The following is a 92,190-nucleotide window of genomic DNA, read 5'->3' as shown; positions in this document are numbered from 1 at the left end:
CTGCTTTGCCCGCGACCTTCGCCCTGGATATAACCCATAAACGACAATGCCCCTATCAACCGATAGAGGCATTGTCTTCAACTCACCCTCGGACTGCTAGGTTTTCACACAGTCTGACAAGGCCGGGTTTTCGTACAGCGAGCTAAAGGTTCAACCGTCCAGCAGCGCCTTGTTGCGTACCGCGCCTTTGTCGGCACTGGTGGCCAGCAGGGCGTAGGCCTTCAGGGCGGTGGTCACCTTGCGCGGGCGTTGCTCGACCGGTTTCCAGCCCTTCTTGTCCTGTTCGTGGCGGCGGTGGGCGATTTCCTCGTCGCTGACCAACAGGTTGATCGAGCGGTTGGGGATGTCGATCAGCACCTTGTCACCATCCTTCACCAGGCCGATGGCGCCGCCGGCAGCGGCTTCCGGCGAGGCGTGGCCGATGGACAGGCCCGAGGTGCCGCCGGAGAAGCGACCATCGGTGAGCAGCGCGCAGGCTTTGCCCAGGCCCTTGGATTTCAGGTACGAGGTCGGGTAGAGCATTTCCTGCATGCCCGGGCCGCCTTTCGGGCCCTCGTAGCGGATGATGACGATGTCGCCTTCTTTCACTTCGTCATTGAGAATGCCGCGCACCGCGCTGTCCTGGCTTTCGAAGATCTTGGCGTTGCCCTCGAACACGTGGATCGACTCGTCGACGCCGGCGGTCTTCACCACACAGCCGTCCAGGGCGATGTTGCCGTACAGCACGGCCAGGCCGCCTTCTTTCGAATAGGCATGTTCGACGCTGCGGATGCAACCGTTCTCGCGGTCGTCGTCGAGGGTGTCCCAACGGGTCGACTGGCTGAACGCGGTCTGGGTCGGGATTCCCGCCGGGCCGGCCTTGAAGAAGTGGTGCACGGCTTCGTCATCGGTCTGGGTGATGTCCCACTTGGCGATGGCTTCGGCCATGCTGCGGCTGTGCACGGTCGGCAGATCGGTGTGCAGCAGGCCGCCACGGGCCAGCGAGCCAAGAATGGAGAAGATGCCGCCAGCGCGGTGCACGTCCTCCATGTGGTACTTCTGGATGTTCGGTGCCACCTTGCACAACTGCGGCACCAGACGCGACAGACGATCGATGTCACGCAGGTCGAAGTCGATCTCGGCCTCCTGAGCCGCCGCCAACAGGTGCAGGATGGTGTTGGTCGAACCGCCCATGGCGATGTCGAGCATCATGGCGTTCTCGAACGCCTTGACGTTGGCGATGTTGCGCGGCAGCACCGAGTCGTCGCCTTCATCGTAGTAGCGCTTGCACAGTTCGACGGCAGTGCGGCCGGCCTGCAGGAACAGCTGCTCGCGGTCGCTGTGGGTGGCCAGGGTCGAGCCATTGCCCGGCAGGGCCAGGCCCAGGGCTTCGGTCAGGCAATTCATCGAGTTGGCGGTGAACATGCCGGAGCACGAACCGCAGGTCGGGCAGGCGCTGCGCTCGTATTCGGCGACTTTCTCGTCCGAGGCGGTGCTGTCGGCAGCGATCACCATGGCGTCGACCAGATCCAGGCCGTGGCTGGCCAGTTTGGTCTTGCCGGCTTCCATCGGGCCGCCGGAGACGAAGATCACCGGGATGTTCAGGCGCAGGGCGGCCATCAGCATGCCGGGGGTGATCTTGTCGCAGTTGGAGATGCAGACGATGGCGTCGGCGCAGTGGGCGTTGACCATGTACTCCACGGAGTCGGCGATGATCTCGCGGCTCGGCAGCGAATAGAGCATGCCGTCGTGGCCCATGGCGATGCCGTCGTCGACGGCGATGGTGTTGAATTCCTTGGCCACGCCGCCGGCTTTCTCGATCTCGCGGGCGACCAGCTGGCCCAGGTCCTTCAAGTGCACGTGGCCGGGCACGAACTGGGTGAAGGAGTTGGCGATGGCGATGATCGGTTTCTTGAAGTCTTCGTCCTTCATCCCGGTGGCGCGCCACAGGGCACGGGCGCCGGCCATGTTGCGGCCGTGGGTGGAGGTCTTCGAGCGGTAATCAGGCATGACGGATTCCTGCGGCTAATCAGGTAGGCATTGGTAGATGGGTGAGCGGATCAGCGGCAGGTGACCGCGAAGCAAGGTGGCATGGCGCACGACGGGATCTCCGTCTGCCTGCCCGGGCTCACAGCCCGCCGAAGGGTGGCTGGCGGGAAATGCCCTGATTCTACGCCGCGCGAGGCGGGAGAGGAAAGGCTGCTGGCCGCCGGCCGTCCCCGCCGGCGGCAGAGCCCTAGCCGCGCAGGATGGCGGCGGGGATCTGATCCAGGGGGATTTCCTTGCTGACCGCGCCGAGCTTCATGGCTTCCTTGGGCATGCCGTAGACCACGCAGCTGGCCTCGTCCTGGCCGAGGGTCAGGGCGCCGGCTTCATGCATTTCGCGCAGGCCGCGGGCGCCGTCGTCGCCCATGCCGGTCATGATGATGCCGGTGGCGTTGGCGCCAGCGGCGCGGGCGGTGGAGCGAAACAGCACGTCCACCGAGGGCTTGTGGCGGCTGACCGGTGGGCCGTCGACCACCTCGACCACATATTGGGCGCCGCTGCGCTTGAGTAGCAGGTGGCGGCCGCCAGGCGCGATCAGCGCGCGACCGGGCACCACGCGATCGCCATGGCGCGCTTCCAGTACCTCCAGCTCGCAGAGGCCGTTGAGGCGCTCGGCGAAGGCGGCGGTGAAGCGCTCGGGCATGTGCTGGACGATCACGATCGCCGGGCAGACCCGCGGCAGGCGGGTAAGGATGTACTCAAGGGCCTGGGTGCCGCCGGTAGAGGTGCCGATGGCGACGATACGCTCGGTGGTGCGCGCCATGGCGCTGGTGGCCGGTGGCAGGATGGCATCGGCACTGAGTTTGGCCTGGGGCGCCGCAGGTGGCGACTTGCTGACCAGGCGCTTGACGTTGGCCCGAGCGGCGGCCTTGACCGCGTTGACCAGGTCGTCGCTGGCGTTGATCAGGAACTTGCTGAGGCTGGCCTGGGGCTTGGTGACGATGCTTACCGCGCCCGCCGACAATGCCTGCATGGTGGTGGTGGCACCCTTTTCGGTCAGCGTCGAGCAGATCACCACCGGCGTCGGGCGCTCGGCCATCAGCTTGCGCAGGAAGGTGATGCCATCCATGCGCGGCATTTCGACGTCGAGCACGATCACGTCGGGCCACTGGCGTTGCATCTTGTCGAGGGCGAACAGCGGGTCGGCGGCAGTACCGATGACCTCGATCGCCGGGTCAGCCGCCAGTACCTGGGAGAGCACCTGGCGCACCACGGCGGAGTCGTCGACGATCATGACTTTTATATTTTTCATAGCGGTCGCTTTCCAGCAGGGGGCTCTTGAGTGGCAAGGGGCTGGGTTTGCTTCAGCGCGATCTCGCCGCTCCAGATATCGAAGATTAGATTGCGGTGGCCGACGCCGCCGACATGTTCGCCGTGGCAGCTGAGTTTTCTCTCGGCGAGCAGGTGGCGGGCGATGTCGATGTTCTGCTGGCCGACGTGATGGCGACTTCTTTGCGCCAGGCCCGGAAACATGTGGCCGCCGCCAAAGATGCGCGCCTGGTATTCGGCCAGGCGGGTACCGCTCAGGGCGATCGCCTCGCACAGCAGGCTCATCACTTCGTCGGCGTAGCGGCCATCACGTTGCTTGGTGGGGCGCCCGCGGGTGGGCAGCATGAAATGGCACATGCCGCCCAGGTGAGCGTGGGGGTGCCAGAGCACGATCGACACGCACGAGCCCAGCAGGGTGCGCACGCGGGTGTAAGGCCCGCCGAAGTGGTAGTCGCCGGGGTTCAGGTACACCTCGGCGATCGAGGGGGTATTAGTCATCGGGCTTGCGGTAGATCGAGGGTTTCACGACCTTGAGCGTATCGTTGACGCCGTTCAGGCTTTCCGAGTGGCTGATGATGAAATGGCCGCCCGGGCGCAAGTGCTTGAGCAGGCGCGCCACCACCTGGCGTTTGGTGTCGGCGTCGAAGTAGATCATCACGTTGCGCAGGAAGATCACGTCGAACAGGCCGACGTCCGGTAGCGCGCTGTTGAGGTTGATCTGGATGAAGCGCACGCGCTGGCGCAGGGCCGGCGCGATCATCATTCGCCCGTGGTTCTCGTCGATGCCGCGCAGGCAGTGTTTGACCAGCAGATGGCGCGGTATGTTCTCGCCGTCATCCAATTCGTACACGCCGTTGCGCGCCTGGGTGAGGATGCGCTGGCTGATGTCCGAAGCGAGGATTTCCCACGACCGCTCGCCGAGACGTTCGGCCAGCAACAGGGCCAGGGTGTAAGGCTCCTCGCCGCTGGAGCAGGCGCCGCTCCAGATCCGCAGCGGACGGCCGCTGGGAATCGCACCGGGCTTTTGCAGCAGCTCGCGCAGAAAATCGAAGTGCTTGGGTTCGCGAAAGAAATAGGTTTCGTTGGTGGTCAGCAGGTCCACGCAGGTCTGCAGCTCGGCCTTGTCCTTGCCGACCAGGCGGAAGTATTCGCCGTAGGTGGCCATGCCGAGCGCGCGCAGGCGCTTGTTGAGGCGCCCGGCTACCAGCGGTTTCTTGGCATCGGAGAGATGAATGCCGGCGATGCCATGGATGAGCTGGCGGAACTGGCTGAACTCGAGATCGGAAAGCGTGGCCTGGGTCGTCTCGCGCATCAGCTGGAAGCACCGTGCTGCTGGGCCTGGTCGATGGCGAGAGACTCTTCGGTGGAGATCACTCGGCCGATATCGAGCATCACCACCAGGCGGTCATCGAGCTTGCCCATACCGCGGATGAAGTCGGCGCGGATGCTGCCACCGAAGGACGGCGTCGGCTCGATCTGCTCGGCGCTCAGCTCGCGTACCTCGTTGACCGCGTCGACGACGATGCCGATCACCTGGGTATGGCCGGGCCCGGTGATTTCCAGAATCACGATGCAGGTGCGTGGGCCGATCCGGGTCGTCTGGCCGCCAAAGCGCTGACCCAGGTCCATCACGGGCACCACCGCGCCGCGCAGGTTGATCACGCCGAGGATGCTCGGCGGCAGCATCGGCACCGAGGTCAGTCGGCCGTACTCGATGATCTCGCGTACGGCGCGAATCTCCACTGCGAACAGCTCCTGCGCCAGGGTGAAGGTCAGGTACTGGCCCGCTCCTGCCGTGGCGCCGTCGAGCAGCCGTGGTCCGCAACTCATGGGCTACTCCTGAAAGCGCACGTAACCGGCCGGCAGGCCACCGCTGTGGCCGTCGTCATCGCGCGCCTGGCGTGCCGGCCCGTTGCCGCGAGCGTGCGGCTGGCGAGTGCGCGGCGGGTTGGCGACGGTGATGCGCTCGCCCGTGCCGTTGAGGCGGAAGAAGTCCATCAATTGCTGCAGTTGCTCGGCCTGGCCGCTCATTTCCTCGGCGGTGGCTGCCAGCTCCTCGGAGGCCGAAGCGTTCTGCTGGGTCAGCTCGCTGAGCTGGTTCATCGCCGTGCTGATCTGGCCGACGCCGCTGCTCTGCTCGTCGGAGGCGGCGGCGATTTCCTGGACCAGGTCGGAGGTCTTGGCGATGGACGGGACGATCTCGTCGAGCAGGGTGCCGGCACGCTCGGCCAGGGCCACGCTGTTCTTCGCGACCTCGCCGATTTCCTGGGCGGCGACCTGGCTGCGCTCGGCCAGCTTGCGTACTTCGGCGGCGACCACTGCGAAGCCCTTGCCGTGCTCGCCGGCGCGGGCCGCTTCGATGGCGGCGTTGAGCGCCAGCAGGTTGGTCTGGTAGGCGATGTCGTCGACGATGCCGATCTTGTCGGCGATGGTCTTCATGGCGCGTACGGTGTCTTTCACCGCCTGGCCACCCTCACCAGCTTCATTGGCGGCCTTGCTGGCCATACCGTCGGTAACTCGGGCATTTTCGGTGTTCTGGGAAATGGATGCCGACATCTGCTCCATCGACGCGCTGGTTTCCTCGACCGACGCGGCCTGTTCGGACGCGGCCTGACTCATGCTCTGGGCCGTGGAGGAAATCTCTTCGGAGGCGCTGGACAGCGAGTCGGCGGAGCTGCGTACTTCGGCGATGATCTGCGTCAGGCGGGTGGACATGTTGCTGATCGAGGCCAGCATGCTGGTAGTGTCATTGGGCTTGACCACCACCTGGGTGCGCAGGTCGCCTTCGGCGATACGGGTGACCACTTCGGCGGCATAGGCGGGCTCGCCGCCCAGTTGCTTGAGCAGGCTGCGAGTGATCAGCCAGCCAAGCAGGATGGAAACCAGAATGGCGATACCGCCGATCAGCGACAGCTGCAGGCGTGATTCCTGATAAAGCGCGCTGGCGTCTGCCGCATCCTGATCCATCAGGCCGCTCTGATAGGTGATCAGCGCGTCAGCGGCGGCGAGCAGGTCATCGTTGGCCGGAATCATGCTGGCGAACAGATAGTTTTCGGCACGCTCCGGGTCGTCCAGCCGCTTGAACAGCTCGTCGTAGCGCTTACCCACTACGTCACGCGCGGCGTTGACGCGCGCCATGAGCTCACGGCCTTCTGGGCTGGCGATGGTGCGGCTCAGCTCTTCTGCGGCCGCCAGGCGCCGTTCACGGCTGCTATTGATGAGCGCCAGGTTGCGTTGATCGGCTGCTTCGTCCTCATCCAGAATGATGTCGCGTACGTAGCGACCCTGGTTGGAGGTTTCTTCCTTGATGGTTGTGGCCTGGCGGATCTTCACATACCGATCATTGATGATCACGTTATTGGAATCGTTGATCGCGCTCATGCGGGTCAGGCCCAGCACCAGAGCGATCAGCAGCAGCACGATGACCGTACCGAAACCGAGGCCGAGCTTTGTGGACACGCGTAGGTCTTTGAACATGGTTGCTTCCCTCTGTGATGCTTGGCTGCCCGGTCAGGCGGACAATGCTTTGGTTCCGTCTGGCAGAGCCGCTATCTCGGCGACCGCAAGGGCGTTTTCGATGGCCAGCAGGATGATGAAGTCACCCTCGCGGTGAACCATCGCCTGAATGAAGTCGCTGCGAATCGAGTTGCCGAAGGCCGGCACCGGATTCATTTGCGCCGGAGCGATTTCCAGTACCTCGCTGACGGCGTCGACCAGAATGCCGAGAATCTGCGGGGCCTCGGGCTGGGGCACTTCGACGATGATGATGCAGGTGCGCCGGTCGATCTGCGTCCTGGCGTGGTTGAAGCGCAAGCTCAGGTCGATGACCGGCACCACCGCGCCGCGCAGGTTGATCACGCCATGTACGCAGCGGTTGGCCATCGGCACCTTGGTGGTGCGTTGGTACTCGATGATTTCCCGCACGCACAACCCGTCCAAAGCGTAACGCCGCTCGTGGAGGATGAAGCTCAGGTACTGGTGCACCAGCTCTTCGTCGGCAGCAGCTTTTGAGGCACTTGCGGTGGTTACGGCGAGCTCACTCATGGGCGTATACCTGGGCGGATTCGTGCTGCGCGGCGCTGCGCGGCGCGGCCAATTGGCTGAGCAGACGGGGAATGTCGAGAATCAGCGCGACGCTGCCGTCGCCGAGAATGGTGAAGCCGCCCAGTTCGCTGCAGCCGGCGAAGATCTTGCCGAGTGGCTTGATCACCGTCTGGAATTCGCCAGCCAGTTGATCGACCACCAGGCCGGCGCGCAGACCGGCCTGGCGTACCACCACCACGCTTTCACGGCGGGGCGGCTGGCTCTCTTGCTCGAACAGATCACGCAGGCGCACGATGGGCAGCATCTGCCCGCGCAGCTCCAGGTGGCCGCGCTTGAACGCGGTCCCGGCGGGCAGCTCGATGCATTCTTCCACCATTTCCAGGGGAATCACGTAGCCGGCTTGGCCGACGCTGACCAGGAAGCCGTCGATGATCGCCAGGGTCAGCGGTAGGCGGATGCGAATGCGCGTGCCCTGGCCAAGGGTGCTGTCCAGTTCGATGGTGCCGCGCAGGGCGGTGATGTTGCGCTTGACCACGTCCATGCCCACACCACGGCCGGACAGGTTGCTGACCTGCTCGGCGGTAGAGAAGCCGGGCTCGAAGATCAGCGCGAAGGTCTCTTTTTCCGAGAGCGTCTGACCGTCGCCGATCAGGCCTCGCTCGCGGGCCTTGGCGAGGATGCGCTGGGCGTCGAGGCCGCCGCCGTCGTCGCTGACTTCCAGGACGATGCTGCCGGCATCGTGGTAGGCATTCAGGGAGACCTTGCCCTGGGCCGGCTTGCCGCGCGCCAGGCGGGTTTCCACCGACTCGATGCCATGATCCATGGCGTTGCGCACCAGATGGGTGAGCGGATCGGTGATGCGCTCGACCACCGTCTTGTCGAGTTCGGTTTCGCCGCCGCTGATGGACAGGGCGATGTCCTTGCCGATCTCGCCGGCGACGTCGCGCACCACGCGCTGGAAGCGGTTGAAGGTGCTGCCGATCTGCACCATGCGCAGCGGCAGGGCGGAATCGCGGACTTCCTCGACCAGCCGGGAGAGCAGCTCGGTGGCCTCGAGCATTTCCGGGTGACCACAGGTCTGGGCGGTCATTCGCGCCCCGGCACCGGCGATGATCAGCTCGCCGACCAGATCGATGAGTTTGTCCAGCTTGCCGGCGTCGACACGAATCAGGCTGGTTTCGCTGCTGCGATTGTCCTTGATCTGCTGCTGCTTCTGCAGCGCGGCGGCGATTACCGGTGGCTGCACCAGGCTTTCCTCGACCAGTACGCGGCCGATCGGGCGCGGCTCGTCGCGTTCCTGCCCCTGTACCTGGGCTTGCAGGACCTCCTGCAGCTCGTTGGCGGTCAGGGTGCCGCAGCGCATGAGGATTTCGCCCAGGCGCATGTCTTCTTCCGGCAGCGCGCGGATCAGCTCCAGGTATTGCTCGGATTTGCTGTTGGGCGGCAGGATGCGGATCAGGCTGTCTTCGCGCACGAACTCGAAGGCGCCCTCGATGGTGGCCTTTTCGGCGTCGCTGGCGAAGGCCATTTCGAAACCCAGATAGCAGGTTTCCGGGTCCATTTCGGCGGCCACCGGAATGCGGTCCAGCAGCGGCACGATGCTGACGATCTTGCCGAAGGTATTCAGGTAGCGGAACAGGCCGAGTGGGTCCATGCCGTTGCGCAGGGTATCCGGGCCGAAGCGCAGGGACAGGTGCCAGTGGTCGGCGCCCACGCCCTGGCCCCGCTCGATGCGCGTGGTGGCCGCCGGTATCGACTCGCTGACCTGGACGGGCTCCAGATAATGGGACAGTCGCTCGGCCAGTTGCTGATGGGCGATCTGCGTGTCGGGCTCGAGAATTTCCAGGTCGGCGCCGCTGTCGACCAGTGCCACCAGGCGCGCCAGGTGATCGCCAACCTGCAGGAACAGGGCGGTCATGTCCTTGCCGAAGCGCAGCTCGCCGTTGCGCACCCGATCCAGCACGCTTTCGGCGATATGGGTGAAGGCGACGATCACGTCGAGACCGAACAGGCCGGCCGAGCCCTTGATGGTGTGGGCTGCGCGAAAGATGGCGTTGATGGTGTCGGCGTCGTCCGGGTCGTTTTCCAGCTGCAGCAGGGCCTCTTCCATCTGTTGCAGCAGTTCCTGGCTTTCGGCGATGAAGACCTGCAGCACTTCGTCCATGTTCATGCTAGTTACTCGCTCGCCGGCTTGATCAGGATGGGGTCGCCGAAGAAGGTGCCCAGCCCGCTCAGTTCGAAAGCCTCGATCACCGCTGGGCTGTGGTTGGTCAGGCGCAGGTCGCAGTTCATGCGTGCCGCCTCCTGCTTGGCAAGGATCAGCAACTGCAGCCCGGCGCAGTCCAGTTCATCGACGGCGCCGAGGTCGAGCTCCACTTCCACATCGCAGGCCAGGGCCTGCGTCAGCAACTGCATGTGTTCGGTGGCGCTGTAAATGGTCAGGCCGCCTTCCAGGGGCAAGATGCGGTAGAGGCTCTCCGCCGGCGCGTCGGTCATGGCAGGATCAGCTTGGAGACGGCGGTGAGCATCTGCGCCGGCTGGAAGGGCTTGACCACCCAGGCCTTGGCACCCGCGGCGCGGCCTTCTTCCTTCTTCGCTTCGCCGGCCTCGGTGGTGAGCATGATCACCGGGGTGAACTTGTAGGCGGGCAGTTGCTTGACGTTCTTCACGAAGGTGATGCCGTCCATGTTCGGCATGTTCACGTCACTGATGATCAGGTGCACCTTGCGGCCGTCGAGCTTGCTCAGCGCATCCTTGCCGTCGCAGCCTTCGATGACCTGGTAGCCGGCCCCCTTGAGCGTAATGCTGACGACCTGGCGGATGGAGGCGGAGTCGTCGACGATGAGTACGGTCTTGCTCATGGGGAAAAACCTCAGAAAAACGTGATGTCGGAGTCGTTGCTTTTGGCGCTGCTTTTCTCGCCCCGGTGGATGCCGTGCTGCTCGGGGGTGGTGTAGGTCTGCGCCAGTTCGCCGAGCCAGTGGTCGATGTCCAGGGGCGATGGCGCCAGGCTCTGCTGGCGCTGTGCATGGCGATTCTGGATATGGGCGTGCAGCTTGTCCTGGTCGGCGGCGATATGGCCGAGGGTCTGGCTGATGCGATCCTGGAACTGCAGCGACACCAGCACTTCGGCGATGTCCTGGGCGACGGATTCGCTTTGCGTGCGCATGGTTTCATTGTGGTGGACGATGTCGCTGGCGCTCTGGTTGAAGCGGCCGATCACCCCGGCGATGACATCGCTGGCCTTGTTCAGGGTGACGGTGTCGGTCTTGGTGTATTCCTGGGAGATGTCCAGGGTCTTGTGGATGGCGTCATTGACGATCACTACGGTTTCGCCGATGCGCTGACCGGTGTCGCCCGACATCGACGACAACTTGCGCACCTCGTCGGCGACCACCGCGAAGCCGCGGCCGCTCTCACCGGCCCGCGCTGCTTCGATGGCAGCGTTGAGGGCCAGCAGGTTGGTCTGTTTGGCGATGTTTGCAACGTCCTGGGCCATCTCCTGCAACTGGTCGGTGAAGCTGGACAGCTGAGTGATTTCATTGAGCAGCGATTCCTTGCTGGCCAGTGCATCGCGCAGGGCGACGATGATCATGTCCAGCTCGTACTCGCAGCTCGACAGCAGCGCCACCAGGCGTTTTCCGGCCTCGCGCTCGGTGCTCCCACCGAGGCTGCTCTGGATCCGCGTGGCCAGTTGGGCGAAGCGCTCGCTCAAGGCGCTGATGGACTCTTCGGTGTGGCTGCGGGCGTTCTCGATATGCTGCGACCACAGCGGCAGAACCTGGCCGCAGAGCTGCTCGACGCTGTCGTCCTGGCTGGGCATATGCTGCTCATGGCTGGCGAGCTGTGCCGTAGACGCCTGGCCGGGGCTCTGGCGGCGCAGCGCGAGGATGATGACCACGCCCGCCACCAGCAGGATGGCCAGGGCCGGCAGCATATCGAGTAGCTGCTGGCCGACCAGCGTTACGACGGCGATGCCAGCGATCAGAATCAGCAGGGGAGCGAGGAGAGGGGTGGAGAGATCACGCATGTAAAGCTCCGTGGCGGACTGGGCTCAGACTCCACGGAACAGGCAGCAGGCGGGCAAAGCTCCAGCGCGGTGACCAAGCATTCCTTTGGATGTCGGCAGCATGCATGAAGCATCATCGGCGGGTGCATCGGCTTTGGCTGATATTTGCTTGGCTTTAAACGCTACAAAGCACTAAGGATTTTCCTAGGCAAGGTCGGAATTCATGAGGCTGGAGGCGAATCTGACCAGGTCTGCATTGCTGGAAAATCGCATTTTTTCCATCAGATTTATCTTATGGGTACTGACTGTCTTGTTACTGATCGTCAATTGTTTGGCAATGTGGTTGACGCTCAGCCCGGCAGCAAGCAATCGCATGATCTGGAACTCGCGATTGGTCAGGCTGTCGAGCCCGCTGCGGCTGGCAGGCTTGATACTGCTCAGAGCGATGGGCTCCATCAGTGCCGGGTCGATGTAGCGATTGCCACCGCTGACCCTTCTCACCGCTTCGACGAGGGTCGAAGGCGACTGACTCTTGGTCAGGTAGCCCGTTGCGCCACAGCGCAGCACGCGGAGAGCGAGATGCGGGTCACCGTGCATGCTGAGCACCAGAATGGGCAGCTTGGGGTACTGGTGCGTGATGCGGGCGATCAGGGCCTCGCCGCTCAGGCCGGGCATGCTGATGTCCAGTAGCAGGAGATCCACGGGAACCAGGCGCAGTTTTTCCAGGGCCTGGGCGCCATCGGCCGCTTCGGCGACGACGCGGACGTCGTCATACAGCTCGAACAGGCGCTTGAGCCCTTCGCGCATGATCATGTGGTCGTCGGCGATCAACAGCTTGATCATCGGTGAATCCTTAAACACGGTGAGCCGCGGGGAATATCGCCTGGACGATGGTGCCCTGGCCGGGATGACTGAAAATGATCACCGGCCCGCCGAGGCGCTTGCCGCGCTCGCGCATGCCGGATAGTCCGGTGGAATCGGGGAGGGTGTCGCTGAGGGTGAAGCCGCGACCGTCGTCGGAGATCTCCAGTACATAGTCGTTGTCGCGTTGCTCGAGGCTGACCGCCGCGCGGCTGGCCTGGGCATGACGCAGGATGTTGGTGAGCGATTCCTGCACGATGCGGCACAGGTGCGAGGCCTGGTCGGTATTGAGGTCTAGGGCGGGCGGCAGGCTGCAGCGGCAGTCGATGCCGGAGAGGCGTTTGAAGTCGTCGACAAGGTGCTTCAGGCTGTTTTCCAGGCCGTGTTGCAGGCGCCCGATGGGACCGCCGAACTGCACGTCACGAATCGCCTCGATGGCGCTGTGGGTGATGCCGATCAGGCGTTGGATTTCGTCGTCCAGGTCCGGGCGGTCGCGCTTGAGGCGGATGCCCAGTACCCCCAGGCCCTGTTGCAGGGCCGTCAGCTGTTGGCCCAATTCATCATGCAGTTCACGGGCGATGCGCTTGCGTTCCTTGTCCCGAATGGCGGCGTAGAGCTTGGCCCGGTGTCTGCGGTGGCGGGCGTCTTCGGTTGCCTCGTTCTGCTGGGTTTGCGTCCGGTTGCCATGTTGGGAGAGCGTCTTCGTGTCAGTCACCTGGGCTCTTCTCTCTCTTATTGACCGGCTGTCTAACGTCGATAGCCGGGCCATGCAGGATGTGGTTTAGGGTAATGCCCCTGTGCTGCCCTGGCGACAGCTATCACGGGTGTGACGCCGTGGCGTATCGGCACGAGGCAATCGCCGTTGGCGCATCCACTGCAATGCTGCCGCGCCGATCGGGAGTACCTCTCCCTGCTAACCCTAGCTGCGTATCAGCGCTGCTGATCGGCGTCGACCGGCCCAGCTCAGGGGGGCGCCGTGATAACGGGCGCAGCGAGCGCCGTGACGATGAGCCGACGGCTGGTTGAAGAAGAGCAAGCGATCATCGACAGAGCGCTGGTCGGCTGAAGATCCGGCCCCTGCTTGCGGGCTATCTGTGACGCCAATAACGCGTGCAACGACACCTCGAGCATCTCAGTCATGCCCAGCAGAGACCACGGTAGCGGGCCTGGGTTCGCCAGGGCCCGAGATCCGTGGTGCTTGTCGAGATGCTAGTCGCCGAACGGGCAGGCCGTGCCGTCAGCTATTGGGCAGCAGGCGGCAGGTCAGGCTCTTGATGTAGCGGGTTTCGCCGATGGCCGGGTGCACCGGGTGGTCCGGGCCCTGGGCGCCGCGTTCGAGCAGCTGGATGTTGCGATCCAGATGGCGGGCGCTGGTCAGCAGGATGTTCTGCAGATTGTCTTCGTCCAGGTGCATGGAGCAGCTAGCGCTGACCAGGATGCCGTCCTTGTTGAGCAGGCGCATGGCGGTTTCGTTGAGGCGACGATAGGCTGCTTCGCCGTTCTTGATGTCCTTCTTGCGCTTGATGAAGGCGGGTGGATCGGCGATCACCACGTCGAAACGCTCTTCGGCTGCCTTCAGCTCACGCAGGGCGGCAAACACGTCGCCTTCCACGCAGGTGACCTTCTCGGCGAAACCATTGAGCGTGGCGTTGCGTTCCACGCCGTCGAGGGCGAACGCCGAGGCGTCCACACAGAACACTTCGCTGGCACCGAACGCGGCGGCCTGCACACCCCAACCGCCGATGTAGCTGAACAGGTCGAGCACGCGCTTGCCCTTGACGTAGGGCGCCAGGCGCGCGCGGTTCATACGGTGGTCATAGAACCAGCCGGTCTTCTGGCCTTCGATCACCGGTGCTTCGAACTTCACGCCGTTCTCCTCCAGGGCGACCCACTCCGGCACCACGCCAAAGGCGGTGTCGACGTAGCGCTCGAGGCCTTCGGCATCGCGGGCGGCGGAGTCGTTCTTGAGCAGGATGCCGCTGGGCTTGAGCACCTGGATCAGCGCAGCCAGCACGTCGTCCTTGTGGCGTTCCATGGTCGCCGAGGCCAATTGCACCACGAGGATGTCGAAGAAACGGTCGACCACCAGGCCAGGCAGCAGGTCGGAGTCGCCGTACACCAGGCGGTAGCAGGGCTGGTCGAACAGCCGTTCGCGCAGGCTCAGGGCCACGTTGAGGCGGTGCACCAGCAGCGACTTGTCCAACACGTGTTTGACGTCACGCGACAGCAGGCGGGCGCAGATCAGATTGTTGGGGCTCAGGGCAACGATGCCCAAGGGCTTGCCACCGGCAGCTTCGAGGATGGCCTGGTCACCGGCTTGGAAAGCGTTGAGCGGGGTGACGGCGACGTCGATCTCGTTGCTGTAGACCCACAGGTGGCCGGCGCGCAGGCGTCGGTCGGCGTTGGCTTTCAGGCGCAGGCTGGGCAGGGACATGATGGGCTCCGTCGCAAAAAATGCGCATTCTAAACGAGGAGCCCGGTAGCTGCTTGCCGCGTTGCATGCCGTGGACGCCCATCCTTGGTCCGTGGCGGCTGGCTCAGACGGCGAGCGCGGCGATCAACTTTTCGTTGAAAGCTGGCAGATCGTCTGGTGTCCGGCTGCTGATCAGCTGGCCGTCGACCACCACTTCCTTGTCCACCCAGGTGGCACCGGCGTTCTTCAGGTCGTCGGTCAGCGAGGGGTAGCTGGTCAGGGTCTTGCCCTTGAGCAGGTCTGCGGTGGCGAGAATCCAGGCCCCGTGGCAGATCACGGCGATCGGTTTGTTGGCCTTGGCGGCATCCTTCACCAACTCCACGGCCATCTCGTCGAGGCGGATGGTGTCGGCGTTGACCACGCCGCCGGGCAGCACGATGGCGTGGTAATCGTCGATCTTCGCCGTATCGAAGGTTTTGTCGACGGTGAAGGCGTCGGCTGGCGTGGTGTGATTCCAGCCGGTGACCTTGCCGGATTTGCTGGAAAGGATCTCAGCGGTGGCACCGAGTTCTTCGAGCGCCTTTTTGGGGCCGGTCAGTTCGACCTGCTCGAAACCGTCGGTAACCAATAGAGCGACACGCTTGCCTGCAAGGGACTTGCTCATCGTAAACACCTTTCTGAATAGGCTGAGTGAGCAATATTCGGGGTGCTGCGAGCCGCTAAGTTCAGGCCAGGCGACGACCTGCAGATTTGTTCTGTAACCGGCGGCTCAAAAGTCTTCACGCTCAGGGTAGACTGCGCGCTCCATCACCTTCTTACCTTGCGCCTCCATGGACAAAGAACTTTCGGCCGAGCAGATACAGACGTTTCTGCAAGGCATCAGCGTGCCGCCGCAACCGCAGATCATGGTCGATCTGCAGTTCGAGCAGTACATGCCCAACCCGGACCTGAAGGCCATCGCGCGCCTGATCAGCCAGGACCCGGGGCTGTCCGGCGCTTTGCTGAAGATCGTCAATTCGCCGTATTTCGGCCTGGCCAACCGCATCGGTTCCATTCAGCGTGCGGTCAACCTGCTGGGCAGTCGCTCGGTCATCAACATGGTCAACGCCCTGTCGATCCGTGGCGAAATGAGTGACGAGACCATCGTCACCCTCAACCGCTTCTGGGATACCGCCCAGGACGTGGCCATGACCAGCCTGACCCTGGCCAAGCGCATCGGTTACGAGTCCGTTGACGAGGCCTACACCCTGGGCCTGTTCCACAATTGCGGCATTCCGCTGATGCTCAAGCGCTTCCCCGACTACATGACCGTGCTCGAGGAATCCTACGCCAGCGCCAATGCCGAGCGGCGTATCGTCGACACCGAGAACCGCCTGCTCAACACCAACCATGCGGTGGTCGGCTACTACACCGCCAAGTCGTGGAACCTGCCGCTGCACCTGTGCCAGGCCATCGCCAACCACCATAATGTGCGAGCCATCTTCGCCGAGGAAAACGCCAACGACGCTCAGCTCAAGAACCTGCTGGCGATCCTCAAGATGGCCGAGCATATCTGCCGCAGTTACCAGGTGCTGGGTAACCAGAGCGAAGACCATGAGTGGAGCGCCATCGAGCCGCTGATCCTCGACTACGTGGGGCTTTCCGAATACGACTTCGAGAGCCTGCGCGAGAGCATCCGCGACCTGGGCGCCGCCTGAGGCCCCCTTCCTGAATCCGCTTCGAGTCCGCCATGCCTGAATTGCCAGAAGTCGAAACCACCCGCCGGGGGATCGCGCCTCACCTGATCGGCCAGCGTGTCAGCCGGGTTATCGTTCGTGAACGCCGCCTGCGCTGGCCGATCCCTGAAGACCTCGACGTGCGGTTGTCCGGGCAGCGTATCGAAGCCGTGGAGCGGCGCGCCAAGTACCTGTTGATCAAGGCCGAAGTCGGCACGCTGATCAGCCATCTGGGCATGTCCGGTAATCTGCGCCTGGTCGAAGCGGGGCTGCCGGCAGCCAAGCACGAGCATGTCGATATCGAGCTGGAGTCCGGTCTGGCGCTGCGCTACACCGACCCGCGTCGCTTTGGCGCGCTGTTATGGAGCGAGTTGCCGCTGGAGCATGAGCTGCTGGTGCGCCTCGGCCCTGAGCCGCTGACCGAGCTGTTCGATGGCGAGCGCCTGTTTCAGCTGTCGCGCGGTAAGGCGGTGGCGGTCAAACCGTTCATCATGGACAACGCGGTGGTGGTCGGCGTTGGCAACATCTACGCCACCGAGGCGCTGTTCGCCGCCGGCATCGACCCGCGCCGCGCCGCCGGTACGGTGTCGCGGGCGCGTTACGTGCGCCTGGCTCAGGAGATCAAGCGTGTGCTGGCCCACGCTATCGAGCGTGGCGGCACTACACTGCGCGACTTCATCGGCGGCGATGGTCAGCCCGGCTATTTCCAGCAGGAGCTGTTCGCCTATGGTCGCGGCGGTGAGTTCTGCAAGGTGTGCGGCAATACCCTGCGTGAGGTGAAGCTGGGCCAGCGGGCCAGCGTTTACTGCCCGAAATGCCAACGCTGAGTCGCTTCGTCCGATAACGTGACCACGTGTTCAGCGATTGACGGCCATCACGCGACAATTGCCGGCGCGCTGTTATAGTTACCGGCATCGTCCCGTATGCCTCTGAAGGATCGCCCCATGAAACTGTTTCGCTCTTGCGCTGCTGTTCTGGCGCTGACTGCTGCCTCGCTGGCGCTGACCGCCAATGCGCAAGAAGTGCAGCAGAACGCCAGCGGTGACCCGCTCTACACCGTTCAGGCCCCGGATGGTTTCGCCATGATCGGTGACCTGCTGATCGCCCGCCCGCTGCTGATCGGCGCCACCGTCATCGGCGCAGCAGCTTTCGTCGTCGCCCTGCCGTTCTCGGCCATGGGCGGCGGCATCGGCGCTACCGGTCGTGCCCTGGTGGTCGAGCCGGGCAAGGCGGCTTTCGTACGCTGCCTGGGCTGCACCGGTGACGGTTACAACCAGCGCCAGTGAATGCGGATTTCGCCCATTGAAAAGCCCCTCGTCGAGGGGCTTTTTATTGCCTGCCAGTTTTAACGCGTGAGCTGTACCGCGCTGTTGCCGACTCCGCGTGGGTCGCTGGCTGCCTCGACCTGGCCACTGGTCTTGTTCCAGCGCAGCACCTGCCCGTTGCCGTATTCGCGCCCCACATCCTTGAGCTGATAACCACGGGCTTGCAGCTCGGCGGCCTGGGCGGCGCTGAAGGCCTGCGGCTCGTGCTCGATGACGTCCGGCAGGTACTGGTGGTGATAGCGCGGCACGGCTGGCCAGCTGGCGATGGGCTGATCGTCCAGGTACTGCAGGATCGACAGCAGCACCATGCTGGGGATGCGGCTGCCGCCCGGTGTGCCGAAGCTGGTGAATTCGCTCGGGCTGTCGATGAACGTCGGGCTCATGCTCGACAGTGGGCGTTTGCCGGCGGCGATGGCGTTGGCCTGGCTGCCGGCGAGGCCATAGGCGTTGGCGCCACTCGGGTCGGCGGCGAAGTCGTCCATTTCGTCGTTGAGCAGCACGCCGGTGCCGGGCACCGTGAAAGCGGCGCCGAACGGCAGGTTGATCGACAGGGTGGCGCTCACCGCGTTGCCGTCGGCGTCCAGGACGGTGAAGTGGGTGGTGTGATCGCCTTCCGTCCAGGGCCCGGCTGGTGGCAGCTGGCTGCTCGGGGTGGCGTGCTGCGGATCGATGCCGTCGCTGAGGTTTTTCAGATAGGCCGGGTTGAGCAGGGCGGCGGCGGGGTTGTCGACGAAGTCCGGGTCACCCAGTTGGCCACGGTCGCGATAGACACGGCGCAGGGTTTCCACTACCAGGTGGGTGCGCTGCACCGGGTCGGCCGCCCGCCAGGGCAGGTGCTGCAGCATCAGCAGGCTCTGGGCCAGGGCTACGCCGCCGGCCGAGGGTGGTGGGGCGCTGATCAGCTCGCGGCCTTCGGCCAGCGGTACGCGAATCGGCTGGCGATTCACGGTGCGGTAGTCGGCCAGATCCTGCAGGGTCCAGATACCGCCTGCGGCCTGCACGCCGGTCACCAGGCGCTCGGCCACCGGGCCGGCATAGAAACCGTCTCGACCATGATGGGCCAGCTTCAGCAGGGTATCGGCCAACTCCGGCTGGCGCAGTAGCGCGCCTTCATCGGGAATCTTGCCGTCGCTCAGGAACAGTCGCGCAGTTTCCGCATCGTCGCGCATCGCCGCCAGGCGCATGGTGACGCGATCGCGGTACACGCGATCGACCGGGAAACCTTCCCGGGCCAGGCGAATGGCCGGCGCCAGGCTGTCGCGCAACGTTAGTTTGCCGCGTTGTTCGGCCAGTTCCACCAGTGCGGCGGGCAGGCCTGGAATGGCGGCGGCCAGTGCACCATCGCGCGACAGCGCCGACTGCACCTGGCCATCATGGCGGTACAGATCGGCATGGGCGGCCCCTGGGGCACGCTCGCGGGCATCGAGAAAATCGTAGCGAGCATCGGCGCTGCGCAGCAGGAAGAAACCGCCGCCGCCCAGCCCTGAACCGTAGGGTTCGACCACCGCCAGGGCCGCGCTGATGGCCACTGCCGCATCGAAGGCATTACCGCCCAGCGCCAGGGTTTCCTTGCCGGCGACCGTGGCCGCGGGGTGGGCGGTGGCGATGGCGCTGCTGCCGGGGCGCTCGGCGGCTTGCAGGCCGAGGCTGAGCAGCAGGAGCAGCGCGCCGGACAGGGCGCGCAGGGAATTGAGGCCGCGAAGGGAGCGGCGCACTCTCAGGCCTTGCCGGTGAGGGTTTTGTACTTGTCCATCAACTGCTCCTTGCTCTCGACGTTGTTCTCGTCGAGGGGAATGCAGTCTACCGGGCAGACCTGCTGGCACTGCGGCTCGTCATAGTGGCCGACGCATTCGGTGCACAGGTTGGGGTCGATCACGTAGATCTCCTCGCCCTGGGAAATCGCCGCGTTCGGGCACTCAGGTTCGCAGACGTCGCAGTTGATGCAGTCGTCGGTGATGATCAGGGACATGAAAGGCAAGCTCCCGCCGGGCCAGGGGCCGCGACACAGTCAAACGGAAGCAGACTGTTGAAAAACTATCCACGTTGCCATCGCGGCATTAAAAACAGGCTCAAATGCTCATGTACTCTTCGTACACTGCGCTTTTTCGCCTATTTTTGCCTTGCGCTGACTGCCTCGATGACGTTTTTCAACTGCCTGCTAGCCGCGATTGTGCCGTATTGTGGCCGCCAGCGCACGCCCGCTCGCCATATGGCGAGCGGGCGTGCCAGTGTTGCTGATCAGCGATTCTTGAAGCGTTCGGTCAGGGCGTCGGCGACGGCCGGGTGAACGAACTTGCTGATATCGCCGCCCAGGTTGGCAATCTCGCGCACCAGGGTGGAAGAGATGAAGGAATACTTTTCCGATGGCGTGAGGAACAGGCTTTCCAGGTCCGGCGCCAGTTGGCGGTTCATGTTGGCCAGCTGGAATTCGTACTCGAAATCCGATACCGCACGCAGGCCGCGCAGCAGCACGTTGGCGCCCTGTTCCTTGGCGAACGAGGCGAGCAGCGTGGAAAAGCCGATCACTTCGACGTTGGGCAGGTGCTTGGTGACTTCCCGGGCCAGGGCCACGCGTTGCTCGAGGGAGAACAACGGGTTCTTCTTCGGGCTGGCAGCGACCGCGATCACCACGCTGTCGAACAGCCGCGCGGCGCGCTCGACCAGATCGCCATGCCCCTTGGTAATGGGGTCGAAGGTGCCTGGGTATAACACTCGATTCATCGTGACGTCCTGGCAGGCGCGTTAGGGAGTCGGATGGTAGCGCAGCACGCCGGGGCGGGCCAAGTCGGCGGCCTTTTGATGGCGCCGGATGTGGGCGTTAATCGCGCTACCGCTCAGCGGATGAACAGTTTGTAGACCAGCTTCTGCAAGAGTTTGCCATAGGGCGGGTAGATCAGCCGCGCGAGGTTGAGGCGCTGCTTGACGAGTACGCCCTTGGCCTTGCTGAAGGTGAGGAAACCTTCGTGTCCATGATAGTGGCCCATGCCCGAGGCACCGATGCCGCCGAAGGGCATGTCGTCTTGCGCCACGTGCAGCAGGGTGTCGTTGAGGCAAACCCCGCCGGAGTGGCTGTGGTGCAGCACATGCTCCTGCTCGCGGCGGTCGTAGCCGAAGTAGTACAGGGCCAGCGGACGCGGGCGCGCCGCGATATAGGCCAGGGCATCGTCGAGGCGGTCGTAGGGCAACACGGGCAGCAGCGGCCCGAAGATCTCGTCCTGCATCACCCGCATGCTGTCGTCGACGTTCAGCAGCAGGGCCTGGGGCATGCGCCGGTCCGCGGCCTCGGCAGTCAGGGCGATGACCTCGGCGCCCTTGTCGCGAGCGTCGTCGAGGTAACCCTGCAAGCGCTGCTGCTGGCGGGTGTTGATGATGCTGGTGTAGTCCGCATTGCCCTCGATCTTTGGATAGAAGCGTTGCACCGCGCGGCGATAGGCCTCGACGAACGCCACGATCCGCTGGCGAGGCACCAGCACGTAGTCCGGGGCCACGCAGGTCTGCCCGGCATTGAGGGTCTTGCCAAAGGCGATGCGCTCGGCGGCGTGCTCCAGCGGAGCCTCTGCGCTGACGATGGCCGGGGACTTGCCGCCCAGCTCGAGCGTCACCGGCGTCAGGTTTTCGGCCGCGGCGCGCATCACATGGCGGCCGACGCTGGTGGCGCCGGTGAACAGCAGGTGATCGAACGGCAGCTTGGCGAATGCCATGCCGATCTCGGCTTCGCCGAGCACCACGCCAACCTGGTCCTCGGGGAAGATGCTGGCCAGCAGCTCCTTGAGGCGCTGTGAAGTCCGCGGCGTGGCTTCGCTGAGTTTGAGCATCACCCGGTTGCCGGCGGCCAGCGCGCCGACCAGCGGGGCGATGGCAAGGAACAGCGGGTAGTTCCATGGCACGATGATGCCGACCACGCCCAGCGGCTGATAGATCACCCGCGCCGAGGCGGGCATGAACGCCAGGCCCACGTGCCGCCGCGAAGGTTTCATCCAGCGGCGCAGGCGTTTGCGGGTATAGCGGATGCCCTGCACGGCGGGCAGCATCTCGGCGAGTAGCGTTTCATCGGCGCTGCGGTTGCCGAAGTCGTCGCTGATGCAGCGGATCAGTGCATCCTGATCGCTGAGCAGGCGAGCCTTTAGGCTGTCGAGCCAGGCGATGCGCTGGTCGGCCGACGGCATGGGGTTGGCCATGAAGGCCTCGCGTTGCGCCTGAAAGCGCTGCTGTAGCTCAGCAATGGTCTGCTCGAGCGAGCCTAAATGCTTGGCCATGCCGCCATCCTCAACAACTCACTGGGGCTGCTGTGTACCACGTTCGATGGCCTGCAGCCATTGCGGTATGCGGCGCTCCAGGTAATAGCCAGGCCGGCGTGGCGAGCCGTCGACGAAACCGACATGACCGCCCTTGGCGTGCAGTTCGAAGCGGATGCAATCGGCCAGTTCATTGGCTTCGGGCAGGCTATGGGGATAGACGAACGGGTCGTCGGTGGATTGGATCATCAGCGTCGGCGTCTGGATGCGGCCCAGGTAATAGCGGCTCGAGGCGCGTCGGTAATAGTCGTCGGCATTCTCGAATCCGTGCAGCGGCGCGGTGACGCGGCCGTCGAAGTCCCAGAAGGTGCGCATGCCCTCCAGCGGGCCGAGCTTTTCCAGGATCGACAGGCGATCGGCCTGGCCCTGGTGGGCGAACAGGCGCTGCTTGTCCTTCACGTAGGCGACCATGGCGCGCATGAAATGTGCCTGGTAGACCCGCGAGAAGCCGATACCGATGCGGTCGGCACACTGGTCCAGGCGGAACGGTACCGACACCGCGGCGGCGCCTTGCAGGCCGCTGTCTGCGCCAGTCTCCCCGAGGTACTTGAGCAACACGTTGCCGCCCAGCGAGTAGCCCACCGCATACAGGGGCGCCAGGGGATGCTTGGCGTGCAGGTGGCGGATGGTTTCAGCGAGGTCTTCGCTGGCGCCGGAGTGGTAACCACGTGGCAGCAGGTTGGGTTCGCCCGAGCAGCCCCGCCAGTTCAGTGCCACGCTGGCCCAGCCCTGCTCGGCCAGCTGGCGTTGCAGGCCTACTACGTAGTGGGAGCTGGATGAGCCGGTGAGGCCATGCAGCACCAGCACTACCGGGGCATGAGCTTCGTGGGGGCCGTGCCAGTCGAGGTCGAGAAAGTCGCCGTCGTCCAGCCACAGGCGCTCGCGTTGGCGCTCGAGCACCAGCGGGCGACGGCACAGCGACCCCCAGAGGGTCTGCAGGTGCGGCCCCGGCAGCCACCAGGCGGGTTGGAATCTGCTGGCTGTTTCCTTTCGCTCGACCATGTGCAGGCCGCCGTCGGCGCTTACGCCGAACGGCGCTCCCACAGTGCGTAATGCACTTGCCCGGCCTTCTGTTCGCGGTGCAGGCGCCAGTTGCCGGGCATCCCCAGGCTGGAAGGCACCTGCTCGCTTTCGGTATAGATCCAGGCATCGTCGGCCAGCCAGCCGCGTTCTTCCAGCAGCGTGCAGGCAGGCAGCAACAGATCCTGGCTGAAGGGTGGGTCGAGGAACACCAGGTCGAATGGCGTGGCCGGCTGGCTCTGCAGGTAGGCGAGTGCGTCGCTCTGCAGCACCTGGCCGTTGTCACAGCGCAGGGTGGTCAGGTGCCCGCGCAGGCTGTTCACTGCCGCCGGGTTGAGGTCCAGCGCCAGGGCACTGCCGGCACCGCGCGACAGCGCTTCGAGAAACAGCGCGCCGCTGCCGGCAAAGGGGTCGAGTACCCGAGCGGCGTCCACGTAGGGCGCCAGCCAGTTGAACAGGGTCTCGCGCACGCGGTTGGGCGTGGGGCGCAGGCCGTGGGCCATGGGGAAGGCGAACTGGCGGCTGCGCCATTGCCCGGCAATGATGCGCAGTTGCCCGTCGCCACCGTGGGCGACGGGGGCTTTGCCGGAGGTCGGTCGTCTGGCCATCAGTGCTCCGGTACGGCGGCAGGCATCTCTGCCGGCTTGTCGGTGGGCGGCGGCAGTTCCTTCTGCTCCACCTTCGGCCCGGCGGTGACGATCACCAGTGATTCGGGGTCGAGATGCTTGGCCATGGCGGCTTTCACCTGCTCGACGCTGAGCGCCTGCACCTGGGCCATGAAATCTTCAAGGTAGGTGAGCGGCAGGTCGTAGAAACCGATGGCGCCGAGCTGGCCGACGATGGCCGCGTTGCTGGCCGTGGACAGCGGGAAGCTGCCGGCCATCTCGCGCTTGGCGGCGTCCAGTTCTTCCTGGGTCGGGCCGCCCGCGATGAACTCGCGCAGCAGGTCCTTGACCAGTTGCAGGGTGCCATCGCTGAGCTCGGCGCGGGTCTGCAGGTTGATCATGAGCGGGCCGCGGGCCTGCATGGCGGTGAAGCCGGAATACACGCCATAGGTCAGGCCACGTTTCTCGCGCACCTCGGTCATCAGCCGGGTGCCGAAACCGCCGCCGCCGAACACCTGGTTGCCGAGGTAAAGGGCGGGATAGTCCGGGTCTTCACGGGTGATGCCGAGCTGGGCGATCAGCAGATGGGTCTGGTTGGACGGGAAGTCGATGTGGGTCAGGCCGGGCTTTGGCGCTTCGGGGGTCACGGTCTTGGTCAGGGCCGGGCCCTTGGGCAGCGCGGCAGAAACCTCGGCAGCCATGGTTTCGGCTTCCTCGCGGGACAGGTCGCCGACCACGGCGATAACCGCATTGCCGGCAGCGTAGGCCTTGGCATGGAAGGCCTGCAGCTGTTCGCGGCTGATACCGGGAACCGACTGCGCGTTGCCTTCGCTGGGGTGACCATAGGGGTGCTTGCCATACAGGCGCTCGAACAGTTCGAGGCTGGCCAGCTTGCCGGGGTTCTGCTTCTGGTATTCGAAACCGGCGAGGATCTGGTTCTTGATACGCGCCAGGGAGTCGGCGGGGAAGGTCGGCTGGCCGATCACCTGCTCGAACAGCTTCAGGGCCGGCTCACGCTGCTCGGTGGCGCTGAGGCTGCGCAGGCTGGTGACCGCCATGTCGCGGTAGGCACCATTGCCGAACTCGGCGCCCAGGCTCTCGAAGCCGGCCGCGATGGCGCCGACGTCCTTGTCGGGCACGCCTTCGTTGAGCATGGCATTGGTCAGCAGCGCCAGGCCCTGCACGTCGCCATCCTGGCTGCTGCCGGCGGCGTAGGTCAGGCGCAGGTCGAACATCGGCAGCTCGCGGGCTTCGACGAACAGCACCTTGGCGCCTTCGGCAGTCTGCCAGCTCTGGATGTCCAGTTTGCGGCGCTCCGGTTCCTTGCCGTCCAGTTCGGCCAGTGACTGCAGTTTGCTGTCGTCGGTTTGTGCGGCTTGTGCGGCTTGTGCGGACTGGGCAGTAGGCTCGGCAGCGTCCGGTGCGCGTTTGACGGTGAAGGCCAGGGCCGCCAGCAGGGCGATCAGAAACAGCCCCAACAGGGCGTAGCGCGGGCCGTTGCGCTTACTCATCGCGCTTCTCCTCGGGCAGAACGTGGGCGACGCTGAGGCGGTCGCGGGTGAAGTAGGTCTTGGCGGCGTTCTGGATGTCGGCCGGGGTTACGGCCTCCAGCTCGGCGAGTTCCTGGTCGATCAGCTTCCAGGACAGGCCGACGGTTTCCAGCTGGCCGATGGCGGTGGCCTGGCTGCTGATCGAGTCACGGTCGTAGACCAGCCCGGCGATCAGTTGGGCGCGTACGCGGGCCAGCTCCTCGGTCGAGGGCGCGGTGTTCTGCAGGTCGTGCAGCTCGCGCCAGATGCCGGCCTCGGTCTGCTCCAGGGTCTTGCCGGTCTGCACGTTGGGCGTGGCGGAAATCGTGAACAGGCTGTCGCCGCGGGTGTAGCCGTCGTACCAGGCGCCGGCGCCGGCGACCAACTCCTCGCCGCGCTCCAGGCGAGTGGCCAAGCGCGCGCTGTAGCCGCCGTCCAGCAGGGCGGCGATCAGGCGTAGGGCGTGCACGTCACGCGGGTTCTTGGCGGTGGCCAGGCCCGGTACGTTGAAGCCCATCATCAGGCTGGGCAGTTGGGTCTTCAGATGCAGGGTGATCTGCCGCTCGCCCGGCGCCGGCAGCTCCAGGGGAATCTTCGCGGCCGGCACGGCACGCTTGGGGATCGTACCGAAGTAACGCTGGGCCAGGGTTTTCACGGCGTCCGCGGTAACGTCGCCGACCACCACCAGGGTGGCGTTATTGGGCACGTACCAGGTTTCGTACCAATGGCGCAGCTCCTGCACGCTCATGCGGTCGAGGTCGGCCATCCAGCCGATGGTCGGGATGCTGTAGCCGCTGGCCGGGTAGGCCATGGCCTTGAAGCGCTCGAAGGCCAGACCCGAAGGTTTGTCGTCGGTGCGCAGGCGGCGCTCCTCCTTGATCACCTCGATCTCGCGTTCGAATTCTTCCGGTGGCAGGCGCAGGCTGGCCAGGCGGTCGGCCTCCAGCTCGAAGGCGACGCCGAGGCGATCGGCGGCCAGCACCTGGTAATAAGCGGTGTAGTCGTCGCTGGTGAAGGCGTTCTCCTCGGCGCCCAGGTCGCGCAGCACGCGCGAGGCTTCGCCGGGGCCGAGCTTGCGGCTGCCCTTGAACATCATGTGTTCCAGGGCATGTGACAGGCCGGTCTGGCCGGCTGTCTCGTAGCTGGAGCCGACCTTGTACCAGATCTGCGAGACCACCACGGGGGCGCGGTGGTCTTCGCGGACGATGACTTTCAGGCCGTTGTCCAGAGTGAATTCATGGGTGGGTTGCGGTGCCGCGGCCTGCGCCCCGAAGGGCAGGGCACAGACGGCCAGTAGCAGGCCGGCGAGATGGCGGGCAAGTGAACTGGACAAACCTCTCTCCTCGTTGAACCACGCCGGGCGTGGGATTGCGGTCGGGTGTGAGCGCGGTGCCGCGTTGCCTTGACGGGCCGTCAGAGCGGTCGCACGGCTTAGCCGTGGCGGCTGCGGAGGTGCTAGGATACGCATCCGTTTTAACGGCGACCACGTCTAGCAATGGCAGTTTGCAATTCATCAGCTGCCCATTTGCAAGCCCTCAGCCCCCGTGCCCAGGCGCCATGGCGTTCGCCCCAGTGAGATAGCCGTCCTCCATGTTTGGTTCAAAAGACGACAACAAGACTCCGGCCCCCGAGCAGGGCGCCGAGAAAGCCGAGAAACGCAGCCTGTTCGGCTGGTTGCGCAAGAAGCCGGCCGAGCCTGCCGCCGCCGAGCCCGCGCAGCAGGACGAGGTGCCCGAAACAGCGGCGCAGAGCCAGCCGGAGCAGCCTGCTGAGGCTGCCCAGGTTGTCGAGAGCGCTCCGCTCGAAAACGCCCCGGTCGAACGTGACCCGGTCGAACGCGCCTCGGTCGAACGTGACCCGGTCGAGGCACCCGTTGTCAGCGAGCCGGCGGTCGCCGCCGAGCCCGTAGTGGGCGACGCCACCCGCCATGGCCCCGAAGCACTGCTCGAGCCGATTGCCGAGCAGCCGGCGGCCCCAGCAGAGCATCCCGCTGCTCTGGCATCGGGCAGCGACGTGCAGCATGCCGTGCCCGCCACGCCGGCCGCGGTGCTGACTGTGCCAGCCGAAGCGGTCGCTGAGCCGGTGGTCGAGCAGAACAAACCCTCGGACAACAAGGGCGGTTGGTTTGCCCGTCTGCGCCAGGGCCTGTCCAAGACCAGCGCCAGCATCGGCGAAGGCATGGCCAGCCTGTTCCTTGGCAAGAAGACCATCGACGACGACCTGCTCGACGAGATCGAGACCCGCCTGCTCACCGCTGACGTGGGCGTCGAGGCCACCACGGCGATCATCGGCAGCCTGACCCAGAAGGTCGCGCGCAAGCAGTTGACCGACAGTGATGCGCTGTTCAAGGCGCTGCAGGAAGAGCTGGCGGCCATGCTGCGCCCGGTCGAGCAGCCGCTGCAGATCGACAGCGCCAAGCGCCCCTACGTGATCCTGGTGGTCGGCGTGAACGGCGCCGGCAAGACCACCACCATCGGCAAGCTGGCCAAGAAGCTGCAAGGCGAGGGCAAGAAGGTCATGCTCGCTGCTGGCGACACCTTCCGCGCCGCCGCCGTCGAACAGCTGCAGGTGTGGGGTGAGCGCAACAAGATCCCGGTCATCGCCCAGCACACCGGCGCCGACTCGGCTTCGGTGATCTTCGACGCCGTGCAGGCCGCCAAGTCCCGTGGCATGGACGTGCTGATCGCTGACACCGCCGGCCGTCTGCACACCAAGGACAACCTCATGGAGGAGCTCAAGAAGGTTCGCCGCGTGATCGGCAAGCTCGATGACAGCGCGCCTCACGAAGTGCTGCTGGTGCTCGATGCCGGTACCGGCCAGAACGCCATCAACCAGGCCAAACAATTCAACCAGACGGTGAACTTGACCGGCCTGGCCCTGACCAAGCTGGATGGCACGGCCAAGGGCGGCGTGATCTTCGCCCTGGCCAAGCAATTTGGCCTGCCGATTCGTTACATCGGCGTGGGTGAAGGGATCGACGATCTGCGCACCTTCGAGGCCGAACCCTTCGTTCAGGCGCTTTTCCAGCAACGGGAGCAGTGATGATCCGATTCGAGCAGGTCGGCAAGCGTTACCCCAACGGTCATGTCGGGTTGCATGAGTTGAGTTTCCGCGTGCGGCGCGGCGAGTTCCTGTTCGTCACCGGCCACTCCGGCGCCGGCAAGAGCACCCTGCTGCGCCTGCTGCTGGCCATGGAGCGCCCGACCTCGGGCAAGCTGCTGCTGGCCGGGCAGGACCTGGGGCAGATCAGCAACGCGCAGATTCCCTTCCTGCGCCGGCAGATCGGCGTGGTGTTCCAGAACCACCAGCTGCTGTTCGACCGCAGCGTGTTCGACAACGTGGCCCTGCCGCTGCAGATCCTCGGCCTGTCCAAGAGCGATATCGGCCGCCGCGTCGGTTCGGCGCTGGAGCGGGTCTCGCTGAGCGACAAGGCCGAGCAGTTTCCCGGTGACCTGTCCACCGGGCAGCAACAGCGCGTCGGCATCGCCCGCGCCATCGTCCATCGTCCGGCCCTGCTGCTGGCCGACGAACCCACCGGTAACCTCGACCCGCGTCTGGCGGCGGAAATCATGGGCGTATTCGAAGACATCAACCGCCTCGGCACCAGCGTACTGATCGCCAGTCACGACCTGGCGCTGATCGCGCGCATGCGCCACCGCATGCTCACCTTGCAACGCGGCCGCCTGATTGGTGACGGGGAGGCCGGCGAATGAGTGCTTCCCGCATCCCGCCACCGCAGCCGTCTCAGCGCGTCGGCGCGGCACCCAAGAACGCCGAGCCACAGGGGCCGGACAACGAACCGGATTTTCGCACCCTGACCCGCGCCTGGCTGGAAAGCCACCGCGCCAGCCTGGTCGACAGCCTGCGCCGCCTTGGAAAGCACCCGATCGGCAGCTTCTTTACTTGCCTGGTAATGGCCGTGGCACTGAGCTTGCCCATGGGCCTGTCGCTGCTGCTAGGCAACGTCGAGCGTCTTGGCGGCACCTGGGAGCGTGCTGCGCAGATCTCTGTGTTCCTCAAGATCGACGCCAGCGATAGTCAGGGCCAGGCCCTGCGCGAAGAAATCGCGGGCATGGACGACGTGGCCGAAGCCGAATGGATCAGTCGCGAAAAGGCCCTGGAAGAGTTTCAGCAACAGTCCGGGTTGGGCGAAGCCCTCAAGGAATTGCCTAGCAATCCATTGCCTGGCACTGTGCTGGTAACACCCAAGGAAGTCGACAAAGCCACCCTTGAGGCGTTGCGTTTGCGTTTGGCAGAGCTGCCCAGCGTTGAGCAGGCACAGCTGGACCTGGTCTGGGTCGAGCGTTTGGGCGCAATCCTCAAGTTGGGCGACCGTTTCGTTTTTGGCCTCACGGTTTTGCTGATCATGGCGCTGCTGCTGGTGATCGGTAACACCATTCGACTGCATATCGAGAATCGCCGTACCGAGATCGAGGTGATCAAGCTGGTCGGCGGTACCGACAGCTACGTGCGTCGCCCTTTCCTTTACATGGGCGCGCTGTATGGCCTGGGCGCCGGTGTGCTGTCCTGGCTGGTGCTGGCCTTTGGGTTGAACTGGTTGAACGATGCCGTGGTGCGTCTGTCCGGATTGTATGGCAGCGATTTCGCCCTGGCCGGCGTACCCATTGGCGACGGCTTCTCCCTATTGCTGGGAGCGGTGCTGTTGGGGTATATCGGTGCGTGGCTGGCGGTGGCGCGACATCTGAGGGAGCTTGCTCCCCGCTAAGTCGCCAGTTTGATGCTTCGCTAACATATTGATTTGGTTGATATTGACTATTGACCGGGGAACCAGGATGGTGGCTTCCGGTCATATTGCGCAGTGCTACACTGCGTACGTTTCGTGAATCGGAGGATTCTAATGTCCACTTCTTTGCAACCTGTTCATGCTCTGGTTCCAGGCGCCAACCTGGAAGCTTACGTGCATGCCGTTAACAGCATTCCGCTGCTGACGCCCGAGCAGGAGCGTGAACTGGCCGGTAACCTCTTCTACAAGCAGGACCTCGACGCGGCTCGCCAGATGGTATTGGCCCACCTGCGTTTCGTCGTGCATATCGCGCGCAGTTACTCCGGCTACGGCCTGGCCCAGGCCGACCTTATCCAGGAAGGCAACGTCGGCCTGATGAAGGCGGTCAAGCGTTTCAACCCGGAAATGGGTGTGCGCCTGGTGTCTTTCGCCGTGCACTGGATTCGTGCGGAAATCCACGAGTTCATCCTCAAGAACTGGCGGATCGTCAAGGTCGCCACCACCAAGGCCCAGCGCAAGCTGTTCTTCAATCTGCGCAGTCAGAAGAAGCGCCTGGCTTGGTTGAGCAATGACGAAGTCAAAGCCGTGGCCGAAAGCCTGGGTGTCGAAGCCCGTGAAGTGCGCGAGATGGAAAGCCGCCTGACCGGCCAGGACATGGCCTTCGACCCGGCTGCCGATGCTGACGATGACAGCGCGTTCCAGTCGCCGGCTCAGTACCTGGAAGACCATCGCTACGATCCAGCCCGACAGATGGAAGACGAGGACTGGAGCGACACCTCCAGTGCCAATCTGCACGAGGCGCTCGAAGCGCTCGACGAGCGTAGCCGCGATATCCTGCAGCAGCGCTGGTTGGCCGAAGAGAAGGCCACGCTGCATGAGCTGGCGGCCAAGTACAACGTCTCGGCGGAGCGTATCCGTCAGCTGGAGAAGAATGCGATGAACAAGCTCAAAGGCTCCATCGCCGCCTGATCTGGCTCGTAACGTCAAAACGCCCCGACCTGTTCGGGGCGTTTTCGTTTGGGTGACCTGGAACTACCGAGGTTTACCTGTTGTGGGAGCGGGCCATGCCCGCGAAATGGGCTCCCTGAACGTGGAGTTCGTGGGCATGGCCCGCTCCCGCGGACAGCAGAATGCCGGCTTCTCTAGCTTTTCAATCTGCCTACTTCGCCCACCAGGCCGGCCGCGGCGCCTGCAGCTGGTTCAGGTAATGACTGCCACCCAGTTGGCGCATCTGTCGGCGAATCCAGTTGGCGCGCTGGTTGACGTAGCCGCTGGGCCGCCCCGCATCGTACTGCCGCGGATTGGGCAGCACCGCTGCGAGCAGGCTGGCCTGGCGGGCTGACAGGTAGGACGCGCCGATATTGAAGTGATGCTGTGCGGCCGCTTCCGCGCCGAACACGCCGTCGGCCCATTCCGCGCTGTTGAGGTACACCTCGAGAATGCGCTCCTTGGGCCACAGCAGTTCGATCAGCCCGGTAAACCACACCTCGATACCCTTGCGCAGGTAGCTGCGACCGGACCACAGAAACAAATTCTTGGCCACCTGCTGGCTGAGGGTGCTGGCGCCACGCACCGAGCCGCCCTGCTGGTTGTGCGACAGCGCCGCCTTGATCGCGTCCACGTCGAAGCCCCAGTGCTGGGCGAATTTCTGATCTTCGCTGGCGATCACGGCGATCTTCAGGTCATCCGGCAGCGCGTCCCAGGAGCGCCAGGTGCGCTGCAGGTCGATGGGCTTGCCGTCGACCCAGGACTCGATCTTGCGCTCGACCATCAGCGCCGTGCCCGGTGGTGGTACCCAGCGCAGGGCGAGCACCAGCAGGAAGGAGCCGGCGATGAACCAGAGCAGCAACTTCAGCAGGAGGCGGCGAAGGGATCGGAGCATGCGCAGGGAGCCGGGCTTGATTGGCCGCTTAGTATAAGGCGCCTGGCACCATTGCGGGCAATGCAGCGGCCCACTGCGGCAATCGGGGAGGCGCGGCCGGGCGAATGGCGGCGTAAACTGCGCCTCTCTGTTGGCTATCGGTGAGAGCGCTATGGTTCGCCTGTGGTTGTTGCTGTCGGCTCTCGCCGGCTTTTCCGGGGTCGCGTTGGGCGCGTTCGCGGCCCATGGTTTGAAGAGCAGGTTGAGCGCCGAGTACCTGGCCGTGTTTCAGACCGGCACCCATTACCAGCTGATCCACGCATTGGCCCTGCTGGGCGTGGCCATTCTGGCGCTGGTCGCACCAGGGCGCCTGGTCAACCTGGCCGGGGGGTTCTTCGCTGCCGGTATCCTGCTGTTTTCGGGCAGCCTCTACGCGCTGACCCTCAGCGGTATCGGCAAGCTGGGCATCATCACCCCGTTCGGCGGCCTGGCCTTTCTGGCCGGCTGGGCGTGTCTGGGTGTTTTGGCCTGGCGCATGGCCTGAGCACCTGCTCACGATCTGCTGTGCGGCGGCGCTACGGTGCTAAGTACGGGCTCCAGCGCGCGAGATCGTGAACAGGTGCTGAGATTGCGCGAGACCAACGGCGGGGCTGCGCCTTGGTCATCGCCGGGGATCGGGCTAGAATGCCGGCCCTTTCTCCTGTCATGACGGGTCGCCATGCATATCCAGTTGAACGGTGAAACCCTCGAGCTGCCCGAGGGCGCCAGCGTCGCCGATCTGATCGAGCGTCTGGAACTGACCGGGCGCCGCGTGGCGGTCGAGCGTAACCTCGATATCGTCCCGCGCAGCCAGTACGGCAGCACGGCGCTGGCCGACGGCGACCGCCTCGAAGTGGTCCATGCCATCGGCGGCGGTTGAACCCGGCGCCGCGCCCTTCCAACTTTCTGCAGAGGAATTTCCATGAGCCACGCAGCCAACGACAAGCCTTTTATCCTGGCTGGCCGCACCTATCAGTCGCGCCTGCTGGTCGGCACCGGTAAGTACAAGGATCTAGACGAGACCCGCGACGCCATCGAGGCATCGGGCGCGGAGATCGTGACCGTGGCGGTGCGCCGTACCAATATCGGCCAGAACCCGGGCGAGCCGAATCTGCTCGACGTGATTTCGCCGGATCGCTACACCATCCTGCCGAACACCGCTGGCTGCTACGACGCCGTCGAGGCCGTGCGTACCTGTCGCCTGGCCCGTGAGCTGCTCGATGGCCACAAGCTGGTGAAACTGGAAGTGCTGGCCGACCAGAAGACCCTGTTTCCCAACGTGATCGAAACCCTCAAGGCCGCCGAAGTGCTGGTCAAGGAAGGCTTCGACGTGATGGTCTACACCAGCGATGATCCGATCATCGCCCGCCAGTTGGCCGAGATGGGCTGTATCGCCGTCATGCCGCTGGCCGGCCTGATCGGCACCGGGCTGGGCATCTGCAACCCCTACAACCTGCGCATCATCCTCGAAGAGGCGACCGTTCCAGTGCTGGTGGATGCCGGTGTGGGCACCGCGTCTGATGCCACCATCGCCATGGAGCTGGGTTGCGAGGCGGTGCTGATGAACAGCGCCATCGCCCATGCCCAGCAACCGGTGTTGATGGCCCAGGCCATGAAGTACGCCATCGAGGCCGGTCGCCTGGCCTACCTGGCGGGGCGCATGCCGAAGAAACTTTATGCCAGTGCCTCGTCGCCGCTAGACGGCCTGATCCGCTGACTCTCCACGATCAGCTGCGCGTCGGCCCTGCTGCGTTGAAAACAGGCTCGGAAAGCCGCTTGCGGCTAACGCACTTTAGTACGCCCCGAAGGGGCGAGCGGAGCGAGTAATGCTCATGTACAACAGTACACTCCGCTTCATCGCCTGTTTTTGTGGGGCCGCCTAGGCCTTGCATGGCTCTAGCTCGCAAGATCGTTATTACGCTGCTTTTCCTTTATCCATTTAATACCTGCGTTGCCGAGTGCCCCCATGAGCGATATCGAACAAACCCCAGCCGAAGAAAACCCGCGACACATGCGCGCCATCAAGAGTTTCGTGATGCGTGCCGGGCGCATGACCGAAGGGCAGCAGCGCGGCTTCGACCTGGGCCTGCCGAAGTTCGGCCTGGAGCTGAGCGATGGCATGCAGGATTTCGATGCGGTATTCGGGCGCCAGGCGCCGCGGACCTTCGAAATCGGCTTCGGCATGGGCCACTCCACGCTGGAAATGGCCGCCGCAGCGCCTGAGCAGGACTTCATCGGCGTTGAAGTGCACCGACCGGGCGTGGGCGCACTGCTCAATGGCGTGATGACGCAGAACCTGACCAATCTGCGCGTCTACAGCTGCGATGCGCTGGAAGTACTGCGTCAGTGCGTGCCCGATGCCAGCCTCGATCGCGTGCTGCTGTTCTTCCCCGATCCCTGGCACAAGGCGCGTCATAACAAGCGCCGTATCGTGCAGCCGGCATTCGCCGAGCTGGTGCGCCAGAAGCTCAAGGTCGGCGGTGTGCTGCACATGGCCACCGATTGGGAGCCCTACGCCGAATACATGCTGGAAGTGATGAACGTGGCGCCGGGCTATCGTAACCTCGCCGCTGACGGTCGCTGCGTCGAGCGGCCGGCCGAGCGCCCGGTGACCAAGTTCGAGCGCCGCGGCGAGCGCCTCGGCCATGGCGTCTGGGACCTCAAGTTCGGGCGCGTCGACTGAGCCGATGACTCGCCTGTCCAGGCGCCAGGCTCGCCGCGCCGGCCACGCGCGCAATCGCCCGCAATGGCAGATGCCACCACCCAGCGCCCGTGCGGCCTGGGCGGCACGCCTGCTGTTGCCACTGACCGCGACGGTCATGGTGCTCTGCGCCGCTACCCTGCTGTTCACGGTGGCGCAGGCGCTGTACAGCGGCGTAGCCATCTCACCGTCGAGAATCGGCCCGGCGACCTTTTATCCCTTCGCTACCCACCCGCTGGGTTACGTGCTGACGCTGCTGTTGCACGCCGTCATCGCTTTCGCCCTGGCCGGGGCTGGGTGGTTCTGCTGGCGCATGTCGCGCCAGCGCTGATCAGGCCGTGGCGCCGCGCAGTTGCTGGAGCAGGCGCGGGCCGAACACGTTGATCAACAAACCGAGCATGACGATGGCAGCGCCGAGCCACTGCACGGCGCTCAATGCTTCGCCGAGGAACAACCATGCCGAGCTGAGGCCGATCACCGGCACCAGCAGCGAGAATGGCGCCACTTGGCTGGCCGGATAGCGCGACAGCAGGCGGCTCCACAGGCCGTAGCCGAGCAGCGTGGCGACGAAGGCCAGGTAGGCGATGGCCAGCACCGAGTTCAGGGAAATGCCGCGCAGCGCCGTCTCGATCTGCGCCGGGCCTTCCAGTATCAACGACAGGGCCAGGAACGGCAGCGGCGGGATCAGGCTGCCCCAGACCACCAGGCTGACCAGGTTGACCTTGCCGATGCGCTTGGTGACCACGTTGCCCAGCCCCCACATCGCTGCTGCACACAGCGTCAGCACGAAACCGGCCAGGGTGAAGGCGCGTCCGCTTTCGCTGCCGATCAGCAGCAGGCCCGCCGCGGCCACCACCAGGCCGATCAGGCTGCTGCGCCGCACCGTCTCGCCAATGAACAGCGCGGCGAAACCCAGGGTGAAGAACGCTTGGGCCTGCAACACCAGCGACGCCAGACCTGCCGGCATGCCGGCGTACATGGCCGAGAACAGAAAGGCGAACTGCCCCAGGGAAATGGTCAGGCCGTAGGCCAGCAGCCAGCGCAGCGGCATGTCCGGGCGGCGGATGAAGAGAATCGCGGGAAAGGCGGCGAGCATGAAGCGCAAGGCGCCGAGCAACATGGGTGGCACGCCGTCGAGGCCGACCTTGATGATCACGAAGTTCACGCCCCAGGCGACGATCACCACAGCGGCCAGAAGGATGTCCTTGGGTGTCATGGGCGCGGCCTCGGGTGGTGGTATGCGGACGGGCAGGCTAGCGCGGATGGCCACCGCTGACACGCCACAGTTACCGGCGTTTTTCCCCATACAGCGGCGTAGAAACGAAAACGCCCCGAACGGGTCGGGGCGTTTTGGCTGGCGACGATGGGATCAGACGGTCAGCGTCCAGTCGTAGTCGACGATCAGTGGCGCGTGCTGCGAAAAGCGCGGCTGGCGTGGCAGGCGTGCACTGCGCACGCTGCGGCGCATGCCGGGCGTGAGCAGTTGGTAGTCGAAGCGGTAGCCCAGGTTGAGCATCTCCGCCTGCTCGTTATCCGGCCACCAGCTGAACTGGTCGGCCTCGCGATTGACCTCGCGCACGGCATCGACGTAGCCCATGGTGCCGGTGACTTCGTCCATCCAGGCGCGCTCGGGCGCCATGAAGCCGGGTGATTGCTGGCAGTCGCGCCAGTTCTTCACATCCAGCTTCTGATGGGCGACGTACAGCGAGCCGCAATAGATGTAATCGCGGCGCTTGCGGCGTTGCTTGTCCAGGTACTTGGAGAAATCGTCCATGAACTTGAATTTCTGATTCAGGTTCTCGTCACCGCCCATGCCCGATGGCAGCAGCAGCGTGGCAATACTCACCTTGTCGAAATCAGCCTGCAGGTAGCGCCCGTAGCGATCGGCCGTTTCAAAGCCGAGCCCGCTGATTACCGCCTTGGGTTGCAACCGCGAGTAAAGCGCCACGCCACCCTGGCTTGGTACTTCTGCATCGCAGGCATAGAGGAAATAGCCATCCAGTTGGAGGGCTTGGTCGTCCAGTTCAAAGGCGGAGGCACGGGTATCCTGCAGGCAGATCACGTCGGCATTCTGTGCTTGCAGCCAACTGAGCAAACCGCGCTCGACTGCAGCATGAATACCATTCACGTTCACACTGATGATCCGCATAAATGGCCCCCAAAAACACGTGCGTGTATGATACCTGAGCTAGACGCCGTTTAGTAATTCAAAGCCACATCCAGTGCTGCCTCAAGGTCATTCATGCAAACGTATCAGCGCGATTTCATTCGATTTGCCATTGAGCGAGGCGTTCTGCGCTTCGGTCAGTTCACCCTCAAGTCCGGTCGCGTCAGCCCGTATTTTTTCAATGCCGGGTTGTTCGACAGTGGGCTTGCACTGGCCAAGCTGGGGCGTTTCTACGCGGCAGCCGTGGTGGACAGTGGCATTTCCTTCGACGTGCTGTTCGGCCCGGCTTACAAGGGCATCCCGCTGGCGGCCAGCACCGGCGTGGCCCTGGCCGAGCACCACGACGTGGATACGCCCTGGTGCTTCAACCGCAAGGAAGCCAAGGATCACGGCGAGGGTGGCACCCTGGTCGGTGCGCCGCTCAACGGCCGCGTGCTGATCATCGATGACGTGATCACCGCCGGTACGGCGATCCGCGAAGTGATGCAGATCATCCAGGCCCAGGGTGCCCAGGCCGCTGGCGTACTGATCGCCCTGGACCGCCAGGAGCGTGGCCGCGGCGAGCTGTCGGCGATCCAGGAAGTCGAACGCGACTTCAACATTCCGGTGGTCAGCATCGTTTCCCTGCAGCAGGTGCTGGAATATCTGGCCGATGATGCTGAACTGAAACAACACCTGCCCGCCGTGGAAGCCTACCGAGCCGAATTCGGCATCTGACCGACGGTTCGCCGAGAGAACGTGCCTATGTCCACCTTGCCCCTGATGCGCCGTACCCTCTGGCTTGGTCTGCTGCTGCCGTTATGGGTGAACGCGGCGGAGATGTACCGCTACACCAATGCCCAGGGCATCACGGTGATCGACCGGCAGGGCGTGCCCAGCGAGTTCATCGCCAAGGGCTACGAGGTGCTCAACGAGCAGGGGCGCGTGGTGCGTGTAGTGCCGCCAGCGCCTAGCGCCGAAGAAATGCAGAAGATCCTTGCCGATCGCGAACGGGCCAAATCCGATGCGCAGCTGCTGCGTTTGTACAGCAGCCTGGAAGATGTCGATCGGGCCCAGGCACGCAAGCTGGCCGAACTCGACGGCCTGATCGGCGTGGCCAAGGGCAACCTGCAGTCGGTACGTCAGCAGCAGGCCAACCTGCAGAAACAGGCGGCGGATCAGGAACGTGCGGGGCGGGAGGTGCCCAAGCCGCTGCTCGACCAGATTACCAGCCAGCGTGACGAGCAGGTGCGCATCAGAAAGGATATCGAACGCTACCAGGCAACCCGCACCCAGGCGCAGAACAGCTTCACCGCCGATCGTGCACGAGTCGGCCAGTTGCTCGGGCAGGGTAATTAGGGGCTGCCGCGCACCAGGCGCGGCACTGACTCAGCGGCGTGGTACGGCGCGCGTGCGACCGCTGGCGTCGATGGCCACGAACACGAACACCGCTTCGGTGACCTTGCGCCACTCGCTGGACAGCGGGTCGTCACTCCAGACTTCCACCAGCATCTGGATCGAGCTGCGGCCGATTTCCAGCGCCTGGGTATAGAAGGACAACTGCGCGCCAACGGGTACCGGCACCAGAAAGGCCATGCGATCGATCGCCACGGTCGCCACGCGCCCTGCGGCCACCTTGCTGGCCATGGCGGTGCCTGCCAGATCCATCTGCGAAACCAGCCAGCCGCCATAAATGTCACCGAAGCCATTGGTTTCGCGTGGCAGCGCAGTGATTTGCAGTGCCAGGTCGCCTTGCGGTATCGGGTCTTCCTGTTCGAGGTCTTTCATCTGTTCACGGCTCGCGGCGCAGTGGTGGGCCCGGTCGGGCAGTATACCGACTGGGTGTCTACACCGCGACCTTAGCGCGTTGCAGACGCTTGCGCACGTGCATTTGCCGAACTCGACATGCCTGTTTGCGCCGTCATCCAACTGTCATATTGATTACATAGAGTGTTCACATAGGCTGATGATACTGAGCCCCGTTCCAACCAACACGACCCCAATCGTGAGCAGGTCGCAACTGGGCGCTACGACCACGGCACGCCGGCCTCTCGATGATTACCACTCTGCTAGGAGCAAGGCATGAAACTGAAGCGTTTGATGGCGGCCATGACGTTTGTCGCCGCTGGCGTCGCCACTGCCAACGCGGTTGCCGCTGTCGATCCGGCTCTGCCGACCTATGAGAAGACCTCTGGCGTGTCGGGCAACCTGTCCAGCGTTGGCTCCGACTCCCTGGCCAACCTGATGACCCTGTGGGCCGAGAGCTACAAGCAGTCCTACCCGAACGTGAACATCCAGATTCAGGCTGCCGGCTCCTCCACCGCGCCACCCGCGCTGACCGAAGGCACCGCCAACCTCGGTCCGATGTCGCGCGCCATGAAGGACAGCGAAATCCAGGCCTTCGAACAGAAGTATGGCTACAAGCCGACCGCCGTTCCGGTCGCCATCGACGCCCTGGCTGTGTTCGTGCACAAGGACAACCCGATCAAGCAGCTGACCATGCAGCAGGTCGATGCCATCTTCTCCAGCACTCGTCTGTGCGGCGAAGCCAAGGATCTGAAAACCTGGGGCGATATCGGCCTGACCGGGGAGTGGGCCAGCAAGCCGGTGCAGCTGTTCGGGCGTAACTCGGTATCCGGCACTTACGGCTACTTCAAGGAAGAAGCCCTGTGCAAAGGCGACTTCAAAGCCAACGTGAACGAGCAGCCGGGTTCGGCTTCCGTGGTGCAGTCGATCTCCAGCACCGTCAACGCCATCGGTTACTCGGGCATTGGCTACCGCACCGCCAGCGTGCGCGCCGTTCCCCTGGTCAACAAAAAGGGCGAAGTCGAAGAAGCCAATGAAACCAACGCACTGTCGGGCAAATACCCGCTGGCTCGCTTCTTCTACATCTACGTCAATAAGGCGCCCAACAAGCCGCTGAGCCCGCTGGATGCCGAGTTCCTGAAGCTGATCCTGTCCAAGCAGGGCCAGGACGTCGTGGTCAAGGACGGTTACATCCCGCTGCCGCTGAAGGTCATCGAGAAGACCCGCAAGGAACTGGGTCTGTAAGCCGACCGCAGTAAGAACCTGTTTACGATCTGCTGCGCGTCGGCGCTACTGCGTTAAAAACAAGCTCGGAATGCTCATTTACCACTTGTAAACTCGCGTGCGAGCCCAGTCCGCTTCCTCGCTTGTTTTTGCCTTGTATCGCGCTAGCTCGCAAGATCGTAAAAAGGTTCTAGGCGATCCCGAAGCCCGCCTCTCTTGAGAGGTGGGCTTTGGCGCGTCACCGCTCTGTAACTTTTCTGTCATACAGGCGAGCTAGATTGGCGAGGCTCGCGAAATAGGCGAAAAAATAAGGCGCGCTCATGGCCGCGCAGAGATGCTCTCCCTTATGAAAGACTTGGCAAGTGACCCCATGACCGCCTCCCCAAATTCCCTCGGGCTGGACTTCAATACCCCGGCCCTGAAGCGTAAGCGCCGTATACGTGCTTTCAAGGATCGCCTGGCGCGCTGGTGCGTATCCATCGGCGGGCTGGCCGTACTGGGTGCCATCACCCTGATCTTCTTCTATCTTGCCTATGTCGTACTGCCGATGTTCCAGGGCGCCGATATCGAGAAGCGTGATGCCGTGCAGCCGGCCTGGTTGGCCGATGCCGGCAAGCCGCTGCTGATGGCGCTGGAGGAGCAGAACCAGGTTGGTATGCGCCTGGCCAGCAAAGGCAAGATCCAGTTCTTCGACGCCAAGAGCATGGAGGCCCTGACCACGGTCGATTTGCCCCTGCCAGCCGGCAGCGAGGTGGTGTCGGTCGGTGAAGACCAGCCGGGCAGCCACCGTGTCGCCCTCGGCCTGTCCAACGGCCAGGCGCTGGTGTTCGAACACACTTATCGCATCACCTATCCGAACGACGTGAAGACCATCACGCCGTCCATCGTTTACCCGTTCGGTGAAACGCCGCTGACCATCGATCCCCAAGGCCGCCCGCTCGAGCACATGGGTATCAGCGTGAACAGCGGTACGTTGCTGCTCGCCGGTTCCGTGGATAGCGAGTTGCAGGTGCTGAGCCTGAGCCGCGAAGAGAACATGATGACCGGCGAAGTGGAGGTCAGCGAGGATCGCCTGGCGCTGCCGCAGATCGCCGAGCCAATCAAGGAACTGATCATCGAGCCGCGCCAGCACTGGTTGTTCGTGATCAACGGCCGCGCCACCGCCGACGTCTTCGACCTGCGCACCAAGGCGCTCAACGGTCGCTACAAGCTGCTCAATGATGGCGCGCGGGAAATCACCTACGCCACTTCGCTGTTGGGTGGTATCTCCCTGCTCACCGGTGACAGCACCGGCGGCATCGCCCAGTGGTTCATGGTGCGCGACGAGGACGGCAAGTCGTCGCTCAAGCAGGTGCGCGAATTCAAGATGGCCGGTGGCCCGATCAGCCAGATCATCTCCGAAGAACGCCGCAAGGGCTTCATCGCCCTGGATGCCGAGGGTAACCTGGGCATCTTCCATAGCACCGCGCACCGTACCCTGCTGGTCGAACCGGTTGCCGAGGGCTTCAGCATCGCCGCGCTGTCGCCGCGCGCCAACCGCGCGTTGGTCGAAGCCAATGGCAAGCTCGAGCGCATCCTGATCGATAACCCGCACCCGGAAATTTCCTGGAGTTCCTTGTGGGGCAAGGTCTGGTACGAGAATTACGACAAGCCGGCCTACGTCTGGCAGTCGACTTCGGCCAGCACCGATGCCGAGCCCAAGTTGAGCATGGCGCCACTGGCCTTCGGTACCCTCAAGGCCGCCTTCTACGCCATGCTGCTGGCGGCGCCACTGGCCATTGCCGCGGCGATCTACACCGCGTACTTCATGGCCCCGGCCATGCGCGGCAAGGTCAAGCCGGTGATCGAGCTGATGGAAGCGCTGCCGACGGTGATCCTCGGCTTCTTCGCCGGCCTGTTCCTGGCGCCTTATGTGGAAGGTCATCTACCGGGAATCTTCAGCCTGTTGATCTTCACTCCAATCGGCATCCTGCTGGCCGGTTTCATGTGGAGCCGCCTGCCCGAGTCGATTCGCCTGCGTGTGCCGGACGGTTGGGAAGCCGCACTGCTGATTCCGGTGATCCTGCTGGTCGGCAGCCTGTCGCTGAGCATGAGCGGCCACCTGGAGAACTGGCTGTTCGACGGCAACATGCGTGCCTGGCTGAGCAACGACCTCGGCATCCCGTTCGACCAGCGCAACGCTCTTGTGGTTGGTCTGGCCATGGGCTTCGCGGTGATCCCGAACATCTACTCGATCGCCGAAGACGCCGTGTTCAGCGTGCCCAAGAGCCTGACCTTCGGCTCCCTGGCGCTCGGTGCCACGCCGTGGCAGACCCTGACCCGGGTGGTGATCCTGACGGCCAGCCCGGGCATCTTCTCGGCAGTGATGATCGGCATGGGCCGTGCCGTCGGCGAGACCATGATCGTGCTGATGGCCACCGGCAACACGCCGATCATGGACATGAACATCTTCGAAGGCCTGCGTACCCTGGCGGCCAACGTGGCGGTGGAAATGCCCGAATCTGAAGTTGGCGGTACCCATTACCGGGTGCTGTTCCTTTCTGCCCTGGTGCTGCTGTCGTTCACCTTCGTCATGAATACGTTGGCCGAGCTGGTGCGGCAGCGCCTGCGCGTCAAGTACGCTTCGCTCTGAGGACTGCAAGACCATGTCCGTGAAACAGCACAATCTGAAATCCTGGTTCAAGAGCGGCTCGCCGTGGATCTGGATGAACGCCGGTGCGGTGTCCATCGCCATCATCATGACCGTTGGCCTGTTGGCGGTCATCGCCGTGCGCGGCCTGGGTCACTTCTGGCCGGCCGACATCATCGAAGCCAGCTACCAGATTCCCGGCGAGCAGGCCAAGGTGATGGCCGGCGAAGTGGTGCAGAAGGAAGAGATTCCCCGCGCTCGCCTGGCGTCCGCCGGGCTGCCGGTGAACGTCGAGGGCGGCGAGTTCATGACCCGCGAACTGCTCAAGGTTGGTAACCGTGACCTGTACGGCGCCGATTTCTCCTGGGTGGTCGGCGAGTGGCTCGGCGAGCAGCGCAAGCCGGCCGACCTGACCGCCTTCGAGCGGCGCGAGTGGGGCAACTTCTACGGCTACCTGATCAACGTCAAGGAACAAGGCCGCCTGGTTGCCGAGGGTGACGCCGCCTGGTCGGAACTGCAGAAGCGCCTGGATCGCGTCGACGATCTGCACAGCCAGATCGTGCAACTCGAGAAGCGCGACATCGGCCGTATCAACGCAGGCCTGGAGCGTGTGCGCCTGCAAACCCGCAAGCTGGAACTCGACGGCCAACTGACCGACGCCGCGCAGTCCGACCTGGCCGCCGAGCGCGCCCGCTGGGACGCCGAGTACAAGGAACTGGAAGCCGAGCTCAACGCCCGCTACCAGCAGTTCAACCGCGACAGCATGACCGTGCGCTCGGCCGATGGCCGCGAGCAGGAGATCAGCCTCGGCAAGGTGGTGCGCGCCTATCGCCCGAACGCCATGTCGACCCTGGACAAACTCGGGTTCTACGGCAGCAAACTGTGGGAGTTCGTCAGCGACGACCCGCGTGAGGCGAATACCGAAGGCGGCATCTTCCCGGCAATCTTCGGCACCATCATGATGACCCTGATCATGGCGGTGATCGTCACCCCGTTCGGCGTGATCGCGGCTATCTACCTGCGTGAGTACGCCAAGCAGGGGCCGCTGACCCGGGTGATCCGCATTGCGGTGAACAACCTGGCCGGCGTGCCGGCGATCGTCTACGGCGTCTTCGGCCTGGGCTTCTTCGTCTACGTGCTGGGTGGCTCGATCGACCGTTTGTTCTTCCCGGAGGCCGCGCCGGCGCCGACCTTCGGCACGCCGGGCCTGCTGTGGGCCTCGCTGACCCTGGCGCTGCTCGCCGTGCCGGTGGTGATCGTCGCCACCGAGGAAGGCCTGGCGAGGATTCCGCGCTCGCTGCGCGAGGGTTCCCTGGCGCTCGGTGCGACCAAGGTGGAAACCCTGTGGCGGGTGGTGCTGCCGATGGCCAGCCCGGCGATGATGACCGGCTTGATTCTCGCCGTGGCCCGTGCCGCCGGTGAAGTGGCACCGCTGATGCTGGTCGGCGTGGTCAAGCTGGCGCCGAGCTTGCCGGTGGATGGCAACTATCCTTATCTGCACCTGGATCAGAAGATCATGCACTTGGGCTTCCACATCTATGACGTCGGCTTCCAGAGCCCCAACGTCGAGGCTGCTCGCCCGCTGGTGTACGCCACTGCGCTACTGCTGGTCATGGTCATCGCGACTCTCAACCTGACGGCCGTCTACCTGCGCAACCGACTGCGCGAGAAGTACAAGGCCCTGGATCACTAAATTTGCTGCAGGCCGCAGGCTGCAAGCAAGAGCCGGCCTGCAGCTTGAAGCCTATAGCCTCCGAAGGAGACTGGTATGCAAAACGAAACCGCTACCCACGGCATCGACATTTCCGCCCTGGGCCGTGACAGGCAGAGCCTGAACCTGGCCAATGAAACCGTCGCCATCGAAGTACCCGGCCTGAACCTGTTCTACGGTGACAAGCAGGCGCTGTACGACGTCAAGATGAACATTCCCAAGCAGCGCGTGACGGCCTTCATCGGCCCATCGGGGTGCGGCAAGTCGACCCTGCTGCGCACGTTCAACCGCATGAACGACCTGGTCGACGGTTGCCGTGTAGAGGGCGAAATCAATATCGACGGGCGCAACATCTACCGCAAGGGCGAGGATGTCGCCGAGCTGCGTCGCCGTGTGGGCATGGTGTTCCAGAAGCCCAATCCATTCCCCAAGAGCATCTACGAGAACGTGGTCTATGGCCTGCGTATCCAGGGCATCAACCAGAAGCGCGTGCTCGATGAGGCTGTCGAGTGGGGCCTGAAGAGCGCCGCCCTGTGGGACGAAGTGAAGGACCGCCTGCATGAGTCGGCCCTGGGCCTGTCCGGCGGCCAGCAGCAGCGCCTGGTGATCGCCCGTACCGTTGCGGTACAGCCGGAAGTGCTGCTGCTCGACGAGCCGTGCTCGGCGCTCGACCCGATCTCCACGCTGAAGGTCGAAGAGCTGATCTACGAGTTGAAGTCCAAGTACACCATCGTCATCGTGACCCACAACATGCAGCAGGCGGCGCGGGTTTCCGACTACACGGCGTTCATGTACATGGGCAAACTGATCGAATTCGGTGACACCGACGCGTTGTTCACCAATCCGGCCAAGAAGCAGACCGAAGACTACATCACCGGCCGCTACGGTTGAGGCAAGCGTTGCATGCCAGCTTCAGGCTTCAGGCTACAGGCTGTAAGCCGGAGGCACTGACTCGATGGTACAGACAATTACCGACAGCCTGCGGCCTGTAGCCTGCAGCCTGTGGCTCGCGGAGCGAACCCGATGATTAACAAAGACAGCCTGACTCACCACATTTCCCAGCAGTTCAACGCCGAACTGGAGGAGGTGCGCAGCCACCTGCTGGCCATGGGCGGCCTGGTCGAGAAACAGGTCAACGACGCGGTCACGTCGCTGATCGAGGCCGACTCCGGGCTGGCCCAGCAGGTGCGCGAGATCGATGACCAGATCAACCAGATGGAGCGCAACATCGACGAGGAATGCGTGCGCATTCTCGCCCGCCGCCAGCCGGCCGCTTCGGACCTGCGTCTGATCATCAGCATCTCCAAATCGGTGATCGATCTCGAGCGTATCGGCGACGAAGCTACCAAGATCGCCAAGCGCGCGATCCTGCTGACCGAGGAAGGCGAGTCGCCGCGTGGTTACGTGGAGGTCCGTCATATCGGCGACCAGGTCCGCAAGATGGTGCAGGAAGCGCTGGACGCCTTCGCCCGTTTCGACGCCGATCTGGCGCTGTCGGTCGCCCAGTACGACAAGACCGTCGACCGCGAGTACAAGACCGCCCTGCGTGAACTGGTCACCTTCATGATGGAAGACCCGCGCTCGATCTCCCGTGTGCTCAACGTGATCTGGGCGCTGCGCTCGCTGGAGCGCATCGGCGACCACGCGCGCAACATCGCCGAGCTGGTGATCTACCTGGTGCGCGGCACCGACGTCAAACACATCGGTCTGACCCGCATGCAGGAAGAAGTTCAGGGCGGCGCCAAGCAGTGACGCCCGGCCCTGCGGCGCACTGTGCTCGGTCCCGCAGGGTTGTGCTTTAGTGTTGGCAATGAGCCGGGGCACACGTCTATGCTAATGGCCATTCGAGGGAGTGGTCGATGAGCAAAGTCAGTGTACTGGTGGTGGACGACGCCACCTTTATCCGCGATCTGGTGAAGAAGGGGCTGCGTGACCACCTTCCCGGTATCCAGATCGAGGAAGCGGTCAATGGGCGCAAGGCCCAGCAGATTCTCGGCCGAAATCCGATCAACCTGATTCTCTGTGATTGGGAAATGCCGGAAATGTCCGGCCTCGAGCTGTTGCAATGGTGCCGTGAGCAGGAAGCGCTGAAGGGCGTGCCGTTCATCATGGTCACCAGCCGTGGTGACAAGGAAAACGTGGTGCAGGCCATTCAGGCCGGCGTCTCGGATTTCATCGGCAAGCCGTTCTCCAACGAGCAACTGATCACCAAGGTCAAGAAAGCCCTGCAGCGTGCCGGCAAGTTGGCAGCGCTGATGTCGGCCGCTCCGCCGAAAATGCTTAGCACCGGTGCTTTCGCCAATGATTCCCTGGCCGCCCTGACGGGTGGCAAGACCGAGGTGGTCCGCCCGACCGCGCCGGCGCAGCCAACCGCGGCACCCGCTCCGGCCGCAGCGCCTGCCAAGGCCACCACGGCGGCACCGGTGGGCCGCAGCCAGGGCCAGTTGCGCTTGCCGGGCGGTATGATGGCCTGTGTGGTCAAGGCCTTGAGCATCAAGGAAGCGTTGCTGGTGGTCAAACGCGGCGAGCTGCTGCCCCAGGTGCTGGAAAGCGCGGTGCTCGACCTCGAGCAGGGTGAGGTCTCGGAAGTGGCTCGCCTCAACGGCTACCTGCACAGCGTCGCGGCGTTCGAACCGAAGCCGGACAGCGAATGGCTGCAGGTGGTGTTTCGCTTCGTCGATCGCGACCCGCAGAAGCTGGACTATCTGTCCCGCCTGATCGCCCGCGGCACCACCCAGAAGCATTTCACACCCGGGGCCTGATCAGGCGCCGCCGGGTGCCGAGCAGTCGCGGGGCAGGCCCGGCTCGCCTTCAGGCCACTTCGTTGAGATGGCGCTGCCATGAGTCCGGAATCCGCTCCAGCCGCGGGTAGTTGATGGCATCGAGCTGCTGCGCCTGCAACAGGAACGGCGTATGCCGCAGGTGCTCGGGTAGGGCACGCAGCTCCGGTATCCACAAGCTTACGTATTCACCCTGAGGATCGTATTCACGTGCTTGCTTGAGCGCGTTGAAAGTGCGCTTGAGCCGTGGGTCGCTGCCGACTCCGGCCAGATAGGCCCAGTTACCCCAATTGCTCGACGGGTCGTAGTCGATCAGGTGCTCCTCGAACCAGGCCGCACCGTGGCGCCAGTCCTGCTGCAGGTCACTGACCAGGTAACTGGCGACCACCTGGCGACCGCGGTTGGATATGTAGCCGGTGGCGATCAGCTCGCGCATGTTGGCATCCACCAGCGGCATGCCGGTGCGGCCCTGGGTCCACTGCTCGAACCGCTCGTCGACCTGCTGCGGTGCTCGCTCGGTGGCTCTCAGGCCCCCGGCCTCGAACAGCGCCTGGCCGTAGCGCTGCAGCGTGCAGCGGAAGAATTCGCGCCACAGCAGTTCCAGCCATAGCCAGTAGGTGGACTCGTTGGCGCCATGAAGTGCTTCGTGGCGACGCAGCTCGGCGGCGGTGCGGCGTGGCGACAGCGAACCGTTGGCCAGCCATGGCGAGAACTTGGACGAGTACTCGCTGCCGATCATGCCGTTGCGGGTTTCCTTGTAGGTGCGCACGCTCTGGCTGTCCCACAGATAATCGCGCAGGCGCGCCAGGGCGGCGGTTTCGCCACCCGAAAACGGGAAGGCGCTTGGCGTCAGGCTCAGGGCATCGCCCAGGCCCATCTGCGACTGGGTCGGCAGCACGTATGCCTGGGCGTCCAGGCCTTCCGGCAACGGCGGCAGTTGCTCGGGAGCCGGCTGCGGCTGAAACAGGTACTGGCGGGCGTCGATCAGCGCACGGAACTGGCTGTAGACCTGGGGCAGCTGATCGAGCGTGCACGGCAATTCCGCTTCGCTGAACAGGCCATTGCCTTGGGCAGTGCGCAGCGGCACCGTGCCCAGGCTGTCACGCACGCGGGCAAGCACGGCGCGTTCCTGAGGGGCGATTTCGTCGAGGGTCAGCACCTGGCGTATGTCGAACTGGCCGACCAGTTGCACGATCACTTCTTCCGGCTTGCCGCTCACCACCAGCAGCTTGGAGCCGCGCTGACGCAGCGCACTGTCCAGGGCGGTCAGGCTTTCCAGCAGGAAGCGCACGCGATGCACGCCGATGCGCCGGCTACCGAATTGGTCGAACTGCAGCAGCGCCGGGTCGAGCACATAGAGCGGCAGCAGGCAGTTGGACGCGAGTGCGGCCTGCAGGGCAGGGTGATCATCGAGACGAAGATCCTGTTTGAACCAGAGCAGCGCGCGCATGGCATGTTCCCTCGTAGTGACCGCATTTGGATCGTGTAGCGATATGACAAGTTCAGCGCCGTCCGGCGGCGATCAAAGGTCGTAGCACTGACGTGACGGCCCGTAACCTCTAAACTGCGCCGCTGTTTTCAGGAGCCCTTGCACAATGGATATCTTCAGCATCGCCGTGTTGCTGTTTCTGGTCACCGACCCGTTCGGCAATATCGCCATCTTCATCGCCGCCTTGAAGAACGTCGCGCCCGAGCGACGCCTGTGGGTGGCCGCGCGCGAACTGCTGTTCGCCCTGGCGTTGCTGCTGCTGTTCCTTACCTTTGGTGACAAAGTGCTCAGCGCGCTGGGCTTGTCGCGAGAGGCAACGGCCATTGCCGGCGGTATCATTCTGTTCGTCATCGCCATGCGCTTGATCTTTCCCAGCCCTCAAGGCGTCCTGGGCGACGTGCCGGACGGCGAGCCGATGCTGGTACCGTTGGCCACGCCGGCAGTGGCTGGGCCATCCGCGCTGGCGGTGCTGATGACCTTGCGCAACACTCATGAAGGCGCGATCTGGGAGCTTTACCTGGCATTGATCATGGCCTGGGCCGCGACCGCATTCATCCTGCTGCAGGCGTCTTTCCTGCAGCGGTTCCTCGGCCCTCGCGGGCTGACCGCAGTGGAGCGATTGATGGGCATGTTGTTGATCATGCTCAGCGTCGACATGCTGTTGGACAACATTCAGAGCGTATTGCATATCCAGCCATGAAAGTTCTCAGCCTTGCCTTGTTCGCCTTCCTTCTCGCCGGCTGCAGCAGTGGCCTGCGCATCGACCACAGCTACACGGCCAGCGGGCAAAGCAGCCGCGTGCAGTACATCGTGGTGCACTACACCTCGGCCGATCTGCCGCGCTCGCTGGAGTTGCTGACCAAGGAGGAAGTCAGCGCCCATTATCTGATCAACGCCGTGCCGCCGACCGTCTACCAACTGGTCGACGAAAACCGCCGCGCCTGGCACGCCGGGGTCAGCGAGTGGCAGGGGCGTACCTGGCTCAATGGCACCACCATCGGTATCGAACTGATCAACCAGGGTTATTTCGATACGCCCAAGGGCCGCTACTGGCAGCCTTATGCCCAGGCGCAGATCGATACGCTGATCGTGCTGCTCAAGGACATCATGCAGCGCCACGACCTGCCGCCGGGCAGCATCATCGGGCACAGCGATATCGCGCCGCAGCGCAAGGTCGATCCAGGCCCGCTGTTTCCCTGGAAGCAACTGGCCGACGCGGGGTTGATGCCATGGCCGAATGCCGAGGTGGTCGCTCGCCAGCAGGCGGTGTTCAGCGCCAGCCTGCCAAGCGTGGCCTGGTTCCAGGCGCAACTGGCGGAGCAGGGCTATAGCGTGCCGAACACGGGCGTGCTCGACGAAGCCACGCGCAACGTGATCCGCGCCTTCCAGATGAAGTACCGGCAGGCGCTCTACGATGGGCAGCCGGACGCGGAAACCGCGGCCCTGCTGCTGGAGGTCAACCGCCTGGCCAAAGGCTGAGCCACTGGCCAGGCGCGAGCCGGCGGTGGTCAGAGCGGCAGGGCGAGGTGGAAGCGTGCGCCCTGGCCCGGCTGGGACTCGGCGCCGATGCGACCGCCGTGCAGTTGGGCGATCTCCTTGCACAGCGCCAGGCCCAGGCCGGCACCGCCTTTCTTGTGGCCGATCTGCACGAACGGCTCGAACAGGCGGGCTTGCTGGCCGTAGGCGATGCCTTCCCCTTCGTCCTCGACGCTGATCAGCAGGCGTTCATCCTGGCGCTGGGCGGATAGGCGCACCGTGCCGCCTTGCGGGCTGTGGCGCAGGGCATTGTCGATCAGATGATCGAGCACGCGCTCGATCTGCGCCCGATCCAGGTGGGTGCGTGGCAAGCCGTCGGCCACTTCCAGCTCCATGTGAATCTTGCTGGCCTGGGCCTTGCCGACATGACGCCTGGCTGCGTTTTCGAGCAGCTCCGGGATGTCGCAGGGCGCCAGCTCGAGTTTCTGCACGCCGCTCTGATAGCGCGAGAAGTTCAGCAGGTCCTCGATCAGGTGCACCAGCCTTTCCATCTCTTCATCGACGATGCGCACCAGATCGGCTTCGCGGGATTCTTCGGCGAACTTGCTGCGTTCGCGCAATAGACCGAAGGCCATGTGCATGCCGGTCACCGGCGTGCGCAGCTCATGGGAGGCGCGCAGCACGAACTCGTTGCGCGCCCGTTCGAAGGCGCGCTGCTCGGTCACGTCATGCAGCACCATCACCGCTCCGAGGATGTGCCCCTGGCTGTGACTTACCGGTGTTAGGCTGTAGTTGAGCAGGCGCGTCTCGCCATTGGCCTCGACCTGCAGATCCGCCAGGCGCTGCTCCAGGTTGTGGCCCTGCAGAACGTGCTGCAGCTGCTCGTCCAACTCGGGGCGGCCAAGCGCCTGGCTGGGTCGCTGGCCGAGCGGCTGGTCGTCCCAGCCCAGTTGGCGCTGAGCGACCGGATTGAAGTGCTCCAGCAGGCCATCGCGGCCGAAGATCAGCAGGCCATCGTCAATGCTGTCGAGCACCGCCTGCAGGCGACGTTGCTCGGACATCAGCGCTTCGACGTTGCTGCTCTTGAGCTGGCGCAGGCTTTCGGCCATCAGGCCGAAGCGGCGGCTCAGCGCCGACAGCTCGGCAACCGGGGTGATCGGCAGGGTGACCTGGAAATCGCCGCGGCCGATCTGGTCGGCGGCCCGAGCCAGGGCGTCGATCGGCTGGCCGACGCGGCGGGCGATGGTGTGCGCGGTGATGAAGCCGATCACCAGCACCGCCAGACCGACCAGGCCCAGCAGCCCGGCGATCAGCCAGGCACGCTCCTGGGATTGCACTTCCGCATCCTTGACGGCGGACACGTAACGGACCTGCAAAGCGTTGAGGCGGTCGCGAACGGTCTCGATGGTATTGGCGAAGTCGTCATTGGTCAGCAACTCGTGGCGAACCGTCATGGGGTCTTCGAGCAGGCTGCTGAATTGCTGATAGGCCGCCTGGATTTCCAGGACCGCCTGGCGGTCACCCTCATTCACGCTGCCGGTCAGGCTGTCGTCGAGCCAGCCGCGAATACGCCGGTCGGAGTCCTGCAGGCTCTGCACGGTGCGCTCGTCGAAGTCCTCGCTGAGCATCATGAGCAGTTGCTTACCCACCTCCTGACGCAAATCCAGGCTGGTGCTGATGACTTCCAGGTTGTGCGCCAGCGAACGGCTTTGAGACTGGGTCAACTGCAGCACGCTGAATATCCCCAGGCTCAGCCCCAGCAAGGCAACGGTAAGCAGCGCACTGGTGCTGAGAAACAGCTTGCTGCGTAGCTTCATAGGCCGAGCTGCTTACGTTTGCGATACAAGGTCGAGGCGTCGATGCCCAGGGTTCTGGCCGCCTGGTCAAGGGTGTCGCTATTGGCCAGCACGGCGGCGATATGGGCCTTTTCCAGCTCCTCGAGGCTCAGGTCGGCGCCGACCCGCGGCGCGCTGTTGGTTGCCGGCGTGCTCATGCCCAGGTGGGCGACATCCACCCATTCGCCTGGGCAGATGATGCTGGCGCGCTCGATGACGTTGCGCAGCTCGCGGATGTTGCCAGGCCACTGGTAGGCGAGCAGCGCCTTGGTGGCGTCCTCGTTGAAGCCACGGGCCGGACGGGCGTAGTCCTTGACAAAGCGGGCCAGAAAACGGTTGGCCAGGGTAAGTATGTCGTCGGCCCGTTCGCGCAGCGGCGGCAGGGTCAGGGTGATGACGTTGAGGCGATACAGGAGGTCCTCGCGGAAGTGACCCTCCCTGACCATCTCGTTGAGGTCACGGTTGGTCGCGGCAAGGATGCGCACGTCGGCATGGCGGGTCACCGGGTCACCGACACGCTCGTATTCCTTGTCCTGGATGAAACGCAGCAGCTTGGGCTGCAGGGTCAGCGGGAAGTCGCCGATCTCGTCGAGGAACAGGGTACCGCCGTCCGCCTGGTTGACCCGGCCCAGGGTGCTTTCGCTGGCGCCGGTGAACGCGCCGCGGCTGTGGCCGAACAATTCGCTTTCCATCAGCTCGGCGGTCAGCGACGGGCAATTGATGGTCACGCAGGACTTTTTCGCGCGTCGGCTCCAGCCGTGAATGGCGCGCGCCAGTTCGCCCTTGCCGGTACCCGATTCGCCGAGGATCAGGATATTGGCGTCGGTGGTGGCCACCTGCCGCGCGGTTTCCAGAATCGCCATCATCGCTGGGCTGTGCGAGTCGATGCCGTCGCTGGGCTTGCGCACTTCACCTTCCAGGGCCTCGAGGCGCGCGGAGAGCTGGCGCACTTCGAGCTGCTTGGCGGCAGCCAGGCGCAGCTGATCGGGGCTGCACGGCTTGACCAGATAATCGGCGGCGCCGGCCTGCATGGCATCGACCGCACTGTCGATGGCCGAGTGCGCCGTGACGATCACCACGCGCATCCACGGTGCCTGGACACGCATCTGGGCGAGCACGTCCAGGCCATTTTCATCACCCAGGCGCAAATCGAGAAAGCACATGTCGAATACCTGGCGCTGCAACAGCGATTCGGTTTGCGCGGCGCTGTTGGCGGTCGTGACCTGATAGCCCTCGTCCTCCAGGCAATAGCGGAAGGTACGCAGGATAGCCGCTTCGTCGTCGACCAATAGGATGCGCCCGCTCTGACCTGTTGCTTCCATTTACATGCTCCATGGGGTGAATGGCAGAGATTATCTATAAAACTTCGTGCAAGTTGCACGGCTAGTATGGCGCGATCTTGCATCGTGCAAGCGGTCATTAGCCAGGCATTGGATTTAACCAGCTGATTTTAGTTGGTTTTTATTTTTACAGGCGGCTGGCATACCACTTGCGACCTTAACCGATCCGCTCTTGAGCGGCTTTTTTGGCGAAGAAGGAGGCGTTACATGCTGTTGAGACAATCCACGTTGGCCATGGCCATTACCGGTCTGATCACCCTGGCTCCGCTGGTGCAGGCAGCCGAAGGCGATCTGTCGCGGCAATTGAGCGATGCCTGCCAGCAGGGGGCCATCGACACTGCATTCGCGCTCAATCGGCATCTGGATCCGTTCGATATCCAGGTGTCCGTGGAGGATGGCGTCGCCACCTTGAGTGGTGCGGTCGAGAACACTGCCGAACACGAGTTGGCCAGTGAACTGGCTGGCAGCATCGAAGGTGTTCGTGAAGTCGACAACAAGCTGCAGATCGATCCCGACCTGGCCCCGCCGGTCATCGAGGAGCAGGCCAGGCTCGTCACTGACAAGACTCTGGCCCAACGCTTCGACGACGCGACACTGGCTGCCACGGTGAAATCCAAGCTGCTGTGGAACAGCAACACCGAGGGGCTCGATATCCAGGTGCGTGCCGAGAACGGCGTGGTCAGCCTCAGCGGCAATGCCGGAACGCCGGCCGCCAAGGAGCTCGCCGGTGACTTGGTCACCAATACCGACGGCGTACGCGAGGTGCACAACCATCTGAGCATCAACACCGCCGACAGCGCCACTGCCGAGGCGCAGAACGCGGCCAACGATGCAGCGGCCTCGATCAGCGACAGCTGGATCACCAACAAGGTGAGGGCCAGCTTCCTCTATAGCCGCAACCTCGACGCCCTGAATATCAAGGTCGATACCCGCGAGGGTTTCGTCAGCCTCAGCGGCACGGTGCTCAGCAATGCCGAAAAACGCCTCGCCGTGGAGACCGCACGCAACATCCGTGGCGTACGTGGTGTCGATGCCGACGCCCTGCGCATCGCCGGCTGACGCCGTTACGACAAGGCAGGCCGCCCGGTCTGCCGCGTTCCGGTAGCGTCATCGGCGCTGCCAACCTCTTCAGGAGAGCCACCATGAGCTACAAGACCGAGCAACTCAACGAACTGATCGCCATCATCCGCGATGGCCAGCGCTTCTATGAGCATGCCCACGACGAGATCGAGGATGTACGCCTGCAGGCCCTGTTCCGCGACATGGCGCAGGCCAAACATCAGGTGATTCAGGCGCTGGCCGTCAAGGTCGCCGCCAATCACGAGGAGCCCACCAGCAGCGGAACCCTGGTCGGCAAGCTGCGCCAGGCCTATGCCGACGCACGTGCCACGCTGTCGAGTGACGAAGAGGCGACTTACATCGCGCAGCTCGAAGAGGCCGAGGACCGCATTCTCGAGGCTTTCGAGGATGCCATGGAATCCGCTCAGCCCGACGTCCGCGCGCTGCTGGCCGTGGAAATGCCCAAGGTACGCGCATGCCACCAGCGTATGCGCGAGCTCAAGAGCGCCTGATCGCAGCGTCTGCGGCGTCGTGCAGAACGCCCGAGCCGCAGGCGGCCATCGTGCAGGATGCCAATGATGGCATTTGTTTTACATCATTTAACTTATTGATTTATAACGATTTTATTTTTTCGAAAAGCTGGCACGCAGGCTGCAATTATCTTCGCATGAACTGAACGCCGAGCCGTTCGACGATGATCTTGAGGAGCCCAGCATGAACCTTCACCGCGCCCACACCGAGATCCTGATTCTTGCAGTCGCTGCTGTGATGGTCCTGTTGGTGAGCGTGGCGACCAAAGCCCCCGTGCAGCAGGTCGTGGCGCCACAGGTTTCGAGCCAGGCGGTGGTGCCGGTGTCCATGCAAGCGCCTACCGAGGCACGCGCCGCAGCCATCCAGGCGGTACCGGCCACCTTGCAGATCGTCGGTGCACCCAAAGCGCACAGCGACAGCGACTGGGTACGCGCCGATTTCGTCGAAGCGCCTGCCAAGCAGACCCGCTGGGTGTTCTGAGACCCCGTGAACGATTTTTCAAGTGTTACACCCGTTAGACCCCAAAAAAACCAAGGAGAAACGCCATGCTGAGTTGGGCCATTACCTTTCTGATCATCGCCATTGTTGCCGCTGTACTGGGTTTCGGTGGTATCGCAGGCACTGCCACAGGTATCGCGAAAATCCTTTTCGTGGTGTTCCTGGTCATGTTCATCGTTTCGTTCATCATGGGTCGTCGCCCACGGGGCTAGGCGAGGCATGACGATGAATCGATTCAAGACGCTCGCTGCTGCCCTCATGCTGGGCGGTAGCGCGGCGGCCTTGGCCGCCAATACGGATGGCGAGTTCCGCTTGAACGAACTGCTCGGGAGTAACCCGGACTATCGTGAAGCCTGGCAGGATCTGATCCGGGATGAGGAGCGATTACCTGAATGGGTGATCAATCTCAGCGGCGTCGCCACTCCGATGAAGACTCTGGAAGAAGACGGCGACCAATACCTGGTCGGGCAGTTGTGCGAAACCTCCAATTGTTTCAATCAGCGCCTCTACGTCGCTTTTACGCCAGACAGGGATGATGCCTACGCCCTCTGGGTTCAGGTGCCCGATGGCCTGCCGCAGGACAAGGCACCCAGCAAGCACGCTGATCTGCGTTGGCTCGGTGGGCCGGACGACGGGGTCAAGCAGTTGCTGCAAGAGCAGTTGAAGAAAGACTCCAACTGGTACTGATACTACTGACGGCGCCTTCTGGCGCCGTTGCTCCGTCCGACAGTTACTAAATCGTTCTGTGTTCCTCAAGCCCTTCCTCTTTCCCCGTCTCCCCGCGTTATCATCGCCGCCATGTTCTAGGGGGTGACGTATGCTCAATGGCTTGTGGCTGAGCTTTTTCATAGTGGCAGCGGTAGCAGGGCTCAGCCGTTGGCTGTTGGCTGACGACCCGGCCGTATTCGGCGCAATGGTGGAAAGCCTGTTCGCCATGGCCAAGCTGTCCGTCGAAGTGATGGTGCTGCTGTTCGGCACGCTGACTCTCTGGCTGGGGCTGTTGCGCATTGCCGAGAAGGCTGGCCTGGTGGACGCGCTGGCACGCGTGCTCGGGCCGCTGTTCTCACGCTTGATGCCGGAAGTGCCACGCGGTCACCCCGCCCTTGGGCTGATCACCATGAACTTCGCGGCCAATGGCCTGGGCCTGGACAACGCGGCCACGCCCATCGGCCTCAAGGCCATGCGCTCGCTGCAGGAGCTCAACCCCAGCAGCACCACGGCGAGCAATGCGCAGATCCTGTTTCTGGTGCTCAATGCGTCGTCGCTGACGCTGCTGCCGGTCACCATCTTCATGTATCGCGCCCAGCAGGGTGCGCCTGATCCTACCCTGGTGTTCCTGCCGATTCTGCTGGCCACCAGCGTATCGACCTTGGTCGGCCTGTTTTCCGTGGCCATCATGCAGCGCCTGCGTCTTTGGGACCCGGTGGTACTGGCCTACATGATTCCCGGTGCGCTGCTGCTCGGCGGATTCATGGCCATGCTTGCCGGCATGTCCGCCACGGCGCTGGCGGCGCTTTCTTCGCTGCTCGGCAACCTGACGCTGTTCGGCATCATCATCGCGTTCCTGGTGATCGGTGCGTTACGCAAGGTGCAGGTCTACGAGCAGTTCATCGAGGGCGCCAAGGAAGGGTTCGACGTCGCCAAGAGCCTGTTGCCTTATCTGGTGGCGATGCTCTGCGCGGTGGGCGTGCTGCGTGCATCCGGTGCCCTGGAATTGGCGCTGGACGGTATCCGCTGGATCGTCGCGTGGGGCGGGTGGGATACCCGCTTCGTCGATGCGCTGCCCACCGCGATGGTCAAGCCGTTCTCCGGCAGCGCGGCGCGGGCGATGTTGATCGAAACCATGCAGACCCAAGGCGTCGACAGCTTCCCGGCCCTGGCCGCAGCGATCATCCAGGGCAGTACCGAAACCACTTTTTACGTGCTGGCCGTATATTTCGGTGCGGTAGGGATCCAGCGTGCCCGGCACGCGGTGGGGTGTGCGCTGCTGGCCGAGTTCTCCGGCGTGGTTGCCGCGATCGCCGTGTGCTACTGGTTTTTCGGTTGAGCGGCGGGCTGGCCATCTGGCGGGCCTGAGAGTTGACCCGCCGGCTCCGCGCCGGGCTTGGCGGACGGGGCGGCCTGCTCGGCAGGTTCAGGAGCGGTATCGGCTGACGACTCAGGCGCGGTTTGCGGCCTGGCGTCTGGTTGCTCGGGCTCCTGCAAGGGCTCATCCTGAGTCGGTTCGGGATTCGGCGCCGCACCAGCATCCGGAGTGACCTCGAAGCGCAGTATGCCGATCAACTGCCCGGCGTCGGTCAGTACCTGAATCTGCCAGTCACCTTCCACGTCCCGTGGGAAGTTCTGCTTGTGCGTCCAGGCGCGGTAGCCTTTCTCGCGGCCGCCGTGGATGTCCAGTGCGATGCGCTCCAGCTCCTGGCCGTTGTGTTCCCAGACGTGATAGATGCGCTCGTCCAGCCCGCGCGGCGCATTGATCGCCGTGTAGGCATAGAGGCCGGTGCTGCGTAACTGGCTGACGGTCAGCTGATCGATGCCTTTGCCGGGTGAGCGGTTCTGGTCGTCGAATTCAGTGGTGATCGCCACCTCGGTCAGCCACAACGTGGCCGGCGGTACCCAGGTGCGGGTCACCCAGCCGAAGGCGCCGATGGCCAGGGTCAGGCCGGCCAGCAGCAGGCCACGCCACCATTTGCGTACGGTGATGATGGTGAACAGGCTGGGAAACGACAGCACCACCGCTGCGGCCAGCGAATACTGATAGCTCTGGGTGGTGTTGAGCTTGAAGATGATCGGCAGCGCCGTGAGCATCACCGCGAACAGGGCCAAAGTGTGGTAGGCGAGAAAGATCCAACGCCGCGGCGCCAGCCACTTGTAGTAAAGCGGGTCGGTGATCGATACCAGAGCGGCGGCGGCCAGCAAGCCGCTGAACAACGCCTGGCTGCTGTTCCAGGTGGTGGTGATGAAGAAGAACGGCAGGACGAAGAACAGGCTTTCCTGGTGAATCATCTGCGTGGCATAGCGCAGCAGCGGCCTGGGCAGCTCGAAGCCGAAACGCGCGGCGATGCGTTCGCGCAGCACGTTTTCCAGAATCAGCCACAGCCAGCTGACCAGCAGCACCAGGGCCAGCACCTTGGCCAGCCCGGCCTGGCGGTCGACCAGCACGAAGCTGGCGACACCGGAAAGAAATCCGAAAATGGCGATCGCGCCCGGATGGCGCTGCATCAGCGCGATGATCCGGAACACGAGATTCTTGCTGGAGGCGATTAGGGTCAAGGCAGTTCTGGCAGTCGTCTAGAACGATGCGCAGGATACTGCATTTGCCCGAGCTTGCGGCTTCCGCCGATCAGCCATGGAGTTGGCCGCGGGCGTCCCGCATCAGGTGCGGGGCGCCCGCGGATCGCTCAGCTCGCGGTGCTTACCGGCTTGCCGCCCTTGGGCTTGAAGTACAGGGTGGTGCCACGGGCGAGGTTGTCCAGGCTGAGGTGATCCTTGGCCACTTCGGCTTCGATCAGCTCGTCCTGCCCCTCGACCTTCAGGGTGATGCGGGTGATGGCGCCGAGCAGGCGAATATCACGCACCTCGCCGGCCTGATGGCCTTCCAGCGCCTCGCTGGACAGGCTCACTTCGTGGGGGCGGAACAGCACATGGTGGTCGTCACCGACGTACAGGCGGTTGGCATCACCGAGGAAGTGGTAGACGAAGTCGCTGGCCGGCTTTTCGTAGACCTCGGCCGGCGAACCGATCTGCTCGACCACGCCCTTGTTCATCACCACGATACGGTCGGCCACTTCCATGGCTTCTTCCTGGTCGTGGGTCACGAACACGCTGGTCAGGTGCACCTCCTCGTGCAGGCGCGCCAGCCAGCGACGCAGTTCCTTGCGCACCTTGGCGTCGAGGGCACCGAAGGGTTCGTCGAGCAGCAGCACCTTGGGTTCGACCGCCAGGGCACGGGCCAGGGCGATACGCTGGCGCTGACCACCGGATAGCTGTTCCGGGTAGCGGTCGGCCAGCCAGTCGAGCTGCACCAGGCCAAGCAGATCGTGGACCTTCTTCTTGATGGTGCTTTCGTTGGGGCGCTCGCTCTTGGGCTTCATGCGCAGGCCGAAGGCGACGTTGTCGAACACCGTCATGTGGCGGAACAGGGCGTAGTGCTGGAACACGAAGCCGACCTTGCGATCACGCACGTCATGCTCGGAAACGTCTTCGCCGTGGAACACGATGTTGCCGCTATCCGGGGTTTCCAGGCCGGCGATGATGCGCAGCAGGGTGGTCTTGCCGCAGCCGGATGGGCCGAGCAGGGCGACCAGTTCGCCGCTCTGGATGTTGAGGTTGATGTCGTTGAGCGCCTTGAATTGGCCAAAGTGCTTGTTGATGCCGCTGACTTCGATACTCATGGGATACACCTGTGTCTGTCTGGCCGGTTCGCGAGAGGGCGCGGCGCCGGCAAAAAGGGTTCAATCGTCCTGGCCTTTGAGCTGGCGGCTAAGCCGCGCTTCGCTCCATTGGCGCAGCAGCAGTACGACCAGGGCCATCACCAGCAGCAGGATGGCCACGCTGAACGCGGCGACGATGTTGTATTCGTTGTAGAGAATCTCGATATGCAGCGGCAGGGTGTTGGTGTAACCGCGGATATGCCCGGAAACCACCGACACCGCCCCGAACTCGCCCATCGCCCGGGCGGTGCACAGCACCACACCGTAGACCAGCGCCCATTTTACGTTAGGCAGCGTGACATGCCAGAACATCTGCCAGCCATTGGCACCAAGCAGGCGCGCGGCTTCCTCTTCGTTGGTGCCCTGTTCCTCCATGAGCGGGATCAGCTCGCGGGCGACGAAGGGAAACGTCACGAAGATGGTCGCCAGCACGATGCCCGGCACGGCGTAGATGATCTGCAGGTTGTGGTCCTGCAGGTACGGCGCCAGCTTGCTCTGCGCGCCGAACAGCAGCACGTAGATCAGGCCGGCGACCACTGGCGACACCGAGAAGGGCATGTCGATCAGGGTGACCAGGATGCTCTTGCCGCGGAACTCGAACTTGGTCACCGCCCAGGCGGCCGCGACGCCGAACACCAGGTTCAGCGGTACCGAAATGGCGGTGGCCAGCAGGGTCAGCTTGAGCGCGGAGATGGCGTCAGGTTCGCGGATCGCCTCCCAGAAGAATTCCAGGCCGCGGCTCAGGCCCTGAGTGACGACGATGTAAAGCGGCAGCACGAGAATCGCCGCGAACACCGCCCAGGCGACGACGATCAGGGCGATGGCGCCGGGGGAGCGGCGCACTGGGCGGGCCGCGTTCTTGCCAAGGGTTGCAAGGCTCATGACGGGCTCCTCAGAGTTGCGGCTGGATACGGCGCTGCAGGATGTTGATCAGCAGCAGCAGAATGAACGACACCACCAGCATGATCACGCCAATGGCCGTGGCGCTGGGGTAGTCGTACTGGTCCAGCTTGGAGACGATCAGCAGCGGCAGGATCTCGGTCTTCATCGGGATATTACCGGCGATGAACACCACGGAGCCGTACTCGCCCACGCCGCGGGCGAAGGCCAGGGCAAAGCCGGTCAGCCAGGCGGGTAGCAGGCTTGGCACGAGAATGTGGCGGAACACCTGAAACGGTTTTGCGCCCAGGCAGGCAGCGGCTTCTTCGACTTCCTTGGGGATGTCGGCCAGCACCGGCTGCAGAGTGCGCACCACGAACGGCAGCGTCACGAATACCAGCGCCAGGGTGATGCCCAGTGGCGTATAGGCGATCTTGAATGGGAACAGCGAGCCGATCAGGCCATTGGGCGCGTACAGCGCGGTCAGTGCGATACCGGCCACGGCAGTGGGCAGGGCGAACGGCATATCGACCATGGCATCGATGATGCGGCGGCCGGGAAAGGTGTAGCGCACCAGCACCCAGGCGATGATGGTGCCGAGAATGCCATTGAGCAGCGCGGCGGCCAGGGCAGTGCCGAACGACAGCTTCAGAGAGAACTGCAGCTGGCGATTATTGAGTAGCGCCCACCACTGATCAGCGGAGAGCTGCAGGGAAAACAGGAACATCGCACCCAGCGGGATCAACACGATCAACGCCAGGTAGGTGAGCGTGAAGCCCAGAGTCAGCCCGAAGCCGGGTATGACCGAGGAAGTTCGACGAGACATGGAGAGTCCTTTTGATCAGGTCCACAACAAAGCCCGCCATTGAGTTGCGCAATGGCGGGCCAGATCGATCAGCTGAACTTACTGGTTGATCTTCTTGAAAATGTCATCGAACACACCACCATCATCGAAGTACTTGGGTTGAGCCTTGGCCCAGCCGCCGAAGTCCTTGTCGATGGTGACCAGCTCCAGGTCCTTGAACTGATCCTTGAATTCGGCCGCCACCTTGGCGTCACGCGGGCGGTAGAAGTTCTTCGCGGCGATGCGCTGGCCTTCTTCGCTGTACAGGTATTGCAGGTAGGCCTCGGCGGCCTTGCGAGTGCCTTTGCGGTCGACGTTCTTGTCGACGACGGCGACTGGCGGCTCGGCGAGGATGGACAGCGACGGAGTGACGATCTCCAGTTGGTCACCGCCTTCTTCGGCGAGCGACAGGTAGGCCTCGTTCTCCCAGGCCAACAGCACGTCACCCAGGCCACGCTGTACGAAACTGATGGTCGCGCCGCGGGCACCGGTGTCGAGCACCGGTGCGTGGCGGTACAGCTCGGTCACGTATTCCAGGGCCTTTTCGTCGCTGCCGTACTTCTTCTTGGCGTACGCCCAGGCAGCGAGGAAGTTCCAGCGTGCGCCGCCGGAAGTTTTCGGATTCGGGGTGATGATTTCGACGCCATCCTTGACCAGATCATCCCAGTCCTTGATGCCCTTCGGGTTGCCCTTGCGCACCAGGAACACGATGGTCGAGGTGTACGGCGTGCTGTTGTCGGCCAGGCGCTTCTGCCAGTCCTTGTCGATCAGCGGCTGGTTGAGGTTGATCGCATCGATGTCGCCGGACAGCGCCAGGGTCACCACGTCGGCCTGCAGGCCGTCGATTACCGCGCGAGCCTGCTTGCCCGAACCACCGTGGGACTGCTGGATGGTCAGCGGCTCGTTGCCCTGTTCCTGCCAGTGCTTGTTGAAGGCCTTGTTGAATTCCACATACAGCTCACGGGTCGGGTCGTAGGACACGTTGAGCAGCGTCTGGGCTGCTACCGGGCCGGCAACCAGGGCGCTGGCAAGTGCAGCGAGTGCGAAACGGCGGATGGACATGGTGAAGCTCCTTGATACTGAAAGTCGGTGCTGTGCGTGTCGGGCGGTGCGATGTCTGCTCTCTAGGCCGGCATTCGCGGGTTACATCGGCAGTACTGGTAGCGGTTCATGCGGGCTGCCCGTGGTCGGGTTGGCGAAATGCGCTCAGGCGTTCTTGCTGCCAGGCTGCTGGAGGCGGAATTTTTCCTTGCGCTCGATCTGCACCACCTGGCCGTTGTGCACGGTGATTTCCACCGAGCCGAATTTGAGGCCGTTCAGGGCGCTTTGGATTTCGCGCAGGATGGTGGCGTCATCCTGGCCTTCCAGATTGCGAAGCGTGGCGGTCATGGTTATGGCTCCTTGCCCTCGAATCGTGGTGCGACGGCTGTCGGTGGCGGGGCGTGGAGCGGATACTAAGCAGCTTGAAATATTCTTAAAAATACTGTTTAAGAACATTTATATATCTTTATAGAATATATGGGTGTTTTCACTTTAGCTGTCGAGAAAACTGGGTTAGGGAATAAGTAAATAAGTTCTTATTCTTTTTAGATCGTATTTTGCCCTCGTACACTGCAGGTCATGTAGATACGGAGGGCGCCCTATGCGCAGTGAAGCTGTTCGCTACCTGATCGTCCCAGGCTGGCAGGGCTCGGCGGATGACCATTGGCAGAGCCACTGGCAACGCAGCCTGCCCAATAGTGCGCGGGTCGAGCAGCTGGACTGGCTGGCGCCACGCCGAGAGGACTGGGTCGCTGCGCTGGAACGGCAGATTGCCGACGATCCGCGCCCAGCGATTCTGATTGCCCACAGCCTGGGCTGCGTCACCGTCGCCTGCTGGGCTGCTCGGGCATCGACGGCCTCCATACGCCGCGTGCGCGGCGCGCTGCTGGTGGCGCCGGCCGACGTGGAGCGTCCCAACTGCCCGGAGGCCCTGCGCAACTTCGCGCCGATCGCACGTCAGGCACTGCCATTTCCCAGCCAGTTGGTGGGCTCCGACAACGACTCGGCCGCCAGCGCCGCACGCGCCATCGAACTGGCCCGCGACTGGGGCAGCGAGATCGCCATTCTCAGCGGTGCCGGGCATATCAATGTGAAATCCGGTCACCAGCGTTGGGATCAGGGTTTCGCTTACCTGTTCCGCCTGCAGAGCCGCATCGAACAGCAGCTGCGCCTGCGTGCCTGATCGGTAGCCGCTGCCTGGCCTTTCGCGGCCCGACCGTCATGGAGAGTCATCTATGAGCCTGTCTACGGCAGCCGATCCGTCGCTGCTGATTTTTCCCGACGCCGATAAGAGCCCGCTGAGCATTCGTGCCAAGGCGCTGGTATTCATCGACCCGCGTACCCGACGGTTGCGCGAGGAGGTCGAGCGCCTCGCCGGCTTGCCGGTACCGATTCTGATCGAGGGTGAAACCGGTACCGGCAAGGAGCTACTGGCCCGTCACATTCATCGCTCCAGCGAGCGCCCCGGTTTGTTCGTGGCCCTGAGTTGCAGCGGCCTGAGCCCCAACCATGGCGAGGCCGAGTTGTTCGGCTACACCGCTGGCGCCCATCAGGGAGCGCCAAGCAGCCGCGCCGGCTGGTTGGGCTCGGCCAATGGCGGCACCCTGTATCTGGACGAGATCGCCGACCTGCCCCTGGCGTTGCAGGCGCAGCTGCTGGGCGCGCTGGAAACCGGCGAGGCCTGGCGTGTCGGGGCATCGGCACCGACACCGGTGGACGTGCGGCTGGTCGCCGCCACCAGCATCGATCTTTGGCGGGCGGTCGAGGCCGGCAAGTTCGACGAGCGCCTGGCCCATTACCTCAGCGACGGCCATCTGCAATTGCCGCCGCTGCGTGAGCGGGTCGGCGATGTGCTGCCCCTGGCCGAGTACTTCCTGGGTATTTACACCCAGCGCTTGCGCCTGCCGTTGCCGAACATCAGCCTGGCCGCCCAGAAGGTGCTGGAACGGCATGACTGGCCGGGCAATACGCGGGAGCTGGAAAACGTGGTGCACTTTGCCCTGCTGGTGTGCGGGGCCGAGCAGATCGAGGCGCGGCACCTCAACCTGCCGGCTGCGCCACCGCTCAAGCGCATCGAGCAGCTCCTGGATGAGGGGGATGCTGGACAGCTTGCAGCGCTACGCGATTTGCTGCGGCGAGCCGAACAGCGGCTGGCAGATTGATGGGTCGCAGGGTGGGGGATGGCGCCTGTCACGTAGGAAGGCACGTTTCAGGTTTCGTCGCGGCATAACCCACCATCGGCACGACCCTGGCGCCACCCGCCCGACTTCGCCAGCGAGCCGCGTGGCGATCACGCGGGAGCGCGTCGTGCACGCGACCGCTCCGCGGGCATGGACCAGGCGCCCCGCCCGCTGCCACGCAGGGTTGCTCAGGCGCGCGCTATGAAGCCAGCAGCGACACCGACTTCACCTGTGCCCACAACGCCTGGCCGGCCTGGATGCCCAACTGATCGAACGAATAGCGAGTGATGCGCGCGATGATGCGCTGTTCGCCCAGTTGCAGCTCCACCAGGCGGTGCGCCGGGTTTGGCAGGTCGAACCAGCGTTGCACCGTCACCGGCAGTAGATTCAGTACGCTGCTGTCGCGGGCCTGCTCGAGGCTCAGGCTGACATCGCGGGCCTTGATCTTGATACGCACCGAGCGCCCCGCTGGCAGTGGTGCGTGTGCCAATCGCAGGCTGGCCGTGGTGCCGGCAAGGTCGATGCCGAGCAGGTCATAGTGGCCGTCATGGTGGGCGACGAGCCCGTCGATCACCGCTTCGGCTTCGTCCTCGAAGATGAATGGCAGGTCATTGCGGATCAGGGTTTCCTTGAGCGGCCCGCTGGCCGTGACGCTACCTTCGTCGAGCACCACCAGATGATCGGCGAGGCGCGCCACCTCGTCCGGCGCGTGGCTGACGTAGAGAATCGGAATGTCCAGCTCGTCGTGCAGACGCTCCAGATAGGGCAGCACCTCGCCCTTGCGCTTGAGATCCAGCGCTGCCAAAGGCTCGTCCATCAGCAGCAGGCGCGGGCTGGTGAGCAGGGCGCGAGCCATGCCGACGCGCTGGCGTTCGCCACCGGAGAGGCGATCGGGCAGGCGCTCGAGCAAGTGACCGATGCCTAGCAATTCGACCGCTTGCTCGAAAGGCACGCGTCGCGCGGCTTTGGCGATGCGCTTGAAGCCGAACTCCAGGTTGCGCCGCACCGAAAGTTGGGGAAACAGGTTGGCGTCCTGGAACACGTAGCCGACCGGGCGCTGGTGGGCGGGCAGCCAGATGCCGTTGGCGCTGTCCTGCCAGGTTTCGCCGTTGACCTTGAGGTAACCGCTGCCAGATCGCTCCAGCCCGGCGACGCAGCGCAGTACCGTGGTCTTGCCCGAACCGGAGTGGCCGAACAGTGCGCTGACGCCGCGGCCGGGCAGTTGCAGGTCGACGTCCAGCGTGAAGCCAGGATGGCTGAGGGTGAAGCGGGCGTGGATCTGCAGGTCGTTCATGTCCAGGCCTTCTGCGCGCGGCGGTTGCTGGAGTAGAGCGCCAGCAGCACCAGAAACGAGAACGCCACCATGCCGCCGGCCAGCCAGTGGGCCTGGGCGTATTCCATGGTTTCCACATGGTTGTAGATCTGTACCGAGGCCACCTGGGTCTTGCCGGGAATATTGCCGCCGATCATCAACACCACGCCGAACTCGCCGACGGTGTGCGCGAAGCCGAGAATCGCCGCGGTGAGAAAGCCCGGCCTGGCCAGCGGCAGTACCACGCTGAAGAAGGTATCCCACGGCCCGGCGCGTAGCGTGGCGGCGGCCTCGAGCGGGGCGCGGCCCATGGCCTCGAAGGCGTTCTGCAGTGGCTGCACCACGAACGGCAGGGAATAGAACACCGAGCCGATCAGAAGCCCGGCGAAGGTGAAGGTCAGGGTGCCCAGGCCAAGCGCCTGGGTCATCTGGCCGAAGAAACCGTTGGGCCCCATGCTGATCAGCAGGTAGAAGCCGATCACCGTCGGCGGCAGCACCAGCGGTAGGGCGACGATGGCGCCGATTGGCCGCTTCAGCCAGGAGCCGGTGCGCGCGAGCCACCAGGCGATGGGCGTGCCGACCAGCAGCAACAGCACCGTGGTCAGGGTGGCCAGCTCCAGGGTGAGGAGAATGGCAGCGAAGTCATTGGGGCCCAGGGGCATTCGGTGGCCTTTCAAGAATTGGTGGTAAGACGGGGCCACAGCAGGCTGCCGATCTTGCGACGCAGGTTCCGGCATTGCAAATGGAGGGCTGTGAAAAGCAGAAGCGGACATCACGCGCCGCCGCTCTTGTAGGAGGCGCTTTAGCTCCGAGCTTTATGAGGGTGCAAAGAGCTCGGGGCTAAAGCCCCTCCTGCGAGGTATGTTAACGAACGCTTGCGCCACCTAGCAGCCTTTGCCGCACCACCCCGCAGGATACCTTTTACAGGCTCTCTAGAGCTGGTAACCGTAGGCCTTGATGATTTCGGCGGCTTTCGGTCCTTTCAGGTACTCGACCAGCGCCTTGGCCGCCGGGTTGGCCTCGCCCTTCTTGAGGATCAGCGCATCCTGGCGGATCGGTTCGTACATCGTCTCCGGCACCATCCAGGCGGAACCGCTGGTGATCTGGCCGTCCTTGTAGACCTGGGAGAGGGCGACGAAGCCCAGCTCGGCATTACCGGTGGAGACGAACTGCAGCGCCTGGGTGATGTTCTGACCCTCGACGATCTTGTCCTTGAGCGCGTCGCTCAGGCCCAACTTGTCGAGGGTCTGGGTGGCGGCGAGGCCATAGGGTGCCGCTTTCGGGTTGGCGATCGACAGGTGTTTGAACTCGCCCTTCTTCAGTACCGCGCCCTGGTCATCGACGAAGCCTTGTTTCGGCGACCACAGCACCAGCGTGCCGATGGCGTAGGTGAAGCGCGAGCCTTTTACGCTCTGGCCTTCCTGCTCGAGTTTGGCGGGCGTGCTGTCATCGGCAGAGAGGAACACTTCGAACGGCGCACCGTTGCTGATCTGCGCATAGAACTGCCCGGTGGCACCGTACGAGGCCTGCACGTTGTGCCCGGTGTCCTTCTCGAAGGCACTGGCGATGGCCTGCATCGGGGCGGTGAAGTTGGCGGCGACCGCGACTTGAACCTGGTCGGCAAGAGCGTTGCCGGCCATGGCCAGGCTGGCGCAAAGCAGGAGAAGCGGACGAGCGAGGCGGGTGTGCATGAATGGCTCCTGGGTGAGGGCCGCAGATGGCGGCCACTTTCGCTACCGCTATATACAAAAATATATGGCGGTAGGGAAGCCTAACTTGATCGGGCAGGCAGTCGCGAGAGGCACAGAACGAAAAAATGCCAGTCAGGTGGCTGACTGGCATTTGCGGGAGGTCGCGCTGGCGAACGCTCAGATCACTTCAGCCACTCGGCCACGCGATCCGGGTTCTTGGCGATCCACTGTTTGGCCGCTTCGTCCGGTTTCACGCCGTCGCGGATGGACAGCATCACCGAGCCGACTTCCTCGGCACTCCAGGAAATCTTCTTCAGGAAAGCTGCCGCTTCCGGTGCCTTGGCTTCCAGGCCTGGGTTGGCCACGGTGTCGACGTGCTCGGCTTCACCGAAGACGTTCTTGGGGTCTTCCAGGAAACGCAGTTTCCATTGCGCGAACATCCAGTGCGGGATCCAGCCGGTCACCACGATCGGCTTCTGGGCTTTCTCGGCGCGGGTCAGGGCGGTGGTCATGGCCGGGCCGGAGCTTGGCATCAGCTTGATGCTCTTGAGATCGTATTCCTTGATCGCGTCTTCGGTGCGGCGCATCACGCCGGCGCCGGCGTCGATACCGGTGATCTTGCCATCGAAGTCCTTGGCGTACTTCTCCAGGTCGGCGATGGTCTTGGCTTCAACGTATTCGGGAACGATCAGGCCGATCTTGGCGCCGTCGTAGTTGGTGCCCAATACGGTCACCTTGTCCTTGAGTTTCTCGTAGTACTCGCCGTGGGTGGCGGGCAGCCAGGCGGAGAGGGTGGCATCGAGGTCGCCGCGGGCGATGCCCTGCCACATGATGGCCGGCTCGACCGGTTGCAGGGTCACGTCGTAACCGAGCTTGGTCTTGAGAATTTCACCGGCGACATGGGTGACGGCAACGCTGTCGTCCCAGCCGTTCACGTAGCCGATCTTGAGGGCCGGCTTGTCGGCGGCCATGGCGCCGGACATGCCCAGGGCCAGGGCAGCAGCACCGAGGCTCTGCAGGCAGAGGCGTTTGAAATTGTGCATAGGTCTTGCTCCGTCAGTGAGTGGCAGTTCAGATGGTTTACTGGCTCGTTCTGATCGCGGGCCTTGCGGCACCAGCTGTGCAGAGCAGGGCATGGCCCTGTTGGCACCGGCGCAGGGGGCCTGGGCCCCCGGCTGGCAGGCGATGCGTGGCGCCTCGCCTGCTGTACCTGATCCGCCCAGGTGCGGGCGGGTCGCGGTGAGAGCGGGCTCAGAGCCCGACGAATTTCTTCACGGCGGCCGCACCGTCCTGGCCGTCGAAGGTGGTCACACCCTGCAGCCAGGCGTCGAGCACCTGCGGGTTGGCCTTGATCCATTGCTTGGCAACGTCGGCGGGGTCCTTTTTCTCAAGGACTTTCTCCATCAACTGGCTTTCCATCTCGACGTTGAACTGCAGGTTGTTCAGCAGCTTGCCGACGTTGGCGCAACGCGCCTCGTAGTCGGTAGGCACCACGGTGTAGACCTTGGCCGCACCGTAGTCCGGGCCGAACACGTCATCACCGCCGGACAGGTAGGTCATGTCGTACTGGGTATTCATCGGGTGCGGAGCCCAGCCGAGGAACACCACCGGCTCCTTCTTGCGGATCGCGCGCTGCACCTGCACCAGCATGCCGGCTTCGCTGGACTCGACCATCTTGAACTCGCCCAGGTCAAACTTGTTTTCCTTGATCATGCCGTCGATCAGCAGGTTGCCGTCGTTACCCGGCTCGATGCCGTAGATCTTGCCGCCCAGCTGATCCTTGAACTTGGCGATGTCCTGAAAGCTTTTAAGGCCCGCCTCGGCCGCGTAGGTCGGCACGGCCAGGGTGTACTTGGCGCCTTCCAGGTTGGCCTTGGGCAGCACCTTGACGCTGTTGTCCTTGGTGAATGGCTCGATCACCGAATCCATCGAGGGTGCCCAGTAGCCGAGGAACACGTCGATCTGCTTGTTCTTCACCCCGGTGAAGGCGATCGGCACCGAGGCCATGGTCTTGCGCGGCGTATAGCCGAGGCCTTCGGTCAGGGTCATGGCCACGCCGGTAGTGGCGGCGATGTCGGCCCAGCCGATTTCGGCGAAGCGTACCTGTTTGCAACTGGCCGGCTCCTGGGCCCAGGCGCCCTGCACCAGGGCGCAGGACAACAGGCCGACACCCGCTGCCTTGTGAAATATGTTCATCCGCGAATCCTTGTGTGATTGAGAGGAAGTCGAGTATGGCCTTTTACTGGCGCTGCAGTCGCGCACTCAGCCAGTTCAGCCAACCCGCGCGGTTTGCGGTGGTCTGCGGTGTACCGAAGCTTTCGGTGATGCGGTCGAGAATGATCGCCAGCAGCACCACGGCCATGCCGCTTTCGAAGCCCAGGCCGATGTCCAGACGCTGAATACTCGCCAGCACGTCGTTGCCCAGGCCGCCGGCACCGACCATCGAGGCGATGATCACCATCGACAGGGCCATCATGATGGTCTGGTTGACGCCCGCCATGATCGACGGCATCGCATTGGGCAGTTGCACCTTGAACAGCAACTGGCGGCTGTTGCAGCCGAACGACTGGCCCGCTTCGACGATTTCCTTGTTGACCTGGCGGATGCCCAGGCTGGTCAGGCGCACGGCCGGCGGCATGGCGAAGATCACCGTGGCGATGATGCCGGGCACGCGGCCGAGGCCGAACAGCATGGCCGCCGGAATCAGGTAGACGAACGCTGGCATGGTCTGCATGAAGTCCAGTATCGGCCGGATGATGGTCGATACGCGCTCGCTCTTGGCTGCCCAGATACCCAGCGGAATACCGATCAGCAGGCTGATCAGGGTCGCCGAGAAGGTCAGGCCGAGGGTCACCACCGTCTGTTCCCAGAAGCCGGTCATCACGATCAGCACGAACGCCACGGTGGTGAACACCGCGAAGCGAAAACCGATGCGCCACAGGCCCAAGGCCACGAAGATGGCGATCAGCAGCCACGCCGGTGGCAGCATCAGCACGTTCTCGATCGCTTCGGAGAAGCCGCTGACCACGCTGCCCATGCTGTCGAACACGCCGCTGTAGTTGTCCAGCATGTGCTGAACCGCGTCGTTGACCCAGCTACCCAGATCCAGTTTCTCGCTCATGTCATTCTCCCTGCAGGCGGGTCAGCAGGCGGCCCTTGCTGATGGCGCCGCTGTAGTGGCCATCCTGGTCGACCACCGGGATCGGACCCTCGTTGTCCACCAGGCGGTTGATCACCTGATCCAGAGGCAGGTCTTCGGGAACCGGGCTGATGGCTTTCAGCACGTCGCCATCGAGTGCCGGGGAGTCGCCGCCCTCGACCAGCAGGGCGATCCTTTCCAGGCTGATGGAGCCGCGGAACTTGTTGTCTTCGTCGACGATGAAGGCGTAGTGCTTGTCCTGTGCCTGCAATTCGCGGCACACGGTCTGCGCATCGGGCGCCTTGCCGTTGTGCACGTAGACCGGAACACTGTTGGCTTTCAACTGGCCAGCGGTTAGATAGCGGCTGGTGTCGACCGTATCGAAGAAGTTGCGCACATATTCGTTGGCAGGATTGTCGATAAGTTCCTGCGGCGTGCCGACTTGGACGAGCTTGCCGCCCTCCATGATGCCGATACGGTTGCCGATGCGCATGGCTTCTTCGATATCGTGGGACACGAAGATGATGGTGCGACGATGGGTCTTCTGCAGCTCCAGCAGGATGTCCTGCATCTCACGGCGCTTGAGCGGGTCGAGGGCCGAGAAGGCTTCGTCCATGATGATCATCGACGGGTCCACGGAGAGCGCGCGGGCCAGGCCGACCCGTTGCTGCATGCCGCCGGACAACTCGTGGGGGAATTTGTTGGCGAAGGTGTCCAGGCCGACCTGCGCGAGCACCTGCATGGCGCGTTCTTCACGTTCCTTGCGGCCCTTGCCAGCGACCTCGAGGCCGAAGGCGGCGTTTTCGAGCACGGTGCGCGAGGGCATCAGGGCGAAGGACTGGAAGACCATGCTCATGTCGCGACGACGCAGGTCGATGAGCTGATCCTTGGGCAGTTTGGCGACGTTCTGGCCGTCGATGTAGACATTGCCGGCGGTGGGTTCGACCAGCCGGTTGATGAGGCGGATCAGGGTGGATTTACCCGAGCCCGAGAGGCCCATCAGGACGAAGATCTCGCCCTCTTCGACGCTGAACGACACGTCACTGACACCGATCACGGCGCCTTTTTCAGCGAGGATCTTGTCCTTGCTCCAGCCCTGCTTGAGCAGGTCGATGGCTTCTTGCGGCTTGTCGCCGAACACCTTGTAGAGGTTTTCGACGACGATTTTTCCAGACTGCATGGGATGGTTCCCCTTCAGTAGACATCAGAGCAGTCACACGCAGTTTGCCGAGCGCCCACCGGGCGTCCGTCATGCGATGCAGACTGTTCTTGCTTGTGGGTATATACACGGTTCCTGGGTTTGGACAGCGTTCTGTCACAAGGCGTTCTGCAGGCACTCGAGCGCGTCCCAGAGCGGTCGCCGAGGCAAGCGCAATAGGTGAACGTGACGAATGATGTAATGCGTGGCCGTGCTGCAAACTGCTTTCCAAACCCTCTGGCAGTGTTACGAAGCCCAGTCCTTTGGGTATTCACACCTCATCCGAGATGCGCGTACATCCGAAATTTCTTGTTGGGCTGGCGCCCTGTTGCGGTAGCCAGCACTTATCTGTTCTTCGGTCCAGGGCGGTGGGCCCCAGTCTGCCTCTCTGGTCAAGAGTGGCAGCGACGAAATCGGCTGACTCAACGATATAGTCTTGCGGTCGTGGCAATTATCGAATTACGACCCTGACGTGTTGGGCGACGACACGAAGCCCTCGCCTAAAAAAACCATAACAGATTACTTCTGTACTTGGCCAAGGCTGGAGGCCGCGCATGACGCGGTTTTCAGCCTTCATGGCGGGTGAAGGCCAGGGGGCATGCGGGCTACAGCAGATTTAAAAAACGTATGTAAAGCTGTTGGTAGCGAGCAAAAAACGTATCGGTTTCGGTCGTTTTCCGACCGTTCGACGCGGTCTTCCGCTTTTGCGGGACGGATAACTGGCCGCCGATTTCGTTTGCTCGTCGCCGCTTTCTGGCATCTGTCGCACTCCGATACCGACTGCGACTGACGGCCGATCGGCCAGCAGATAAAAATGCGCAGATGCCCTTAGAACCTGTTCATGATCTTACAGCCCAGGCTCGCCGTTTCTGGCAGCTAAGTGGCGGGAGCGGCCATCGCACAGTGGATCAGCGAACGACCGCTTCTGCCTTGTAGTTGCCGCTTCAGGCGCAAAAGATCGTGAACAGGTTCTTAGGGTCTTCAAGCCGAGATTCGGCGATCTGGCAGCCAAGTGGGGGCGCCCACAGCAGGTCGGCGAACTACCTCGTAGTTGCCGCTTCAGGCGCATCAAGATCGTGAACAGGCTCTTACCGCAGTGAGCATTTTCTGCTCAGCACAGCAGGCTATCGCCAATTTTTGGTGCATGGGGGATCTGGCCGATATGTCGCCTGTGTGACCGGTCAGTCATATTCTCTTCGGGCTGCTCGGTTACCCCTGCAGACTGTGCGGAAACACCGTTACGCCAACTACTGCTACGAAAATGCTCAAGCCCTTGTGGCATGGCACATTGCGCCGTTTTCCCCACACCATTTCAGGGTGTCTCCAAGGCCCAGCAATCGGCCTTTCCAGCTGCCGTCGGTTCTTGTTTGAACGGGCGTTCAATGTCGGCATGGCCTTTGCGTTATATAGGCCATCTGCTTGACTGCCAGTCGGGCGTTATTACAAGAAAACAGAGCCTCGCCATGAAGGCTCATAACCTGGTTAGCGTGAGGGTTCATCGATGTCCCAGTTCAATCAGGGAACGCAGCTCCAGAGTCGCGTTCCACAGTCCATCGGCTTTCTGTTGTTGAACAACTTCACCCTGATCTCCCTGGCCTCTGCGGTGGAACCCCTGCGCATGGCCAACCAGCTCTCCGGCAAGGAACTGTATCGCTGGCACACCCTGACCCTCGACGGCCAGCCGGTTTGCGCCAGCGACGGTTTGAAAATCACCCCTGACGCCAGCACGGCGAGCGCCCCGGCACTGAGCGCGGTGATCGTCTGTGGTGGTGTGGATATTCAGCGCAGCGTTACCCGCGATCATGTGCAGTGGCTGCAGGCCCAGGCTCGCCAGGGCCGGCAAATGGGCGCGGTATGTACCGGCAGCTGGGCGCTGGCCAAGGCCGGCCTGCTCGACGGCTACGATTGCAGTGTGCATTGGGAGTTTCTCGCTGCCATGCAGGAGGCCTTCCCCCGTGCCGCCATCACCACGCGCCTATTTTCCATCGACCGTAACCGCAACACCTCATCCGGCGGTACTGCGCCAATGGACATGATGCTGCACCTGATCGGCCGCGAGCATGGCCGTGAACTGGCGGCGGCGATTTCCGAAATGTTCATCTACGAGCGTATTCGCAACGAGCAGGATCACCAGCGTGTGCCGCTCAAGCACATGCTCGGCACCAATCAGCCGAAGCTGCAGGAAATCGTCGCGCTGATGGAGGCCAACCTCGAGGAGCCGATCGATCTGGACCAGCTGGCGCTCTACGTCGACGTATCGCGTCGTCAGCTTGAGCGACTGTTCCAGAAGTACCTGCACTGCTCGCCGTCGCGCTACTACCTGAAGCTGCGCCTGATTCGTGCTCGCCAGTTGCTCAAGCAGACGTCCATGTCGATCATCGAGGTGGCCTCGGTCTGCGGCTTCGTGTCCACGCCGCACTTCTCCAAGTGCTACCGCGAGTACTTCGGCATTCCACCGCGTGACGAGCGTGCTGGCAGCAGCTCCAACGTCGTGGCACTGGTGCCGGTACACGATGAGCTGCTGCCCGAGTCGTCATCGGCCATGGCGGCGCTGAGCCGTGCCCAGGGCGAGTCGACGTTCGCCAGCGTGCGGATCATCTGATTTTCCGCATCGCACAAAAACTGCTCAATTCCCGCAGACGCCCGAGAACCGTGGCGTCTGCGCCGTCTTTCACAGATTATCCACAGTTATGCACAGAGTATTTGTGCGCAAAACGTCAGTGGGCAGAATGCCGTCAGGCCAATCATTGATTCAAGGCTGAAAGCGCGTTGTTTCGGGCCTTTCGTGGCAGGCGTGATGCCGCCGTCGAACGAAAAATGGTCAGCCTGCCAGGCGGCCCGTGAATAAAAAGCGTAGCGCGGTTATCCAACAGTTTATCCACAGGCCTGCACACAGTATTTGTGCGTCGAATGCCCGTGCCCGAACGATCAGGCAGGTGGCATGTTCGGGTCGTTCAGCTGCGCGGCACCAGTGCCGGCAGTAATGTGCGGGAAATGGCTTCGCGCACGGTCGGCAGCACGGTCGCGCTGCCAGCGAGGATGTCTTCGACCATATGGCGCAGGGCAAGGGCGCGTTCCGGGCACAGGCCGGTCACCGCGTATTCGCAGGCCTGCTCGGCGCTGGCGCCGCTGGGAACGCTGAAGCCAAGGGCGACCAGGCGTTCGCGCAGATCTTCCTGGTCGATCAGTTCGGTATGCATCATCGTGGGCGTCCTCGTGGCAAGTTCGAATTCGGCGTTCCGTCAGCGCAGCACGCCTTCATCCAGCAGTAGCTTGAAGATAGCCTCTGCACCTTCCTGTGGCGAGACGCCGGTGATCACCTGGCCACCACCGCTCGCCGCTTTCGCGGTCGCCGCCTTCATGCGCTCGGCACCGGTCTTGGCCTTGATCACTTTCAAGCGCTTGGGGCGCGGTCGGGCCGGCTGCCATTGCGCGTCGGCATACAGCGGGTCGTCGACCAGCTCCACCGCTTCACGCTCCAGGGTGCCGCGCCGTGCCGGGCCGAATGCGCTCTGCCGGGCTGCCGGCGCGGCGCTATCGACACTGGCGACGAAGGGCAGGCGCACCCTCAGCCGCCGCCGTTGCCCGCGGGGCAGGGCCTGCAGCACCTGGGCGCTGCCGCCGTCGATGCTCTCCACTTCCGCCAGGCCGACGATCAGCGGCCAGCCCAGGCACTCTGCGAGCAGATAGGGCAGCATGCCCGAGCCTTCGCCGGTTTCCGCCTGGCTGCCGGTCAGCACCAGCTGCGCCTTGGCCAGTTGCAGGTGTTCGACAAGGGCCGGCAGGGCATCGGTCTCGCGGCTCTGCTCGAGTACGGTAAGACCCGGCAAACCCATGCCCAGGTAGGCGCGCAGGGTGTCCTCCTGCGGGTCGCCAGCATGCACCACGTTGAGTTTTTCACCGGCCAGGCGCAGGCCCAGCTCGACGGCGCGGGCATCCTGTTCAGCGCGCCGCGGGCGGCCCGAGGCGGGGTGCGAGCCGATGGAGACCAGGGTGACGACGTTCAGATCAGCCATGCCGGATCTCCCGTTGTGTGTGCGATTTCGCGGGCATGGCCCGCTCCCACCAGAAGCGACCGAGAGAGTCATGCGGCATCGCGTTTGGCTCCGTTGCGGTGTGCTTCCACGCGCTCGATCAAGGCCTGGAGGATCGCCGCCGCGTCGCCGATCACCGCCATGTCGGCGCGTTTGATCATGTCGCAACCCGGATCCAGGTTGATCGCCACCACCTTGTCGCAGGCACCGATGCCCTGCAGGTGCTGGATCGCGCCGGAAATGCCTACCGCCACATAGACCCGCGCGGTAACCCAGGTGCCGGTAGCACCGACCTGGCGGGCCCGCGGCATGTGGCCGTCGTCGACCGCCACCCGCGAGGCGCCTTCGGTGGCGCCCAGGGCCACGGCGGCGCGGTGGAACAGCTCCCAGTCCTTCACGCCGTTACCGCCGGAGAGGATGAATTCGGATTCGGCCATGGGAATCTGCGCCGGGTCGACGGCGACCGAGCCCAGGTCTTCGATGCGTGGCAGATTGCGCGGGACCTGCGCCGACAGCTCGACCTGGCGTGCTTCATGGCGGGTTTCGCTGACCGGCTCGGCGCACTCGGCAGCGGCCAGGATCAGCCGCGGTGCGGCCCGCGCGATGTCTTCGCGGCCGGCACCGGCGCGGCCCGTGCTCTGCCCATCCTTGACCTGCCAGACACGGGTGGCCGGTCGCTCGCCCAGGCAAGAAGCCAGGCGGCGGCCCAGTTCGCCGCCGCCGGTGCGGCTGTCCGGCAACAGCCAGTGGCGCGGGTCGAACTGACTCTCCACGGCGCGCAGCGCCAACACGCGCTGCTCGGGTGAGTAGCCGCTGTATTCGTCGCCTTCGAGTTGCAGCAGACGATCGACGCCCACGTTGTCGAAAGCGGATTCCTTGTGCTCGCCGAACACCACGGCCAGCACGGCGCCATCCTTGCCGGCCAGTTGATGGGCGAGGCCGAGCAGATCCTTGTCGTGGCTGCTCAGGCGACCACCGACCATATCCGGCACCACGGCGATGATGAAGGCCGGCTGCTCGACCACATGCAGCGGCAGCTGTACCTGGGCGCTGCCGCTCTGGCGCTTGCCGCTGCCGCCCTGTTGGGCGCCACTGCGGTCGATGCGCTTGATGCCGGCCGGGCCAATAAAGCCCGCAGCTGCCGCATGAGGGTTCTTGCGGACGATGCCGTTGGGGCCCATCCATTGAATCTGCTGGGGTTGCAGGGCGGCGTGCAGCGGATGCAGGCGGTTGCGGGCGATACGCTCGGCACGCGGGTCACGGCGGATGATGTCACTCATTCAGGCCACCTCCACGGCAGTGGGTTGCGCGACGGGTTTCTTCTGCGGCACTTCGCTTTCGATCAACACCTCGGCCACCAGCTCGGCGATGTCCTTGATCTGCGGGCGCGGTTCGACCACGCCTTCGAGCATCACGGTGCACTGTGGGCAGCCGACGGCGACCAGTTCGGCACCGGTTTCCTTGATGTCTTCCATGCGCATGTCGGGAATCCGCTGCTTGCCGGGGATGTCGGTGATCGGCGCGCCACCACCACCACCGCAGCAGCGCGAGCGAAAGCCGGAGCGTTGCATTTCCTTGACCTCGATGCCGATGGCCTTGAGCACCGCCCGCGGCGCCTCGTACTCGCCGTTGTAGCGGCCCAGGTAGCAGGGGTCGTGGTAGGTGACCGATCCGCCCTTGTGTTGGCCTAGGTTCAAGGTGCCGCGCTGCAGTAGCGTTTCGATGAAGGTGCTGTGGTGCATGACCTGGTAGTTGCCACCCAGGGCGCCGTACTCGTTCTTCAGTACGTGGAAGCTGTGCGGGTCGCAGGAGACGATGGTCTTGAAGCGGTACTGGTTCAGGGTGGCGATGTTGCGCTTGGCCAGTTGCTGGAAGGTCGCTTCGTCACCGAGACGGCGGGCGACGTCGCCGCTGTCGCGTTCTTCCAGGCCGAGCACGGCGAAGTCGACGCCGGCTGCCTTGAGGAGCTTCACGAAGGCGCGCAGGGTGCGCTGGTTACGCATGTCGAAGGCACCGTCGCCAACCCAGAACAGCACCTCGGCGTTGCGCTTGTCGGCCATCAATGGCAGGTTCAGGTCCGCCGCCCAGTTCAGGCGGCCGCCCGGGGCGAAGCCTCCAGGGTTGTCGGTGGCGATGAGGTTTTCCAGCACCTCGGCGCCCTTGTTCGGCGTCGAGCCCTTTTCCAGCGTGAGATGGCGACGCATGTCGACGATGGCATCGACGTGCTCGATCATCATCGGACACTCCTCGACGCAGGCGCGGCAGGTGGTGCACGACCACAGCGTGTCGGCATCGACCAGAGCCTTGTCCTGCAGGGAGACGATCGGCTGGTGCGGGCCGCCGCTGTGTTCACCGAGCGGTTTGCCTGGATAGGGTGAGCCGGCGAACGTGGCGTCGCTGCCACCGGCCAGGCCAATGACCATGTCCTGGATCAGCTTCTTGGGGTTCAGCGGCTGGCCGGCGGCGAAGGCCGGGCACATGGCTTCGCACTTGCCGCACTGCACGCAGGCGTCGAAACCAAGTAACTGGTTCCAGGTGAAGTCGGTGGGTTTTTCCACGCCCAGCGGGGCTTTCGGGTCGTTCAGGTCCAGCGCTTTCAGGCCAGTGGAGCGACCCCCGCCAAAGCGTTCGCTGCGGCGGTGCCAGGCCAGGTGCAGGGCGCCGGCGAAGGCGTGCTTCATCGGCCCGCCCCAGGTCATGCCGAAGAACAGCTCGGACACGCCCCAGGCCACGCCAACGGCGAGGATCGCCGCCAGTACCCAGCCGCCAAAGCCGGCGGGCAGAATCCCGGCCACCGGCAGGGTGGCGATGAAGATGCTGCCAGCGAACATCAGCAGGCTTTTCGGCAGGCGCATCCACGGGCCTTTCGACAGGCGCGAGGGTGGGTTCAGGCGGCGCTTGGCGACGTACAGGGCGCCAGTGAACATCAGCACCGTGGCAGCCAGCAGGGCAAAGCCGAGGATGCGGTGGTGCAGACCGAAACCGTGCACGACGATGGCCAGCATCGCTGCCAGTACGAAGCCGCCAGCAGTGGCTACGTGGGTCTTGGACATGTACTTGTCGCGCTCGACCACGTGGTGCAGGTCCACCAGATAGCGCCGCGGCATCTTCACCAGGCCTTTGACCCAGTCGACCTTGGCCGGGCGGCCGCGGCGCCACATGAAGAAGCGCCTGGCCGCGCCGATGACCGCGAGGGCCAGGGCGGCGAACAGCAGGATGGGAAGAATTATGTCGAGCATCGCAGCTTACCTGAGTGGGGCTGCAGGCCGCAGGCTACAGGCTGCAGGAAAGAGCAAGGACGAAACCCTGGCGTCTAGCCTGTAGCTTGATGTCTGCAGCCTGCAGCTAGGTCAGAAGTCCTTGCACAGGCGCAGGGCGTCGTATATCGCCGCGTGCACGTTGCGCTGGGCCACGCAGTCGCCGATACGGAACAGCAGGTAGCCGGCGCCCGCCTCGGCGAGGCACGGCTGCGGCTTGATCGCGAACAGCGCCTCGACGTCGATCTGGCCCTTGTTGCGCGAGCCGTCCTTGAGCCCGTAGTACAGGCCCTCGTCCGGGCGCACGCCGTTCTCGATGACGATCTGGTCGACCACCCGCTCTTCCCGGGCGCCGGTGTATTCGTTCTCCAGCACCGCGACTTTCTTGTCGCCCTCGGCGTAGACCTTTTCCAGCATCATGTCGCCGGTCATGACCACTTCCTTGGGGTACATGCTGCGGTAGTAGGTCGGGAAGGTGGTGCCGCCCATGGCCACGCCGGGCTTGATGTCGTCGGTGACGATCTCCACCTGGCTGCCCTTGTCGGCCAGGTAGTCGGCCGCCGACATGCCGGTGAATTCACAGATGGTGTCGTACACCAGCACGTTCTTGCCGGGCTCCACCTTGCCGCTGAGGATGTCCCAGGCGCTGACCACCAGGCCTTCGGCGGCGCCCCAGTGCTCGTTCTGCTCGAGGAAGGCATGGCCACCGTTGGCCAGTACCACGATGTCCGGGCGCAGGTCGAGGATGGTCGCTTCATCGGCCGCCGTGCCCAGGCGCAGGTCGACGCCCAGGCGGGCGATTTCCAGCTGATACCAGCGGGTGATGCCGGCGATCTGGTCGCGTTGCGGAGCGCGGGCGGCGATGCTGATCTGCCCGCCGAGGCTGTCCTGCTTCTCGAACAGGGTCACGTCGTGACCGCGCTCGGCGGCCACGCGGGCGGCCTCCATACCAGCCGGGCCACCGCCGACGATCAGCACCTTGCGCTTGGCGCCGGTGGTCTTCTCGATGATGTGCGGCACGCCCATGTATTCGCGGCTGGTCGCGGCGTTCTGGATGCACAGCACGTCCAGGCCCTGGTACTGGCGGTCGATGCAGTAGTTGGCGCCGACGCACTGCTTGATCTGGTCGATCTGGCCCATCTTGATCTTGGCGATCAGGTGCGGGTCGGCCATGTGCGCGCGGGTCATGCCGACCATGTCGACGTAGCCACCTTCGAGGATGCGCGTGGCCTGGTTCGGGTCCTTGATGTTCTGCGCGTGCAGCACCGGCACCTTGACCACTTCCTTGATGCCGGCCGCCAGGTGCAGGAACGGCTCCGGCGGGAAGCTCATGTTGGGAATGACGTTGGCCAGGGTGTTGTGGGTGTCGCAGCCCGAACCGACCACGCCGATGAAGTCGAGCATGCCGGTGGCGTCGTAATAGGCGGCGATCTGCTTCATGTCATCAAAGGACAGGCCGTCGGGATGGAACTCGTCACCAGTGATGCGCATGCCCACGCAGAAATCGTCGCCGACTTCGGCGCGCACCGCCTTGAGCACTTCCATGCCGAATTTCATGCGGCCTTCGAAGGTGCCGCCCCATTCGTCGGTACGCTTGTTCACGCGTGGCGACCAGAACTGGTCGATCAGGTGCTGGTGCACGGCGGACAGCTCGACGCCGTCCAGGCCGCCTTCCTTCGCGCGGCGCGCGGCCTGGGCGTAATTGCCGATGATGCGCCAGATTTCCTCGACCTCGATGGTCTTGCAGGTGGCGCGGTGTACCGGTTCACGGATTCCGGACGGCGACATCAGGGTCGGCCAGTGGAAGCCGTCCCAGCGCGAGCGGCGGCCCATGTGGGTAATCTGGATCATGATCTTGGCGCCGTGCTTGTGCATGGCGTCAGCGAGATTCTGGAAGTGCGGGATGATGCGGTCGGTGGACAGGTTCACCGAACTCCACCACTGCTGCGGGCTGTCGATGGCCACGACCGATGAGCCGCCACAGATCGCCAGGCCGATGCCGCCCTTGGCCTTCTCTTCGTAGTATTTGACGTAACGCTCGGTGGTCATGCCGCCGTCGGTGGCGTACACCTCGGCGTGAGCCGTGCTGAGTACGCGGTTACGGATGGTCAGTTTGCCGATCTGGATCGGCTGGAACATTGCTTCGAAGGCCATGACCTTCTCCTCGATTCGACGGCTAAGCGTTCACGGTTCTGTTTTTATAGGTGGCAGCGGGCAGTACCTGCGATCGACGCATTCGCGGGCACGGTCCGCTCCCACGCGATAACCGCTAGAGCGGGCGAGTCACGAACAGGCCATCGTCGTGGCCTTCTTCCGAGCCGCCGTATTCCTGCACGGTGACGGTGCGCAGGCTGCTGCCCTTGGCGGACAGGATCTGGTCGATGGCGCCGGAGAACCAGCCGGTGAACATGTAGTCCACCTTGCGGCCGACCTTGCCGTACACGTACACGAAGGCCGAGTGCTTGAGCTTCACTTGCGCGTGACCGGCATCGATGTCCAGCTTGTGGATCTCGAACAGGCCCCAGCCACGCTGCGACAGGCGCTTCATGTAGTGCTCGAACACCGCATCGCCCTGCAGGCCATGGCACTCGGCTTCCTTCTCGCACCAGTGCCAGGCGGATTTGTAGCCGGCCTTGTAGAGGATCTCGGCGTACTTGTCGGCGCCGAGCACTTCCTCGATGCCGCGGTGGTTGTTGACGAAGAAATGCCGCGGCACGTACAGCATCGGCAGCGCATCGGTGGTCCATACGCCGGTTTCGTCGTCGACCTGGATGGGCATTTCGGGGGCGTGGGTGGCCATGTGTGTAACTCCTGAATTCGAATGGTAGGAGCGGCTTTAGCCGTGAGCTTCAAGGCACGTCGCCCCTTGGGGCTGATCGCGGCTGAAGCCGCTCCTACGGAAATTGAGATGGACGGGCTTATTCGCCCCAGACGTCGGCGAGTACGCGCACCCAGTTCTCGCCCATGATCTTGCGCACCACGCTTTCGGAGTGGCCGCGTTTGAGCAGGGTTTCGGTAAGGTTGGGGAATTCGCCGACGGTACGGATACCCAGCGGATTGATGATCTTGCCGAAGTTGGTCAGGCGACGGGCGTAGCCCTTGTCGTGGGTCAGGTACTCGAAGAAGTCCTGGCCGTGACCCTGGGTGAAGTCGGTGCCGATGCCGATGGCGTCTTCACCGACGATGTTCATCACGTACTCGATGGCTTCGGCGTAGTCGTCGATGGTCGAGTCGATGCCCTTGGCCAGGAACGGCGCGAACATGGTCACGCCAACGAAGCCGCCGTGGTCGGCGATGAACTTCAGTTCCTCGTCGGACTTGTTGCGCGGATGCTCTTTCAGGCCCGAAGGCAGGCAGTGAGAGTAGGTGACCGGTTTCTTCGACTCGAGGATGACTTCCTCGCTGGTCTTCGAACCGACGTGGGACAGGTCGCACATGATGCCCACCCGGTTCATCTCGGCGACGATCTCGCGACCGAAGCCGGACAGCCCGCCGTCACGCTCGTAACAGCCGGTGCCCACCAGGTTCTGGGTGTTGTAGCACATCTGCACGATGCCCACGCCGAGCTGCTTGAACACCTCGACGTAGCCGAGCTGGTCTTCGAATGCATGGGCATTCTGGAAGCCGTAGATGATGCCGGTCTTGCCCAGCTCCTTGGCCTTGCGGATATCGGCGGTGGTGCGTACCGGCATCACCAGGTCGCCGTTCTCGCGGATCAGCTTGCTACTGGCGGCGATGCTGTTGACGGTGGCCTGAAAACCCTCCCATACCGACACGGTGCAGTTGGCCGCGGTCAGGCCGCCCTTGCGCATGTCCTCGAAGAGTTCACGGTTCCATTTGGCGATGATCAGACCGTCGATGACGATGCTGTCGGCGTGCAATTCGGCTGGGCTCATCAGGCGGCTCCCCTTGAATGAATGCACCAGATTCGCTGCTGGCGCTTTGTGGGCAGCATATGCCTCGACGCCCGGGCGACCCGATGCAAAAACGACGGGGGGATTGCCGAAAGCGTCAAGCCGAGGTCGTGGGTGGATACGCCGCTTGGATCTGCCCTGTTGCGGGGCAGGGGTGGTCGTGGAGATTCACTGCACTAGCTGTGGGAGCGGGCCATGCCCGCGAAATCGCGCGCAAAGCGCGCTCCAAGAAAGGCTGCTCTTTGTGAGGTTTACGACCGCTCGCTCGTTCCCTCATGCCGATCCTGCCGCGGGCTGACGGCAAACCGCGCGCGATAGCGACGGGCGAAGTAGGAGGCCGAGTCGAAGCCGCAGGCCAGGGCCACTTCCAGCACGCTCAGGTCACTCTGACGCAGCAGTTGGCGGCCCTTGTCCAGACGCAGGGCGAGGTAGAAGGTGACTGGCGTGGTGCCCAGGTGCGTGCGGAACAGCCGCTCCAGCTGGCGGGTGGTGATGCCCACGATGTCGGCCAGTTGTTGCGGGCTGCGCGGCTCCTCGGTGCAGCGCTCCATTTCCCCGATTACCAGGGCCAACTTCTTGTCGTGGATACCGTAGCGGCTGCTGACCTGCATGCGCTGGTGATCCAGCCGGGTGCGGATGCGGCCCAGCACGAACTGCTCGGACACGCGGATCGACAGCGCCTCGCCATGGTCGCGACCGATCAGCCCGAGCATCAGGTCCAGGCTGCTGGTGCCCCCGGCACTGGTGATGCGCCGGCCATCGATCTCGAACAGCTCCTGGGTCGGTTGCAGCTGTGGATAACGCTCACGAAAGGCATCCAGCGCCTCCCAGTGCAGGGTGAAGCGCTGCCAGGCATCCAGCAGCCCAGCTTCGGCGAGCACGAAGCTGCCGGTGTCGATGGCGCCCAGCACCCGGCATTCACGTTCGGCACGCCGCAAGCGGGCGGCTAGCTGCGACCCGAAACCCGCCAGTGGCTCGAAGCCGGCTACCACGAAGAGGCTGGTGTCGGTCAGGTCGTCATCCAGAGCGCCATCGACATTGAGCGACATGCCATTGCTGGCCGGCACGGCCTGGCCGTCGGCGCTGAGCAGCCGCCAGTGGTAATGGGGCGCATGAAAACGGTTGGCGACCCGTAGCGGCTCGATGGCCGACATCAGGCCCATCATCGAAAAGCCGGGCAACAGTAGAAAACAGAAGTGATCAGGCATGGCGGTGCTCGCTGCGTAGCGCTCCATCTAACGGCAACGTGGTGCTAGCTTCAAGTCGTTATGCTCTGGTTTTGTGTCGATATTGTGGGAATCGTCGATCGAGTAACTGCGTAAGGTGGCGCCATCGGAATCCCGCTGTTCCGGTCACACGGTACTAAAAACCAGACTAAACCGTTGAGGAGCCCCGCTTATGAAAACGCTTACCGCGTTCGCAGCCTGCTGCGCCGTCACCCTGTTCAGTGCGCCCCTGCTGGCCGCCGAAGATGCCAGTTGCAAGACCGTCCGCCTCGGCGCCGTCGGCTGGACCGATGTGGTCGCCACCACCGCCGTGGCCAACCAGTTGCTACAAGGCCTGGGCTATGAAACCACCCAGACCCAGGCCTCGCAGCAGATCATCTTCGCCGGCATCCAGAAGGGCCAGGTCGATGCCTTTCTCGGCTACTGGAAGCCGATCATGGACGACAACATCAAACCCTTTCTCGGTGCTGGCGCCGTGAAAGTGGCCGACAAACCGTCGCTGGACGATGCCGTGGCGGCACTCGCCGTGCCGACCTACGCGGCCGAGCAGGGCATCAAGACCCTTGCCGACATCGCCCGTTTCAAGGATCAGCTCGACGGCAAGATTTACGGCATCGAGGCCGGCTCGGGCGCCAACACGGCGATCCAGAAGATGATCGACAGCAATCAGTTCGGTCTTGGCGAGTTCAAGCTGGTCGAATCCAGCGAGGCTGGCATGCTCGCTGCCGTTGGCCGAGCGGTGCGCAACGAGAAGCCGGTGGTGTTCTTCGGCTGGAAACCCCATCCGATGAACCTGCAGATGCCGATCACCTACCTGTCCGGTACCGAGGACGTGTTCGGCCCCAACGACGGCGCCGCGACGGTGTCCACCGTGACGGCGCCGGACTACGCCCAGCGCTGCGCCAACGCCAATCGCCTGCTCACCAGTCTGCGCTTCACCAGCGAGCAGGAGGCCGAACTGATGCAGCCGATCATGGATCGCCAGGCGCCCGACAAGGTGGCGCGCGAGTGGATCGCGGCCAACCCCGAGGTGGTTGCCGGGTGGCTCGAAGGTGTTACCAGCCGCGACGGCAAGCCGGCCGCCCAGGCCCTGAAACTCAGCCAGTAACCAGAACCCTCGCTGCCACCGTGCTCTGCGCGGGGGTGGCGTTCGTCCTCGATAAAGGAGCACGACCGTGAACCATGAAGTCATCATCACCTGCGCGGTCACCGGCGCCGGCGACACCGTTGGCCGCCACCCGGCCATTCCCGTCACACCGAGACAGATCGCCGAGGCCGCCATCGAGGCCGCCAAGGCTGGCGCCACCGTTGCCCACTGCCACGTACGTGATCCGCTCACCGGCAAGCCGAGCCGTGACGTGGCGCTGTATCGCGAGGTGGTCGAGCGCATTCGCGAGAGCGATACCGACGTGATCATCAACCTCACTGCCGGAATGGGCGGCGACCTGGAGATCGGCAAGGGCGAGCAACCGCTGGAGTTCGGTGCCGGCACCGATCTGGTCGGGCCGTTGGCGCGTCTGGCCCATATCGAGGAGCTGCGGCCGGAAATCTGCACCCTGGATTGCGGCACGCTGAATTTCGGCGATGGCGATTTCATCTACGTTTCCACCCCGGCGCAACTGCGCGCGGGCGCCAAGCGCATCACCGAGCTGGGCGTGAAGGCCGAACTGGAAATCTTCGACACCGGCCACCTGTGGTTCGCCAAACAGATGCTCAAGGAAGGCCTGCTGGAGGATCCGCTGATCCAGCTGTGCCTGGGCATTCCGTGGGGCGCGCCGGCCGATACCGCGACCATGAAGGCGATGGTCGACAACCTGCCGCCGGGCCTGACCTGGGCCGGCTTCGGCATCGGCCGCATGCAGATGCCGATGCTAGTCCAGGCCATGCTGCTGGGCGGCAACGTGCGCGTGGGGCTGGAAGACAACATCTGGCTGGACAAGGGCGTGCCGGCCAGCAATGCCTCGCTGGTGGCGCGGGCGGTGGAAATCATCGAGCGCCTCGGTGGCCGCGTACTCAGCCCAGCCGAAGGCCGGGCGAAGATGAAGCTCGAGCGCCGCGACTAAAGCGGTACGCCGCCCGGCCCTTCACAGATTTGCGTTGCTCTCGTGGGAGTGGCTTTAGCCGCGACAGCGGTAGCCCGGATGTAATCCCGGAGCATTCCCTAACGCCATTCCCCGGCCTGCGTCGGGGCCATCGGAGTTCAAGCATGACCTTCATTACCGATATCAAGATTTTCGCCGCCCTGGGCACTGGCGTGATCGGCGCCGGCTGGATCGCTCGCGCCCTGGCCCATGGCCTGGACGTGCATGCCTGGGACCCGGCGCCCGGCGCCGAAGCGGCCCTGCGCACGCGCATCGCCAATGCCTGGCCGGCACTGGAAAAGCACGGCCTGGCGCCGGGGGCGTCGGTGCAGCGCTTGCGCTTTTTCGCTGATCTCGATGCTTGTGTGCGCGATGCCGATTTCATCCAGGAGAGCGCGCCCGAGCGGCTCGACCTCAAGCTCGAGCTGCATGCGCGCATCAGCGCCGCGGCGCGGGCCGACGTGATCATCGGCTCCAGCACGTCGGGCCTGCTGCCCAGTGAGTTCTACGCCGAGGCGCAGCACCCGGAGCGCTGCGTGGTCGGTCACCCGTTCAATCCGGTGTACCTGCTGCCGCTGGTCGAGGTGGTTGGCGGTGAACGCACCGCGGCCGAGGCTGTGCAGGCGGCCATGAGCATCTACAGTGCGCTGAGCATGCGCCCGCTGCACGTGCGCAAGGAGGTGCCGGGCTTTATCGCTGATCGCCTGCTCGAAGCGCTGTGGCGCGAGGCGCTGCACCTGGTCAACGACGGTGTGGCGACCACCGGCGAGATCGACGACGCGATCCGCTTCGGCGCCGGGCTGCGCTGGTCGTTCATGGGTACCTTCCTGACCTATACCCTGGCCGGCGGCGACGCCGGCATGCGCCACTTCATGGCCCAGTTCGGCCCGGCGCTGAAACTGCCCTGGACCTACCTGCAGGCGCCCGAGCTGACCGACCAACTGATCGACGACGTGGTCGCCGGCACATCGGTTCAGCAGGGCCAGCGCAGCCTCGCCGAGCTGGAGCGCTACCGGGACGATTGCCTGCTGGCGGTGCTCGGCGCGATCCGCGAAACCAAGGCCCGCCACGGTTTCGCCTTCGAGGAATGAGCATGCTGCCGGTTACCTATACAACCGCGGTGCAGGCCGATTGGGTCGACTACAACGGCCACCTGCGTGATGCCTATTACCTGCTGATCTGCAGCTTCGCCACCGACGGGCTGATGGACCTCATCGGCCTCGACCAGGCGGGCAGGGCGCGTACCGGACACACGCTCTATACGCTGGAGTGTCATCTGAACTTTCTCGCCGAGGTGAAGCTTGGCGTCGAGGTTCAGGTGCGCACCCAACTGCTTGGCCATGACCGTAAGCGCCTGCATATCCATCATGTTGTCGAACGCTGCGACGATGGGCAGATCATGGCCGAGAGCGAGCAGATGCTGATGAATATCGACACGGCCAATGGTCGTTCGGCGCCGTTCGATGGTGAGGTGGCCGGGCGAATTGCTGAGCTGGTCGAGGCGCAGCATGGAGCGCCGCGTTCTGTTTATGTCGGACGGGTGATCGGCTTGCCCTGAGCCTTCCTCGTGACGCGAAAAAGCCCCGCCAGGTTTAGCTGGCGGGGCTTTTTGTTCTCAGCCGCTTACTGCGTCTTCACATCCCGCAGATACGGCGCTGGCGCCGCACCCAGGTTGCTGAGCATGCGCTCGCTGTACCAGTCGATGAAGTTGACCACGCCGAACTCGTAGGTTTTCGAGTACGGGCCGGGCTGGTAGGCGGTGGAGTTGATGCCGCGCTGGTTTTCCTCGGCCAGGCGACGGTCCTGGTCGTTGGTGGCGTCCCAGACTTCGCGCAGGCGGGCGACGTCGTAATCCTCGCCTTCCACGGCGTCCTTGCGCACCAGCCACTTGGTGGTGACCATGGTCTCCTGGGCACTGATCGGCCACACGGTGAATACGATCAGGTGATCGCCCATGCAGTGGTTCCAGGAGTGTGGCAGGTGCAGGATGCGCATCGAGCCCAGGTCCGGGTTCTGGATGCGGCCCATCAGTTTCTTGCAGCCCTGCTTGCCGTCCATGGTCATCGATACGGTGCCTTTGAGCAGCGGCATGCGCACGATACGGTTGCGCAGGCCGAAGCCGGCGTGCAGATAGGGGATCTTCTCGGCTTCCCACTTGGCGGCGGATTCGGCCACGTGATCCTTGAACGACTGGGTCGCGCGGGGATCATGGGTGTCGTCCCATTCCAGCAGGGTGTTGAGCAGTTCCGGGTGGGAACCGTTGCAGTGGTAGCACTCGCGGTTGTTTTCCAGCACCAGCTTCCAGTTGGCCTTTTCCATCAGGGTGGTCTGCACGGCCACCTTGGCGTTCTCCATGTCGTACGGCTCCATGTAGTGCGCCAGGGTGGCGAGGAACTCGTCGATGGCCGGTGGGTTCTCGGCCAGGGAGATGAATATGTAGCCGCCAGCGGTCTTGCAGTTGACCGGCTTGAGATTGTAGTCGGCCAGGTTGAAGTCGGTGCCCATTTCGGTGCCGGCGAACAATAGGCGACCGTCCACTTCGTAGGTCCACTGGTGGTACGGGCAGACCAGCTTGGCGACCTTGCCCTTGTCGCTGGTGCACAGGCGCGAGCCGCGGTGGCGGCAGACGTTGTGGAAGGCATGCACGGCACCCTCGGCGCCGCGGATGACGATGATCGGGTTGTTGCCGATCTGCAGGGTCAGGTAGTTGCCCTTGGCCGGGACCTCGCAGGTCATGCCGGCGATCAGCCATTCCTTGTGGAAAATCTCCTGCATGTCGAGCTGGAACACCCGCTCGTCGTTGTAGAACGGCTGCGGCAGGGAAAAGGTGCGCTCGCGGCTCTGCAGCATTTCGGCTGCAGCGGCGCGGGCCGGTTCCAGCGGGTCGCCAAGGCTCAGTGTAGAGGTGACGGTCATCGGGAAGCTCCTCGTGGCGGACGCGCTGCGGCCGCTATGAAATAGGCTGATGCGGTTGACGCAAGGTGGCGTCGCCTGGCCCGGATCGCCTGCCGAGTGGCGCATTGCTCAGGGGTTGCGGCGGACGCTCTTATCCTGTTCGGCTTGGGGGCGAGTGTGGAGCCCGGCGCGGCGCGAACCTTATCCATGGGCGACATGGCCGAATCATTTCCCGACTGGGTACGCCAGTGTCTACGGGGCAGGTCGCCGTTAGCATGCCGATGTCGCTGGCAGGTAAATGAGGCCCAGAGGCGTTGCGCACAATCGCGGCAAAGAATGGGCCGGTGAGCGGCCTGCGTGCGCGAGAGAACCGACATGTCGAACGACTTCCTCTATCCCGTCACCACCCAGACCTGGAGTAACGGCCGCCACCTGGTGCGCTGCGTCAAGGTCATCCAGGAAACGTGGGACGTCCGCACCTTTTGTTTCATGGCCGACCAGCCCGTGCTGTTCTTCTTCAAGCCGGGGCAGTTCGTCACCCTGGAGCTGGAGATCGATGGCCAGCCGGTAATGCGCTCGTACACCATTTCCAGCTCGCCTTCGGTGCCTTACAGCTTCTCCATCACCATCAAGCGGGTGCCGGGCGGCAAGGTCTCCAACTGGCTGCACGACAACCTGTCGGAGGGCCAGGAGCTGGCGGTGCATGGCCCGGTCGGGCTGTTCAATGCCATCGACTTTCCGGCCGACAAGGTGCTGTTTCTCAGCGGCGGGGTGGGCATCACCCCGGTGATGTCGATGGCGCGCTGGTTCTACGACACCAACGCCAATGTCGACATGGTGTTCGTGCACAGCGCCCGTTCGCCGAAGGACATCATCTATCAGCGCGAGCTGGAGCACATGGCCGCGCGGATCTCCAACTTCAACCTGCACGTGATCTGCGAGAAGCACGGCCTGGGTGAGTCCTGGTCGGGCTACCGGGGCTACCTCAACCAGCCGATGCTGGAGCTGATGGCCCCGGATTATCTGGAGCGGGAAATCTTCTGCTGCGGCCCGACGCCCTACATGAGCGCGGTCAAGCGTCTGCTCGAGGCCAAGGGCTTCGACATGAGCCGCTACCACGAGGAGGCCTTTGGCCCGGTGCCGGCCGAAGTGCGGCAGGAGGTCAAGGAGCTGGCCGAACTGGCCGCCGATGCCCCGGAGGTTCCGGCTGCAGAACGCAATCAGGTGGCCTTCACCAGTACCGGCAAGAGTATCCAGGTCGGCCCCGGCGAAACCGTGCACGCAGCGGCTGCCAAGCTCGGCCTGCACATTCCCAAGGCCTGCGGTATGGGCATCTGTGGTACCTGCAAGGTACTCAAGACGGCGGGCGACGTGGACATGGAACACAACGGCGGGATCACCGACGAGGACGTGGCAGAGGGTTACATCCTGTCCTGCTGCAGCGTGCCGCGTAACGACGTGAGCATCGATTACTGACTTGCCGATCAAAATTTGATCAGACCGCTGCGTCGCCCGGATTACGGGCGCTGTGGCGGCTATCCAACAGTTTGTCCACAGCCCGGCGCACAGCAATTGTGTGCAAGGCGGGCAATATCTCTCGCTAACCCTTTCTAGCAGCTGTTTTTGAACGGACGGATGATGAGCTATTCGCTCAAGAGCGTAGACTTGAACAGTTTATCCACAGCACTATTCACAGCATTATGCAGTCCTGCACAGCGCGCTGCCTGAGCGTCGGCTCGATCGCCTGTATGTTTTTTGCTCAGTTGGCTGAAGGTGGCTATTCACGAGGCTTTCAGCCTGGTGGCGACAGCTTGTACACAGCGTGATCCATGAAGTCTGGGGAAAATGGGCAGAGGTCTATTCACCATGCTGCAGGTCTCATGGCGCTGCCACCCGGTAAATCATGCGCACAGATGCTTGATCAAAAAATGATCATAGCTGTCAATGCCGCATGCATCAAGGCCTCCAGACCATTTACTACAACTTATGCACAGAAGCGCGCACAGTTTCTGTGTGTAGATAAGTTGCCAAGGCGCGCCTGCCGATCATTTTTTGTTCGATTGGCTAGATCCCTTTGATAGCAGGGCTTTCAGAACTTTTCCGACAGCTTATCCCCATTATCGTCCCCGGTTGCTGGGGATGGATGTCCACAAGGGATAATCGTACCCGGTTGGCTCTGTGGATTACTTTGCACCCAAAGGCGCTGGATAAAATATGATCAGCTTGCTGTAGGCCTTTGATGACAGGGCCTGAGGCCACATATGCACAGCTTGTGAAGGCGCTCCTGCACAGTGATTGTGCGTAACCTGATTCACAACTAATTGGTATAGAACGTTTTTTGTACGATGGTCGGGAACCCTTGTGGGTGCTGGGCCGTAGCCATGTGGCGACAGCTTATGCACAGCGCTTTCCACGGAATCTGGGGATGCGGTCCACCATTGCTCACCGGCAGGCAAGGCATAGCGCACAGCCATGTTTTGCCCATGCCGGGTTTCATGGTGGTTTTGTGCTGAGTGGAACGGGTTATCCACAAAGAGGAAGTGATGCGGCGGGGAGGGCGTTGCCGAGGCTGTGGATGAAGGCCAGCGTGCTGCCGGCCCAGGGTTTTGCTCAAGCGGTCATGACTTCGCGGATATCCCGAGCCAGCTGGCGTACTCGTGCTTCCTCGGTATCCCAGGAGCACATGAAGCGCGCGCCGCCGGCACCGATGAAGGTGTAGAAGCGCCAGCCGCGGGCGGTGAGGGCGGCGATGGCCGGTTCGGACATCTGCAGGAATACGCCGTTGGCTTCCACCGGGAACATCAGGCTGACGCCGGGCACGTCTTGCACCAGCTTGGCGAGCAGCTGGGCGCAGTGATTGGCGTGGTTGGCGTAGTGCAGCCAGGCATCGTCCTGCAGGATGCCCACCCAGGGTGCTGTGTCTGGATATATCTTAAGAGGCGCGAGTTGACTGTAAGGCTCTAGGACTTATGGTGAATCGCCCCGGCTTTCCTAGACACTTTCCAAGCTCTGGATATATCGCTTCTCAAACTCCACTGGCGATAGCTGCATAGCGCTGCTGTGCCGGCGTTTAGGGTTATAGAACATCTC

At 63.7% G+C, this 92,190-nt stretch carries 88 protein-coding genes and 1 pseudogene; 36 read left to right on the top strand and 53 right to left on the bottom strand.

All coding sequences use genetic code 11. The features are described 5' to 3' along the window. Positions 1–150: 150 nt before the first annotated feature. The 15 genes from ilvD to BVH03_RS03725 form a co-directional block, all read right to left on the bottom strand. Positions 151–1,989, bottom strand: coding sequence for a dihydroxy-acid dehydratase (gene ilvD / locus BVH03_RS03795; RefSeq protein WP_075959963.1), 1,839 nt, complete (start codon positions 1,987–1,989; stop codon positions 151–153). Positions 1,990–2,215: 226 nt separating this feature from the next. Next, positions 2,216–3,277: a chemotaxis response regulator protein-glutamate methylesterase gene (locus BVH03_RS03790; RefSeq protein WP_075959962.1), complete on the bottom strand. Its 1,062-nt coding sequence runs from the start codon at positions 3,275–3,277 to the stop codon at positions 2,216–2,218. Then, positions 3,274–3,792 (bottom strand): chemotaxis protein CheD, encoded by a 519-nt coding sequence (locus BVH03_RS03785; protein ID WP_075959961.1) that lies wholly within the window; start codon positions 3,790–3,792, stop codon positions 3,274–3,276. Before BVH03_RS03785 ends, BVH03_RS03790 begins: the two co-directional genes overlap by 4 nt. Further along, on the bottom strand, positions 3,785–4,606 hold the full coding sequence (locus BVH03_RS03780) for a protein-glutamate O-methyltransferase CheR (protein ID WP_075959960.1): 822 nt from the start codon (positions 4,604–4,606) through the stop codon (positions 3,785–3,787). The genes BVH03_RS03785 and BVH03_RS03780 overlap by 8 nt, the downstream gene beginning before the upstream one ends. Beyond that, positions 4,606–5,124, bottom strand: a complete 519-nt coding sequence (locus BVH03_RS03775; protein WP_075959959.1) for a chemotaxis protein CheW — start codon at positions 5,122–5,124, stop codon at positions 4,606–4,608. The genes BVH03_RS03780 and BVH03_RS03775 overlap by 1 nt, the downstream gene beginning before the upstream one ends. Before the next feature lie 3 nt (positions 5,125–5,127). Beyond that, entirely contained in the window at positions 5,128–6,771 is a 1,644-nt protein-coding gene (locus BVH03_RS03770) for a methyl-accepting chemotaxis protein (RefSeq protein WP_075959958.1), read from the bottom strand. Between the two features lie 33 nt (positions 6,772–6,804). Continuing rightward, a complete protein-coding gene (locus BVH03_RS03765) occupies positions 6,805–7,338 on the bottom strand; it encodes a chemotaxis protein CheW (protein WP_075959957.1) in 534 nt (177 codons plus the stop codon). After that, positions 7,331–9,508, bottom strand: coding sequence for a chemotaxis protein CheA (locus BVH03_RS03760; protein WP_075959956.1), 2,178 nt, complete (start codon positions 9,506–9,508; stop codon positions 7,331–7,333). Before BVH03_RS03760 ends, BVH03_RS03765 begins: the two co-directional genes overlap by 8 nt. A 5-nt stretch (positions 9,509–9,513) precedes the next feature. Beyond that, a complete protein-coding gene (locus BVH03_RS03755) occupies positions 9,514–9,834 on the bottom strand; it encodes an STAS domain-containing protein (protein WP_075959955.1) in 321 nt (106 codons plus the stop codon). Further along, positions 9,831–10,199: a response regulator gene (locus tag BVH03_RS03750; protein WP_013789289.1), complete on the bottom strand. Its 369-nt coding sequence runs from the start codon at positions 10,197–10,199 to the stop codon at positions 9,831–9,833. Before BVH03_RS03750 ends, BVH03_RS03755 begins: the two co-directional genes overlap by 4 nt. Before the next feature lie 11 nt (positions 10,200–10,210). Beyond that, a complete protein-coding gene (locus BVH03_RS27150; protein ID WP_371915337.1) occupies positions 10,211–10,933 on the bottom strand; it encodes a methyl-accepting chemotaxis protein in 723 nt (240 codons plus the stop codon). A 618-nt stretch (positions 10,934–11,551) separates the two neighbouring features. Beyond that, positions 11,552–12,190 (bottom strand): response regulator transcription factor, encoded by a 639-nt coding sequence (locus BVH03_RS03740; RefSeq protein ID WP_075959953.1) that lies wholly within the window; start codon positions 12,188–12,190, stop codon positions 11,552–11,554. A gap of 10 nt (positions 12,191–12,200) precedes the next feature. Continuing rightward, on the bottom strand, positions 12,201–12,923 hold the full coding sequence (locus BVH03_RS03735) for a sensor histidine kinase (protein ID WP_075959952.1): 723 nt from the start codon (positions 12,921–12,923) through the stop codon (positions 12,201–12,203). Positions 12,924–13,445: 522 nt separating this feature from the next. Further along, complete coding sequence (locus tag BVH03_RS03730; RefSeq protein ID WP_075959951.1) at positions 13,446–14,642, bottom strand: class I SAM-dependent rRNA methyltransferase; 1,197 nt, start codon at positions 14,640–14,642, stop codon at positions 13,446–13,448. A 103-nt stretch (positions 14,643–14,745) separates the two neighbouring features. Next, complete coding sequence (locus BVH03_RS03725; protein WP_075959950.1) at positions 14,746–15,285, bottom strand: type 1 glutamine amidotransferase domain-containing protein; 540 nt, start codon at positions 15,283–15,285, stop codon at positions 14,746–14,748. 220 nt (positions 15,286–15,505) lie between these two features. On the opposite strand from BVH03_RS03725, the gene BVH03_RS03720 reads away from it, so the two are divergent. From BVH03_RS03720 to BVH03_RS03710, 3 genes are all read left to right on the top strand, one after another. Next, positions 15,506–16,318 (top strand): HDOD domain-containing protein, encoded by an 813-nt coding sequence (locus BVH03_RS03720; RefSeq protein WP_168175596.1) that lies wholly within the window; start codon positions 15,506–15,508, stop codon positions 16,316–16,318. Positions 16,319–16,350: 32 nt separating this feature from the next. After that, entirely contained in the window at positions 16,351–17,163 is an 813-nt protein-coding gene (gene mutM, locus BVH03_RS03715; RefSeq protein WP_075959948.1) for a bifunctional DNA-formamidopyrimidine glycosylase/DNA-(apurinic or apyrimidinic site) lyase, read from the top strand. Positions 17,164–17,280: 117 nt separating this feature from the next. Next, a complete protein-coding gene (locus tag BVH03_RS03710; RefSeq protein WP_075959947.1) occupies positions 17,281–17,622 on the top strand; it encodes a multidrug transporter in 342 nt (113 codons plus the stop codon). A gap of 59 nt (positions 17,623–17,681) precedes the next feature. On the opposite strand, the gene ggt is transcribed toward BVH03_RS03710, so the two are convergent. From ggt to BVH03_RS03670, 8 genes are all read right to left on the bottom strand, one after another. Beyond that, a complete protein-coding gene (ggt, locus tag BVH03_RS03705; RefSeq protein WP_083639991.1) occupies positions 17,682–19,376 on the bottom strand; it encodes a gamma-glutamyltransferase in 1,695 nt (564 codons plus the stop codon). 2 nt (positions 19,377–19,378) lie between these two features. Next, on the bottom strand, positions 19,379–19,630 hold the full coding sequence (locus BVH03_RS03700) for a YfhL family 4Fe-4S dicluster ferredoxin (protein ID WP_075959946.1): 252 nt from the start codon (positions 19,628–19,630) through the stop codon (positions 19,379–19,381). Positions 19,631–19,899: 269 nt separating this feature from the next. Next, positions 19,900–20,382, bottom strand: coding sequence for a pantetheine-phosphate adenylyltransferase (coaD, locus tag BVH03_RS03695; RefSeq protein WP_013789299.1), 483 nt, complete (start codon positions 20,380–20,382; stop codon positions 19,900–19,902). Positions 20,383–20,495: 113 nt separating this feature from the next. Beyond that, complete coding sequence (locus BVH03_RS03690) at positions 20,496–21,917, bottom strand: coniferyl aldehyde dehydrogenase (protein ID WP_075959945.1); 1,422 nt, start codon at positions 21,915–21,917, stop codon at positions 20,496–20,498. A gap of 18 nt (positions 21,918–21,935) precedes the next feature. Beyond that, entirely contained in the window at positions 21,936–22,958 is a 1,023-nt protein-coding gene (locus BVH03_RS03685; protein ID WP_075959966.1) for a hydrolase, read from the bottom strand. A 20-nt stretch (positions 22,959–22,978) separates the two neighbouring features. After that, on the bottom strand, positions 22,979–23,584 hold the full coding sequence (gene rsmD, locus BVH03_RS03680; RefSeq protein WP_075959944.1) for a 16S rRNA (guanine(966)-N(2))-methyltransferase RsmD: 606 nt from the start codon (positions 23,582–23,584) through the stop codon (positions 22,979–22,981). Beyond that, a complete protein-coding gene (locus BVH03_RS03675; protein WP_075959943.1) occupies positions 23,584–25,092 on the bottom strand; it encodes a pitrilysin family protein in 1,509 nt (502 codons plus the stop codon). The genes rsmD and BVH03_RS03675 overlap by 1 nt, the downstream gene beginning before the upstream one ends. Further along, positions 25,085–26,443, bottom strand: coding sequence for a pitrilysin family protein (locus BVH03_RS03670; protein ID WP_075959942.1), 1,359 nt, complete (start codon positions 26,441–26,443; stop codon positions 25,085–25,087). The genes BVH03_RS03675 and BVH03_RS03670 overlap by 8 nt, the downstream gene beginning before the upstream one ends. A 257-nt stretch (positions 26,444–26,700) precedes the next feature. On the opposite strand from BVH03_RS03670, the gene ftsY reads away from it, so the two are divergent. The 4 genes from ftsY (at position 26,701) to rpoH (ending at position 30,823) form a co-directional block, all read left to right on the top strand. Then, positions 26,701–28,152 (top strand): signal recognition particle-docking protein FtsY, encoded by a 1,452-nt coding sequence (gene ftsY / locus BVH03_RS03665; RefSeq protein WP_075959941.1) that lies wholly within the window; start codon positions 26,701–26,703, stop codon positions 28,150–28,152. After that, positions 28,152–28,823 carry a cell division ATP-binding protein FtsE gene (ftsE, locus tag BVH03_RS03660; RefSeq protein ID WP_075929793.1) on the top strand — a complete coding sequence of 224 codons (672 nt, stop codon included), beginning with the start codon at positions 28,152–28,154 and terminating at the stop codon, positions 28,821–28,823. The genes ftsY and ftsE overlap by 1 nt, the downstream gene beginning before the upstream one ends. After that, positions 28,820–29,836, top strand: a complete 1,017-nt coding sequence (gene ftsX, locus BVH03_RS03655) for a permease-like cell division protein FtsX (RefSeq protein WP_075959940.1) — start codon at positions 28,820–28,822, stop codon at positions 29,834–29,836. Before ftsE ends, ftsX begins: the two co-directional genes overlap by 4 nt. 132 nt (positions 29,837–29,968) lie before the next feature. Next, positions 29,969–30,823: an RNA polymerase sigma factor RpoH gene (rpoH, locus tag BVH03_RS03650; protein ID WP_075959939.1), complete on the top strand. Its 855-nt coding sequence runs from the start codon at positions 29,969–29,971 to the stop codon at positions 30,821–30,823. Between the two features lie 190 nt (positions 30,824–31,013). On the opposite strand, the gene mtgA is transcribed toward rpoH, so the two are convergent. Further along, entirely contained in the window at positions 31,014–31,736 is a 723-nt protein-coding gene (gene mtgA / locus BVH03_RS03645) for a monofunctional biosynthetic peptidoglycan transglycosylase (protein ID WP_075959938.1), read from the bottom strand. Between the two features lie 151 nt (positions 31,737–31,887). On the opposite strand from mtgA, the gene BVH03_RS03640 reads away from it, so the two are divergent. The 5 genes from BVH03_RS03640 to BVH03_RS03620 all read left to right on the top strand — a co-directional run bounded on the left by BVH03_RS03640 (position 31,888) and on the right by BVH03_RS03620 (position 34,786). After that, a complete protein-coding gene (locus BVH03_RS03640; protein WP_075959937.1) occupies positions 31,888–32,259 on the top strand; it encodes a DUF423 domain-containing protein in 372 nt (123 codons plus the stop codon). A 174-nt stretch (positions 32,260–32,433) separates the two neighbouring features. Continuing rightward, positions 32,434–32,634 carry a sulfur carrier protein ThiS gene (thiS, locus tag BVH03_RS03635; RefSeq protein WP_075929789.1) on the top strand — a complete coding sequence of 67 codons (201 nt, stop codon included), beginning with the start codon at positions 32,434–32,436 and terminating at the stop codon, positions 32,632–32,634. 42 nt (positions 32,635–32,676) lie between these two features. After that, positions 32,677–33,471 carry a thiazole synthase gene (locus BVH03_RS03630; protein ID WP_075959936.1) on the top strand — a complete coding sequence of 265 codons (795 nt, stop codon included), beginning with the start codon at positions 32,677–32,679 and terminating at the stop codon, positions 33,469–33,471. Positions 33,472–33,765: 294 nt separating this feature from the next. Next, positions 33,766–34,437, top strand: a complete 672-nt coding sequence (gene trmB / locus BVH03_RS03625) for a tRNA (guanosine(46)-N7)-methyltransferase TrmB (protein ID WP_218189533.1) — start codon at positions 33,766–33,768, stop codon at positions 34,435–34,437. Between the two features lie 4 nt (positions 34,438–34,441). Further along, a complete protein-coding gene (locus tag BVH03_RS03620; protein ID WP_075959934.1) occupies positions 34,442–34,786 on the top strand; it encodes a hypothetical protein in 345 nt (114 codons plus the stop codon). Here the strand turns inward: BVH03_RS03620 and BVH03_RS03615 are convergent, their stop codons facing one another. Together BVH03_RS03615 and BVH03_RS03610 are read right to left on the bottom strand one after the other, a co-directional pair. Then, complete coding sequence (locus tag BVH03_RS03615) at positions 34,787–35,671, bottom strand: EamA family transporter (protein WP_075959933.1); 885 nt, start codon at positions 35,669–35,671, stop codon at positions 34,787–34,789. It abuts the gene before it with no gap. Positions 35,672–35,824: 153 nt separating this feature from the next. After that, the gene (locus BVH03_RS03610; protein ID WP_075929784.1) at positions 35,825–36,604 is read right to left on the bottom strand and encodes an exodeoxyribonuclease III; all 780 of its coding nucleotides are present in this window, start codon (positions 36,602–36,604) and stop codon (positions 35,825–35,827) included. A 93-nt stretch (positions 36,605–36,697) separates the two neighbouring features. Between BVH03_RS03610 and pyrE the strand changes: the two genes are divergently transcribed. After that, positions 36,698–37,339 carry an orotate phosphoribosyltransferase gene (pyrE, locus tag BVH03_RS03605; RefSeq protein WP_075929783.1) on the top strand — a complete coding sequence of 214 codons (642 nt, stop codon included), beginning with the start codon at positions 36,698–36,700 and terminating at the stop codon, positions 37,337–37,339. Between the two features lie 27 nt (positions 37,340–37,366). Then, a complete protein-coding gene (locus tag BVH03_RS03600) occupies positions 37,367–37,960 on the top strand; it encodes a DUF4124 domain-containing protein (RefSeq protein ID WP_075959932.1) in 594 nt (197 codons plus the stop codon). Positions 37,961–37,990: 30 nt separating this feature from the next. On the opposite strand, the gene BVH03_RS03595 is transcribed toward BVH03_RS03600, so the two are convergent. Then, a complete protein-coding gene (locus BVH03_RS03595; protein ID WP_075959931.1) occupies positions 37,991–38,389 on the bottom strand; it encodes an acyl-CoA thioesterase in 399 nt (132 codons plus the stop codon). 294 nt (positions 38,390–38,683) lie between these two features. Here BVH03_RS03595 and BVH03_RS03590 point away from each other — a divergent pair, with 294 nt between their 5' ends. The 6 genes from BVH03_RS03590 (at position 38,684) to BVH03_RS03565 (ending at position 46,733) form a co-directional block, all read left to right on the top strand. Then, on the top strand, positions 38,684–39,652 hold the full coding sequence (locus tag BVH03_RS03590) for a PstS family phosphate ABC transporter substrate-binding protein (protein ID WP_075929781.1): 969 nt from the start codon (positions 38,684–38,686) through the stop codon (positions 39,650–39,652). 325 nt (positions 39,653–39,977) lie between these two features. Then, positions 39,978–42,263: an ABC transporter permease subunit gene (locus BVH03_RS03585; RefSeq protein ID WP_075959930.1), complete on the top strand. Its 2,286-nt coding sequence runs from the start codon at positions 39,978–39,980 to the stop codon at positions 42,261–42,263. Positions 42,264–42,276: 13 nt separating this feature from the next. After that, complete coding sequence (pstA, locus tag BVH03_RS03580; protein WP_168175595.1) at positions 42,277–43,953, top strand: phosphate ABC transporter permease PstA; 1,677 nt, start codon at positions 42,277–42,279, stop codon at positions 43,951–43,953. A 75-nt stretch (positions 43,954–44,028) separates the two neighbouring features. Next, positions 44,029–44,862 carry a phosphate ABC transporter ATP-binding protein PstB gene (gene pstB, locus BVH03_RS03575; RefSeq protein ID WP_075959929.1) on the top strand — a complete coding sequence of 278 codons (834 nt, stop codon included), beginning with the start codon at positions 44,029–44,031 and terminating at the stop codon, positions 44,860–44,862. A gap of 132 nt (positions 44,863–44,994) precedes the next feature. Then, positions 44,995–45,723, top strand: coding sequence for a phosphate signaling complex protein PhoU (phoU, locus tag BVH03_RS03570; protein ID WP_075929778.1), 729 nt, complete (start codon positions 44,995–44,997; stop codon positions 45,721–45,723). 107 nt (positions 45,724–45,830) lie between these two features. Continuing rightward, positions 45,831–46,733 carry a response regulator gene (locus BVH03_RS03565; RefSeq protein ID WP_075959928.1) on the top strand — a complete coding sequence of 301 codons (903 nt, stop codon included), beginning with the start codon at positions 45,831–45,833 and terminating at the stop codon, positions 46,731–46,733. A gap of 49 nt (positions 46,734–46,782) precedes the next feature. Here the strand turns inward: BVH03_RS03565 and BVH03_RS03560 are convergent, their stop codons facing one another. Next, positions 46,783–48,201, bottom strand: a complete 1,419-nt coding sequence (locus BVH03_RS03560; protein WP_075959927.1) for a DASH family cryptochrome — start codon at positions 48,199–48,201, stop codon at positions 46,783–46,785. Positions 48,202–48,346: 145 nt separating this feature from the next. On the opposite strand from BVH03_RS03560, the gene BVH03_RS03555 reads away from it, so the two are divergent. Beyond that, a complete protein-coding gene (locus tag BVH03_RS03555) occupies positions 48,347–48,940 on the top strand; it encodes a MarC family protein (protein ID WP_075959926.1) in 594 nt (197 codons plus the stop codon). After that, a complete protein-coding gene (locus BVH03_RS03550; protein WP_075959925.1) occupies positions 48,937–49,719 on the top strand; it encodes an N-acetylmuramoyl-L-alanine amidase in 783 nt (260 codons plus the stop codon). Before BVH03_RS03555 ends, BVH03_RS03550 begins: the two co-directional genes overlap by 4 nt. Positions 49,720–49,748: 29 nt before the next feature. On the opposite strand, the gene BVH03_RS03545 is transcribed toward BVH03_RS03550, so the two are convergent. Beyond that, a complete protein-coding gene (locus BVH03_RS03545) occupies positions 49,749–51,533 on the bottom strand; it encodes a KinB sensor domain-containing domain (protein WP_075959924.1) in 1,785 nt (594 codons plus the stop codon). Beyond that, positions 51,530–52,873, bottom strand: a complete 1,344-nt coding sequence (gene algB, locus BVH03_RS03540; RefSeq protein WP_075959923.1) for a sigma-54-dependent response regulator transcription factor AlgB — start codon at positions 52,871–52,873, stop codon at positions 51,530–51,532. The genes BVH03_RS03545 and algB overlap by 4 nt, the downstream gene beginning before the upstream one ends. Positions 52,874–53,098: 225 nt before the next feature. Between algB and BVH03_RS03535 the strand changes: the two genes are divergently transcribed. From BVH03_RS03535 to BVH03_RS03510, 6 genes are all read left to right on the top strand, one after another. After that, entirely contained in the window at positions 53,099–53,950 is an 852-nt protein-coding gene (locus BVH03_RS03535; protein ID WP_075959922.1) for a BON domain-containing protein, read from the top strand. 83 nt (positions 53,951–54,033) lie between these two features. After that, positions 54,034–54,462 carry a PA2169 family four-helix-bundle protein gene (locus BVH03_RS03530; RefSeq protein WP_075959921.1) on the top strand — a complete coding sequence of 143 codons (429 nt, stop codon included), beginning with the start codon at positions 54,034–54,036 and terminating at the stop codon, positions 54,460–54,462. 202 nt (positions 54,463–54,664) lie between these two features. Next, positions 54,665–54,961 carry a hypothetical protein gene (locus BVH03_RS03525; RefSeq protein WP_075959920.1) on the top strand — a complete coding sequence of 99 codons (297 nt, stop codon included), beginning with the start codon at positions 54,665–54,667 and terminating at the stop codon, positions 54,959–54,961. 65 nt (positions 54,962–55,026) lie between these two features. Continuing rightward, positions 55,027–55,191, top strand: a complete 165-nt coding sequence (locus tag BVH03_RS03520) for a DUF1328 domain-containing protein (protein ID WP_013789335.1) — start codon at positions 55,027–55,029, stop codon at positions 55,189–55,191. A 7-nt stretch (positions 55,192–55,198) separates the two neighbouring features. Then, complete coding sequence (locus BVH03_RS03515) at positions 55,199–55,666, top strand: inhibitor of vertebrate lysozyme family protein (RefSeq protein WP_075959919.1); 468 nt, start codon at positions 55,199–55,201, stop codon at positions 55,664–55,666. 130 nt (positions 55,667–55,796) lie between these two features. Next, complete coding sequence (locus BVH03_RS03510; protein ID WP_075959918.1) at positions 55,797–57,026, top strand: nucleoside recognition domain-containing protein; 1,230 nt, start codon at positions 55,797–55,799, stop codon at positions 57,024–57,026. Here BVH03_RS03510 and BVH03_RS03505 read toward each other — a convergent pair. From BVH03_RS03505 to oscA, 6 genes are all read right to left on the bottom strand, one after another. Further along, positions 57,008–58,198, bottom strand: a complete 1,191-nt coding sequence (locus tag BVH03_RS03505) for a DUF5924 family protein (protein WP_083639993.1) — start codon at positions 58,196–58,198, stop codon at positions 57,008–57,010. The genes BVH03_RS03510 and BVH03_RS03505 overlap by 19 nt on opposite strands. Before the next feature lie 179 nt (positions 58,199–58,377). Then, positions 58,378–59,370 carry a sulfate/molybdate ABC transporter ATP-binding protein gene (locus BVH03_RS03500; protein ID WP_075959917.1) on the bottom strand — a complete coding sequence of 331 codons (993 nt, stop codon included), beginning with the start codon at positions 59,368–59,370 and terminating at the stop codon, positions 58,378–58,380. Positions 59,371–59,430: 60 nt separating this feature from the next. Next, positions 59,431–60,291 (bottom strand): sulfate ABC transporter permease subunit CysW, encoded by an 861-nt coding sequence (gene cysW / locus BVH03_RS03495; RefSeq protein WP_075959916.1) that lies wholly within the window; start codon positions 60,289–60,291, stop codon positions 59,431–59,433. A 10-nt stretch (positions 60,292–60,301) separates the two neighbouring features. Continuing rightward, positions 60,302–61,114: a sulfate ABC transporter permease subunit CysT gene (cysT, locus tag BVH03_RS03490; protein ID WP_075959915.1), complete on the bottom strand. Its 813-nt coding sequence runs from the start codon at positions 61,112–61,114 to the stop codon at positions 60,302–60,304. Positions 61,115–61,192: 78 nt separating this feature from the next. Next, positions 61,193–62,194, bottom strand: coding sequence for a sulfate ABC transporter substrate-binding protein (locus BVH03_RS03485; protein ID WP_075959914.1), 1,002 nt, complete (start codon positions 62,192–62,194; stop codon positions 61,193–61,195). Between the two features lie 144 nt (positions 62,195–62,338). Continuing rightward, positions 62,339–62,521, bottom strand: a complete 183-nt coding sequence (oscA, locus tag BVH03_RS03480) for a sulfur starvation response protein OscA (RefSeq protein ID WP_013793331.1) — start codon at positions 62,519–62,521, stop codon at positions 62,339–62,341. A 253-nt stretch (positions 62,522–62,774) separates the two neighbouring features. Between oscA and BVH03_RS03475 the strand changes: the two genes are divergently transcribed. Both BVH03_RS03475 and BVH03_RS03470 read left to right on the top strand, forming a co-directional pair. Then, positions 62,775–63,356: an alpha/beta hydrolase gene (locus BVH03_RS03475; protein ID WP_075959913.1), complete on the top strand. Its 582-nt coding sequence runs from the start codon at positions 62,775–62,777 to the stop codon at positions 63,354–63,356. 52 nt (positions 63,357–63,408) lie between these two features. Beyond that, positions 63,409–64,335, top strand: coding sequence for a sigma 54-interacting transcriptional regulator (locus tag BVH03_RS03470; RefSeq protein WP_075959912.1), 927 nt, complete (start codon positions 63,409–63,411; stop codon positions 64,333–64,335). A gap of 217 nt (positions 64,336–64,552) precedes the next feature. On the opposite strand, the gene modC is transcribed toward BVH03_RS03470, so the two are convergent. From modC to BVH03_RS03435, 7 genes are all read right to left on the bottom strand, one after another. After that, entirely contained in the window at positions 64,553–65,647 is a 1,095-nt protein-coding gene (gene modC / locus BVH03_RS03465; protein WP_075959911.1) for a molybdenum ABC transporter ATP-binding protein, read from the bottom strand. Beyond that, positions 65,644–66,327, bottom strand: a complete 684-nt coding sequence (modB, locus tag BVH03_RS03460) for a molybdate ABC transporter permease subunit (protein WP_075959910.1) — start codon at positions 66,325–66,327, stop codon at positions 65,644–65,646. Before modB ends, modC begins: the two co-directional genes overlap by 4 nt. A gap of 270 nt (positions 66,328–66,597) precedes the next feature. Continuing rightward, positions 66,598–67,356 (bottom strand): molybdate ABC transporter substrate-binding protein, encoded by a 759-nt coding sequence (gene modA / locus BVH03_RS03455; protein WP_075959909.1) that lies wholly within the window; start codon positions 67,354–67,356, stop codon positions 66,598–66,600. A gap of 182 nt (positions 67,357–67,538) precedes the next feature. Next, positions 67,539–68,399: a glycine betaine ABC transporter substrate-binding protein gene (locus BVH03_RS03450; RefSeq protein ID WP_075929757.1), complete on the bottom strand. Its 861-nt coding sequence runs from the start codon at positions 68,397–68,399 to the stop codon at positions 67,539–67,541. Positions 68,400–68,607: 208 nt separating this feature from the next. Then, positions 68,608–69,552 (bottom strand): choline ABC transporter substrate-binding protein, encoded by a 945-nt coding sequence (locus BVH03_RS03445; RefSeq protein WP_075959908.1) that lies wholly within the window; start codon positions 69,550–69,552, stop codon positions 68,608–68,610. 43 nt (positions 69,553–69,595) lie between these two features. Then, complete coding sequence (locus tag BVH03_RS03440; protein WP_075959907.1) at positions 69,596–70,477, bottom strand: proline/glycine betaine ABC transporter permease; 882 nt, start codon at positions 70,475–70,477, stop codon at positions 69,596–69,598. A gap of 1 nt (position 70,478) precedes the next feature. Continuing rightward, positions 70,479–71,675 carry a glycine betaine/L-proline ABC transporter ATP-binding protein gene (locus BVH03_RS03435; RefSeq protein ID WP_075959906.1) on the bottom strand — a complete coding sequence of 399 codons (1,197 nt, stop codon included), beginning with the start codon at positions 71,673–71,675 and terminating at the stop codon, positions 70,479–70,481. Between the two features lie 1,519 nt (positions 71,676–73,194). On the opposite strand from BVH03_RS03435, the gene BVH03_RS03430 reads away from it, so the two are divergent. Continuing rightward, positions 73,195–74,295, top strand: a complete 1,101-nt coding sequence (locus BVH03_RS03430) for a GlxA family transcriptional regulator (protein ID WP_075959905.1) — start codon at positions 73,195–73,197, stop codon at positions 74,293–74,295. 352 nt (positions 74,296–74,647) lie between these two features. Here the strand turns inward: BVH03_RS03430 and BVH03_RS03425 are convergent, their stop codons facing one another. The 8 genes from BVH03_RS03425 to BVH03_RS03390 form a co-directional block, all read right to left on the bottom strand. Further along, positions 74,648–74,896 (bottom strand): hypothetical protein, encoded by a 249-nt coding sequence (locus tag BVH03_RS03425; protein ID WP_075959904.1) that lies wholly within the window; start codon positions 74,894–74,896, stop codon positions 74,648–74,650. Positions 74,897–74,935: 39 nt separating this feature from the next. Then, entirely contained in the window at positions 74,936–75,709 is a 774-nt protein-coding gene (locus tag BVH03_RS03420; protein ID WP_075959903.1) for an electron transfer flavoprotein subunit beta, read from the bottom strand. Positions 75,710–75,777: 68 nt separating this feature from the next. Beyond that, entirely contained in the window at positions 75,778–77,007 is a 1,230-nt protein-coding gene (locus tag BVH03_RS03415) for an electron transfer flavoprotein subunit alpha/FixB family protein (protein WP_075959902.1), read from the bottom strand. After that, positions 77,008–78,966, bottom strand: a complete 1,959-nt coding sequence (gene dgcB, locus BVH03_RS03410; RefSeq protein ID WP_075959901.1) for a dimethylglycine demethylation protein DgcB — start codon at positions 78,964–78,966, stop codon at positions 77,008–77,010. A 111-nt stretch (positions 78,967–79,077) separates the two neighbouring features. After that, a complete protein-coding gene (gene dgcA, locus BVH03_RS03405) occupies positions 79,078–81,138 on the bottom strand; it encodes a dimethylglycine demethylation protein DgcA (RefSeq protein WP_075959900.1) in 2,061 nt (686 codons plus the stop codon). A gap of 115 nt (positions 81,139–81,253) precedes the next feature. Continuing rightward, a complete protein-coding gene (locus BVH03_RS03400) occupies positions 81,254–81,784 on the bottom strand; it encodes a DUF5943 domain-containing protein (protein ID WP_075959899.1) in 531 nt (176 codons plus the stop codon). A gap of 118 nt (positions 81,785–81,902) precedes the next feature. Then, positions 81,903–82,880 carry a dipeptidase gene (locus tag BVH03_RS03395; RefSeq protein WP_075959898.1) on the bottom strand — a complete coding sequence of 326 codons (978 nt, stop codon included), beginning with the start codon at positions 82,878–82,880 and terminating at the stop codon, positions 81,903–81,905. Between the two features lie 269 nt (positions 82,881–83,149). Further along, complete coding sequence (locus tag BVH03_RS03390) at positions 83,150–84,106, bottom strand: GlxA family transcriptional regulator (RefSeq protein ID WP_075959964.1); 957 nt, start codon at positions 84,104–84,106, stop codon at positions 83,150–83,152. A gap of 190 nt (positions 84,107–84,296) precedes the next feature. Here BVH03_RS03390 and choX point away from each other — a divergent pair, with 190 nt between their 5' ends. The 4 genes from choX (at position 84,297) to BVH03_RS03370 (ending at position 87,763) form a co-directional block, all read left to right on the top strand. Next, positions 84,297–85,232, top strand: a complete 936-nt coding sequence (gene choX, locus BVH03_RS03385) for a choline ABC transporter substrate-binding protein (RefSeq protein WP_075959897.1) — start codon at positions 84,297–84,299, stop codon at positions 85,230–85,232. A gap of 67 nt (positions 85,233–85,299) precedes the next feature. Further along, positions 85,300–86,187, top strand: a complete 888-nt coding sequence (locus tag BVH03_RS03380; protein ID WP_075959896.1) for a 3-keto-5-aminohexanoate cleavage protein — start codon at positions 85,300–85,302, stop codon at positions 86,185–86,187. Positions 86,188–86,330: 143 nt separating this feature from the next. After that, positions 86,331–87,296, top strand: coding sequence for an L-carnitine dehydrogenase (locus tag BVH03_RS03375; protein WP_075959895.1), 966 nt, complete (start codon positions 86,331–86,333; stop codon positions 87,294–87,296). A gap of 2 nt (positions 87,297–87,298) precedes the next feature. Next, entirely contained in the window at positions 87,299–87,763 is a 465-nt protein-coding gene (locus BVH03_RS03370; protein ID WP_075959894.1) for a thioesterase family protein, read from the top strand. Between the two features lie 65 nt (positions 87,764–87,828). On the opposite strand, the gene gbcA is transcribed toward BVH03_RS03370, so the two are convergent. Beyond that, a complete protein-coding gene (gbcA, locus tag BVH03_RS03365; protein ID WP_075959893.1) occupies positions 87,829–89,121 on the bottom strand; it encodes a glycine-betaine demethylase subunit GbcA in 1,293 nt (430 codons plus the stop codon). 354 nt (positions 89,122–89,475) lie between these two features. Between gbcA and gbcB the strand changes: the two genes are divergently transcribed. Beyond that, a complete protein-coding gene (gene gbcB, locus BVH03_RS03360; protein ID WP_075959892.1) occupies positions 89,476–90,576 on the top strand; it encodes a glycine-betaine demethylase subunit GbcB in 1,101 nt (366 codons plus the stop codon). A gap of 1,134 nt (positions 90,577–91,710) precedes the next feature. Here gbcB and BVH03_RS03355 read toward each other — a convergent pair. After that, positions 91,711–92,016 (bottom strand): annotated as a pseudogene (locus BVH03_RS03355) (threonine aldolase); the annotation flags it as partial. Positions 92,017–92,190 lie beyond the last annotated feature (174 nt).

It is taken from the genome of Pseudomonas sp. PA15(2017), from assembly GCF_001945395.1.
Taxonomy (GTDB): Bacteria; Pseudomonadota; Gammaproteobacteria; order Pseudomonadales; family Pseudomonadaceae; genus Aquipseudomonas.
This window is presented reverse-complemented; position numbering and strand designations above follow the sequence as displayed.

Excerpts from the sequence above, each read along its gene's own strand:
- BVH03_RS03435 (WP_075959906.1), bottom strand. The coding sequence starts at position 71,675 with ATGCAGTCTGGAAAAATCGTCGTCGAAAACCTCTACAAGGTGTTCGGC.
- rpoH (WP_075959939.1), top strand. The coding sequence starts at position 29,969 with ATGTCCACTTCTTTGCAACCTGTTCATGCTCTGGTTCCAGGCGCCAAC.
- gbcB (WP_075959892.1), top strand. The coding sequence starts at position 89,476 with ATGTCGAACGACTTCCTCTATCCCGTCACCACCCAGACCTGGAGTAAC.
- gbcA (WP_075959893.1), bottom strand. The coding sequence starts at position 89,121 with ATGACCGTCACCTCTACACTGAGCCTTGGCGACCCGCTGGAACCGGCC.
- BVH03_RS03790 (WP_075959962.1), bottom strand. The coding sequence starts at position 3,277 with ATGAAAAATATAAAAGTCATGATCGTCGACGACTCCGCCGTGGTGCGC.
- BVH03_RS03520 (WP_013789335.1), top strand. The coding sequence starts at position 55,027 with ATGCTGAGTTGGGCCATTACCTTTCTGATCATCGCCATTGTTGCCGCT.
- BVH03_RS03615 (WP_075959933.1), bottom strand. The coding sequence starts at position 35,671 with ATGACACCCAAGGACATCCTTCTGGCCGCTGTGGTGATCGTCGCCTGG.
- BVH03_RS03500 (WP_075959917.1), bottom strand. The coding sequence starts at position 59,370 with ATGAGTATCGAAGTCAGCGGCATCAACAAGCACTTTGGCCAATTCAAG.
- BVH03_RS03630 (WP_075959936.1), top strand. The coding sequence starts at position 32,677 with ATGAGCCACGCAGCCAACGACAAGCCTTTTATCCTGGCTGGCCGCACC.
- BVH03_RS03760 (WP_075959956.1), bottom strand. The coding sequence starts at position 9,508 with ATGAACATGGACGAAGTGCTGCAGGTCTTCATCGCCGAAAGCCAGGAA.
- cysT (WP_075959915.1), bottom strand. The coding sequence starts at position 61,114 with ATGTCTCGTCGAACTTCCTCGGTCATACCCGGCTTCGGGCTGACTCTG.
- dgcA (WP_075959900.1), bottom strand. The coding sequence starts at position 81,138 with ATGGCCTTCGAAGCAATGTTCCAGCCGATCCAGATCGGCAAACTGACC.
- BVH03_RS03485 (WP_075959914.1), bottom strand. The coding sequence starts at position 62,194 with ATGTCCATCCGCCGTTTCGCACTCGCTGCACTTGCCAGCGCCCTGGTT.
- BVH03_RS03780 (WP_075959960.1), bottom strand. The coding sequence starts at position 4,606 with ATGCGCGAGACGACCCAGGCCACGCTTTCCGATCTCGAGTTCAGCCAG.
- mutM (WP_075959948.1), top strand. The coding sequence starts at position 16,351 with ATGCCTGAATTGCCAGAAGTCGAAACCACCCGCCGGGGGATCGCGCCT.
- BVH03_RS03560 (WP_075959927.1), bottom strand. The coding sequence starts at position 48,201 with ATGCGCGCGCTGCTCTGGTTCAAACAGGATCTTCGTCTCGATGATCAC.
- BVH03_RS03730 (WP_075959951.1), bottom strand. The coding sequence starts at position 14,642 with ATGTCCCTGCCCAGCCTGCGCCTGAAAGCCAACGCCGACCGACGCCTG.
- BVH03_RS03470 (WP_075959912.1), top strand. The coding sequence starts at position 63,409 with ATGAGCCTGTCTACGGCAGCCGATCCGTCGCTGCTGATTTTTCCCGAC.
- BVH03_RS03550 (WP_075959925.1), top strand. The coding sequence starts at position 48,937 with ATGAAAGTTCTCAGCCTTGCCTTGTTCGCCTTCCTTCTCGCCGGCTGC.
- pstA (WP_168175595.1), top strand. The coding sequence starts at position 42,277 with ATGTCCGTGAAACAGCACAATCTGAAATCCTGGTTCAAGAGCGGCTCG.
- pyrE (WP_075929783.1), top strand. The coding sequence starts at position 36,698 with ATGCAAACGTATCAGCGCGATTTCATTCGATTTGCCATTGAGCGAGGC.
- dgcB (WP_075959901.1), bottom strand. The coding sequence starts at position 78,966 with ATGCTCGACATAATTCTTCCCATCCTGCTGTTCGCCGCCCTGGCCCTC.
- ftsY (WP_075959941.1), top strand. The coding sequence starts at position 26,701 with ATGTTTGGTTCAAAAGACGACAACAAGACTCCGGCCCCCGAGCAGGGC.
- BVH03_RS03545 (WP_075959924.1), bottom strand. The coding sequence starts at position 51,533 with ATGAAGCTACGCAGCAAGCTGTTTCTCAGCACCAGTGCGCTGCTTACC.
- BVH03_RS03610 (WP_075929784.1), bottom strand. The coding sequence starts at position 36,604 with ATGCGGATCATCAGTGTGAACGTGAATGGTATTCATGCTGCAGTCGAG.
- BVH03_RS03640 (WP_075959937.1), top strand. The coding sequence starts at position 31,888 with ATGGTTCGCCTGTGGTTGTTGCTGTCGGCTCTCGCCGGCTTTTCCGGG.
- BVH03_RS27150 (WP_371915337.1), bottom strand. The coding sequence starts at position 10,933 with ATGATCATCGTCGCCCTGCGCGATGCACTGGCCAGCAAGGAATCGCTG.
- oscA (WP_013793331.1), bottom strand. The coding sequence starts at position 62,521 with ATGACCGCCACGCTTCGCAATCTGGAAGGCCAGGATGACGCCACCATC.
- cysW (WP_075959916.1), bottom strand. The coding sequence starts at position 60,291 with ATGAGCCTTGCAACCCTTGGCAAGAACGCGGCCCGCCCAGTGCGCCGC.
- BVH03_RS03600 (WP_075959932.1), top strand. The coding sequence starts at position 37,367 with ATGTCCACCTTGCCCCTGATGCGCCGTACCCTCTGGCTTGGTCTGCTG.
- BVH03_RS03710 (WP_075959947.1), top strand. The coding sequence starts at position 17,281 with ATGAAACTGTTTCGCTCTTGCGCTGCTGTTCTGGCGCTGACTGCTGCC.
- BVH03_RS03765 (WP_075959957.1), bottom strand. The coding sequence starts at position 7,338 with ATGAGTGAGCTCGCCGTAACCACCGCAAGTGCCTCAAAAGCTGCTGCC.
- modB (WP_075959910.1), bottom strand. The coding sequence starts at position 66,327 with ATGCCCCTGGGCCCCAATGACTTCGCTGCCATTCTCCTCACCCTGGAG.
- BVH03_RS03700 (WP_075959946.1), bottom strand. The coding sequence starts at position 19,630 with ATGTCCCTGATCATCACCGACGACTGCATCAACTGCGACGTCTGCGAA.
- ilvD (WP_075959963.1), bottom strand. The coding sequence starts at position 1,989 with ATGCCTGATTACCGCTCGAAGACCTCCACCCACGGCCGCAACATGGCC.
- modC (WP_075959911.1), bottom strand. The coding sequence starts at position 65,647 with ATGAACGACCTGCAGATCCACGCCCGCTTCACCCTCAGCCATCCTGGC.
- BVH03_RS03685 (WP_075959966.1), bottom strand. The coding sequence starts at position 22,958 with ATGGTCGAGCGAAAGGAAACAGCCAGCAGATTCCAACCCGCCTGGTGG.
- BVH03_RS03675 (WP_075959943.1), bottom strand. The coding sequence starts at position 25,092 with ATGAGTAAGCGCAACGGCCCGCGCTACGCCCTGTTGGGGCTGTTTCTG.
- BVH03_RS03785 (WP_075959961.1), bottom strand. The coding sequence starts at position 3,792 with ATGACTAATACCCCCTCGATCGCCGAGGTGTACCTGAACCCCGGCGAC.
- BVH03_RS03770 (WP_075959958.1), bottom strand. The coding sequence starts at position 6,771 with ATGTTCAAAGACCTACGCGTGTCCACAAAGCTCGGCCTCGGTTTCGGT.
- BVH03_RS03525 (WP_075959920.1), top strand. The coding sequence starts at position 54,665 with ATGAACCTTCACCGCGCCCACACCGAGATCCTGATTCTTGCAGTCGCT.
- trmB (WP_218189533.1), top strand. The coding sequence starts at position 33,766 with ATGCGCGCCATCAAGAGTTTCGTGATGCGTGCCGGGCGCATGACCGAA.
- BVH03_RS03430 (WP_075959905.1), top strand. The coding sequence starts at position 73,195 with ATGTCCCAGTTCAATCAGGGAACGCAGCTCCAGAGTCGCGTTCCACAG.
- BVH03_RS03515 (WP_075959919.1), top strand. The coding sequence starts at position 55,199 with ATGACGATGAATCGATTCAAGACGCTCGCTGCTGCCCTCATGCTGGGC.
- BVH03_RS03535 (WP_075959922.1), top strand. The coding sequence starts at position 53,099 with ATGCTGTTGAGACAATCCACGTTGGCCATGGCCATTACCGGTCTGATC.
- BVH03_RS03375 (WP_075959895.1), top strand. The coding sequence starts at position 86,331 with ATGACCTTCATTACCGATATCAAGATTTTCGCCGCCCTGGGCACTGGC.
- BVH03_RS03505 (WP_083639993.1), bottom strand. The coding sequence starts at position 58,198 with ATGCAGCGCCATCCGGGCGCGATCGCCATTTTCGGATTTCTTTCCGGT.
- BVH03_RS03530 (WP_075959921.1), top strand. The coding sequence starts at position 54,034 with ATGAGCTACAAGACCGAGCAACTCAACGAACTGATCGCCATCATCCGC.
- BVH03_RS03400 (WP_075959899.1), bottom strand. The coding sequence starts at position 81,784 with ATGGCCACCCACGCCCCCGAAATGCCCATCCAGGTCGACGACGAAACC.
- BVH03_RS03420 (WP_075959903.1), bottom strand. The coding sequence starts at position 75,709 with ATGGCTGATCTGAACGTCGTCACCCTGGTCTCCATCGGCTCGCACCCC.
- BVH03_RS03595 (WP_075959931.1), bottom strand. The coding sequence starts at position 38,389 with ATGAAAGACCTCGAACAGGAAGACCCGATACCGCAAGGCGACCTGGCA.
- thiS (WP_075929789.1), top strand. The coding sequence starts at position 32,434 with ATGCATATCCAGTTGAACGGTGAAACCCTCGAGCTGCCCGAGGGCGCC.
- BVH03_RS03565 (WP_075959928.1), top strand. The coding sequence starts at position 45,831 with ATGAGCAAAGTCAGTGTACTGGTGGTGGACGACGCCACCTTTATCCGC.
- BVH03_RS03370 (WP_075959894.1), top strand. The coding sequence starts at position 87,299 with ATGCTGCCGGTTACCTATACAACCGCGGTGCAGGCCGATTGGGTCGAC.
- choX (WP_075959897.1), top strand. The coding sequence starts at position 84,297 with ATGAAAACGCTTACCGCGTTCGCAGCCTGCTGCGCCGTCACCCTGTTC.
- phoU (WP_075929778.1), top strand. The coding sequence starts at position 44,995 with ATGATTAACAAAGACAGCCTGACTCACCACATTTCCCAGCAGTTCAAC.
- ftsX (WP_075959940.1), top strand. The coding sequence starts at position 28,820 with ATGAGTGCTTCCCGCATCCCGCCACCGCAGCCGTCTCAGCGCGTCGGC.
- ftsE (WP_075929793.1), top strand. The coding sequence starts at position 28,152 with ATGATCCGATTCGAGCAGGTCGGCAAGCGTTACCCCAACGGTCATGTC.
- BVH03_RS03415 (WP_075959902.1), bottom strand. The coding sequence starts at position 77,007 with ATGAGTGACATCATCCGCCGTGACCCGCGTGCCGAGCGTATCGCCCGC.
- modA (WP_075959909.1), bottom strand. The coding sequence starts at position 67,356 with ATGCACACCCGCCTCGCTCGTCCGCTTCTCCTGCTTTGCGCCAGCCTG.
- BVH03_RS03585 (WP_075959930.1), top strand. The coding sequence starts at position 39,978 with ATGAAAGACTTGGCAAGTGACCCCATGACCGCCTCCCCAAATTCCCTC.
- BVH03_RS03510 (WP_075959918.1), top strand. The coding sequence starts at position 55,797 with ATGCTCAATGGCTTGTGGCTGAGCTTTTTCATAGTGGCAGCGGTAGCA.
- BVH03_RS03395 (WP_075959898.1), bottom strand. The coding sequence starts at position 82,880 with ATGAGCCCAGCCGAATTGCACGCCGACAGCATCGTCATCGACGGTCTG.
- coaD (WP_013789299.1), bottom strand. The coding sequence starts at position 20,382 with ATGAATCGAGTGTTATACCCAGGCACCTTCGACCCCATTACCAAGGGG.
- BVH03_RS03725 (WP_075959950.1), bottom strand. The coding sequence starts at position 15,285 with ATGAGCAAGTCCCTTGCAGGCAAGCGTGTCGCTCTATTGGTTACCGAC.
- BVH03_RS03445 (WP_075959908.1), bottom strand. The coding sequence starts at position 69,552 with ATGAACATATTTCACAAGGCAGCGGGTGTCGGCCTGTTGTCCTGCGCC.
- BVH03_RS03755 (WP_075959955.1), bottom strand. The coding sequence starts at position 9,834 with ATGACCGACGCGCCGGCGGAGAGCCTCTACCGCATCTTGCCCCTGGAA.
- BVH03_RS03475 (WP_075959913.1), top strand. The coding sequence starts at position 62,775 with ATGCGCAGTGAAGCTGTTCGCTACCTGATCGTCCCAGGCTGGCAGGGC.
- BVH03_RS03590 (WP_075929781.1), top strand. The coding sequence starts at position 38,684 with ATGAAACTGAAGCGTTTGATGGCGGCCATGACGTTTGTCGCCGCTGGC.
- BVH03_RS03450 (WP_075929757.1), bottom strand. The coding sequence starts at position 68,399 with ATGCACAATTTCAAACGCCTCTGCCTGCAGAGCCTCGGTGCTGCTGCC.
- BVH03_RS03690 (WP_075959945.1), bottom strand. The coding sequence starts at position 21,917 with ATGGCCAAGCATTTAGGCTCGCTCGAGCAGACCATTGCTGAGCTACAG.
- BVH03_RS03555 (WP_075959926.1), top strand. The coding sequence starts at position 48,347 with ATGGATATCTTCAGCATCGCCGTGTTGCTGTTTCTGGTCACCGACCCG.
- BVH03_RS03425 (WP_075959904.1), bottom strand. The coding sequence starts at position 74,896 with ATGATGCATACCGAACTGATCGACCAGGAAGATCTGCGCGAACGCCTG.
- BVH03_RS03390 (WP_075959964.1), bottom strand. The coding sequence starts at position 84,106 with ATGCCTGATCACTTCTGTTTTCTACTGTTGCCCGGCTTTTCGATGATG.
- BVH03_RS03440 (WP_075959907.1), bottom strand. The coding sequence starts at position 70,477 with ATGAGCGAGAAACTGGATCTGGGTAGCTGGGTCAACGACGCGGTTCAG.
- BVH03_RS03620 (WP_075959934.1), top strand. The coding sequence starts at position 34,442 with ATGACTCGCCTGTCCAGGCGCCAGGCTCGCCGCGCCGGCCACGCGCGC.
- rsmD (WP_075959944.1), bottom strand. The coding sequence starts at position 23,584 with ATGGCCAGACGACCGACCTCCGGCAAAGCCCCCGTCGCCCACGGTGGC.
- algB (WP_075959923.1), bottom strand. The coding sequence starts at position 52,873 with ATGGAAGCAACAGGTCAGAGCGGGCGCATCCTATTGGTCGACGACGAA.
- pstB (WP_075959929.1), top strand. The coding sequence starts at position 44,029 with ATGCAAAACGAAACCGCTACCCACGGCATCGACATTTCCGCCCTGGGC.
- mtgA (WP_075959938.1), bottom strand. The coding sequence starts at position 31,736 with ATGCTCCGATCCCTTCGCCGCCTCCTGCTGAAGTTGCTGCTCTGGTTC.
- BVH03_RS03740 (WP_075959953.1), bottom strand. The coding sequence starts at position 12,190 with ATGATCAAGCTGTTGATCGCCGACGACCACATGATCATGCGCGAAGGG.
- BVH03_RS03775 (WP_075959959.1), bottom strand. The coding sequence starts at position 5,124 with ATGAGTTGCGGACCACGGCTGCTCGACGGCGCCACGGCAGGAGCGGGC.
- BVH03_RS03750 (WP_013789289.1), bottom strand. The coding sequence starts at position 10,199 with ATGAGCAAGACCGTACTCATCGTCGACGACTCCGCCTCCATCCGCCAG.